General features: G+C 42.9%; 97 protein-coding genes and 3 pseudogenes. 79 read left to right on the forward strand and 21 right to left on the reverse strand.

Annotated elements, in window-relative coordinates:
• From G575_RS12380 to serC, 4 genes and pseudogenes are all read right to left on the reverse strand, one after another.
• Positions 1–189: pseudogene (locus G575_RS12380) on the reverse strand (ISL3 family transposase); the annotation flags it as partial.
• 181 nt (positions 190–370) lie between these two features.
• Positions 371–1009, reverse strand: coding sequence for a phosphoserine phosphatase SerB (serB, locus tag G575_RS0105685; protein WP_027971874.1), 639 nt, complete (start codon positions 1007–1009; stop codon positions 371–373).
• The gene (locus G575_RS0105690; RefSeq protein ID WP_027971875.1) at positions 1006–2190 is read right to left on the reverse strand and encodes a 3-phosphoglycerate dehydrogenase family protein; all 1185 of its coding nucleotides are present in this window, start codon (positions 2188–2190) and stop codon (positions 1006–1008) included. The genes serB and G575_RS0105690 overlap by 4 nt, the downstream gene beginning before the upstream one ends.
• A complete protein-coding gene (gene serC, locus G575_RS0105695) occupies positions 2187–3278 on the reverse strand; it encodes a 3-phosphoserine/phosphohydroxythreonine transaminase (protein WP_027971876.1) in 1092 nt (363 codons plus the stop codon). Before serC ends, G575_RS0105690 begins: the two co-directional genes overlap by 4 nt.
• Positions 3279–3477: 199 nt before the next feature.
• Between serC and G575_RS0105700 the strand changes: the two genes are divergently transcribed.
• The 4 genes from G575_RS0105700 to G575_RS0105715 all read left to right on the forward strand — a co-directional run bounded on the left by G575_RS0105700 (position 3478) and on the right by G575_RS0105715 (position 7800).
• A complete protein-coding gene (locus tag G575_RS0105700) occupies positions 3478–4101 on the forward strand; it encodes a hypothetical protein (RefSeq protein ID WP_027971877.1) in 624 nt (207 codons plus the stop codon).
• 81 nt (positions 4102–4182) lie between these two features.
• Positions 4183–5532, forward strand: coding sequence for a glucose-6-phosphate isomerase (locus tag G575_RS0105705; protein WP_027971878.1), 1350 nt, complete (start codon positions 4183–4185; stop codon positions 5530–5532).
• 393 nt (positions 5533–5925) lie between these two features.
• Complete coding sequence (dapD, locus tag G575_RS0105710; RefSeq protein ID WP_027971879.1) at positions 5926–6624, forward strand: 2,3,4,5-tetrahydropyridine-2,6-dicarboxylate N-acetyltransferase; 699 nt, start codon at positions 5926–5928, stop codon at positions 6622–6624.
• Between the two features lie 45 nt (positions 6625–6669).
• On the forward strand, positions 6670–7800 hold the full coding sequence (locus G575_RS0105715) for an N-acetyldiaminopimelate deacetylase (RefSeq protein ID WP_027971880.1): 1131 nt from the start codon (positions 6670–6672) through the stop codon (positions 7798–7800).
• Between the two features lie 54 nt (positions 7801–7854).
• Here G575_RS0105715 and G575_RS11205 read toward each other — a convergent pair.
• Positions 7855–9212: pseudogene (locus G575_RS11205) on the reverse strand (MATE family efflux transporter).
• Positions 9213–9306: 94 nt separating this feature from the next.
• Between G575_RS11205 and G575_RS0105725 the strand changes: the two are divergent.
• Both G575_RS0105725 and G575_RS0105730 read left to right on the forward strand, forming a co-directional pair.
• Positions 9307–9840: a 5-formyltetrahydrofolate cyclo-ligase gene (locus G575_RS0105725; RefSeq protein ID WP_027971881.1), complete on the forward strand. Its 534-nt coding sequence runs from the start codon at positions 9307–9309 to the stop codon at positions 9838–9840.
• Positions 9827–10492 (forward strand): rhomboid family intramembrane serine protease, encoded by a 666-nt coding sequence (locus G575_RS0105730; protein WP_027971882.1) that lies wholly within the window; start codon positions 9827–9829, stop codon positions 10490–10492. Before G575_RS0105725 ends, G575_RS0105730 begins: the two co-directional genes overlap by 14 nt.
• 35 nt (positions 10493–10527) lie before the next feature.
• Here G575_RS0105730 and tyrS read toward each other — a convergent pair whose 3' ends face one another.
• Positions 10528–11784, reverse strand: coding sequence for a tyrosine--tRNA ligase (tyrS, locus tag G575_RS0105735; protein ID WP_027971883.1), 1257 nt, complete (start codon positions 11782–11784; stop codon positions 10528–10530).
• Between the two features lie 92 nt (positions 11785–11876).
• Here tyrS and pbp1b point away from each other — a divergent pair, with 92 nt between their 5' ends.
• From pbp1b to G575_RS0105770, 6 genes are all read left to right on the forward strand, one after another.
• The gene (pbp1b, locus tag G575_RS11210; protein WP_083958863.1) at positions 11877–14318 is read left to right on the forward strand and encodes a penicillin-binding protein PBP1B; all 2442 of its coding nucleotides are present in this window, start codon (positions 11877–11879) and stop codon (positions 14316–14318) included.
• A gap of 266 nt (positions 14319–14584) precedes the next feature.
• Positions 14585–18181, forward strand: a complete 3597-nt coding sequence (gene rpoB / locus G575_RS0105745; RefSeq protein WP_027971884.1) for a DNA-directed RNA polymerase subunit beta — start codon at positions 14585–14587, stop codon at positions 18179–18181.
• Positions 18182–18379: 198 nt separating this feature from the next.
• Positions 18380–22021 (forward strand): DNA-directed RNA polymerase subunit beta', encoded by a 3642-nt coding sequence (gene rpoC, locus G575_RS0105750; protein ID WP_027971885.1) that lies wholly within the window; start codon positions 18380–18382, stop codon positions 22019–22021.
• Between the two features lie 140 nt (positions 22022–22161).
• A complete protein-coding gene (locus G575_RS0105755; protein ID WP_027971886.1) occupies positions 22162–22527 on the forward strand; it encodes a DUF1033 family protein in 366 nt (121 codons plus the stop codon).
• Between the two features lie 742 nt (positions 22528–23269).
• Positions 23270–23725, forward strand: coding sequence for a CtsR family transcriptional regulator (locus G575_RS0105765; protein ID WP_027971887.1), 456 nt, complete (start codon positions 23270–23272; stop codon positions 23723–23725).
• A gap of 2 nt (positions 23726–23727) precedes the next feature.
• A complete protein-coding gene (locus G575_RS0105770) occupies positions 23728–26172 on the forward strand; it encodes an ATP-dependent Clp protease ATP-binding subunit (protein WP_027971888.1) in 2445 nt (814 codons plus the stop codon).
• Positions 26173–26499: 327 nt separating this feature from the next.
• On the opposite strand, the gene G575_RS0105775 is transcribed toward G575_RS0105770, so the two are convergent.
• The 8 genes from G575_RS0105775 to G575_RS0105810 all read right to left on the reverse strand — a co-directional run bounded on the left by G575_RS0105775 (position 26500) and on the right by G575_RS0105810 (position 32979).
• Positions 26500–27075, reverse strand: coding sequence for a DUF6287 domain-containing protein (locus G575_RS0105775; protein ID WP_027971889.1), 576 nt, complete (start codon positions 27073–27075; stop codon positions 26500–26502).
• Positions 27076–27212: 137 nt separating this feature from the next.
• Positions 27213–28190, reverse strand: coding sequence for a tRNA dihydrouridine synthase DusB (dusB, locus tag G575_RS0105780; RefSeq protein ID WP_027971890.1), 978 nt, complete (start codon positions 28188–28190; stop codon positions 27213–27215).
• Positions 28183–29049, reverse strand: a complete 867-nt coding sequence (hslO, locus tag G575_RS0105785) for an Hsp33 family molecular chaperone HslO (protein WP_027971891.1) — start codon at positions 29047–29049, stop codon at positions 28183–28185. Before hslO ends, dusB begins: the two co-directional genes overlap by 8 nt.
• A 369-nt stretch (positions 29050–29418) precedes the next feature.
• Positions 29419–30243, reverse strand: a complete 825-nt coding sequence (locus G575_RS0105790) for a hypothetical protein (RefSeq protein ID WP_027971892.1) — start codon at positions 30241–30243, stop codon at positions 29419–29421.
• Between the two features lie 458 nt (positions 30244–30701).
• The gene (locus G575_RS0105795) at positions 30702–31379 is read right to left on the reverse strand and encodes an ABC transporter ATP-binding protein (RefSeq protein ID WP_027971893.1); all 678 of its coding nucleotides are present in this window, start codon (positions 31377–31379) and stop codon (positions 30702–30704) included.
• Entirely contained in the window at positions 31372–32232 is an 861-nt protein-coding gene (locus G575_RS0105800; RefSeq protein ID WP_027971894.1) for a hypothetical protein, read from the reverse strand. The genes G575_RS0105795 and G575_RS0105800 overlap by 8 nt, the downstream gene beginning before the upstream one ends.
• Complete coding sequence (locus G575_RS0105805; RefSeq protein ID WP_027971895.1) at positions 32232–32627, reverse strand: hypothetical protein; 396 nt, start codon at positions 32625–32627, stop codon at positions 32232–32234. The genes G575_RS0105800 and G575_RS0105805 overlap by 1 nt, the downstream gene beginning before the upstream one ends.
• Positions 32628–32649: 22 nt before the next feature.
• On the reverse strand, positions 32650–32979 hold the full coding sequence (locus G575_RS0105810; protein ID WP_027971896.1) for a hypothetical protein: 330 nt from the start codon (positions 32977–32979) through the stop codon (positions 32650–32652).
• A gap of 364 nt (positions 32980–33343) precedes the next feature.
• Between G575_RS0105810 and G575_RS0105815 the strand changes: the two genes are divergently transcribed.
• From G575_RS0105815 to rlmB, 11 genes are all read left to right on the forward strand, one after another.
• A complete protein-coding gene (locus G575_RS0105815; protein WP_027971897.1) occupies positions 33344–34195 on the forward strand; it encodes a helix-turn-helix domain-containing protein in 852 nt (283 codons plus the stop codon).
• A 194-nt stretch (positions 34196–34389) separates the two neighbouring features.
• Positions 34390–35682 carry an adenylosuccinate synthase gene (locus G575_RS0105820; protein ID WP_027971898.1) on the forward strand — a complete coding sequence of 431 codons (1293 nt, stop codon included), beginning with the start codon at positions 34390–34392 and terminating at the stop codon, positions 35680–35682.
• A 232-nt stretch (positions 35683–35914) separates the two neighbouring features.
• Positions 35915–38173: a polyribonucleotide nucleotidyltransferase gene (gene pnp, locus G575_RS11215; protein ID WP_083958865.1), complete on the forward strand. Its 2259-nt coding sequence runs from the start codon at positions 35915–35917 to the stop codon at positions 38171–38173.
• A gap of 1 nt (position 38174) precedes the next feature.
• Entirely contained in the window at positions 38175–38921 is a 747-nt protein-coding gene (locus tag G575_RS0105830; RefSeq protein ID WP_027971899.1) for an SseB family protein, read from the forward strand.
• 15 nt (positions 38922–38936) lie between these two features.
• Positions 38937–39554, forward strand: coding sequence for a serine O-acetyltransferase (gene cysE, locus G575_RS0105835; protein WP_027971900.1), 618 nt, complete (start codon positions 38937–38939; stop codon positions 39552–39554).
• 51 nt (positions 39555–39605) lie between these two features.
• On the forward strand, positions 39606–40481 hold the full coding sequence (locus G575_RS0105840) for a GNAT family N-acetyltransferase (protein WP_027971901.1): 876 nt from the start codon (positions 39606–39608) through the stop codon (positions 40479–40481).
• Positions 40468–41238, forward strand: coding sequence for a nucleoside phosphorylase (locus tag G575_RS0105845; protein ID WP_027971902.1), 771 nt, complete (start codon positions 40468–40470; stop codon positions 41236–41238). Before G575_RS0105840 ends, G575_RS0105845 begins: the two co-directional genes overlap by 14 nt.
• 63 nt (positions 41239–41301) lie before the next feature.
• On the forward strand, positions 41302–41535 hold the full coding sequence (locus G575_RS0105850; protein WP_027971903.1) for a hypothetical protein: 234 nt from the start codon (positions 41302–41304) through the stop codon (positions 41533–41535).
• Positions 41528–42871, forward strand: coding sequence for a cysteine--tRNA ligase (gene cysS, locus G575_RS0105855; protein WP_027971904.1), 1344 nt, complete (start codon positions 41528–41530; stop codon positions 42869–42871). Before G575_RS0105850 ends, cysS begins: the two co-directional genes overlap by 8 nt.
• Positions 42864–43259, forward strand: coding sequence for a Mini-ribonuclease 3 (locus tag G575_RS0105860; protein WP_027971905.1), 396 nt, complete (start codon positions 42864–42866; stop codon positions 43257–43259). The genes cysS and G575_RS0105860 overlap by 8 nt, the downstream gene beginning before the upstream one ends.
• Before the next feature lie 4 nt (positions 43260–43263).
• A complete protein-coding gene (gene rlmB / locus G575_RS0105865) occupies positions 43264–43998 on the forward strand; it encodes a 23S rRNA (guanosine(2251)-2'-O)-methyltransferase RlmB (protein ID WP_027971906.1) in 735 nt (244 codons plus the stop codon).
• 22 nt (positions 43999–44020) lie between these two features.
• On the opposite strand, the gene def is transcribed toward rlmB, so the two are convergent.
• Positions 44021–44635 carry a peptide deformylase gene (def, locus tag G575_RS0105870; RefSeq protein WP_027971907.1) on the reverse strand — a complete coding sequence of 205 codons (615 nt, stop codon included), beginning with the start codon at positions 44633–44635 and terminating at the stop codon, positions 44021–44023.
• A gap of 379 nt (positions 44636–45014) precedes the next feature.
• Between def and rpsO the strand changes: the two genes are divergently transcribed.
• From rpsO to gltX, 4 genes are all read left to right on the forward strand, one after another.
• Complete coding sequence (gene rpsO / locus G575_RS0105875) at positions 45015–45284, forward strand: 30S ribosomal protein S15 (RefSeq protein WP_027971908.1); 270 nt, start codon at positions 45015–45017, stop codon at positions 45282–45284.
• A gap of 413 nt (positions 45285–45697) precedes the next feature.
• On the forward strand, positions 45698–46267 hold the full coding sequence (gene rpoE, locus G575_RS0105880; protein WP_027971909.1) for a DNA-directed RNA polymerase subunit delta: 570 nt from the start codon (positions 45698–45700) through the stop codon (positions 46265–46267).
• Positions 46268–46402: 135 nt separating this feature from the next.
• On the forward strand, positions 46403–46714 hold the full coding sequence (locus G575_RS0105885; protein ID WP_027971910.1) for a LiaF transmembrane domain-containing protein: 312 nt from the start codon (positions 46403–46405) through the stop codon (positions 46712–46714).
• A gap of 147 nt (positions 46715–46861) precedes the next feature.
• Positions 46862–48316, forward strand: coding sequence for a glutamate--tRNA ligase (gene gltX, locus G575_RS0105890; RefSeq protein WP_027971911.1), 1455 nt, complete (start codon positions 46862–46864; stop codon positions 48314–48316).
• Positions 48317–48376: 60 nt separating this feature from the next.
• On the opposite strand, the gene G575_RS0105895 is transcribed toward gltX, so the two are convergent.
• A complete protein-coding gene (locus G575_RS0105895) occupies positions 48377–49384 on the reverse strand; it encodes a LacI family DNA-binding transcriptional regulator (protein WP_027971912.1) in 1008 nt (335 codons plus the stop codon).
• 136 nt (positions 49385–49520) lie between these two features.
• Between G575_RS0105895 and G575_RS0105900 the strand changes: the two genes are divergently transcribed.
• The 7 genes from G575_RS0105900 (at position 49521) to G575_RS0105935 (ending at position 58049) form a co-directional block, all read left to right on the forward strand.
• Positions 49521–50693, forward strand: coding sequence for a galactokinase (locus tag G575_RS0105900; protein ID WP_027971913.1), 1173 nt, complete (start codon positions 49521–49523; stop codon positions 50691–50693).
• 3 nt (positions 50694–50696) lie between these two features.
• Positions 50697–52157 (forward strand): UDP-glucose--hexose-1-phosphate uridylyltransferase, encoded by a 1461-nt coding sequence (galT, locus tag G575_RS0105905; RefSeq protein WP_027971914.1) that lies wholly within the window; start codon positions 50697–50699, stop codon positions 52155–52157.
• Between the two features lie 101 nt (positions 52158–52258).
• Positions 52259–53257, forward strand: coding sequence for a UDP-glucose 4-epimerase GalE (galE, locus tag G575_RS0105910; RefSeq protein WP_027971915.1), 999 nt, complete (start codon positions 52259–52261; stop codon positions 53255–53257).
• 105 nt (positions 53258–53362) lie between these two features.
• Positions 53363–53665, forward strand: coding sequence for an Asp-tRNA(Asn)/Glu-tRNA(Gln) amidotransferase subunit GatC (gatC, locus tag G575_RS0105915; RefSeq protein ID WP_027971916.1), 303 nt, complete (start codon positions 53363–53365; stop codon positions 53663–53665).
• Complete coding sequence (gatA, locus tag G575_RS0105920; RefSeq protein ID WP_027971917.1) at positions 53665–55131, forward strand: Asp-tRNA(Asn)/Glu-tRNA(Gln) amidotransferase subunit GatA; 1467 nt, start codon at positions 53665–53667, stop codon at positions 55129–55131. Before gatC ends, gatA begins: the two co-directional genes overlap by 1 nt.
• Positions 55131–56570, forward strand: a complete 1440-nt coding sequence (gene gatB, locus G575_RS0105925) for an Asp-tRNA(Asn)/Glu-tRNA(Gln) amidotransferase subunit GatB (RefSeq protein WP_027971918.1) — start codon at positions 55131–55133, stop codon at positions 56568–56570. The genes gatA and gatB overlap by 1 nt, the downstream gene beginning before the upstream one ends.
• A 564-nt stretch (positions 56571–57134) precedes the next feature.
• Positions 57135–58049: a DMT family transporter gene (locus G575_RS0105935; protein WP_027971920.1), complete on the forward strand. Its 915-nt coding sequence runs from the start codon at positions 57135–57137 to the stop codon at positions 58047–58049.
• A 21-nt stretch (positions 58050–58070) separates the two neighbouring features.
• On the opposite strand, the gene G575_RS0105940 is transcribed toward G575_RS0105935, so the two are convergent.
• Positions 58071–59420 carry an aspartate kinase gene (locus G575_RS0105940; RefSeq protein WP_027971921.1) on the reverse strand — a complete coding sequence of 450 codons (1350 nt, stop codon included), beginning with the start codon at positions 59418–59420 and terminating at the stop codon, positions 58071–58073.
• Positions 59421–59618: 198 nt separating this feature from the next.
• Between G575_RS0105940 and fabM the strand changes: the two genes are divergently transcribed.
• The 26 genes from fabM (at position 59619) to G575_RS0106070 (ending at position 85749) form a co-directional block, all read left to right on the forward strand.
• A complete protein-coding gene (gene fabM / locus G575_RS0105945) occupies positions 59619–60413 on the forward strand; it encodes a trans-2-decenoyl-ACP isomerase (RefSeq protein WP_027971922.1) in 795 nt (264 codons plus the stop codon).
• 71 nt (positions 60414–60484) lie between these two features.
• A complete protein-coding gene (fabT, locus tag G575_RS0105950; protein ID WP_027971923.1) occupies positions 60485–60919 on the forward strand; it encodes a fatty acid biosynthesis transcriptional regulator FabT in 435 nt (144 codons plus the stop codon).
• A complete protein-coding gene (locus G575_RS0105955; RefSeq protein WP_027971924.1) occupies positions 60919–61881 on the forward strand; it encodes a beta-ketoacyl-ACP synthase III in 963 nt (320 codons plus the stop codon). The genes fabT and G575_RS0105955 overlap by 1 nt, the downstream gene beginning before the upstream one ends.
• 55 nt (positions 61882–61936) lie before the next feature.
• Complete coding sequence (locus tag G575_RS0105960) at positions 61937–62161, forward strand: acyl carrier protein (protein WP_027971925.1); 225 nt, start codon at positions 61937–61939, stop codon at positions 62159–62161.
• A gap of 123 nt (positions 62162–62284) precedes the next feature.
• On the forward strand, positions 62285–63253 hold the full coding sequence (fabK, locus tag G575_RS0105965; RefSeq protein ID WP_027971926.1) for an enoyl-[acyl-carrier-protein] reductase FabK: 969 nt from the start codon (positions 62285–62287) through the stop codon (positions 63251–63253).
• 3 nt (positions 63254–63256) lie between these two features.
• A complete protein-coding gene (fabD, locus tag G575_RS0105970; RefSeq protein ID WP_027971927.1) occupies positions 63257–64174 on the forward strand; it encodes an ACP S-malonyltransferase in 918 nt (305 codons plus the stop codon).
• 2 nt (positions 64175–64176) lie between these two features.
• The gene (gene fabG, locus G575_RS0105975; protein WP_027971928.1) at positions 64177–64914 is read left to right on the forward strand and encodes a 3-oxoacyl-[acyl-carrier-protein] reductase; all 738 of its coding nucleotides are present in this window, start codon (positions 64177–64179) and stop codon (positions 64912–64914) included.
• A 38-nt stretch (positions 64915–64952) separates the two neighbouring features.
• Positions 64953–66185: a beta-ketoacyl-ACP synthase II gene (gene fabF, locus G575_RS0105980; protein ID WP_027971929.1), complete on the forward strand. Its 1233-nt coding sequence runs from the start codon at positions 64953–64955 to the stop codon at positions 66183–66185.
• A 30-nt stretch (positions 66186–66215) separates the two neighbouring features.
• Positions 66216–66665 carry an acetyl-CoA carboxylase biotin carboxyl carrier protein gene (gene accB / locus G575_RS0105985; protein ID WP_425423302.1) on the forward strand — a complete coding sequence of 150 codons (450 nt, stop codon included), beginning with the start codon at positions 66216–66218 and terminating at the stop codon, positions 66663–66665.
• On the forward strand, positions 66662–67084 hold the full coding sequence (gene fabZ, locus G575_RS0105990) for a 3-hydroxyacyl-ACP dehydratase FabZ (protein ID WP_027971931.1): 423 nt from the start codon (positions 66662–66664) through the stop codon (positions 67082–67084). The genes accB and fabZ overlap by 4 nt, the downstream gene beginning before the upstream one ends.
• Before the next feature lie 109 nt (positions 67085–67193).
• Positions 67194–68564, forward strand: coding sequence for an acetyl-CoA carboxylase biotin carboxylase subunit (locus tag G575_RS0105995; protein ID WP_027971932.1), 1371 nt, complete (start codon positions 67194–67196; stop codon positions 68562–68564).
• Positions 68565–68602: 38 nt separating this feature from the next.
• On the forward strand, positions 68603–69478 hold the full coding sequence (accD, locus tag G575_RS0106000; RefSeq protein ID WP_027971933.1) for an acetyl-CoA carboxylase, carboxyltransferase subunit beta: 876 nt from the start codon (positions 68603–68605) through the stop codon (positions 69476–69478).
• Positions 69466–70236 carry an acetyl-CoA carboxylase carboxyl transferase subunit alpha gene (locus G575_RS0106005; protein ID WP_027971934.1) on the forward strand — a complete coding sequence of 257 codons (771 nt, stop codon included), beginning with the start codon at positions 69466–69468 and terminating at the stop codon, positions 70234–70236. The genes accD and G575_RS0106005 overlap by 13 nt, the downstream gene beginning before the upstream one ends.
• A gap of 125 nt (positions 70237–70361) precedes the next feature.
• Positions 70362–73451, forward strand: a complete 3090-nt coding sequence (locus tag G575_RS0106010; protein WP_027971935.1) for a pilus expression-regulating Snf2 family helicase — start codon at positions 70362–70364, stop codon at positions 73449–73451.
• Between the two features lie 339 nt (positions 73452–73790).
• Positions 73791–74396, forward strand: a complete 606-nt coding sequence (gene zapJ / locus G575_RS0106015; RefSeq protein ID WP_027971936.1) for a divisome accessory protein ZapJ — start codon at positions 73791–73793, stop codon at positions 74394–74396.
• 101 nt (positions 74397–74497) lie between these two features.
• A complete protein-coding gene (murC, locus tag G575_RS0106020) occupies positions 74498–75829 on the forward strand; it encodes a UDP-N-acetylmuramate--L-alanine ligase (protein WP_027971937.1) in 1332 nt (443 codons plus the stop codon).
• 37 nt (positions 75830–75866) lie between these two features.
• On the forward strand, positions 75867–76361 hold the full coding sequence (locus tag G575_RS0106025) for a GNAT family N-acetyltransferase (protein WP_027971938.1): 495 nt from the start codon (positions 75867–75869) through the stop codon (positions 76359–76361).
• A gap of 597 nt (positions 76362–76958) precedes the next feature.
• A complete protein-coding gene (gene mltG / locus G575_RS0106030) occupies positions 76959–78482 on the forward strand; it encodes an endolytic transglycosylase MltG (protein ID WP_425423303.1) in 1524 nt (507 codons plus the stop codon).
• 64 nt (positions 78483–78546) lie between these two features.
• Positions 78547–79029, forward strand: a complete 483-nt coding sequence (gene greA / locus G575_RS0106035; protein WP_027971940.1) for a transcription elongation factor GreA — start codon at positions 78547–78549, stop codon at positions 79027–79029.
• A 123-nt stretch (positions 79030–79152) separates the two neighbouring features.
• Positions 79153–79605 (forward strand): CopY/TcrY family copper transport repressor, encoded by a 453-nt coding sequence (locus tag G575_RS0106040; RefSeq protein WP_027971941.1) that lies wholly within the window; start codon positions 79153–79155, stop codon positions 79603–79605.
• Positions 79589–81823 (forward strand): heavy metal translocating P-type ATPase, encoded by a 2235-nt coding sequence (locus G575_RS0106045; protein WP_027971942.1) that lies wholly within the window; start codon positions 79589–79591, stop codon positions 81821–81823. The genes G575_RS0106040 and G575_RS0106045 overlap by 17 nt, the downstream gene beginning before the upstream one ends.
• Positions 81824–81833: 10 nt before the next feature.
• Complete coding sequence (locus G575_RS0106050) at positions 81834–82733, forward strand: cation diffusion facilitator family transporter (RefSeq protein WP_027971943.1); 900 nt, start codon at positions 81834–81836, stop codon at positions 82731–82733.
• A gap of 60 nt (positions 82734–82793) precedes the next feature.
• Positions 82794–83000, forward strand: coding sequence for a heavy-metal-associated domain-containing protein (locus G575_RS0106055; RefSeq protein WP_027971944.1), 207 nt, complete (start codon positions 82794–82796; stop codon positions 82998–83000).
• Positions 83001–83325: 325 nt separating this feature from the next.
• Positions 83326–83937 carry a trimeric intracellular cation channel family protein gene (locus G575_RS0106060; protein WP_027971945.1) on the forward strand — a complete coding sequence of 204 codons (612 nt, stop codon included), beginning with the start codon at positions 83326–83328 and terminating at the stop codon, positions 83935–83937.
• 71 nt (positions 83938–84008) lie between these two features.
• The gene (locus G575_RS0106065) at positions 84009–84818 is read left to right on the forward strand and encodes a Cof-type HAD-IIB family hydrolase (RefSeq protein ID WP_037622760.1); all 810 of its coding nucleotides are present in this window, start codon (positions 84009–84011) and stop codon (positions 84816–84818) included.
• An 88-nt stretch (positions 84819–84906) separates the two neighbouring features.
• Positions 84907–85749, forward strand: coding sequence for a DegV family protein (locus G575_RS0106070; protein ID WP_027971947.1), 843 nt, complete (start codon positions 84907–84909; stop codon positions 85747–85749).
• A gap of 424 nt (positions 85750–86173) precedes the next feature.
• Here G575_RS0106070 and G575_RS11220 read toward each other — a convergent pair whose 3' ends face one another.
• On the reverse strand, positions 86174–86704 hold the full coding sequence (locus G575_RS11220) for a hypothetical protein (protein ID WP_051176948.1): 531 nt from the start codon (positions 86702–86704) through the stop codon (positions 86174–86176).
• Positions 86705–87129: 425 nt separating this feature from the next.
• On the opposite strand from G575_RS11220, the gene G575_RS0106085 reads away from it, so the two are divergent.
• The 5 genes from G575_RS0106085 (at position 87130) to G575_RS0106105 (ending at position 91576) form a co-directional block, all read left to right on the forward strand.
• Positions 87130–87525 (forward strand): DUF1398 domain-containing protein, encoded by a 396-nt coding sequence (locus G575_RS0106085; RefSeq protein ID WP_027971948.1) that lies wholly within the window; start codon positions 87130–87132, stop codon positions 87523–87525.
• Between the two features lie 378 nt (positions 87526–87903).
• Positions 87904–88821 (forward strand): glycine--tRNA ligase subunit alpha, encoded by a 918-nt coding sequence (gene glyQ / locus G575_RS0106090; RefSeq protein ID WP_002939388.1) that lies wholly within the window; start codon positions 87904–87906, stop codon positions 88819–88821.
• Entirely contained in the window at positions 88821–90857 is a 2037-nt protein-coding gene (glyS, locus tag G575_RS0106095) for a glycine--tRNA ligase subunit beta (RefSeq protein WP_027971949.1), read from the forward strand. Before glyQ ends, glyS begins: the two co-directional genes overlap by 1 nt.
• Before the next feature lie 5 nt (positions 90858–90862).
• The gene (locus G575_RS0106100; protein ID WP_027971950.1) at positions 90863–91300 is read left to right on the forward strand and encodes a hypothetical protein; all 438 of its coding nucleotides are present in this window, start codon (positions 90863–90865) and stop codon (positions 91298–91300) included.
• An 18-nt stretch (positions 91301–91318) separates the two neighbouring features.
• Complete coding sequence (locus G575_RS0106105; protein ID WP_027971951.1) at positions 91319–91576, forward strand: DUF896 family protein; 258 nt, start codon at positions 91319–91321, stop codon at positions 91574–91576.
• Between the two features lie 34 nt (positions 91577–91610).
• Here G575_RS0106105 and G575_RS0106110 read toward each other — a convergent pair whose 3' ends face one another.
• Together G575_RS0106110 and G575_RS0106115 are read right to left on the reverse strand one after the other, a co-directional pair.
• A complete protein-coding gene (locus G575_RS0106110) occupies positions 91611–92879 on the reverse strand; it encodes a replication-associated recombination protein A (protein ID WP_027971952.1) in 1269 nt (422 codons plus the stop codon).
• 57 nt (positions 92880–92936) lie between these two features.
• On the reverse strand, positions 92937–93749 hold the full coding sequence (locus tag G575_RS0106115; RefSeq protein WP_027971953.1) for a Cof-type HAD-IIB family hydrolase: 813 nt from the start codon (positions 93747–93749) through the stop codon (positions 92937–92939).
• A gap of 92 nt (positions 93750–93841) precedes the next feature.
• On the opposite strand from G575_RS0106115, the gene G575_RS0106120 reads away from it, so the two are divergent.
• The 14 genes from G575_RS0106120 to G575_RS0106185 all read left to right on the forward strand — a co-directional run bounded on the left by G575_RS0106120 (position 93842) and on the right by G575_RS0106185 (position 104306).
• Positions 93842–94423: a hypothetical protein gene (locus G575_RS0106120; RefSeq protein ID WP_027971954.1), complete on the forward strand. Its 582-nt coding sequence runs from the start codon at positions 93842–93844 to the stop codon at positions 94421–94423.
• Positions 94424–94552: 129 nt separating this feature from the next.
• The gene (locus G575_RS0106125; protein ID WP_027971955.1) at positions 94553–96010 is read left to right on the forward strand and encodes an NCS2 family permease; all 1458 of its coding nucleotides are present in this window, start codon (positions 94553–94555) and stop codon (positions 96008–96010) included.
• A gap of 77 nt (positions 96011–96087) precedes the next feature.
• Positions 96088–96528, forward strand: coding sequence for a tRNA (adenosine(37)-N6)-threonylcarbamoyltransferase complex ATPase subunit type 1 TsaE (gene tsaE, locus G575_RS0106130; RefSeq protein ID WP_027971956.1), 441 nt, complete (start codon positions 96088–96090; stop codon positions 96526–96528).
• Positions 96521–97042 (forward strand): GNAT family N-acetyltransferase, encoded by a 522-nt coding sequence (locus G575_RS0106135; RefSeq protein WP_027971957.1) that lies wholly within the window; start codon positions 96521–96523, stop codon positions 97040–97042. Before tsaE ends, G575_RS0106135 begins: the two co-directional genes overlap by 8 nt.
• A gap of 10 nt (positions 97043–97052) precedes the next feature.
• Complete coding sequence (gene lytR / locus G575_RS11225; RefSeq protein WP_051176951.1) at positions 97053–98144, forward strand: glycopolymer--peptidoglycan transferase LytR; 1092 nt, start codon at positions 97053–97055, stop codon at positions 98142–98144.
• 101 nt (positions 98145–98245) lie between these two features.
• A complete protein-coding gene (locus G575_RS0106145) occupies positions 98246–98773 on the forward strand; it encodes a YqeG family HAD IIIA-type phosphatase (protein ID WP_027971958.1) in 528 nt (175 codons plus the stop codon).
• Entirely contained in the window at positions 98773–99891 is a 1119-nt protein-coding gene (gene yqeH / locus G575_RS0106150; RefSeq protein WP_027971959.1) for a ribosome biogenesis GTPase YqeH, read from the forward strand. Before G575_RS0106145 ends, yqeH begins: the two co-directional genes overlap by 1 nt.
• A 26-nt stretch (positions 99892–99917) precedes the next feature.
• The gene (gene yhbY, locus G575_RS0106155; RefSeq protein ID WP_027971960.1) at positions 99918–100238 is read left to right on the forward strand and encodes a ribosome assembly RNA-binding protein YhbY; all 321 of its coding nucleotides are present in this window, start codon (positions 99918–99920) and stop codon (positions 100236–100238) included.
• Positions 100239–100246: 8 nt separating this feature from the next.
• Positions 100247–100879, forward strand: a complete 633-nt coding sequence (locus tag G575_RS0106160) for a nicotinate-nucleotide adenylyltransferase (protein ID WP_027971961.1) — start codon at positions 100247–100249, stop codon at positions 100877–100879.
• A complete protein-coding gene (gene yqeK, locus G575_RS0106165; RefSeq protein ID WP_027971962.1) occupies positions 100876–101463 on the forward strand; it encodes a bis(5'-nucleosyl)-tetraphosphatase (symmetrical) YqeK in 588 nt (195 codons plus the stop codon). Before G575_RS0106160 ends, yqeK begins: the two co-directional genes overlap by 4 nt.
• Positions 101460–101972 (forward strand): cysteine hydrolase family protein, encoded by a 513-nt coding sequence (locus G575_RS0106170; protein WP_027971963.1) that lies wholly within the window; start codon positions 101460–101462, stop codon positions 101970–101972. Before yqeK ends, G575_RS0106170 begins: the two co-directional genes overlap by 4 nt.
• A complete protein-coding gene (gene rsfS, locus G575_RS0106175; RefSeq protein ID WP_027971964.1) occupies positions 101973–102320 on the forward strand; it encodes a ribosome silencing factor in 348 nt (115 codons plus the stop codon).
• An 85-nt stretch (positions 102321–102405) separates the two neighbouring features.
• The gene (locus G575_RS0106180; protein WP_027971965.1) at positions 102406–103143 is read left to right on the forward strand and encodes a class I SAM-dependent DNA methyltransferase; all 738 of its coding nucleotides are present in this window, start codon (positions 102406–102408) and stop codon (positions 103141–103143) included.
• Positions 103144–103208: 65 nt separating this feature from the next.
• Entirely contained in the window at positions 103209–104306 is a 1098-nt protein-coding gene (locus G575_RS0106185) for a nucleotidyltransferase (protein WP_027971966.1), read from the forward strand.
• Between the two features lie 156 nt (positions 104307–104462).
• On the opposite strand, the pseudogene G575_RS11930 reads toward G575_RS0106185, so the two are convergent.
• Positions 104463–104621 (reverse strand): annotated as a pseudogene (locus tag G575_RS11930) (IS30 family transposase); the annotation flags it as partial.
• Between the last annotated feature and the right edge of the window lie 49 nt (positions 104622–104670).

Genomic DNA, 104670 nt, shown 5'->3' on the forward strand with positions numbered 1-104670 from the left:
GAGTGGGATAGTTGAAGCTTTCTGAAAATCGTATTTCATCATTTTTCCCTGACAATGAGGGCAGTCAGGCGCTTGATAGTCCAACTTTGCCCGTATTTCGATGTGGGTGTGAAGGTGTACAACGAGAAGGATTTTAATATTTTTGTCTTTTAATCCGATTAAATCTGTGGTATCCTTAAGAAGTTCCATATGAGTCTTTCTAATGATGGTTTGGTCGCTTTTCATTATAAGTCATATAGGACTTTTTTCATACAGTCAAAAAGCCCTATAATATCAGAAGGGGGAGTTACCCACTACAGAAATTATAGAGCCGCTTTTTTTGATTTCTCATTGTATAAGACTCAAAAAAGACCGAAAAGGTCTTTTGAAGTTAGCTGAGTTTGTCAATAATAGCCATTAAATGATAGAGATTAGGCTCAGTGATTTTGTGCATAATTTCTGGGTGGCTTGCTTTAGCGCAGAAAGCAACACCAATCCCTGCTGTTAAAATCATAGGAATATCATTTGCCCCATCTCCCATAGCGATGGTTTGATTCAACTCAAGGTTGTTCTCGCTTGCCCATTGCTTAAGACAGGCTACTTTAGTATCTTTAGTAACGATAGGACCAGAGGTGCGACCAGTTAGCTTTTGGTCCATTACTTCCATGCGGTTGGCGCAGACATAGTCAAGATTTAGTTCCTCAGCTAGTCTATCGACAATTTCATGAAATCCTCCGGATACCAAGCCGATTTTATAGCCACGCTTTTTGAGTTCAGCAACCAGTTCTTTCGCGCCTTCGGTATAGTGAATTTCCTCTCGAATATCATCCCAAATAGAAATCGGAAGACCTTCTAGCAACTTAACACGTTCTGCTAGTGCCTCTTCAAACTGCAGCTGTCCTGCCATGGCACGTGCGGTAATATCAGCGATGACTTCTTTATGACCTGCTTTTTCTCCAAGGAGGTCAATAACTTCTTCTTGGATGAGAGTAGAGTCAACATCCATGACTAAAAGTCCCTTGACGGTCATTGTTTACCTCCAATGAGTCTCACTTTGACAATATTGTCATCGGCTTCAAAAATCTCAACAAGGCTGTCTACTTTGGTCTTATCAGCTTCATCAAGATCAAGGAGCGTGTAGGCGTAGTCTCCTTTTGAACGATTGATGATATTGTCAATATTGATACCTAAGTTAGAAACTGCGGTCGAAATCTTAGCGACCATATTTGGCACGTTTTTATTGATTAAGGTAATGCGGTAAGGAGCATTTAGGCTTTGATGAACATTTGGAAAATTGACAGAGTTGGTGATCTCGCCTGTTTCCATGAAGCGGCGAATGGTTTGCCCAGCCATGATAGCGCAATTAAGTTCAGCTTCTTCAGTTGAGCCGCCGACGTGTGGGAAAACGGTGATGTTTTTCTTGTTGAGTAGCTCTTCGCTACCAAAGTCTGTAATATAGGATTTGATAACCCCAGCATCGACAGCATCAAAGAGGGCGACGTTATCGACCAATTCGGCACGCGCAAAGTTAATCAGAGTTGTCCCTTTTTTCATTTGGGCAAAGGCAGAGCTGTCAAAAAGGTGTCTGGTATCTGGGGTTAGAGGGACATGAACGGTGATGTAGTCGCAGTTAGCAAAAATCTCTTTCAAATCATTGACGCGTTTCACATGACTAGAAATGCTCCAAGCAGTTTCGATAGAAACATAAGGGTCGTAACCGAGCACTTTCATACCAAGCCTGCGAGCATCGTTAGCAATGCGAGCGCCGATAGCGCCAAGTCCAATAACTCCAAGTGTTTTTCCAGAGATTTCAGTTCCAGCAAATTGTGCTTTTCCAGCTTCAATTTGTTTAGGGACATCATCTCCTGATAAGGTGTTAGCCCATTTTGTAGCGGATAAATAGTCTCTGGCTGACAACAGAATGGCAGTGATAACTGCCTCTTTTACTGCGTTGGCATTGGCACCGGGTGTGTTGAAAACCACGATTCCTGCGGCACTTGCTTCAGGGATCGGGATATTGTTGGTTCCAGCTCCAGCACGTGCAATAGCTTTTAGGTTGTCTGGGAAATCCACACCGTGCAGATTTTGGCTTCGGATGATATAAGCATCAGGGTTATCTGATTTATCTCCGTCAATTTGGAACTTGTTTCCCAGTTCTTTTAAGCCAATTTGGTTGATATTATTGTAGGTTTTAACCGCAAATACTGTCATTTGTTCTCCTTCTCAAATGTTTCCATAAAGTCAATAAGATCAAGGACGCCTTGTCTAGGGAAGGCGTTGTAGAGGCTAGCTCGCATGCCACCGACTGAACGGTGCCCTTTGATATTTTTAAAGCCAGCAGCATCAGCTTCTTGGTTGAATTTCTTGTCTAATTCGGCAGATGGTGTGACAAAAGGGATATTAGCAACTGAGCGGTCACAAGCTTTTTTTACAGGACTACTATAAAAACCTGATTTTTCAATAAAATCATAAAGAAGACCAGCTTTTTCACGATTGATTTCTTCCATTTTTGCAACGCCACCAAGTGATTTGACATGTTCAAAAACTAGCTTTGCCATGTAAATCCCAAAGGTTGGTGGTGTGTTGTAAAGGGAATCGTTGTCGGCTTGGATACGGTAGTCTAACATTGAAGACAGAGCTGGTTCGCTATTAAGCAGATCTTCTCGAATAATGACGATTGTCACTCCTGCAGGTCCAATGTTTTTTTGAGCTCCTGCATAAATCATGCCAAAATCAGCCACGTTATAGTTAACCGCTAGGATATTAGATGACATGTCGGCGACGATTGGAACACCATTTGTATCTGGCAAGTCGTAGACGGCAGTCCCTTCAATGGTATTGTTAGTGGTGATGTGGACATAGGCTGCATTGGGATCAATGGCAGAGCTGTCAAATGAAGGGATATGGTCGAAGGTTGTCTCCTCAGAGGTTGCTAGTAGAATCGGCTCAAATGCTAAAGTTTTTGATAATTTAACAGCCTCAGTATAAGCCTTTTTACCCCAAGAGCCTGCGGCAACATAGTAGGCTTTCTTACCTAGAGCTAGGTTTAAGGGAATCATTGAAAATTGTGTTGAAGCGCCCCCTTGTAGGAAAAGCAACTTGTAGTTATCTGGGATAGCCATCAATTCACGAAGTAGGCTCTCAGCAGACTTGATAATGTCATCAAATTCTTTGGAACGGTGGGACAACTCCATAACACTCATGCCTGAGTTGGCATAGTCCAAAAACTCAGCTTGCGCTTTTTTCAAAACATCTTGTGGCAATACTGCAGGGCCTGCAGAGAAATTATAGGTTGTCATTGATTTACCTCCAAATAAAATTAGCCTATTATATCACAATATTCAGAATTTTGGCAATCAATATCTTTACAATAAGAAGGAGGGCTAATGTTCAAAATGTGTTTATTATCATAAAAATGAGTAGATTCTATCGCCAGATTGTGTCAAATAGTTTAAAATGGAAGTAACCGTTGTAAAAATACTAGAATAGGGGAACCAGATGCGTAAATTTATTCAAACCATTCTCTATGAATTATCATTTTATGTGGAAATTCTAATCTCTATCATTCTTGTCTTGGTGCTCTTAACCTTGACAGGGCGTTTATCCATTGAGTTATTTGCTGCCTTTAATACCTCAGGGACAATAGGCGATTATCTCCATAGCTTCCTCAACCAAGCCATGTCCATCGCTATTGGTGTGGAGTTGATTAAAATGCTTAGTAAGCACACATCAGGAACGATTATTGAAGTGCTTTTGTTTGCGGTAGCTAGGCAGCTAGTTATCTCTCATGGGACGGCACTTGACACTCTCTTAGGTGTTTTGTCTATCGCTGGCTTATTTGCGACTAGAAAATACCTCTTTACCAGCTTTGATGATGCTAATAGTATTATTGTTCGTGGCAGTCAAAAGGTTCGGATGGTTAATGTGCTAGCGCGCATCACTCTAAAACCTCAAGAAAAAAGTGAACTCCTACGTGATTTTATGTTAAGGCATCTCGAGGCTGAGGATAAGACGGCAGCCATCGGTGCTTCGGTTTATTTCAAAGATGTTGCTTTGCGTGTTGATAGCATGAAAGCGGGTCAGATTACACGTGTTGAAGTCATAAAATCACTGGGAAACTAAGGAATAGCGTGGTAATACCTTGAAATAATCCTCGTAAAAGAGTATGATATAGAAGTATCTAATTAGGAGGAAATGCTTTAAATGGCACATATTACATTTGATTATTCAAAAGTGTTGGAAAAATTTGCTGCTCAACACGAAATTGACTTTTTACAAGGACAGGTCACAGAAGCGGATAAACTCTTGCGTCAAGGGACAGGGCCAGGTTCTGACTTTCTTGGTTGGCTAGACCTGCCAGAAAATTATGATAAGGAAGAATTTGCTCGTATTCAAGCAGCAGCTAAGAAAATCCAATCTGATTCTGAAGTTCTAGTGGTTATTGGTATCGGGGGATCTTATCTAGGTGCGCGTGCAGCTATTGACTTTTTGAGCCATAACTTTGTCAACCTGTTATCGGCAGAAGATCGTAAAGCCCCACAAATCCTTTATGCAGGAAATTCTATTTCATCAAGTTACCTCGCTGATTTGGTAGATTATGTGGCAGATAAAGAGTTTTCAGTCAACGTTATTTCAAAATCAGGAACAACAACTGAACCTGCTATTGCTTTCCGTGTTTTCAAAGAACTTTTAGTTAAAAAATACGGTCAGGAAGAAGCAAATAAGCGTATCTATGCGACAACTGATAAGGCACGCGGTGCCGTCAAGGTAGAAGCGGATGCTAATGGTTGGGAAACATTCGTGGTACCAGATGATGTTGGTGGCCGTTTCTCTGTGCTTACAGCTGTGGGACTCTTGCCTATTGCAGCATCAGGTGCGGACATCACTGCGCTTATGGAAGGGGCAGCGGCAGCCCGTAAAGCTTACTCATCAGACAAACTCTCTGAAAATGAAGCTTATCAATATGCAGCGGTTCGTAACGTTCTTTACCGTAAAGGCTACTCAACTGAAATTTTAGTTAATTATGAGCCATCGCTTCAGTATTTCTCAGAGTGGTGGAAACAATTAGCAGGAGAATCAGAAGGAAAAGACCAAAAAGGAATCTACCCTTCATCAGCTAATTTCTCAGCTGATTTGCACTCTCTCGGTCAATATATCCAAGAAGGGGCTCGTATCCTTTTTGAGACAGCTATCCGTGTAGATAAACCACGTAAAAACGTGATTATCCCAGAATTGGCAGAAGATCTGGATGGTCTTGGCTATCTTCAAGGTAAAGATGTTGACTTTGTCAATAAAAAAGCTACTGATGGCGTTCTTTTGGCCCATACAGATGGTAATGTGCCAAACATGTTCATCACCCTTCCAGCGCAAGATGAGTTTACACTTGGTTACATCATCTATTTCTTTGAAATTGCCATCGCTCTTTCAGGTTACTTGAATGGTGTCAATCCATTTGACCAACCAGGGGTTGAAGCTTATAAGAAAAACATGTTTGCCCTTCTCGGGAAACCAGGCTTTGAAGCCCTAAGTGCAGAATTGAACGCACGTTTATAACACCTAAGCTCCGAAAGGAGCTTTTTTTGATGAGAAATGTTTGAGAAGACCTTGACACTATAGGGGGAATACAAATTTTATTTTCTGGCTAAAAAACTGAAAAAGCTCTACTAGTTTAAGATATGGTTACTGATTTTGCGAGCACGATCCGATACTTTTGGGCCTGCTAAAAGTGACAGAGGCACTGAACGATATGCCCTCAGAATTTGAAACCTTAGGTTCAAAAATGAAGTATGGCATTCCTAAGAAAATCGTTACCGTTCTATCGTTTAAGAAAAGTAATAAAAGGATTTTTTTTTCAGTCTGAAAGAACGATTCTTTTTACGCTAAAGTAGAAAATTTTCTGAAAATTTGCTATAATGGTAAAAATACTTTTAATAGATTGGAAATACTATGACTGCACAAAAAATGACTGCCCAAGAAATCATTGCCTTTATTGGTAATGCTGTGAAGAAGACAACTGTTAAAGTGACTTTTGAAGGTGAATTGGCTGGGCCTGTTCCTGCTGAAGTGATAAAGCTTGGCAATGTCCTCTTCGGTGACTGGAAGGATGTCGAGCCACTTTTGGCAAACTTGACTGAAAATGTAGACTACGTGGTTGAGCAAGATGGTCGCAACTCAGCTGTGCCATTGCTTGACAAGCGGAATATCAATGCCCGTATCGAGCCAGGTGCCATTATCCGTGATCAAGTGACCATTGGCGATAATGCTGTTATCATGATGGGAGCGGTCATCAACATTGGTGCGGAAATCGGTCCAGGTACCATGATTGACATGGGGGCTATCCTCGGTGGTCGTGCGACCGTAGGTAAAAATAGCCACATCGGTGCAGGTGCAGTCCTTGCGGGTGTCATCGAGCCAGCGTCTGCCGAGCCAGTTCGTGTTGGTGACAATGTCTTGGTCGGTGCTAATGCTGTTGTCATCGAAGGTGTGCAAATCGGAAGTGGCTCTGTAGTTGCAGCGGGTGCTATTGTGACTCAAGATGTCCCTGAAAATGTGGTTGTTGCAGGTGTACCAGCCCGTATCATCAAGGAAATCGACGAAAAGACCCAACAAAAAACGGCGCTTGAAGACGCGCTTCGTAATCTGTAAGTTTAGAAGCCTGAGTTGTCTCGGGCTTTTCTTGGAGGATATAAGATGACATTAGATTTGATTAAGGTGCGTCGGGATCTGCACCAAATCCCTGAAATTGGCCTTGAAGAGTTTAGGACACAAGCCTATCTTTTGGAGCGCATCGAAGAGATTGCATCGGAGAAGCCCTTTATCGAGAAGCGTACTTGGAAGACGGGTATTTTGGTATTTCTTAAGGGGTCTGCACCGACTAAGACTATTGGCTGGCGAACGGATATTGATGGGCTTCCTATTACCGAAGAGACAGGTCTTGCCTTTGCCAGTCAGCACGAGGGTCGTATGCATGCTTGTGGACATGATGTTCACATGACCATTGCCTTAGGACTCTTGGAAAAAATGGCTGCGCAACAACCTAAGGAAAACCTGCTCTTTCTTTTCCAGCCTGCTGAAGAAAATCTAGGCGGTGCCAAACTCATGTACGAGGATGATGCGTTTAAGGAGTGGTTGCCTGATGAATTTTACGGCCTTCATGTTCGGCCAGATTTTAAGGTGGGAGATATTGCCACAAACCGTTCTACCCTGTTTGCAGGGACTTGTGAGGTTTATGTGACCTTTAAAGGTAAAGGAGGCCATGCGGCTTTCCCTCACCTGTCAAATGATGCTTTGGTCGCAGCGGCGTATTTTATCACTCAAGTTCAGACCGTTGTCAGTCGCAATGTGGATCCTATTGAAGGGGGAGTTGTGACCTTCGGAGCTCTCCATGCTGGTGTTACCAGCAACATCATCTCAGAAACAGCTAGTCTGAGAGGAACTATCCGGGCTCTGACGCAAGACATGAGCCTTTTGATGCAGGACCGCGTCAAGACCATTGCTCAAGGCATTGCGGCAAGTTTCAATATGGAAGTAGAGATTGAATTACGTCAAGGTGCTTGGTTGCCAGTGGAAAATCAGCCAGAACTTGCAGATGACTTGATGACTTTCTTTAGCAATAGCAAAGCTGTCAATCTCATTGATTGTCCGCCAGCTATGACGGGAGAAGATTTCGGTTACCTGCTACAAAAAGTCCCTGGTGTGATGTTCTGGCTTGGTATTGACACACCTTATCCTCTTCACCACGCCAAGATGAGCCCTAAAGAAGATGCTATTCCATTTGCCGTCGAAGAAATTTCAGCATTTTTGGCCTATAAGGCAGGTTAAACACAAAAGCCAGATATCCTCTGGCTTTTGTGTTATCTAAGGAGTGACAAGGGGTTAGTTTGAGAGTGGTTTTGATGGCAGGTTTTGTTCTTGTCTCAATCTCTTAATGAAAATTAAGGTGCTTGGAATTAAGATGACGACACTACCAATCCAAGCAGCAGGACTAGCGCTGGCAACTCCGTAAAATCCAAAATAAACCAGTCCGATAATAGCCACACCAGCTCGCATGATTAACTCCATAATACCTGCTAATGTAGGGACAAATCCTTTCCCTAAGCCTTGAATAAAGCTACGCAGGACAAAGAGAATCGCCAAAATCCAGTAACAGGCACCATTGATAATGTAATAAATCAAGGCGAGGTCGAAGACTTCTTGGCTGCCGTTTGATAAGAAAAGGCTTGAGAAGAAGCTATTGAAGTTGATGAGCAGTATTGCAAAAACAACAGACCAGATAATATTGACGAGAAGGCTTTGCTTCAAGCCTTTGATGATGCGTTCGTATTTCTTGGCACCGTAGTTTTGTGCGGTGAAAGTAGAAACAGCTAATCCCAGGTTAATCATAGGGAGCATGGCTAACTGATCGGTTTTGCTGGCAATAGCCTGTGCAGCGATAGCGTTTGTTCCTAATTTGTTAAGGACCACTTGTAAGGTCACTGCTCCGATAGCGATGATACTAGACTGGAATGCCATTGGGAATCCTAGTTGCGCGTGTTTTTTGAGATTGACTCGGTCGAGTTTCCAATCGTCGGCTTGTAGATGTAGCTGAGGGACTGCTTTTTTGATGTAGCGCCAAAGGTATAAAACAGAAAAAGCTTGAGCGATAATGGTCGCAAGACCTGCACCAAAAACCCCCATATTGAAATTGAGAATAAAAGAGAAATCAAGAATGACATTGATGATACAAGCGATGACAAGAGCTATAAGGGGTGTCTTGGCATTGCCTAAACTTCTGATGATGCTAGAGAGGTAGTTAAAGAGGATTGTAAAAGTCATTCCTCCAAAAATTGCAGTCAAAAACTGACGCGAGTGTTCAATGAGATTAGCTGGTGTTTGCATAAGCGTCAATAAAGGATGCAAAAACAGCAGAGAAATGACGCTTAATATAAGACTTGTCACCAAGGCATAAAAAAGACCGTGAGCAAAACTTTTTTTGATGCCTATATGATCTTTAGCTCCGAATTTTTGAGCGGTAACGATGGCCAAACCACCTGTTAATCCTTGGGCAAAACCGACAATCAGAAAAGTGATACTCCCAGTAGCCCCAACGCTAGCAAAGGCATCTTTTCCCAAAGTATGTCCTACAATCATGCTATCAGCGAAATTGTAGGCTAACTGAAAAAACTACCAATGAGTAAAGGAATGGTAAAACGAAGAATGACGGATAAGGGGTTACCTTTTGTTAAATCTTGCATGGATAAGTCTCCTTTGGAGAATATTGTACGTTTACTTGGCTGTAAAAGCAAGGAAAATCATGAAAAAATCACTAAAACATGGTATGATGTCCCCATGACAAAAAAAGAAATCAGAAACCAAGTCTTAAAAGATTTGAAAGCGATGGACCAGACACATAAAGCCTGTTATGACCGTGACTTAGCGGGACAGTTTTGGGCTTTAGAAGCCTATCAAAAAGCAAAGGTTATTGCGCTGTATTTGGCGTTTAGTCATGAATTTAACACACAGTTACTAATAGATCAGGCCTTATCTGATGGCAAAAAAATTCTTGTGCCAAAAACCTATTCTAATGGTCGCATGATTTTTGTGGCCTATGATAAAGAACGGCTCTATAAAACGTCTTTTGGTTTATGGGAACCGCTTAGTCATACGGAGGTAATGAAGTCAAGGATTGATCTCATCCTTGTGCCAGGCCTCGCTTTTAATACTTCCGGTTATCGTATCGGTTATGGTGGTGGGTATTATGACCGCTATCTTGAAGATTATCAGGGAGAAACGATTAGTCTGGCTTATCCTTTTCAAGCCTTAGATTTTCAACCTGATGGTTTTGATGTACCTGTAAAAGAGGTGATGTATGCAACAATTTAGATATTTTTTAAAACAAAGTCCAGTAACAGCCCTTTTATTTTTGGCGACCCTTCTCTATTTTTTGCTGATGCAAGTGCTTTTTTGGGGTCAGTCTACGTCAGCTTATGCCGTCTATGCGTCTGGTGGCCTTTATGGTGCCTACTTAAAGGGGCTATCTCCTCAATACTGGCGTCTCTTTTCTCCTATTTTTGTACACATTGGATGGCGGCATGTGATCATGAATCTCATCTCTCTTTATTTTGTGGGGGCAATAGCTGAGCGTTTGTGGGGGTCTTTTCGCTTTCTTATCTTATACCTCTTATCAGGAGTGATGGGAAATGTCTTTGTGGCTTTCTTTACTCCAGAAGTCATCTCAGCAGGTGCGTCAACTTCTCTCTTTGGCTTGTTTTCTGGCATTGCCCTTGTGGGTTATTTCGGGAAAAGTTATCAGTTGAAGGTAATGGGGCGAAATTTTCAAACCTTACTTGTCCTTAATTTGATCTCTAGTGTGCTAATGCCTGGCATCAGTCTAGCCGGCCATCTAGGCGGTGCCGTAGGAGGTTTCTTGTCAGCTGTTTTCTTACCGACACGATTTGACAAAAATATGTTTAAAAACGTTTATCGTATTGCAGCTCTAATCCTGTACCTCTTGTTAGTCATCCTCTTGTTATGATAAAAATAACCTCCGCTTATACGGAGGTTATTTGACTAATAAGTCAAAACAGAATATTTCTTCTTACCACGACGGATAACGGTCAACTCGCCATCAATCTTATCGCTGTCAGAAAGGGTATAGTCCAAGTCTTGCACACGCTCACCGTTGACGTAGATAGCACCATTTGCCACATCTTCACGAGCTTGGCGTTTTGAAGGGCTAATCCCTGAGGTAACCAAGAGTTCCACGATGTTAAGGTTGTCTTCAGCCTGTACAGCGTAGTTTGGAACGTTGCTGAGGCCCTGCTTGAGCTCTTTTGCGGATAGGTTTTTGATGTTGCCAGCGAACAATTGCTCAGTGATGTTAAGGGCCTGATTATAGGCTTCTTCACCGTGGACCAGTGTCACGACTTCTTTAGCCAAAATCTTCTGAGCCAGACGTTCATGACGAGCAGCGTCAAATTTTTCTTCAATCTCAGCAATCTCATCGAGTGACAAGAAAGTAAAGATTTTCAAGAAACGAACGGCATCGTCGTCCATGACATTGAGCCAGAATTGGTACATTTCATAGGGAGAAGTCTTGTCGGCATCCAGCCAAACAGCGTTGCCCTCTGACTTACCAAACTTCTTACCTGTTGAGTCGGTGATGAGGGGAACAGTCATCACGTGACCAGACTTGTCAGCCTTGCGGCGAAGCAATTCAGTACCTGCTGTCATGTTGCCCCACTGGTCAGAGCCACCGATTTGCAGGGTGACATTGTGCTTGTCATTGAGTTCGTAGAAGTCATAGCCTTGCATGATTTGGTAGGCGAACTCGGTGTAGGAAATCCCTGTCTCAATCCGCTTTTTCACAGAGTCCTTGCTCATCATGTAGTTGACCGTGTAGTATTTGCCGACATCACGGAGGAAGTCGATAAAGCTAATGTCTGAGAACCAGTCGTAGTTGTTGACCATTTCGGCCTTGTTGTCACCATTTTCAAAATTCAAGAAGCGAGAGAGTTGGCCTTGGATTTTTGTCACCCAACCGTCCACGGTGTCTTTGGTCTGCAAGCTCCGCTCCGCATCCTTGAAGGAAGGGTCGCCAATCAGACCAGTCGCACCGCCAACGAGAGCGTAAGGTTTGTGCCCTGCTAATTGCAAGTGACGGCAGACGAGGATTGGTACCAAATGCCCCAAATGCAGGCTGTCGGCAGTTGGGTCGTAGCCAGAATAATAGGATACTTGCCCTTCTGTTAATGCTTTGACTAGGGCTTCTTCATCAGTCGTTTGAAAGACCAAGCCACGAGCTTTGAGTTCTTCGAAAATATTCATGAGCGTTCTCCTTTGATAAAATTAATACAAGATATTATATCAGAAAATGGTGTTGCTATGCAAGTCTATGGAAATTTTGCTATAATACTAGCATGGAAAAATGGAAAAAACAAGAAGCTGGTAAGAAGCGACAATTATTTAGAAAACGTCAAGACATTACTCCAAAAGAAGCCTATACTTGGAAAGATTATGGAGCCGTTTTTTTGCGGACCATTAAGCTTGTAACGAACTTTGCCTACATCCTAATCTTACTTTTTGGTCTATTAGGAGCTGGTATTGGAATGGGCTACCTTGTCAGTCAAATCGACTCTGTCACAGTTCCTCCAAAGGAAGAATTGATTGCTCAGGTTAGTCAGCTGAGTAAGGTATCTCAAATAACTTATTCAGATGGTCAAGTGATCTCTAAAATCGATTCTGATTTATTGAGGACACCTGTGGAGAGCTCTGCGATTTCTCAAAATGTCAAGGATGCCATTATTGCCACAGAAGATGAAAATTTCATGTCTCACAACGGGGTCGTTCCAAAGGCTATTTTCCGTGCGACCTTGGGATCGGTTCTTGGCATAGGAGAGTCTAGTGGTGGTTCCACTTTGACCCAACAGCTCATTAAGCAGCAAATTTTAGGAGATGCTCCGACTTTTAAACGTAAGGCGACAGAGATCGTCTATGCTTTAGAGCTTGAGAGGAACCTAGATAAAGATGCTATCTTGACAAACTACCTCAATGTCTCGCCTTTTGGGCGTAATAATACGGGGCAAAATATCGCTGGTATCGAAGAGGCCGCCCAGGGTATTTTTGGGGTATCGGCTAGAGATTTAACCATTCCTCAAGCAGCTTTTTTAGCTGGTCTGCCTCAAAGTCCAATTGTCTATTCCCCTTATACATCGACAGGGGCATTTAAGTCTGAGGAAAATATGGCCTGGGGACTCAATCGGGCTCAAGCAGTTTTATATAATATGTACCGTGCGGGCATTTTAAGCAAGGCGGATTACGATAGTTATGCTGCTTATGATTTGAAACAAGACTTTAAACAACCCGAAGCAAGGACAGTTTCAAATCATGACTATCTCTACTATTCTGTCTTGTCAGAAGCACAAGATCGCATGTACGATTACATTATCCAACGGGATGGCGTATCGGCCCAGGATTTAAAAAATGATGCGACAAAAGAAGCCTATCGGGCTAAAGCAGTAGAAGAGCTTGCTCAAGGCGGCTATACGGTAACGAGTACGATTCATCCAACTGTTCATCAAGCCATGCAAGATACGGTCACGAATTACGGCAGGTTACTTGATGACGGTACTGGGCAAGTAGAAGTCGGAAATGTCCTTATGGATAATAAAACGGGTGCGATTCTTGGTTTTATTGGTGGCCGTAACTATGCTACTAACCAGAATAACCACGCCTTTTCTTCTAAACGCTCGACAGGTTCAAGTATCAAACCGATTTTGCCTTATGCCATTGCTATCGACCAAGGTCTTATGGGCAGTGCCAGTGTCCTTTCGAACTACCCAACAACCTTCTCAAACGGGTCACCAATCTACCACGATGGTGATTTGGGAACAACAATGATTAGCCTTGAAGAGTCCCTCAATGTTTCTTGGAATATTCCGGCCTTTTGGACCTATAAGCTCCTCCGAGATAAAGGTGTTGATGTCCAGTCTTATATGGAAAAAATGGGCTATGATATTCCAGAGTATGGTATTGAAAGTCTATCCCTAGGAGGTGGTGTGGAGGTATCTGTTCTCCAGCAGACCAATGCCTACCAGACCATTGCAAATGGAGGTCAATACCAAGAGAGCTATATCGTTGAATCCATTACGGATAGTCAAGGGAAAGTTATCTATCAACATGAACAAAAACCGGTAAAAGTCTTTTCACCAGCGACAGCTAGCATCATGGCTATGATGTTACGTGGACCAGTTCGCTCTGGGATTACGACTAGTTTTATCAGTCAGTTAGGTGGTATAAACGCCAGTCTTGTTAATGCTGACTGGATTGGTAAAACGGGGACTAGTAATGATTTCAGAGATTCGTGGTTAATGGTGGCAACGCCAAGGGTGACCCTAGGCACATGGGCAGGGCATGATGATAACCGTTCTCTGGCTAGGTTGACAGGGTACAACAATGTGGCGAGATTTGTGGCTACCTTAACAAGTACCATCCATCAAGCAGACCCGTCTCTTTTTGGAAGTGGAGAGCGTTTTGCTCTTGATTCAAGTGTCATTGCTTCTAACGTGTTGAAATCGACAGGACTTCCACCAGGTAGTGTCGAGGTCAATGGTAAGACGGTTTCTGTTTCGGGTGAAACAACGACGAGTTATTGGGCGAAAAATGGAGCGCCACGCATGAACTATTATTTTGCTATCGGTGGTACTCAAAGTGATTACGTCAAAGCTTGGAGCGCCTTGAGTGGTAATAGTGATAAAGAACAGGATGAGGAGACAGACGAGGAAGACACATCGACCACTGAATCCGAAGCTGAAGATGGAGCTCAAACCACATCTGATGCCAAAACCGAGAAAACAGAATAAGGCAAAAAGTCTTGCTTTTAGCTTGAAAATATGCTAAAATAATATGAATTATTTGTCGTCTGTTTTCTTGAAATATTGTCCAAGAAGACTTACAGCAGTTAAATCCAACTTTTATAGTCAGATTTAGCTGCTCTTTTTGTGTCTATTTTTAGATCAGTTTACAGTTTGTAACAAAAACTTAAACCTTCTAAAAATTCTCAGAATGGACAGAGTTTTTGCTGACTTGGAAACAAGTCTCGTATCGAAAAAAAGAGGAGAATCATATCTTGGCAGGACATGACGTTCAGTACGGGAAACATCGCACCCGTCGTAGTTTTTCAAGAATCAAGGAAGTTCTTGATTTACCAAATTTGATTGAAATTCAAACCGACTCATTCAAAGAGTTTCTTGACAATAGCTTGCGCGAAGTCTTTGAAGATGTGCTTCCAGTATCTAACTTTACAGATACTATGGAGCTTGAGTTTGTCGGCTATGAATTAAAAGAGCCTAAGTACACGCTTGAAGAAGCGCGTGCTCACGATGCCCACTACTCAGTGCCACTTTTTGTAACCTTCCGTTTGGTTAACAAAGAGACTGGTGAGATTAAAACCCAAGAAGTCTTCTTTGGAGACCTTCCGTATATGACTGAAATGGGGACTTTCATCATCAACGGTGCAGAGCGTATCATCGTATCTCAGTTGGTACGCTCACCAGGTGTTTACTTTAATGACAAAGTGGATAAAAATGGTAAGGTAGGCTACGGTTCAACGGTTATTCCAAACCGTGGAGCTTGGTTGGAGCTTGAGACGGATTCCAAAGACCTAGCTTATACCCGTATCGACCGTACCCGTAAGATTCCGTTTACGACCTTGGTTCGTGCGCTTGGTTTCTCAGGAGATGATGAAATCCTTGATATCTTTGGTGATGGCGAATTGGTTCGTAATACCATTGAAAAAGATATTCATAAAAACCCAGCAGACTCACGCACAGACGAAGCCCTTAAAGAAATCTATGAGCGTCTTCGTCCAGGTGAGCCAAAAACAGCTGACAGCTCACGTAGCCTTTTGACAGCACGTTTCTTTGATCCAAAACGCTATGACTTGGCGGCGGTTGGTCGTTACAAGATTAATAAAAAGTTGAGTGTTAAAACACGCCTTCTTAATCAGACTATCGCTGAAAATCTAGTTGATACAGAAACCGGTGAAATTTTGGTCGAAGCAGGAACTGTGATGACACGCGATGTGATTGATAGTATCTCTGAACAGCTCGATAATGGTCTGAACAGCTTTGTTTACACGCCAAATGATTATGCGGTCGTGACTGAACCTGTTATCCTACAAAAATTCAAGATTGTTGCACCGACTGACCCAGACCGTACGGTGACTATTGTCGGAAATGCCAATCCTGGCGATAAGGTGCGCGCTCTGACAACTGCTGACATCTTAGCTGAAATGTCTTACTTCCTCAACCTAGCCGAAGGACTTGGAAAAGTTGACGACATTGACCACCTTGGAAACCGTCGTATTCGTGCAGTTGGTGAGCTTCTTGCAAACCAATTCCGTATCGGTCTTGCGCGTATGGAACGTAATGTTCGCGAGCGTATGTCAGTTCAAGACAATGAAGTGCTTACACCACAGCAAATCATCAATATCCGTCCTGTAACGGCTGCAATCAAAGAATTCTTTGGCTCTTCTCAGTTGTCACAGTTCATGGACCAACACAATCCGCTTTCTGAGTTGTCTCACAAGCGCCGTTTGTCAGCCTTAGGACCTGGTGGTTTGACCCGTGACCGTGCGGGTTATGAAGTTCGAGACGTTCACTACACTCATTATGGTCGTATGTGTCCGATTGAAACACCTGAGGGACCAAATATCGGTTTGATTAATAATTTGTCAAGCTACGGACACCTGAATAAGTACGGCTTTATTCAAACACCGTACCGCAAGGTTGATCGTACGACTGGCGTTGTCACAAACGAGATTGTTTGGTTGACTGCCGATGAAGAAGATGAGTTTACTGTTGCGCAAGCCAATTCTAAACTCAATGAAGATGGGACTTTTGCGGAAGAAATTGTCATGGGACGTCATCAAGGTAATAACCAAGAGTTCCCAGCAAGCATCGTTGACTATGTGGATGTATCTCCAAAACAGGTAGTCGCCGTTGCGACAGCATGTATTCCTTTCTTGGAAAACGATGACTCTAACCGTGCCCTCATGGGAGCTAACATGCAACGTCAGGCGGTGCCACTGATTGATCCGAAAGCACCTTACGTTGGTACAGGTATGGAGTATCAAGCTGCCCACGATTCAGGCGCTGCTGTCATTGCACAATATGACGGTAAGGTTGTTTACGCTGATGCGGACAAAGTCGAAGTGCGTCGTGAGGATGGTTCTCTTGATGTTTACACCATTCAAAAATTCCGTCGTTCAAACTCTGGTACAGCTTACAATCAACGTACCCTTGTTAAAGTGGGAGACATCGTTGAAAAAGGTGACTTTATCGCAGACGGACCGTCTATGGAAAAAGGGGAAATGGCTCTTGGTCAAAACCCAATCGTTGCCTACATGACTTGGGAAGGTTACAACTTTGAAGACGCGGTTATCATGTCTGAGCGTCTTGTCAAAGAGGATGTTTACACCTCTGTTCACTTGGAAGAATACGAATCAGAAACCCGCGACACCAAGTTAGGTCCTGAAGAAATCACACGCGAAATTCCAAACGTGGGTGAAGAAGCTCTTAAAGACCTCGATGAGATGGGGATTATCCGTATCGGTGCTGAGGTTAAAGAAGGCGATATCTTGGTAGGTAAAGTTACACCAAAAGGTGAGAAAGATCTTTCTGCCGAAGAGCGTCTCTTGCATGCCATCTTTGGTGACAAATCGCGTGAAGTTCGCGACACTTCTCTTCGTGTGCCACACGGTGGTGACGGGGTTGTCAGCGATGTCAAAATCTTTACGCGTGCAAACGGAGACGAATTGCCTTCAGGAGTTAACATCTTGGTGCGTGTCTTCATCGCGCAAAAACGTAAGATTAAAGTCGGAGATAAGATGGCCGGACGCCACGGAAATAAAGGTGTCGTGTCACGTATCGTACCTGTTGAGGATATGCCATATCTTCCAGACGGAACACCAGTTGATATCATGTTGAACCCACTTGGGGTACCATCACGTATGAACATCGGTCAGGTTATGGAGCTTCACTTGGGTATGGCTGCTCGTAACTTGGGCATTCATATTGCCACACCAGTCTTTGACGGGGCAACTTCTGAAGATCTCTGGTCAACGGTTGAAGAAGCTGGAATGGACTCTGACGCCAAGACAGTGCTTTATGATGGCCGTACAGGTGAACCGTTTGATAATCGTGTGTCAGTTGGTGTCATGTACATGATCAAACTTCACCACATGGTTGATGATAAACTTCACGCGCGTTCAGTTGGACCATACTCACTTGTTACCCAGCAGCCACTCGGAGGTAAAGCTCAGTTTGGTGGTCAGCGTTTTGGTGAGATGGAGGTTTGGGCCCTTGAAGCTTACGGTGCATCAAATGTTCTTCAAGAAATCTTGACCTACAAGTCAGATGATGTCAATGGCCGTTTGAAAGCATACGAAGCGATTACAAAAGGCAAACCTATTCCAAAACCAGGTGTTCCAGAATCCTTCCGCGTTCTTGTCAAAGAATTGCAATCACTTGGTCTTGATATGCGTGTCCTTGACGATGATAATAATGAAGTTGAACTTCGCGATCTTGATGAAGGTGAAGACGATGATATCATGCACGTTGATGACCTTGAGAAGCTTCGTCAAAAACAAGCCGAAGAGGAAGCTCGTCTAGCAGCTGAGATTGCTGCAGAAAACGGACAAGCACCTGTAGATGATGAGGCTTAATAAGCTCGTTTGGCTAAAGGCATTATCTGTTTTGAGAAGCGGATACTGTTGACGAGTGATAGGCTCTGATATCAAAAAACAATTGTAATCTAGAGGGGAAGCTGACCGAGAGCTGTCTTGGTCAGTCCTTATCACCTCTACTGTATGAATTTGAATGTCGCTCTGCTATGTTCAAAAGAAAAAAGAAAGGTAATACAAGTGGTTGACGTAAATCGTTTTAAATCTATGCAAATCACATTAGCCTCACCAAGTAAGGTTCGTTCATGGTCTTACGGTGAAGTTAAAAAACCTGAAACCATCAACTACCGTACGTTAAAACCAGAACGTGAAGGGCTTTTTGACGAGGTCATTTTTGGTCCTACAAAAGACTGGGAATGTGCTTGTGGAAAATACAAACGTATCCGTTATAAAGGGATTGTTTGTGACCGCTGTGGTGTTGAAGTAACTCGTGCCAAAGTTCGCCGTGAGCGTATGGGGCATATCGAGCTAAAAGCTCCAATTTCTCATATTTGGTACTTTAAAGGGATTCCATCTCGTATGGGTCTCACTCTTGACATGAGCCCTCGTGCTCTTGAAGAAGTCATCTACTTTGCAGCTTATGTGGTGATTGACCCAATGGATACGCCTCTTGAGCCCAAGTCTCTTTTGACGGAACGTGAATATCGCGAAAAACTCCAAGAGTACGGCTATGGTTCCTTCGTCGCTAAGATGGGAGCAGAGGCTATTCAGGACCTTCTTAAGCGTGTTGACTTACCAAAAGAAATTGCAGAGCTAAAAGAAGAGCTCCGCACAGCAACAGGGCAAAAGCGCGTGAAGGCTGTTCGTCGTTTGGATGTTCTCGATGCCTTTCATAAATCTGGTAACAAGCCTGAATGGATGATTCTTAATATCTTGCCAGTCTTGCCACCAGATCTTCGTCCGATGGTTCAGTTGGACGGTGGTCGTTTTGCGGCCTCAGATCTCAACGATCTTTACCGTCGTGTTATCAACCGTAACAACCGTTTGGCGCGCCTTTTGGAACTCAATGCTCCAGGCATTATCGTGCAAAACGAGAAGCGTATGCTTCAAGAAGCAGTGGACGCTTTGATTGACAACGGTCGCCGTGGTCGTCCAATCACAGGACCAGGTAGCCGTCCGCTCAAATCCCTCAGCCATATGCTCAAAGGTAAGCAAGGGCGTTTCCGTCAAAACTTGCTTGGTAAGCGTGTTGACTTCTCGGGTCGTTCGGTTATCGCCGTTGGTCCGACTCTTAAAATGTACCAATGTGGTGTGCCACGTGAAATGGCAATTGAGCTCTTCAAACCATTTGTCATGCGCGAAATTGTTGCCCGTGAAATGGCAGGTAACGTCAAAGCAGCGAAACGTATGGTAGAGCGTGGAGATGAGCGTATCTGGGATATCTTGGAAGAAGTGATTAAAGAACACCCAGTGCTTCTCAACCGCGCACCGACCCTTCACCGTTTGGGGATTCAGGCTTTTGAACCCGTTCTTATCGATGGTCGTGCGCTTCGCCTTCACCCACTTGTCTGTGAGGCTTACAATGCCGACTTTGATGGGGACCAAATGGCTATCCACGTACCGCTTTCAGAAGAAGCACAGGCAGAAGCTCGCTTGCTCATGCTTGCGGCAGAGCACATCCTTAACCCTAAAGATGGAAAACCTGTCGTTACGCCATCTCAGGATATGGTTTTGGGGAACTACTACTTAACCATGGAAGACGCTGGTCGTGAAGGTGAAGGCATGGTCTTCAAAGATCGTGACGAAGCCGTTATGGCCTATCGCAATGGCTATGTGCACCTGCATTCACGTGTCGGTATTGCTGTCGACAGCATGCCGAACAAGCCATGGAAGTCAAGCCAACTTCATAAAATCATGGTGACAACTGTTGGTAAAATCCTCTTTAACGATGTGATTCCAGCAGAAATCCCATATTTACAGGAGCCAAATAATGCTAACTTGACAGACGGTACTCCGGATAAATATTTCCTAGAGCCAGGTCAGGATATCAAGGAAGCTATTGCTGCTCTTGAGCTTAATGGTCCATTCAAGAAGAAAAATCTTGGAAACATCATTGCAGAAACCTTCAAACGCCTACGCACAACAGAAACGTCAGCCTTCCTTGACCGTTTGAAAGACCTTGGTTACTACCATTCAACTCTTGCTGGTTTGACCGTAGGTATTGCAGATATCCCTGTCATTGACAACAAAGCAGAGATTATCGAGGCGGCTCACGAAAGGGTTGAACAAATCAATAAAGCCTTCCGTCGTGCTCTCATGACAGATGACGACCGCTATGTTGCTGTGACAACAACTTGGCGCGAAGCCAAAGAAGCTCTTGAGAAACGTTTGATTGAAACACAAGATCCGAAGAACCCTATCGTTATGATGATGGACTCTGGAGCCCGTGGTAACATCTCAAACTTCTCGCAACTTGCCGGTATGCGTGGTTTGATGGCTGCGCCTAACGGACGCATCATGGAACTTCCGATCCTATCAAACTTCCGTGAAGGTCTCTCTGTTTTGGAAATGTTCTTCTCAACTCACGGTGCTCGTAAAGGGATGACCGATACGGCCTTGAAGACAGCCGATTCAGGTTACTTAACACGTCGTTTGGTTGACGTTGCTCAAGACGTCATCATTCGTGAAGATGATTGTGGAACAGACCGTGGTCTTCTCATTCGTGCCATCACAGATGGTAAGGAAGTGACTGAAACCCTTGAAGAACGTCTAGTTGGTCGTTACACCAAGAAATCCGTTAAACATCCTGAAACAGGTAAAGTGATCATTGGTGCTGATAAACTCATCAGTGAAGATATGGCTGCTGAAATTGTCAAAGCTGGTATTGAAGAAGTTACTATTCGCTCCGTCTTTACATGTAACACACGTCATGGTGTCTGCCGTCACTGCTATGGTATCAACTTGGCGACTGGTGATGCTGTTGAGGTCGGTGAAGCAGTTGGTACTATTGCTGCCCAATCTATCGGTGAGCCTGGTACACAGTTGACCATGCGTACCTTCCACACAGGAGGGGTAGCCTCAAATACCGATATCACGCAAGGTCTTCCTCGTATCCAGGAGATCTTTGAAGCCCGCAATCCTAAAGGGGAAGCTGTCATCACTGAAGTGAAAGGAACAGTTATTGATATTGAGGAAGATGCCTCAACACGTACTAAGAAAGTCTACGTTCAAGGTGAGACGGGAATGGGTGAATATGTCGTGCCATTTACCTCACGCATGAAAGTCGAAGTTGGAGATGAAGTGGCTCGCGGTGAAGCTCTTACCGAAGGATCTATTCAGCCTAAGCGTCTTCTTGAAGTGCGTGATACCTTGTCAGTAGAGACTTACTTGCTTGCTGAGGTGCAAAAAGTTTACCGTAGCCAAGGGGTAGAAATCGGAGACAAGCACGTTGAAGTAATGGTGCGTCAAATGCTTCGCAAGGTACGTGTCATGGATCCAGGAGATACAGATCTCCTTCCAGGAACACTTATGGATATTGCAGACTTCACAGATGCCAACAAAGACATTGTCATTTCTGGTGGTGTTCCTGCGACGTCTCGTCCAGTTCTTATGGGAATTACCAAAGCATCTCTTGAGACCAATTCCTTCTTGTCAGCTGCTTCCTTCCAGGAAACAACACGTGTCCTTACAGATGCAGCAATTCGTGGTAAGAAAGATCACCTTCTCGGTCTTAAAGAGAATGTTATTATCGGTAAAATCATTCCAGCTGGTACTGGTATGGCACGTTACCGCAATCTTGAACCACAAGCCATCAACGAAGTTGAAATTATTGAAGCAGAGCCTTTGGAAATTGCTCAAGAAACGGTTACCGTTGAGGAATAACAAAAAAAGAGAGTGTTCAGCTCTCTTTTTTGTGGGTTTGGGAGAATGTTTCTATTTTGCCTGTAAACATAAAATCGTAAGCATATTTTTTCCCTTATGGCCTAAAAAGGTTTATAATAATCGAACAGTTGAGGGAAATTATGTATCAAGTTATTAAGTTATATGGGGATTTTGAACCCTGGTGGTTTTTAGATGATTGGAAAAAGGATATCATAGAAGAGTGGTCATTTTCTGATTTTGAAGGTGCTAAAGAGAAATATCTAGCACAATGGAAAAAATTAAAAGAGGGCTTTCCCTACTTTGATAGCCGAGCGAACTATTTAGCGGCGTTTTGGGATAAAAATGAGAAGCGTTGGTGCGAAGAATGTGACGAAGATTTGCAACAGTATCACTCGATATTGTTACTGAAAGATGGAGACATCTTATCAGAGTCTCATCATGATGATGTCCTAAAAATGACGAATGCTAAGGAGCGAGTGCCATCGGCATGTCGTTTGGTGATTTAATGCCTTTTAAATTCAATAAAGCCTCGAAAGCAAAAGTGCAAAGTGATAATCATTAAAAGACTTAAAATCAAGTTGAAATAACTCTGATTTTAAGTCTTTTCTGTTAAAACAATCAGTCGTAGACTTCTGGAACACCCTATGTTTAGGTGTTAATCTTTTCTCTGCCAGTAAGACGGCCTTGAAGTAATAACACCAAAAACACTGGACAGAAGTCACAAGGATATTGCCACAAATCAAATGAGTTGTCCATTAACTTGCCTTAGCGTTTCATTTCATTTTCTGCGATAGCTACTAATAACCATTGCCAGAACTAAACCAAGAATGGGATACCAAAATATGGGTTGAAAAAAGCGGGTATAATGACGAAGATGGCAATCTATTGAGCAATGATGGTCTCGTCATACATGAACCAATATGTCCAAAGAGCTAAGTATGGCATCCACAACAAACATAAAAATATTAATCGAGCGTTTTAGCGTTTTGATATCTTTGCTATAAATTAGCATGCCCTCACCCCTTTTGTGCTTCTATTATATGATTCTTTTCTTGAAATCAAGCCATTTGACAGACTATCGGCTCTTTTTCAAGGCGTTTTGATTTAGTGACTTGGTATTTCTTTCCCTCATTCCAATTGGTGACTTTCAAGTCCAATTAGGGAGGCTTTCCATTCTTGCTAAATAGTACAAAAGTCGAGCATTTTCTGATATAATAAGGTCAGTATTAGTCAAACAAGGAGGTTGTGATGGTTTTTAAAAACACGTCCGATAGCATTGAAGAGCACATTAAACAGCTCCTTGCTCAAACAGGAAAGGCAGAGATTCAACGCTCCCAGTTGGCTGAGGTATTTCGGGTTGTGCCTAGCCAGATTAATTATGTCATTAAGACTCGTTTCACAGAGAGCAGGGGTTACCTGGTAGAGAGTAAGCGTGGTGGTGGTGGTTATATTCGTATTGCCAAACTAGCTTTTTCAGATCAACATCATTTCATTGGTGAGTTGCTTAATAAATATTGTCAATCTCCTAGTGAACAAGTCTTTGCTGATTTGATGCAGTTGCTTTACAATGAAAAATTACTCACTGAGCGTGAAGGAAATTTTCTTTTAGCCGTAACGAGTGATGACGTTTTAGGAGCAGATGCAGGAACGATTCGAGCGCGTCAGCTTAGAAAAATTCTTCAAAGATTAGATAGAAAAGGGTAATTATGGTCGAATATTCAGTAAAAATGCGGGAAGTTTTCCGTCTTGGACAGGAGCAAGCTGCACGATATGACAGTTTGTATTTGGAGAGTTGGCATCTCCTATTGGCGATGGTTTCATTGCATGATTCGGTAGCAGGATTGACCTTTGCAGAATACGAGGAAAGCATTCGCGTTGAGGAGTATGAAGCGGCAGCTATTTTGGCTATTGGAAAAGCACCGCAGGATAATCTGAAACTAGGAGACACCTTGCGTCCAAATTCTAAGGCGTTGAGTGAACTCTTAGATCAAGCGCATGCTATTGCACAAACCATCCATGCTAAAGAGGTGGGAACAGAACATGTCCTCTTTGCTATGCTACTCAATCAAGACCTTTTGGCGACTCGAATTTTGGAATTGGCTGGATTTAAGGGGAAAGACGATGGCAATTCGCTACGCTTGATTGATCTTAGAAAGACCTTGGAGCGTCACGCAGGGATTAGCAAAGAAGACCTTAAGGCGATTCACGATATGAGAAAGCCTAAAAAAGCTAAAAATGGTGGTGGGTTCTCAGATATGATGAAGCCGCCGAGCACAGCGGGGGAACTTTCTGATTTCACGCGTGATTTGTCGGCAATGGCAGAGCAGGGACTTTTGGATCCAGTGGTCGGTCGTGACAAAGAAATTACTCGGATGATTCAAGTCTTGAGCCGTAAGACTAAGAACAATCCCGTCTTAGTTGGAGATGCTGGTGTCGGAAAAACAGCTCTGGCTTATGGACTGGCTCAACGTATCGCCACTGGAGAGACACCACTAGAACTACAGCATATGAGAGTACTAGAGCTTGATATGATGTCAGTAGTTGCAGGGACGCGATTCCGTGGAGATTTTGAGGAACGGATGAATCAAATCATCGAAGATATTGAGACTGACGGGAAAATCATTCTATTTATCGATGAACTGCATACCATTATGGGGACTGGCAGTGGTGTAGATGCGACGCTTGATGCAGCCAATATCTTGAAACCAGCTCTATCGCGAGGGACTCTCCATATGGTTGGGGCAACGACGCAGGCAGAGTATCAAAAGCATTTGGAAAAAGATGCTGCCCTTTCGCGTCGTTTTGCCAAGATAGTGATTGAAGAACCTACCGAAGCGGATACTGTCACTATTTTGAAAGGGTTACGTCCAAGCTATGAATCTTTTCATAAGGTTAGTATTTCAGATGATACTATTGAGACAGCAGTACGAGTAGCTCACCGCTATTTGACTAGCAAAAAGTTACCTGATTCAGCTATTGACCTTTTGGATGAAGCTAGCGCTACGGTACAGATCATGTCTAAACGTCAGACAGAGGAGATGTTGACGCCTCTTGATTTAGCGCTGATTTCAGGTGATTTTGATCAGGTGGTCAGACAGGTCAAAGCTTCAAAGGCAATCAAAGCACCTGAAGCTATTGTTGTGACAGAAGAGCATGTTCTCAATACGCTTAGTCGCTTGTCGGGCATTCCGGTTGAGAAAATGACCCAGAAAGATAGTCAGAAATACCTTAATTTGGAAAAAGAGTTACACAAGCGTGTCATTGGACAAGATGAGGCGGTTTCAGCAATTAGTCGTGCCATTCGTCGCAACCAGTCTGGTATTAGGACAGGCAAACGTCCTATCGGATCATTTATGTTTTTAGGACCAACAGGTGTTGGAAAGACAGAGCTTGCTAAGGCTTTGGCAGAGCTACTCTTTGATGATGAGTCTGCTTTGATTCGTTTTGACATGTCTGAGTACATGGAAAAATTTGCAGCCAGTCGCTTAAACGGTGCCCCTCCAGGCTATGTTGGTTATGATGAAGGTGGGGAGTTGACAGAGAAAGTTAGAAATAAGCCTTATTCTGTCCTACTTTTTGATGAGGTTGAAAAGGCTCACCCAGACATTTTTAACCTTCTTCTGCAGGTGCTTGATGACGGTGTTTTGACCGATAGTCGTGGGCGTAAGGTTGATTTTTCAAATACAATTATCATTATGACTTCAAACTTAGGAGCCACAGCACTTCGTGACGATAAGACCGTTGGATTTGGAACAAAAGCTCTTGCTCATGACTACGAGGCCATGCAAAAGCGTATCTTTGAAGAATTAAAAAAAGCTTATCGTCCAGAATTTCTCAATCGTATTGATGAAAAAGTGGTTTTCCATAGTTTATCCGAAGCCAACATGCAAGACATCGTTAAAGTGATGGTCAAGCCATTGGTAGCAAGCCTTGCTGAAAAAGGCATTAGTCTGAAATTCCAAGCATCTGCCCTGAAGCGTTTAGCTGAAATGGGCTATGATGTGGAGATGGGGGCTCGTCCTTTACGACGTCGTTTGCAAACGGAGGTTGAAGACCATTTGGCAGAGTTACTATTATCAGGCCATCTACAAGCAGGACACACCTTGAAAATTGGTGTGCAAAAAGGTAAACTAAAATTTGATATCATCTAAAAAGAACCTCGCGTTAGTGAACGCGGGGTTCAAATTGAAGAAAAAGTTCTTTTGATACTTTTCTTAAGTGGTGCGGACGGTAGCGACTTCCTCCTTAATTCCATACCTAATTTTTGAGCCTAGGACCTCAAAAATTCTTGGTGGTGGAAATACTAATAGTCTTGCCACTTTCATCAGGTCGAAAAGTATCTGATGTGGTTCGCTTTCACTCGCAAAATCGGTAACCCTATCTCAAATTAGCAGAGCTTTTCAGTTTGTTTAAACGGAAAATAAAGTTTGTCTACACTCTAAACCTCGCGTCAATGAACGCGAGGTTTTTGTCTAGCATTAATTTCTAGTGAAAGGATGGGCATCTGCATTAATATCTTGACCGATTAAGATACGATCGGCAGGAGTCACATCTCCGAAGTGTGGGTTAGGGATGCCCCCCGGGATGACCATGAAAGCAGCGCCACCAACTTCAGAGTCTGGGTTATAAATGGAAGTCACAAAGGTCTTGTCACTAAGAAATCCCTTCCCTAACTTTAATGAGCCCTCTCGTATCGAGCTGGTCACCTGTCCGTCATTGGAAATGGTGATGGTTTCTCCGAGGTCGTTAGACCAAGAGCCAGCAATGGATGAGAAGTCATTATTTGCCAGAGCTTTGATGTTGATTGTTGAGGTACTTTGGCTTGAACTTGCTTCGGTTTGTGTGACAGTAGTCGCTGTCGTTTCCTCGGTTTGAACAGAGGTTGTTTCAAGGGTAGTTGTTGCTATCTCTTTTTTCTTTGTATGAGTAGTGGTCTGGCTACTTTTGCTTGCATTGGTTGTCGTTGAGGTTGTTTCTTCCTTTTTGCTACAAGCACCTAACAAACAGAGGCTAGTTAACAGCGTCATGGCGGTAAGTTTTTGATAGTTTTTCATAGCAATCTCCTTCTTGTATTTTGACTTTTCGGCAACATTATATTACAAAAATATTTCAAAATCAATAAATTTTGTCATTTTTGTAACAAAAAACCAACTACCGATAGATAGTTGGATAGTTGGATAGTTGGATAGTTTTAGCGTAAGCTGTCAAAGTGACCCTGTACTTCAGAAAAAGTCTCAGCCTTAGCCACCGCAGAACGAACCTTGGCAGCGCCAGATGTTCCACGAAGATAGTAGGGAGCTAGTCCGCGAAATTCACGTACAGCAACTTTTTCACCTTTGAGGTTAACCAATCGGCGCAAGTGCTCTTCGGCAATGTCTAGTTTTTTGACAAATGGAAGATCAGGCAATTCTTGCCCTGTTTCAAAGAAATGGTTGATTTGGGTAAAGAGGTGTGGGTTGTTGAGTGCTGCGCGCCCAATCATGACGGCATCAACCCCCAGCTCCTCGATCATAAACTTAGCATCTTGAACGCTACGCACATCGCCATTTCCGATAAAAGGAATAGTTGTAATGGCTTTGGAAACACGGGCTAAGGTTTCATGATCACAGCTACCTGTGTACATCTGCTCGCGGGTACGTCCGTGCATGGCAAGGGCGGCTACTCCGCCAGCTTCAGCTGCTAGCGCATTTTCTACGGCAAGTGAGTTGTCTGCCCAGCCAGTTCTCATTTTGACGGTTAGAGGAATATCAAGGACAGAGGTTACTTCTTTAACGATATGGTAAATTTTATCTGGATCTTTCAACCACTTAGCGCCAGCTTCATTTTTAACAACCTTATTGACAGGGCACCCCATGTTAATGTCTACGATGTCAGCTTTGGTATTGTTTTGGATGAAATCTGCTGCGCGTTTCAATCCTTCAGCATCGCCTCCAAAGAGTTGAATAGACATAGGGTGTTCATTGTCATCGATATGGAGCATGTGAAGGGTCTTTTCATTGTTGTAGAGGAGCCCTTTTTCAGAAATCATCTCCATGACGACTAGTCCGGCTCCAAATTCTTTGGCGATGGTGCGAAAGGCGGAGTTAGTGACACCGGCCATAGGAGCTAAGACGGTACGGTGTGGAATTTCAACCTTCCCAATCATGAAAGAGGAATTGAGTTTAGTCATTGATGAGCTCCTCCAATTCTTCTTGGGTAAAGGTATAAGTTGTTTCGCAAAATTGGCAAGTAATCTCAGCACCATGATCTTCTTGTGCCATGGCTTTTAACTCTGTACTTCCGAGAGTTATCAAAGCGGCTTCGAAGCGCTCACGAGAGCAATCACAGGCGAAGCTAATGGCTTCCTCAGAGAGACGTTTGAAATCATCGTCTCCGTAAATGGCATTTAGTAAAGCATCGATGTGATTCTCTGATTTAAGGAGAGTAGAGATGGCAGGCATTTCTTGAATGCGTTTTTCGTAGCGTGCGATCTCCTCTTCGCTAGCGCCAGGTAACACTTGTAGCATAAAGCCACCGGCTACTGTGACAAGGTCATTTTCATCCAAGAGAACATTGAGACCAACCGCAGAAGGGGTTTGCTCAGATTCGGTCAGGTAGTAAGCAAAGTCTTCACCAATTTCCCCAGAAATTAGTGGTGTAGTTGAAGTATATGGGTTTCCAGTGCCGTAGTCTGTGATGACCACGAAGTGACCATTCCCCATAAATGGACCGACAAGGACTTCACCAGTAGCTGTTTTTTTGACATCAACATCTTTGTTTTGGATATAACCTTTGACATGACCGTTTGTATCAGCCACGGAGATGACATGCCCGAAAGAGCTGTCTCCAATCACCTTAACGGTTACCTTAGTGTCACCTTTTTGGTTGGCTGCTAGCATCAAGTTAGCGATGAGGGTGCGTCCCAAAGCGACAGTTGAACTCGCTAGGGTTTGGTGATGTTTTTGGGCTGTTCTTACCGTTTCAGTGGCATCAAGCACATAGGCACGGAAGGCGCCTGATTCTGCAATAGTTTTAATAATCTTATCCATAAAGAATATTATAGCATATCTCATCAGAAAATCAGGCGAGTATGCCCCTGGTTTTGAAGAATTGGGGGACCATTCGTGGTAGTGTTATCTTTTGCCATGGTTTTAGGTAAATTAGGGACACACTTTGATTTCCAATCCGCTTAGATGTGCTATTTGGAACGAAAGCAATGTTTGATTGATGTCAGCTAAGCGATTAGGGCATCTAGATCCTTTGTAGAATGAAAAATGCCTGGAAGAAGTCCGTCTTAGGCATTTGGTTATTCAGATAAATGTGATACGATTGGTGTCAGCTGCCCCGTGGTTATCTTGATTATCATGCTTTCGCTTTTTACCATAAATCTGAGGACGTCTCGGATTTATAATGGCTGTTTATTCGCTAGCAATAAGACCGTGAGCGTTGGCTAAACCAAACTCTGTCAAATCGTAGTTGGCCACTTTTTCTCCTGTAGCATTAACTTCGATAAGGTGTTTAGCAAATAAGAAATAGTATCGCTCATTGAGCATGGTAAAAGCAGACGAGAAGGTTTCTTCAGTTGCGATTTCTGAGAAAGGGACCGTATGCTCCATCTCGCTATCTAGATTGTAGATGGTCCAATGTATAGCAGGAAGTGCATTCTGTTCGTGGGAGATTAATAAATTATTGTGAACAGGATCGTGGTAAATGGCTAAAGGATAGCTTGTCGATAATTGGATGTATTCCTTCTGACGTGTGGCTAAATCGTAAACTAGAATAGTATTCCCGCCGATGAAGCCATCTGCATTTTTCCCTGCAATGGTGCCTGACAGATAGAGTTTCTTTTCAACAGCTGTCGCGTAGTAGTAGTCGCCATCTGTCGTAGAAGTGTAGGTGTCATTGCCCTCGGCAGAAACAAAGTCTTCTGTTAAGATTGTTTTGTCAATTTTTGCCACATATGATTTAAATTGATCGTCAGGTTTTGTTTTGGCAAAATAGAGGCCATCAGTTGCTGACACAAATCCCTCCGACCAATAGCTCAAATGTTGGGCTCGTTCTAAGGTTTCTACTTTTTGTAATGTTCCATCTTGTTGATTAAAGGTATGGATTGTATTGGTGTCAAAGATTGCTAACTGATAGGGTTTACTTGCTGTCTGTGCTGTTTTTTGATTTCCCTGACAACCAAAGAGTAGTAGGGAAAAACAGATAGCTAAAAAAGATTTTAGATACAATTTAGCCATAGATATTTCCTTTATTTATTTCTAAAAATCAGGGTGGTTTCACCAGAATCCATCAGTTCAAATGGATGAATCGGTGTTCCCCAAGCCCATGTTCCGATATCGACATCGGTTACATCTTTATAAGCAGCTCAGACGAGATGGGAGCAGTAGAAAGCGTCGCGACGACCGATATTCCAAAAATTATTATTGTAAGGCTTACCGATTTGTTTGGCAGCCCATTCGGCGCTTTCATATTACCAAGGGAACCATTCCCACCGATCGAAAGCGACTTCAGATATTGAGAAAAGAAGGAGTGTTAATTTTAAGAAAGTATTTTTCATCGCGTAGCCACCTTTCATCGTTTATGCTATAATTTCATCACAAAATGTAAAACGCTTACAGAAAAGTAAACTTTAGTTATGAAAGAAAGTATTTGCATGAGATGGGACTATGGAAAAGTCTATCAAAAAAATCGCCAGTCAAAAGGGCTCAGCCAGCAGATTTTGGCGGATCAACTTGTGATTTTCCAATAAATAAATGGTATCGGCATAGGCCTTTGTCCTGTTATCATGTGTAGCGATGATAATCACCTTACCCTTAGCTTTTTGCTCTTGCAAAATGGCCATTACCTGTTGAACATTATCCTCATCAAGGTTAGCTGTGGGTTCGTCAGCGAGAATTATCTGAGGATCTAAGACTAGACTTCTTATGATAGCTGCACGCTGCTTTTGACCTCCAGAAATCTGCTTAACTTTTTTATCCATGACTTCCTCAAGTTGAAAAAACCTCACTAGGTGGCTGATGCGATTGGCAATGTCCTCTTTGGGAATGTCTTTTTGATAGAGGCTTGGTAGCCAGAGATTTTCCTTAACCGTTCCATCTTCTATCAGGGCAAAGTCCTGTAAAATATACCCAATATGTCTGCTACGAAAGGCACTCATTTTCAAATCAGACTTTTGATTGAGTTCAAGGTCACCAAAGAAATAACGACCTTCATCAAAGGGTTTCAAGCCAGAAATGATGTCCAATAGCGTCGTTTTTCCAATGCCAGATTTTCCCATAATCAAGGTTATCTGACCTGGTCTTGCTTGAAAATCTGCATGATGTAAAAGGAGCTTGTCCTTGAACTGTTTAGTAATATGCTGTAATTTAAGCATAAAGAACCCCTTTCAGACGGTAGTTGATTTGCCAACTAAAGAGTAGCACTAAAAGAGCATTTGGAAGGAGGGAAATGATGATGTCTGCTGCAATCAGTTGAACACGCATCAGAACAACAAAGCAAGCAAATCCCCCTAAAGCTAGAAGTATAGGAAGCAAAAGAGACAGTAGAAAAGCTCTCCTGATGTGTAGACTTGGCATACCAATCACACGCAAGGACCTGATATCATCCTTGCAAATGCGCATCGCTGCTGATAAAATCATCAGAATCAGGAAAAAACTAAAGACCAAAGCAAAGCCGGCCACCACTGCTGCAAAAAGGAGATTACTTTGAAAATAAGCAACTTCTTCCTGATAAATGTCTTTGAGAGAACGGAGTTCGAGAAGGTAGCCCATATTTAACGCCAGCTCTTCGAAGTTCTTTGCTTGAGAAGGGCTAATTCCCACAATGAGTAAGCCATTTAAAAAACTCGGATTAAAGTCTTCTATCAAGTTTGTCTTTAAATCCTCTAATGTGACTTCGTGTAATTCGTCCTGAAGAAGTCCTTCTACCATATAATCATTTTGTGTTGTGCGATTTTGGTAGACCACTATCGGATCATGCTCTAAAAAGTTTTCTGTAATGACCGTCACTAAATCTTCGATAGCCTCCCCTCTTTTTAAATCAACTGGAGAATGTAGTTCATAGTAATCTTTTTTTGTGTATATCTCTAACTGCTGGAGATAAGGAAGCGCACGGATGTATCTGCTAGACTCATTCCAAAATACAATGTTCATCAAAAGCGTAATAAGCGCCAGTAAGGCAAACAGATACCACCGCCTTTTCAGCAACGTCTTTACAATCATCTTCATCACAAAAGTCTCCTTAATAGTAAAAACAGTGTTAAACCATCCATTACGATTCCAAGACAAAAACAGGTATATAGCAGTAACAGCATTCCTAAGGATAGTGCATTGAAAATCCCCAGATGAGCTAAACCGATTGTTACCACAATAAGAGCAACACCGTCTAAGGCGATGTTTTCCAGTATGATGAGCCATTTGCTTTTTCCCAGAATATAATGCACACGCAAATCTTTGGCATAAGAAAACCATAAAATCCCGACAAGGATTTCATAAAAAACTTTAAAGGCAAGAAATAAGAGAAAAGGAAAAGGAGAAGATAAAAAAAGGTAGGTTATGACCACATTTCCCCCTAAAGCCAGGCAAAAAGAGGACATCAGACCTTTGTACCATCCTCTAAACATGATCATCACCTACCTATCTCATTTAAAAGCTATAGTGAAACTCTGTTTTTGGAGCCCATGGATTCATGCTATCCCAAACAGCATAGGTTTGATAGTCACTTTTCACCATCTTGTCAGGACTAGCAAAAGCTGTTGCGCCACCTAAATTGCGCCCCGATCGGCGATAATGAAAGTGAGATTTTCCTCTTCCTAAGACAGCATAAGCTTCACCGACATATCTCACTTGCCAATGTTCGTTATTTTTCACCCAATTTGGCCCATTACTATAGGTTGCTGCAAAAACAAGAACCGTCAATGTTAAACTAGCTAAAAGAGTCACTACTATCACTGAAGATTTTAAGAACCTTTTCATTTTAATTATACCTCTTTTTGAAGCATATATAAATCACATATTATATAATGTCCTTACCGATATGACGTCACAAGGGATATCAATCAGCGTTCAACAGTTATCTTGGTTTTTTTGATAGAAAACCTCAAGAACTAAAATCATAACAATACTCTCAATACATCGGACTCACCTGACTTTCATATTACCAAGGGAACCACTCCCACCAATCGGAAGCGACTTCAGATATTGAGAAAAGAAGGAGTGTTAATTTTAAGAAGGTATTTTTCATCGCGTAGCCACCTTTCATCGTTTATGATATAATTTTATCACGGAATGTAGAGCGCTTACAAAAATGTAAACTTTAGTTACGAAAGAAGGTGTTTGCATGAGATGGGATTTTGGGAAAGTTTATCAAAAAATTCGCCAGTCAAAAGGGCTCAGTCAGCAAGAAGTATGCGGTGAGTTTTTATCACGCGTAGCCTTGTCGAAAATTGAGAACTGTAAGGCTATTCCGAATTTTGAGCATATGCTTTTTTTGCTTGATCAAGTGGATATGACAGTAGATGAATTTCAGTATATTTGTAACTTTTATCAGCCTAGTGAGCGTCAAAAGATTATTAGTAGCGTTAGGAATATATTAAGTTCATCGGATTTTGTGGCTTTGGAAGACTTGCTGGAGAGCTGTGAAGCGTATTTACAGACGCACTCAGATGTTCCGATTGAAAATATTAAAAATACGGTAGCTATTTTTCTATGGGTTAGAAAGCATGGGATTCAACAAAATAATCCAGATTATCAAGAATTGGTGCATCGCATATGGGATTCCTTGAAAAAAAGAGATGTTTGGTATGTCAGTGATTTAAGGCTGTTTAACGCTATTTTGCATTACTTCTCAGTCGAACAACTTAAGGAACTGTCACCTTATATTTTCCAAACCCTATCACGTTACAAAGGCTATCGCAATATCCAAAACGATCAACGTGTTTTGTTAACGAACCTATCGACGCTGTACTTGAAAAATGGGTGTTATGATGATTGTGAAGAAGTGACGGAACAATTGCTCGAGCTATGTCAGGACATCAAGCGTTATGATGGTTTAGCTTTGGCACAGATTCGCTTAGGCATTTGTCGTAAAGAGCAAGGTTTGATTGCTAAAGGGTGTCAGCTCCTAGAAGTGTGTGAGGAGTCACGGTTGCTTGCCTTGGCAAATCAGGAGATTGTAGAGCATTTGCAATAAATGTTCGTCTTTTAAGTGTTATTTGCCTCGCCGGTCTAAAAAAATCGGTTTTTTCTGAAATAATAGATGTTTTTTGAAATATTGTTCCCTTTTTGCTATAATGAACTGTAAGGTAAACTTGCAGGTGAAATTCCTGCCATAAGTTCTATCAGAAAAGGAGAGGGGAGCGCTTAAGGCTTTCCCAAAAGAGATATATGACATCAGTTGTTGTTGTGGGTACCCAGTGGGGGGACGAAGGTAAGGGGAAAATCACGGATTTCCTATCAGCAGATGCAGAAGTTATTGCGCGTTATCAAGGTGGTGACAATGCAGGGCACACGATTGTGATTGATGGGAAGAAGTTCAAATTACATTTGATTCCATCAGGGATTTTCTTCAAAGAGAAAATTTCGGTGATTGGAAATGGTGTGGTGGTCAATCCCAAATCATTGGTCAAAGAGTTGGCCTATCTACATGAGGAAGGTGTCACAACAGACAATCTCCGTATCTCAGACCGTGCGCATGTCATCTTGCCTTATCACATCAAACTTGATCAGCTCCAAGAGGATGCAAAAGGTGACAATAAAATCGGAACCACTATTAAGGGAATCGGCCCAGCTTATATGGATAAAGCGGCGCGTGTCGGTATTCGGATCGCTGATCTTTTGGACAAGGACATCTTTGCAGAGCGTCTTAAGACAAACTTGGCTGAAAAAAATCGTCTCTTTGAAAAAATGTATGACAGCACAGCCATTGATTTTGATGACATCTTTGAAGAATACTATGAATACGGTCAGCAAATCAAGCAATATGTAACAGATACTTCTGTTATCTTAAATGATGCCCTTGATAATGGCAAACGTGTCCTTTTTGAAGGAGCGCAAGGTGTCATGCTTGATATTGACCAAGGGACTTACCCATTTGTAACCTCGTCAAACCCAGTTGCTGGAGGCGTGACCATTGGTTCTGGTGTTGGCCCTTCAAAAATCAATAAGGTTGTCGGTGTGTGTAAAGCTTACACTAGCCGTGTTGGCGATGGTCCATTTCCGACAGAGCTCTTTGATGAGATTGGTGAGCGCATTCGTGAAATCGGGCACGAATACGGCACGACAACTGGTCGCCCACGTCGCGTTGGGTGGTTTGACTCTGTTGTCATGCGCCACAGCCGCCGTGTGTCTGGTATCACCAATCTTTCGCTGAACTCTATCGATGTTCTTTCAGGTCTTGATACGGTTAAAATCTGTGTGGCTTACGACCTTGATGGTCAACGTATCGACCATTACCCAGCAAGCCTTGAGCAACTCAAGCGCTGCAAGCCTATCTATGAAGAATTACCAGGTTGGCAGGAAGACATCACAGGTGTTCGTAGCCTTGATGAATTGCCAGAAAACGCCCGTAACTATGTTCGTCGTATTGGAGAATTAGTTGGGGTGCGTATCTCGACCTTCTCTGTCGGACCAGGTCGTGAGCAAACTAACATTTTGGAAAGTGTCTGGGCTAATATCTAGGCCTTTCCAGAGCATCGAGTCTAAGAGCTTTTAGAAGTCTTCTCAGTCACAAGAGACTTGTTTTTGAGAAAGTTTAAAGAAAAGTAGCGCCAAAAGATGATTTGGCGCTTTTTTGTGTTAAATTTATGGTAAAATATAGAAGATACGTGCTTGATACAAAGGTGAGCTGAAAAGGTATTTCAGTTGACCTTTGTAGGCAAGACGTACCAAATTCTTTTAAGGAGTATTGCTCATGGCAAAACAAACATTTACCACCACCTTCGCAGGCCGTCCTCTAGTCGTTGAGGTTGGCCAAGTCGCAAAACAAGCAAACGGCGCGACTATCGTGCGCTACGGAGAGTCGACAGTGTTGACGGCAGCTGTCATGTCTAAAAAAATGGCTACAGGGGATTTCTTCCCGCTTCAGGTCAATTATGAAGAAAAAATGTACGCAGCAGGGAAATTCCCTGGTGGTTGGATGAAACGTGAAGGTCGTCCATCAACGGATGCTACCTTGACAGCGCGTCTCATTGACCGTCCGATTCGTCCAATGTTTGCAGAAGGCTTCCGCAATGAAGTCCAAGTCATCAATACCGTTTTGTCTTACGATGAAAATGCTAGCGCTCCTATGGCAGCTATGTTTGGTAGTTCACTGGCTTTATCGATTTCTGATATTCCATTTAATGGACCAATTGCTGGGGTGCAAGTTGGTTATATTGATGGTGAATTTATCATCAACCCAGACAAGGCACAGGCAGAAGCTTCGCTATTAGAATTAACTGTAGCAGGAACCAAAGAAGCTATCAACATGGTAGAGTCTGGCGCAAAAGAATTGTCTGAAGACATCATGTTAGAAGCTCTGCTCATTGGTCACAGAGCTATCCAAGAATTGATTGCTTTCCAAGAAGAGATTGTGGCTGCTATCGGTAAAGAAAAGGCCGAAGTCGAGCTATTACAAGTCAACGCAGAACTCCAAGCTGAAATTGTAGCTAAATACAATGCTGATTTGCAACAAGCTGTTCAAGTCGAGGAGAAAAAAGCACGTGAAGCAGCTACAGAAGCTGTCAAAGAGCGTGTCGTAGCTGAGTACGAAGAGCGCTATGCGGATGATGACAATCTCTCAACCATCATGCGCGATGTGGCAGAAATCCTTGAGCAAATGGAACATGCCGAAGTACGCCGCTTGATCACTGAGGATAAAATTCGTCCTGATGGTCGTCGTGTCGATGAAATCCGTCCGCTTGATGCAGAGATTGACTTTTTGCCAAAAGTACATGGTTCAGGTCTTTTCACACGTGGGCAAACCCAGGCGCTTTCTGTCTTGACACTTGCTCCGATGGGAGAAACGCAAATCATCGATGGTCTTGATGATGAGTATAAAAAACGTTTCCTACACCACTATAATTTCCCACAGTATTCAGTCGGTGAAACAGGGCGTTACGGTGCGGCTGGTCGTCGTGAAATCGGTCACGGTGCTCTAGGAGAGCGTGCGCTTGAGCAGGTCTTGCCAAGCCTAGAAGAGTTTCCTTATGCCATTCGTTTGGTAGCTGAAGTGCTTGAGTCAAACGGTTCGTCTTCCCAAGCCTCAATCTGCGCAGGGACACTGGCTCTTATGGCAGGTGGTGTGCCAATCAAGGCACCTGTTGCGGGTATTGCTATGGGATTGATTTCAGATGGTACTAATTACACGGTCTTGACTGATATTCAAGGTCTTGAAGATCACTTTGGAGACATGGACTTCAAGGTTGCTGGTACCCGTGAGGGAATCACAGCCCTGCAGATGGATATTAAGATTGAAGGGATTACACCGCAAATCTTGGAAGAAGCCTTGGCTCAGGCTAAGAAAGCGCGTTTTGAGATTTTGGATGTCATCGAAGCGACTATTGCAGAACCTCGTGCAGAGCTTGCCCCAACAGCTCCTAAGATTGATACGATTACTATCGATGTTGACAAGATTAAAGTGGTTATCGGTAAAGGTGGAGAAACCATTGACAAGATTATCGCAGAAACTGGTGTTAAAATCGATATCGATGAAGATGGCCTAGTGTCCATCTTCTCATCAGACCAAGCAGCAATCAACCGTGCTAAAGAAATCATTGCAGGACTTGTCCGTGAAGCTAAGGTCGACGAAGTGTATGAAGCTAAAGTGGTTCGCCTTGAAAAATTCGGTGCCTTTGTCAACCTCTTTGACAAGACAGATGCCCTTGTTCACGTCTCTGAAATGGCTTGGACCCGTGTCAATAAACCAGAAGATTTGGTTGAAATTGGAGACACTGTAACCGTGAAGGTCATCAAAATTGATGACAAAGGGCGTGTTGATGCGTCTATGAAAGCTCTTCTTCCAAAACCAGAAGGCTATGTCGAACCAGAAAAGCGTGAGCGTTCAGACCGTCCACGCCGAGATCATCATGGCAAGTCTGACCGCAAGGGACAAAAAGACCATCATGGATCTGGTTTAGGAGGGCATTTCCGTGAGCCAAAACCACGACCAACAGAAGACAAGGTGGACTAAGATGACGGGGTTAGAACAACTAGATAAAGACTTGCGTGCCTTCTTGGAAAATCCAAATGATTTTCTCGCCATTATGAGTTTTGTAACACGATTACATGGTCAACCAGTTTTGGCTAGTAGTCAGCCTTACGCGCTAGACATTGACGGGCAAAAAGTAACCCCTGTCTTTACAGATGTGGAGGATTTGGAAGCATTCAAGTCCCAACAAGCTAGTGCCCGTCAGCAGGAGTGGATTGAAAGAAGGACTCTAGAAGTTCTAGAAGAGGTTATCGTTAAACAACTATCAGGTTTGGTTTTTAACCTCAAGTCCAGTGGTGATACTGGAAATAGAACCATCTTCAAATCGAGTGAGTTGATTGCTTTTACCAACCACTATACCACTATGCTGAATCAGGTGATGGGGACTAAGAATATTGAAGCGGATCTTATGGATAAGGTTTACTTAGTTCCGACATTTGTGCATCCAAATGAAGACGGAAGTAGTGATAGACTCTTTCCGACCATGTCGACGGCTGAAGGTGAGAGTTATCTACCTGTCTTTTCTAATGTGCAGAGCTTTGCAAAATGGTATCAAAAAGAAGCCTTTGGGGGTGCTTTTCAAAAAGCCAATGGTGTCGTCATTGCTTGGACTTTACAGGACATTAAACAGCCTGAATCAGGAGAGAATGATCTTTCTGAGACACTAGGTGTCGTTATTGATGCCTTTGACCAGAAACATCTTCGAATTTTTTGGAAAGATATACAATAAAGGAGAGCTTGCAGCGTGGGGTGGTGGAAAAAATCAATTAATATCATTAAAGAGTTGGACCCTGCGGCACGTTCGACAGCTGAAGTGCTCTTGACCTATCCTGGGCTAAAAGCACTAGCTGCGCATAGACTTTCTCATTGGCTCTGGCGGCACAATCTCAGACTTTTAGCACGGATGCACAGCCAATTCTGGCGTTTTTGGACTAATATCGAAATTCATCCAGGAGCAGAGATAGCGGCTGGAGTCTTTATCGACCACGGCGCAGGGTTAGTCATCGGAGAGACAGCGGTCATCGAGGAGGGGGTCATGCTTTATCATGGGGTGACTCTGGGAGGTACAGGTAAGGATTGTGGCAAACGCCATCCGACAGTAAGGCGAGGTGCCTTAGTATCAGCCCACGCACAGGTTATCGGACCTGTGGAAATCGGTGAAAATGCCAAGGTCGGTGCAGCGGCTGTTGTCCTTGCAGATGTCCCAGCAAATGTGACAGTTGTCGGAATGCCTGCTAAAATCGTTCGTGTCCATGGCAAAAAAGATGATAAGGTTATCCATGATTTGGAAGACCATCGTGAACATTACCTGACCAAGATGGAAGACTTAAAAGAAGCCAGCCACCGGTCATCTCATTTGTAAAAAAAACCACACAAGGCTTGCCTTGTGTGGGTTAGTCATAGAAAGAGAAAGATGATAACAGCAACTAATACCCTGAACGCCCAGCAGTTAGCTGCGGTAAAAGACTTGATAAAAACCGTGCAAACCCATGACGGAACCTATCGGACACCTTACTTGTCAAACATGCTCAACTTTGACCCTGAAATGCCAGCTTTTTTCTTGGCTTATCAAGGCGAACAGTTGGTGGGACTCTTGACCGTATACGCTGATGATGAAGATGTGGAGCTTGCAATCCTTGTGCATCCAGACCACCGCAGACAGGGGCTAGCACGAAAGTTATATGCCTGCTACCAGGCAGAGACGGCTAACTATCCTATTGCTAGTGAGACCTTTCAGACTGAGCGAGTCTTTCTGGTTAAGCACCCAGACCTTGCGACAGCATGGAGCTTGGTGGAGAATACTGACACTGAGACATGGATGGGACGTGAGCGAGAGCCTTATCAGTTCTCACAACAGGCTGAACTCACAGTAAGTTTGGCACAAGCTCACCATGCAGACGACATTGCACGCTTCCAGGCACAGGTCTTTGATAGCGATTACCAGGTGGCGCTTCGTTACGCCCGTGAGGCCATTGCGGATACAGATAGTTTGCTTTATCTTTTGGAAAATAGCGGAGCAGTTATCGGGTCTTGTACAGTAGATATCTCGACCGATGTTAACTACCTGTACGGTTTAGCTATTGCACCCGACCATCAACAAAAAGGTTACGGCACTTACCTGGTCAAGTCTGTCGTCAACGACCTTATCAGGAAAAACGACAAACCTTTTCAAATCGCCGTCGAAGATGACAACCATGTCGCTAAGCGGCTGTACGAAAATATCGGTTTTACCAAACAGACCCAAGTGGTCTATCTAGACTCAAAAGGAGGACCACATGCTACTAGATGAATTTGACCCCGCGCGTGCGGTGATCAATCCAGAAGATATTTTTGCAGTCAAAGGGGAAATGGAGGCAGAAGAGGTCTGTGATACCATAATCATGCCCTTTTCTGGGAGCCTTTTTGAGCTGATTCAAGCAAAAGAAAGCGTGCGCTATGGTGGCTATAAGTCCAATATCAATGGCAAGCAACCTTGGTACATTTATGAAAAAGGAGACCAAAAGGTTGCGGTCATGAAAGCCCTGCTTGGGGCTCCTGCTCTGGTAGGGACTTTAGAAGAACTAAAGGTGGCTGGTTTTAAACACTTTATCATTTTTGGTACCTGTGGCGTCTTAGATGGCAGTCTTGAGAGCAATAAACTCATTGTCCCGACGACCAGCCTGCGTGATGAAGGTGTGTCTTATCATTATGCGCCAGCTTCTGATGAGATTGGTTACTCAGTGACACACATGGCGCACTTTACAGGCATCTTGGACAAGCACAGCATTCCTTATGTGTCCTGTAAGGCTTGGACGACAGATGCCTTTTACCGCGAAACACCAGATAAAGTAGCGCGTCGTAAGGCGGCAGGCGCTCAGGTAGTAGATATGGAATGGTCTGCGGTTGCTGCTTGGGCGCAATTCCGCCAAGCTGATGTCTACCATTTCTTCTACACATCGGATTTTGTCGACCATGAAGGGGAATGGGATGCTAGAGAAGGGCACGACGAAACGGACCTTCTCCACTTTTTTGATATCACACTCAAGATAGCAGGAGAATTATCCTAAAGTGAGAGTCTCGGTCTGAGGCTCTTTTTGTGGTATAATGGAAGATAAGAAAGTGAGGCTATTATGAAAAAACTATATAATCGCTTGCAACTATTAAAACTTATCTCGACCTACTGTTTGGGAGTAGTCGGCATTAGTTTAGTAGTGGCTTTTATCCAACAAAAATGGGGGATTGTGATAGCGGCTGCGATTATGGTGATGGCGATGTCTTATGTGAACGCGATGCTTGAGCAATCCATGAAAGAGTTAAAAGATAGTCAATCACTAGAAACAAGGAAAGAGAACGACAATGATTAAGATTTATAACACCCTCACACGTGATTTGGAAGTTTTTATACCTCTTACTGAAAATACCGTCAAGATGTATGTCTGCGGTCCAACGGTTTACAACTATATCCATATCGGAAATGCTCGGAGTGTGGTGGCTTTTGATACCATCCGTCGCTATTTTGAATACCGTGGCTTTGATGTGACCTACATCTCAAACTTTACAGATGTGGATGACAAGATTATCAAGGCTGCGAGTGTTGCAGGCATGACAACCAAGGAACTGTCTGATAAGTTTATCGCTGCCTTCAAAGAAGATGTGGAAAAACTGGGTGTCAAACCCGCCACCAAAAATCCTCGTGTCATCGACTACATGGATGAAATCATTGATTTTGTGCAGGTCTTGATTGACAAGGGTTACGCCTATGAAGCGGCTGGTGATGTTTATTTTCGTGTGGAAAAGGCTGAAAACTATGCCCGATTGGCCAACAAAACCCTATCTGACTTAGAGGCGGGGGCTTCTGGTCGGGTTGAGGGAGAAGGTCAACTCAAGGAACATCCTTTTGATTTTGCCCTTTGGAAATCTACTAAACAGGGTGAAGTATCTTGGGAAAGCCCTTGGGGGCTTGGCCGCCCAGGCTGGCATATCGAATGCTCGGTCATGGCGACAGAGATTTTGGGAGATACCATTGACATTCACGGTGGGGGGGCGGACTTGGAATTCCCCCACCATACCAATGAAATCGCCCAGTCCGAGTGCAAGACAGGTCAGACTTTTGCGAATTATTGGATGCACAATGCCATGCTCAATATCAACGATGAGAAGATGTCCAAGTCCTTGGGCAATTTCCTGACAGCACATGACATGTTGGAACAAATTGACGGGCAAATCTTGCGATTCTTCCTAGCCACCCAGCACTACCGCCGTCCACTCAACTACACTGAGAAGGCTATTTCAGATGCGGAAATCAATCTCAAATACCTGAAAAATACCTACACCCAGCCTTTGTCGGCTGTGTCAGACGATGCAGGTTTGGCCAAACACTTGGCAGCCTTTGAAGCAGCCATGGATGATGATTTCAATGCGGCAAATGGGATTACGGCTATCTTTGACTTTGCCAAGTGGATCAACTCAGGCAACTATGATGAAACTGTCAAAGAAGCGTTTGGGAAAATGCTGGAAGTGTTCGGTATTGTCTTTGAAGAGGAAGTCTTGGACAGCGAGATTGAGGCCTTGATAGCAGAACGCCAAACAGCTCGTGCCAATCGGGATTTTGCGACGGCTGACCGTATTCGTGATGAATTGGCAGCTCAGGGCATCAAGCTCTTGGATACCAAGGATGGTGTGAGGTGGACACGTGACTAAGGCAGTAGATGTCAATCTCATCAACGGCATTGCCCTGGCTTTTGAAGGGGATGCGGTGTATTCTTTGTACATTCGTCATCACTTGATTTTCCAAGGGCAGACCAGACCCAATCAGTTGCACCGCCTAGCTACTCGCTACGTGTCGGCTAAGGCACAAGCTGCCCTAATCACAAAAATGCTAGAAGCACAGCTTTTAACCGAAAAAGAAGAAGACATCTATCGCAGAGGGCGTAACGCCAATAGCAATACCAAGGCGAAGAACACTGATATCATCACCTACAAGATGTCCACAGGCTTTGAAGCGGTTATGGGCTACCTGCACATGACAGGACAAATTGAACGCTTGGAGGAGCTGATTGCTTGGTGCATCAAGGAAGTGGAGAAGTAAGGCAATGAAGGAACAACAAAATGACATCGTTTACGGCGTACATGCTGTGGCGGAAAGTTTACAAGCCAACACTGGTAATAAACTTTATATCCAGGACGATTTACGCGGGAAAAATGTCGATAAAATCAAAGATTTAGCAGCAGAGAAAAAAGTGTCCATTTCATGGACGCCAAAAAAGACACTCAATGAGATGACACAAGGTGCCGTCCATCAAGGCTTTGTTTTGCGTGTGTCGGAGTTTGCCTATGCGGAGTTATCAGATATTCTGGAAAAGGCAGAGCAGGAAGACAATCCACTTATTCTCATCCTAGATGGTCTGACAGACCCTCATAACTTTGGCTCTATTTTGCGAACCGCTGATGCCACTCAGGTAGCAGGGATTATCATTCCAAAACACCGTGCGGTTGGGGTGACGCCCGTTGTGGCCAAGACCTCTACGGGTGCGGTGGAGCATGTGCCAATTGCGCGTGTGACGAACCTTAGTCAGACCCTTGATAAGCTCAAGGAAGCTGGTTACTGGATTTTTGGGACAGATATGAACGGAACCCCAAGCCACAAGTGGAATACCAAAGGGAAACTTGCTCTAATCATCGGTAATGAAGGGAAAGGCATTTCTGCTAATATCAAAAAGCAGGTGGACGAGATGATAACCATTCCCATGAAAGGGCATGTGCAAAGTCTGAACGCCAGCGTAGCTGCGGCTGTACTCATGTATGAGGTTTTCAGAAATAAATGTTAAAAGCTGAGGCACGCCTCAGCTTTTAGTCTAAAATAATGACACCTTCTTCAACTTTGAAGGGTTCAGCAATATTGATGCGATCGTAAAACATGACACCATTGAGGTGGTCAATTTCGTGCTGGACAACAATAGCGTTATACCCTTTAAATTTCACTTTTTGCGTTTGTCCGTCTTTATCGATATATTCAACCGTAATCCGTGCATGGCGAGGCACATAGCCTTCGATGAGGCGATCAACGGACAGACAGCCTTCGCCATCTGCGAGTGCCGCTTGTTGTACGGAATGAGCGACGATTTTTGGGTTGTACATAATCGCTTGGAGGCTGTAGGCTTCCTTAGGAGGATTGCCTTCACTATCCTCAGGATTTGGTACCAGACAAGCAATGATGCGTTTTGAGACGTCTAGCTGTGGTGCAGCAAGACCAACACCGCCACGCAAGCCCATTTTTTCAGCAACAACTGGATCTTGAGAGTTCTTTAAAAATTGCATCATTTTTTCACCCAAGATGATGTCATCGTCCGTTAATGGCAGAGCGACTTCGGTAGCTTTTTCACGGAGAGTCGGGTGACCCTCACGAATAATATCCTCCATGTTAATTAAATGCGCAGCTTTAATCAATCTTTCTTGTGCAGTCATATCAATCTCCCTTACCTACAATGATGAGTCTAGTTTACCATAAAATAATCCGCTAGCAAAGGCAGAAGCAGAAGTTAGACGGATATAAAAGAGTGATTTTGTTGGCTTAAAGCATCTTGAAGGGAGATAAATGGCTAAAGGTGAGTCCTCTTTGCTAGGAGCTTCAATTGCTGATTGCTGATGGGGCGATTACGGTCACCGTGCAACACTTTTTGAGACATTGTAACGCAACATGTTTGAGCAATTGAAAAGATAAAATTAGTTGACTCGGGTTGGCTATTTTGCTAAAATGGAAAGGTCTTAAAGACAAATAACTCTTTCTTGGTCGTAGGAACGCCAACCTGCTACTCGGATGGAGCCAAATAAAAGGAGAATTATCATGGCAATCTCAAAAGAGAAAAAAAATGAAATCATTGCACAATATGCACGTCACGAAGGTGACACAGGTTCTGTAGAGGTTCAAGTTGCTGTCCTTACTTGGGAAATCAACCACCTTAACGACCACATCAAACAACACAAAAAAGACCACGCAACTTACCGTGGTTTGATGAAAAAAATCGGTCACCGTCGTAACCTTTTGGCATACCTTCGTCGTACAGACGTTAACCGTTACCGCGATTTGATTGCGTCACTTGGTCTTCGTCGTTAAGATTAAGAAAATAAAAGCCTTAAAAATCCGTATGAGATAGACCTCTAACAAGATGTCTTCTCTCTGGGGATTAGGTTTTATTTAGCATCCTGGTGATCAGGATGCTTTTCTTTTTTTGGAATTTTAGGACAAGCGTTTTTGTTGTTTACTTGTGGACTTGTACTCACAAGGTCCCTATGCTGTGAGTCGGCTTTTACTTTTGGTTTTTGCAAAAAAATGCCATAAAATGGTCTGGGTATTGCTGTTGACTTCTAGGTGTCGACTCTTTTGACCGTAAAATGATGTCAAGGTATCATGAGGTTAACGGTTTCGTCACATTTTCCCATAAAAAACTTTTGACGAATAGGCTTTTTTAGCGTAAAATAGTAAGGAATATAAAAGGGGCTACGATGCCCTTGAGAAGGAGAGCAGCTTTGGAACTAGAAGTATTTGCTGGACAAGAAAAAAGCGAATTGTCAATGATTGAAGTGGCGCGTGCGATTCTGGAGACACGAGGCCGTGGCGATGAGATGTATTTTAGCGACTTGGTCAATGAGATTCAAACTTATTTAGAAAAATCTGATGCGGCTATCCGTGAAGCGCTACCGTTTTTCTACTCGGACTTGAATACCGACGGTAGTTTTATCCCGCTTGGTGATAACAAATGGGGCTTGCGTTCTTGGTATGCGATTGATGAAATTGATGAAGAAATCATTAGTCTTGAAGAAGACGATGAAGATGCACCAAAACGTAAGAAAAAACGTGTCAATGCCTTTATGGACGACGATGAGGCGATTGATTACTCTGATGATGATCCAGAAGATGAGGAGTACGACTCTTCACGCGATGGGTTGGAATATGATGATGACAATCCAGATGATGAAAAATCAGAAGTGGATTCTTATGACTCAGAGTTAAATGAAATTATACCAGATGAAGATTTGGATGAAGAGGTCGAACTCAACGAAGAAGATGATGACTTCTCAGATGACGATGATGTCTAATTAGAAGCTCCTTAGTGAGCTTTTTTATTTTTCCTAACCACTTAGTCTGCCTAAGTAACCAGATAGTCAAATAGCCCTGACATCCTAGAAAAAATGTGTTATCTTAGATAAAAATAACCAATAAGGGAGATAGAAATGAAACGATTGATTTTAGGACTTTTGATGTTACTGGTTGCTGGTGTATTGTTATTTCAGGAGCATTTAGGTGGGCATAGGCTTGATTTACCACTGTGGGTATTAATTTGTAGCCTCATCTTTGTTACTGGATTTTTTGCTAATGCAATGAAGAGAGATTGGGTAGGAGCTTTTGGGAGCTTGGCTATTTTAGCTATTATTTTGAATGCTTACTATGACTGGTTGGCTATTGGGACTGGAAGCCTGGTTATGGCTTTAATTTTAGCTGTTTTAGGATTTCAATTGCTCTTTAAAATAGAAGGGAGAAAGTAAGGCAAGACTGTTTTTTATGAGCGAGAATTAAGTTGGCTTTATTTTTTCAGATTTAGTGCTATAATAGTAATGTTTGACTAACTATTAAGAGGAAAGGAACTAAAATTGATAGAATTAGCTCATTTCTATCAACTTGGTATCTGAATTATGACCAAACCAATTCGTGTGCGTTACGCACCAAGTCCAACGGGACTCTTGCATATCGGAAATGCTCGTACAGCATTGTTTAACTATCTTTTTGCTCGCCATCACGGCGGTGATTTTATCATTCGTATCGAAGATACGGACCGCAAACGCCATGTGGAAGACGGTGAGCGTTCTCAGCTGGAAAACCTGCGTTGGTTGGGCATTGACTGGGATGAGAGTCCAGAAACCCACGACCAATACCGCCAGTCTGAGCGTTTGGATATTTACCAGAAGTATGTGGATGAGCTCTTGGCAGAAGGCAAGGCCTACAAGTCTTACGTGACAGAAGAAGAGTTGGCGGCGGAGCGTGAGCGTCAGGAAGCTGCGGGTGAAACACCTCGCTATATCAATGAATACCTAGGTATGTCTGAAGATGAAAAAACTGCCTATATCGCAGAGCGTGAGGCGGCTGGCATTGTCCCAACTGTCCGCTTGGCTGTTAATGAAGCTGGTATCTACAAGTGGAATGACATGGTTAAGGGCGAGATTGAGTTTGAAGGTGGCAACATCGGTGGCGACTGGGTTATCCAAAAACGTGATGGCTATCCAACCTACAACTTTGCCGTGGTTATTGATGATCATTTGATGGAGATTTCGCACGTTATCCGTGGGGATGACCACATTGCCAATACCCCCAAGCAGCTCATGGTCTATGAAGCACTAGGCTGGGAAGCTCCAGAATTTGCCCACATGACCTTGATTATCAACTCTGCTACGGGTAAAAAATTGTCCAAACGTGACACCAATACTCTTGCTTTTATCGAAGATTACCGCAAAAAAGGCTACCTGCCAGAAGCTGTTTTCAACTTTATCACGCTTTTGGGCTGGACTCCTGGTGGTGAGGAAGAAATCTTCTCCAAAGATGAGATTATCCAACTCTTTGATGAAAAACGCCTCAGCAAGTCACCAGCTTCCTTCGATCCGAAAAAGTTGGCTTGGATGGGCAATGAGTACATCAAAAAAGCTGATTTGGAGACCGTTTTTAACCTTGCCAAACCATTCTTGGAAGAGGCTGGTCGCTTGACAGATAAGGCAGAGAAATTGGTGGAACTTTACAAGCCACAGATGTCATCAGCAGACGAAATTGTTGGTTTGACAGACCTTTTCTTCTCTGACTTCCCAGAATTGACAGACGAGGAAAAAGAAGTCATGGCGGGAGAGACTGTTCCGACTGTCCTCAATGCTCTCAAGGAAAAATTGGAAGCTATGACGGACGAAGATTTCCAACCAGATAACATCTTCCCGCAAATCAAGGCTGTTCAAAAAGAAACAGGCATCAAGGGCAAAAACCTCTTCATGCCAATCCGTATCGCCGTTTCAGGCGAAATGCACGGACCAGAGTTGCCAAACACTATTTACCTGCTCGGCCGTGAAAAATCAATCCAGCATATCGATAATATGTTGAAGAGTTTGTAAGGACAATAATCCCCGCTGTCGCATGACGGCGGGGATGTTTTTTGGCTCTTAGAGAAGGTTTTAGAATGATTTACTACTATTGCGTAGGGTCAAGAGGGTGGCAACGGTTTGCATGGTAGGAATATCTGGTGCTTCTCCGATAAGTTGTCTATGAAGGCTATCCATGGCAAGTATTCCCATTTCCTCAGTAAAGACTGTCACACAGCTAAGCGCTGGAAAGACCTGCTTAGCTACCGCAGTGTCGTTAAAAGAAATGATGCTCACCTGATCAGGGACCTTGATATTGGCCTCGTGGAGGGCACGGAGTGCTCCGATTGCTAGGGCGTCACTAGCGATAAAGAATGCCTGAGGCAAATCGTCACCTAGCTCAGTTATGGCTCTATTCATCAACTGATAGCCGCTTTCTGATGAAAATCTTCCGATAAAAACATAATCAGAACGATACAGTTTTCGCTGGCTTAGGAAATTTTTAAAGGTATTGAATCGGGGGTCTATGATAGGAAACTGGTCGTCGCTAGTTGCTTCTTCTCCTGTCAAAATACCAATCTTAGTTTGTCCTTGGCTGATAAAATGATTGAGCACGTTGGTAACGGAGTTTGTGAAATCTGTTGTGATGCAGCTATGGCCTTGATTTAAGGTGTCGCTGTCGACAAATATAAGCTGTTCACATAGCCTCTCTAAGGTTTGGATTTGAGTTTGGCTGTATTTGCCAATGGCGACAATCCCATGACATCCAGCTGCTTGTTCAAGCGGAGTGTCGTTGAAGAGGCGGATGATATCATAGTTAAGTTCCATGGCTCGACGTTCAACCCCGATGCGGATAGCATAGTAATAGAGGTCGTTAATCTCTTCGGATTCGGTATACCATTGGATAATGGCAATTTTTTTACTTTCGGTAGCAGTTGCCAGATTTTTCTGATGACGTGTATAGCCTAAGTCTTCGGCGGCTTGAAAGATTTTTTGACGGGTCGCATCGCTGACAGACATAGATTTGTCATTGTTTAAGACGCGAGAAACCGTCGCTAAAGAGACATTGACCCGTGCTGCGATGTCTTTGATGGTAGCCATAGTTTTCTCCTTTGTAGTGTAATGTTATTATAACGGAAAAAGGAAATAAAATAAAGTAAAAATTTTACTAATATAAATTGACTTTTTTACTTATATTAACTATAATATAAGCGAGAAATTATTAAGGAGAAACCTTATGAATACAGAACAATTAACACAGGCATTTGAAGGCGTTTTTGGTGTGGCACCAGATGCGACTTTCTTTTCACCAGGGCGTATCAACCTGATTGGAGAACACACAGACTATAATGGTGGTCACGTCTTTCCAGCAGCTATCACACTGGGAACTTACGGGGCGGCACGCAAGCGTGATGACAGAAGGCTCCGCTTTTTCTCTGGAAATTTTGAACATCTAGGGATCCTAGAAGTGAGCTTAGATGAGCTGGTCTTTAAAAAAGAAGACAACTGGACCAATTACCCTAAAGGGGTGATTAAGTTTTTGAAAGAAGCAGGGCACAGTATCGAGGCAGGGCTAGATGTTTATGTGTATGGCAATATACCGAATGGCTCAGGTCTGTCTTCGTCAGCTTCCTTGGAGCTATTAATTGGTGTTATCTGTGAGGAACTGTTTGACCTCAAGCTCGAACGTCTTGATCTGGTTAAGATTGGGAAACAAACCGAGAATCACTTTATCGGGGTTAATTCGGGCATCATGGACCAGTTTGCCATCGGTATGGGAGCTGACAAGCAAGCCATCTATCTGGATACCAATACCTTGGAATATGATTTGGTACCACTTGACCTAGGTGATTATGTCGTGGTGATTATGAACACCAATAAACGCCGTGAGCTAGCAGATTCTAAGTATAACGAACGTCGCGCGGAGTGTGAAAAGGCGGTTGAGGAGCTGAATCATCTTTTAGACATTGACCATCTAGGTGTTTTGGATGAAGCTTTGTTTGATCAGTATGCTTATTTGATTCAGGATGGAGACCGTATTAAGCGGGCTCGCCACGCTGTTTCTGAAAATCAACGTACTTTGAAGGCTAAGGCAGCTTTGATAGCAGGAGATTTAGAGCAGTTTGGACGTTTAATCAATGCGTCTCATGTGTCTTTGGAACATGATTACCAAGTAACAGGTATTGAGCTAGATACACTGGTTCATACTGCTTGGGATCAACCTGGTGTGCTGGGGGCTCGTATGACGGGAGCAGGTTTTGGTGGCTGTGCTATTGCCATTGTCCATAAAGACGAGGTCGAGGCCTTCACAGCAACTGTTGGCAAAACCTATGAAGAAAAAATTGGCTATGCACCAGCATTTTATCTAGCAGAAGTAGCAGGTGGAAGCCGCGTATTATCTAGAAGGTAGGCTATGACATTATTGGAAAACTTTGTCGCAGGCATTATTGCCAATAGCGACTATACGGATATGGATACTTATTACCTGACCAATCGTCTATTGGCATTGGTGGGTGAGGAAAATATAGAACAAGACAGTTCTGAGACAGATTTGATTAAGCTCAAAGATCAGCTGGTAGAGCTTGCAGTGGTCAACGGCCGTTGTGGTGTTCTTGAGGAGGAAAAAAACTGTCTGGGTGCAGAGCTCATGAATTTTATAACGCCGATTCCAAGTCTGCTTAATCAGAGATTCTGGAAGACCTATGAGGAGAGCCCAGAGCAGGCTGTGGCAGATTTTTACGCCCTTAGCCAGCGAAATGATTACATAAAAGTAGAGGCGATTGCTAAAAACATTGCCTTTTCAACCCCTTCTCCATATGGGGACATGCAGATTACCATCAATTTGTCCAAACCAGAAAAAGATCCAAAGGCTATTGCAGCAGCCAAGTTGGCACCTAGCTCTGACTATCCTAAATGCCAACTCTGTATGGAAAATGAGGGCTATCAAGGCCGCATCAATCATCCAGACCGTGCCAATCACAGGATTATCCGTATGGCTTTAGGACAAGAAGAGTGGGGCTTTCAGTACTCGCCTTATGCTTATTTTAACGAACACTGCATTTACCTCAATACCCAGCATCTCCCTATGGTCATTAGTCGCGACAGCTTTAGTCAGTTGCTAGACATTGTGGCTCTTTTCCCGGGTTATTTTGCGGGTTCAAATGCCGATTTGCCAATCGTTGGTGGCTCCATTTTGACCCATAATCACTATCAAGGTGGGCGACACACTTTTCCTATGGAAATAGCAGAGCTAAAAGAGCGCTTTACCTTTGAAGGCTTTGAGGATGTGGAAGCTGGTATTGTCAATTGGCCGATGTCAGTTATTCGTTTGACCGCTTCTAGTAAGGACAGACTTGTTGAATTGGCCGATAAAATCCGTTTGGCTTGGAGAGATTATTCGGATGCGTCAGCTGATATTCTAGCTTATACAAACGACACACCGCATCATACAGTGACCCCTATCGCTCGTAAAAAAGCAGGACTCTTTCAGATAGATTTGGTTCTGCGAGATAATCATACCTCAGAAGAGCATCCAGACGGCGTTTACCATCCCCACAAAGATGTGCAACACATAAAAAAAGAAAATATTGGCTTAATAGAAGTGATGGGATTGGCGATTTTGCCGCCACGCCTGAAAGCAGAACTGCAAGAGGTTGAAAAATATCTTTTAGGCGAGTATAATGAAATAGCTGATTATCACAAGCAGTGGGCAGATAATATTAAGGCGTCGAATCCGTCCTTAACGGCAGACAATGTGACTAGACTGGTCCAAAATGCTGTAGGTCAGACCTTTGTCCGAGTTCTTGAAGATGCAGGCGTCTACAAAAACACAGCCGATTTTATGCGCTTTGTTAAAACTGTAGGTATTTTATAATAGTGACTAGAGAAAGGAAGCGGTTGTCTCCTGTGAAAGTGGGAGAGAAAGATTGCTAGCGCCATGCAAAATGGCAATCTGACAACCTAGGTATCATAAAGATGGCAGTAGTAGTGCTTGGAGGGGCTGGTTACATCGGCTCTCATATGGTTGATCGCCTCATTTCAGAAGGTAAAGAAGAGGTTATTGTCGTTGATAATTTAGTAACAGGGCACCGTGCAGCGGTGCATCCTGAGGCTAAATTTTATGAGGGTGATCTAGCCGATAAGGCTTTTATGCGAAAGGTTTTCAAGGAAAATCCCGAGGTCGATGCCGTGATTCATTTTGCAGCATATTCCTTAGTTGCTGAATCCATGGCAGAACCCCTTAAATATTTTGATAACAATACTGCTGGTATGGTTAATTTACTAGAGGTTATGAGAGAATGTGGTGTTAAGCATATTGTCTTTTCATCAACAGCTGCTACCTACGGCATTCCAGAGCAAATTCCAATTTTGGAGACAACACCGCAGCGTCCGATAAATCCTTACGGAGAAAGTAAGCTCATGATGGAGACTATCATGAAATGGTCTGATCAAGCTTATGGGATTACATTTGTAGCGCTACGCTACTTCAACGTGGCTGGTGCTAAGCCGGATGGTTCTATCGGCGAGGATCATGGACCAGAGACACACTTGCTTCCAATCATTTTGCAAGTCGCTCAAGGAGAACGTGAGAAAATCATGATTTTCGGTGATGACTATGACACGCCAGACGGGACAAATGTTCGTGATTATGTTCATCCATTTGACTTAGCAGATGCCCACACCTTGGCTGTGGCATATCTTCGCAATGGCGGAGCATCAACGGCATTCAACCTAGGCTCATCAACCGGGTTTTCAAATCTCGAAATCCTAGAAGCGGCACGAAAAGTAACTGGTAAGGAGATTCCAGCAGAGTTAGCTGACCGTCGTCCAGGGGACCCAGATACTTTGATTGCCAGTTCAGAAAAAGCTCGTGCAGTTTTAGGCTGGAAGCCACAATTTGACAATATCGAAAAAATCATCGAAACAGCTTGGGCATGGCATTCAAACCACCCAAATGGCTATAACGATAGATAAGTTGAGCCTCGAAAGAGGCTTTTTGATTTCTTTCTTGAAAATAGCAGAGCAGAGACCTTTGTGATATAATAAAAAAGACTATCTAAATTAAATGGAGAAAATGGGATGAAAATTACCGAAGCAGAAGTTCGTCACGTGGCGAATTTGTCTAAGTTATCTTTTTCAGATGCAGAGACCGCTGAATTTGCGACGACCCTATCAAAAATTGTTGATATGGTTGAGCTTTTAAACGAAGTAGATACAGAAGGAGTTGCTATCACAACGACCATGGCGGACCGAAAGACTGTCATGCGAGCAGATGTGGCAGAAGCAGGTACGGAGCGCGAGCTATTGTTTAAAAATGTGCCGGAAAAAGAAAATAACTACATCAGAGTTCCAGCAATCCTAGATGACGGAGGTGACGCTTAATGTCTTTCAACCATAAATCAATCGAAGAATTACACCATCTTCTGGTCAACAAGGAGATTTCTGCAACGGAATTAACCAAGGCAACCTTAGAAGACATCAAGGCGCGTGAAGGTGCCATGAATGCTTTTGTGACCATCGCTGAAGAAGCGGCTTTGGCGCAAGCGCAAGCTATTGATGAAAAAGGCATTGATGCCGATAACCTCATGGCTGGTATTCCACTTGCTGTTAAGGATAATATCTCTACCAAAGGGATTTTGACAACGGCAGCCTCAAAGATGCTATACAATTATGAGCCAATCTTTGATGCGACAGCGGTGGCTCAAGCCTATGCTAAGGATATGATTGTCATCGGAAAAACCAATATGGACGAGTTTGCTATGGGTGGTTCTGGTGAGACGTCATACTTTGGAGCGACTAAGAATGCTTGGGATCAGACTAAAGTTCCTGGTGGGTCATCGAGTGGTTCGGCATCAGCTGTTGCTTCGGGACAAGTTCGTCTGTCGCTAGGTTCAGATACGGGTGGATCTATTCGTCAGCCGGCTGCTTTTAGCGGTATTGTGGGGATGAAGCCGACTTATGGTACCGTTTCGCGTTTTGGTTTAATTGCTTTTGGATCATCCTTTGACCAAATCGGTCCTTTCTCTCAGACGGTTAAGGAAAATGCACAGCTGCTAAATGTTATTTCTGGAAGTGATGTGAAGGACTCTACTTCTGCCCCGATTCAGATTGCAGACTTTGCTAGCAAAATTGGTCAAGAGATTAAAGGGCTTAAAATCGCCCTTCCAAAAGAATACCTTGGTGAGGGTATTGATCCAAAAATCAAGGAAAATATCTTGTCTGCGGCTAAGCATTTTGAAAAATTAGGAGCTGTTGTCGAAGAGGTGAGCCTACCACATTCTAAATATGGTGTGGCGGTTTACTACATTATTGCTTCGTCTGAGGCTTCTTCAAACCTGCAACGTTTTGATGGCATCCGCTACGGTTTTCGTGCTGAAGATGCCAAAAATCTGGAAGAAATCTACGTTAAGACGCGTAGCCAAGGGTTCGGTGATGAGGTTAAACGTCGCATTATGTTAGGAACCTTTAGCTTGTCTTCTGGTTACTACGATGCTTACTTTAAGAAAGCTGGTCAGGTTCGTACCTTGATTATTGAGGATTTCAATAAGGTCTTTGCAGACTATGATTTGATTTTAGGGCCAACGGCGCCGACAGTTGCCTTTGATTTGGATTCGCTTAGTCATGATCCTGTGGCGATGTATTTGGCAGATCTTTTGACGATTCCAGTCAACTTAGCTGGTCTTCCTGGGATTTCTATCCCGTCAGGATTTGTAGATGGGTTGCCGGTCGGACTTCAACTTATCGGACCAAAATACAGTGAAGAGACCATTTACCAAGCTGCGGCTGCTTTTGAAGCGACGACAGATTATCACAAACAGCAACCAAGTATTTTTGGAGGAGGTAACTAATGAACTTTGAAACCATTATCGGACTTGAAGTCCACGTAGAGCTCAACACAAACTCCAAGATTTTTTCGCCTTCATCAGCTCATTTTGGTCAAGAGCAAAATGCCAATACCAATGTGATTGACTGGTCTTTCCCTGGTGTTCTTCCGGTTATGAATAAGGGCGTTATTGATGCTGGTATTAAAGCGGCTTTGGCGCTTAATATGGACATTCATCAACACATGCACTTTGACCGAAAAAATTACTTCTATCCAGATAATCCAAAAGCTTATCAGATTTCACAATTTGATGAACCTATCGGTTATAATGGTTGGATTGATATTCAACTAGAAGATGGGACGACTAAGAAAATTGGTATTGAACGCGCTCATTTGGAAGAAGATGCCGGGAAAAATACTCACGGAACAGATGGCTATTCTTACGTGGACCTCAATCGCCAAGGGGTTCCATTGATTGAGATTGTCTCTCATGCGGATATGCGCTCGCCAGAGGAGGCCTATGCCTACTTGACAGCTCTTAAAGAGATTATCCAATACACAGGCATTTCAGATGTTAAGATGGAAGAAGGTTCTATGCGTGTGGATGCCAATATTTCCCTTCGCCCTTACGGCCAGGAAAAATTTGGAACTAAGACTGAGCTGAAAAACCTGAACTCTTTCTCGAATGTCCGCAAAGGTCTTGAGTATGAGGTTGAGCGTCAAGCGAAAATTCTTCGTAGTGGAGGGGTTATCCGTCAAGAAACACGCCGTTACGATGAGGCCAACAAAGCGACAATCCTCATGCGTGTCAAGGAAGGGGCGGCAGATTACCGCTATTTCCCTGAGCCAGATCTTCCTCTCTATGAGATTTCGGATGAATGGATTGAAGAGATGCGTGCTCAGTTGCCTAAATTTCCAGCCCAACGTCGCGCCAGCTATGTTACTGAACTTGGATTGTCCGACTATGATGCTGGTCAGTTGACAGCTACCAAGGCTCTTTCTGATTTCTTTGAAAAAGCAGTCGCTGTTGGTGGCGATGCCAAGCAGGTATCAAACTGGCTACAGGGTGAAGTGGCTCAGTTCTTAAACGCAGAGCAGAAAACTATCGAAGACATCAAACTAACCCCAGAAAATCTAGTTGAAATGATTGCCTTAATCGCTGATGGCACCATCTCATCTAAGATTGCCAAAAAAGTCTTTGTACACTTGGCTAAAGAAGGCGGTTCAGCAAAAGCTTATGTTGAAAAAGCAGGTTTGGTGCAGGTATCAGATCCAGCTGTCTTGATTCCAATTATCCATCAAGTCTTTGCTGATAACGAAGCTGCGGTCGCTGACTTCAAATCAGGAAAACGCAATGCCGACAAAGCCTTTACAGGTTTCCTTATGAAGGCTACCAAAGGTCAAGCCAACCCACAAGTTGCACAGCAATTGCTAGCACAAGAGCTCCAAAAATTGTTAGATTAAGTCAAAAAGCCCCACTTCATCATCAACATGAATTGGGGTTTTATTATCAGCTAAAGCAGGAATTTTATTGAAAAATGAGGTGGTGTACGGCATAATGCAGCTAGAAAATGTTGTGGAGAATTCACCTGGAAAAGAGAAATCCTTGCCGCTCTTGCCTCTGATGATTTTGTAGAGCCTGTGGTGCAAAAACCAAAGCCATCTTCCTTTCTCGCTTACAAGAGCGTCATCAACCGGCCCTCAAGAACTCACCTTGCCAATTGAACAGTTGGATTTTGGTCCTATAGGGCCAATTTGAATTTTTAGAACACTAGTAAATGACGTGCGAAGTGCACAAGATGTCGTTATCGATTTTGCGAGCGAAAGTGAACATCATCAGATACTTTTCGCTACTAGGAATCTTTGCGACTTTAGACTCAACAATGAGTTATGACATTAAGGAGGCGGTCACTACCATCCCTACCACGCAAGAAAAGTGTCTAAAAGAATTTTTCATAAGGTTGGGTTCAGAAAAAACAGTGAAAATATGCTACAATAAAAGGAATTGAAGAAATGTGAGGAAAAAATGTGTCTACGATGTTGAAGGGATCTTTGATGGTTATCATTGCAGGGATTGCCTGGGGGCTTTCAGGCGTTTCAGGGCAATATTTAATGAGTCATGGCCTTCATGTTAACCTCTTGACTAGTCTGCGTCTACTGGTTTCAGGGGTTATTTTGCTGACGATGGTTTATGTCACAACTCCCCAAAAATTACAAGAGGCTTTAAGGCAAAAGTCTGTTTGGCTAGGAACAGCTTTGTTTAGTTTCTTTGGACTATTGTTAAATCAGTACGCCTACCTGAGTGCCATTCATTATACCAATGCTGGAACAGCCACTGTACTTCAATATCTGACTCCGGTTTTATTGATGGTTTATGTGTGTTTAAAAAATCGAAACCTGCCAACAAAAAGTGAGATACTAGCAATTATTTTGGCAATTCTAGGGACTTATATCATTGCCACTCATGGCGATTTAACTAAACTAGCTGTTACTCCTAAAGGACTTTTCTGGGGACTTTTGTCTGCCGTTACCTACGCTCTTTATATTCTTTTACCAGCAAAATTGATTAGAGAATGGGGAAGTTTGATTGTCATTGGCTTAGGAATGATGATGAGTGGGCTTGTCTTTCCAGTCGTCATTCAGGCTTGGCGTTATGATTTTTCCTGGACTATGGGAAATGGGCTTGCTTTGGTTGGCATTATCGGAATTGGTACTATTTTTGCTTATACGGTTTTCCTAAAGGGAACTAGCATTGTTGGCGCGGTGAAGGGAAGTCTGCTGGCAGCCGTTGAACCAGTAGCTTCTGTATTTTTTGGCATTCTTTTGTTGCAGGAACATTTCTACACGATTGATTTGGTAGGCATGTTGCTTATCCTGATAGCTGTTTTCCTCATTTCGTACAGAGATTTATTAGCTGAAAAAAGAAAACATCAAAAAATCTAGGCAGGCCTAGATTTTTTTGTATTAGCTGAAAAATGCTTGGTAGAGCGCTCGGATAGCTTTTTTCTCGTCCTCTGTTTTGATAACAAACATAACAGACACTTCGCTTGAACCTTGAGAAATCATGACAAGGTTGATGCCCTCTTCTGATAAGGCTGTGGTTGCTGTGGCTGTTACCCCGATATGGTTTTTCATGTTTTCCCCAACAATCATGATAATGGAAAGATCGCGTTCAATAGCCACTTCATCAACTTCTAGTTTTCTCGTCAGTTGTGAGATGATTTCTTGTTCCTTGATAGGTGTCAATTCTCTACCACGGACAATGATGGACATGTCATCGATACCGGTTGGCATATGTTCAAAACGAATGTTCAAATCTTCTAAAATTTGAAGCACTTTGCGACCGAAACCGACCTCTCGGTTCATGAGGTATTTGGACATGTTGATGCTGACAAAGTTATCATCGCCAGAAATACCAACAACAGGCAGGCTTTGTCCAGAGTGTTTGAGGACAATTTGAGTTCCTGGATGAGTAGGGTTGTTGGTGTTTTTAATCACGAGAGGAATTTTGCCACGGTAAGCCGGAATCAAGGCTTCGTCATGAAGAACAGAGAAACCAGCGTAGGCTAGCTCGCGCATCTCTTTGTAGGTCAGCTCTTTGATTGAATGAGGTTGGTGGACAACACCAGGGTGTGCAGCAAAGATACCATCGACGTCGGTAAAGTTTTCATATAGATCAGCTTTAACCCCCGCAGCGATAATTGACCCTGTAATATCAGAGCCTCCACGAGAAAAGGTACAGATTTGTCCGTCTGTTGTAACACCGAAGAATCCTGGAATCACCAAGATATCATCACTTTCAGCTAACTCTTCGATTTTATCGTAACTAGATGGTAAAATTCGGGCGTTACCTGGCTCGCTGGTTACGATAAGGCCTGCTTTTTTAGGATGAATATAGCGAGCGCTCAAACCTTCTTTGCGGAAGTACTCAGCGATTAATTTGGCATTATTATCTTCGCCGGCAGCCAAGAAGGTATCATATAAAAAGTCGTTACCCTCAATAGGGAGAGTTGCTAGCTGTTTGATAGCGTCAGCAATTTTCTCTAAAATACGATGAGAAAGGCCTAACTCATCAATAATGGCTTGATAACGGTCAATGATCCATTCTTGATCTTTGGTGACATCACGTTCAGCGATGTAATGCTTATAGTATTTGATCAGCGCATCGGTCACTTTTGTATCATCACTGTTTCGTTTACCTGGCGCAGATACTACGACAAAACGACGGTCACTATCGCTCTTTACAATATCTAGCACTTTTTTGAGTTGCTGAGCAGAGGCCAAAGAACTTCCGCCAAATTTAATCACTTTCATATCAGATCCTCTAATCTTAAAAAATTGATACAATTATAGCAAAATTCAGACTTTTTGTCAGCCACTTTGATGATTTTCTTGTGTGGGGATGAAGGAGTAGTCGAAAAGGCATTTTTTTCTTGCAAAATAGTTTTCTTTTGATATAATTTGAAATGTAAATTATTTGTAAATCAAATGATTTATTGAAAAGGAGGTTTTATGACTTTTCAAAGCATTATTTATCAAGTCACAGATGATTTAGCCACTCTAACCTTTAATCGGCCAGAGGTTTCAAATGGTTTCAATATTCCAATGTGCCAAGAGATTTTAGAAGCCTTGAGTCAAGCAGATAACGATGATACGGTTCGGTTGATCCGGATTGAAGCGACTGGTAAGGTCTTTTCAGTTGGTGGCGATTTAGCAGAAATGGAGCGGGCAGTAGCGGCAGATGATATTCAGTCTCTGGTAGACATTGCAAAGCTAGTGCAGGATATTGCCTTGAGAATGAAGCGAATCCCTAAGCCTATTGTGGTCTGTGTGGACGGACCTGTTGCTGGAGCAGCTTTTAACTTGGCATTGGCAGCTGATTTTTGTATAGCAAGTGACAAGGCCAAGTTTATCCAAGCATTTGTCAATGTTGGTTTGGCTCCAGATGCAGGTGGCTTATACCTATTGATGCGGGCAGTTGGGATGAATCGTGCCACCCATTTGGTGATGACAGGAGAAGCCGTCTCAGCTGAAAAAGCTCTAGAATATGGATTTGTCTATAAAACCTGTCAATCAGAAAAACTAGAGCAGACCAGCCAGCAACTGTTTAAGCGTTTAAGAAGAGGCTCCTTTAACTCTTATAGAGCCATGAAAGAGATGGTATGGGGTAGCTTTTTCTCAGGTTGGGATGATTATGCTAAATTAGAATTAAACCTTCAGGAAACACTTGCTTTTAAGGATGATTTCAAAGAAGGAGTCAGGGCTTTTGCGGAACGCCGCCGTCCAAACTTTTCTGGAAAATGGTAGCGACAATCTTTTGATTGTCAAATGCTTTCAACTGTGATATGATTTGATTATCGAATTAAAAAGGGGATTGTATGGATTTTCATCAAATCAATGATTATCTAGTTGATATCTTCAATCGTATTCTGGTCATTGAAGAAAATACCTTGCGTAGCAGTCAATTTAGTGACTGTAGTATCAAAGAGGTTCACACGATTGATATCATCGGCAAAGGTAAAAATGTAACGCCAAGCGATATTGCTAAGGAATTGATGGTGACTTTAGGCACAGTGACCACAGCACTCAATAAGCTTGAAAAAAAAGGCTATATCACACGGACCCGTTCTTTAGAGGATAGACGAGTGGTTTACCTAGGTTTGACCAAAAAAGGTCGTGTGATCTATCATTTGCATAAAAAATTCCATCGCACGATGATTGAACGTATCTTAAAGACCATGTCTGAAGAAGAACTTGGTGGGCTAGAGCGAGGCTTAGTTAACCTCCATACTTTCTTGGAGGAGATTCGCTGATGGCTTTTGCAAAGATTAGTCAGGTAGCTCATTATGTACCGGAGCAAGTGGTTACAAATGCCGATCTTTCAGAAATTATGGACACCTCAGATGAGTGGATCGTGACTCGGACAGGGATTCGAGAGCGTCGTATTTCGCGTGGTGAGAACACTAGCGATTTGGCATGCCAAGTTGCTCGACAACTGCTTGAAAAATCACATCTGACGCCTGAAAGTTTGGATTTTATCATCCTAGCAACCATGTCGCCAGATTCGATGATGCCATCAACTGCAGCGCGTGTTCAAGGACGTATTGGTGCGGTTAATGCTTTTGCCTTTGACGTGACGGCAGCTTGCTCAGGTTTTGTGTTTGCTTTAGCTACGGCAGAAAAATTGATCGCATCCGGTGCCTACCAAAAAGGAATTGTCATCGGAGCTGAAGTGACTTCTAAGTTATTAGATTGGTCGGATCGGTCGACAGCCGTACTCTTTGGAGACGGTGCTGGTGGGGTGCTTTTAGAAAAGGCAGAGGAACAGCATTTTTTAGCTGAAAGTCTTCACACAGATGGGGCTAAAGGAGGCTTATCGGCAGGAGAATCTTGCCTTGCTTCGCCTTTTTCAGAACATACGGAACCCGTTAGCGCCTACCTAAAAATGGATGGACGAGCTATCTTTGACTTCACCATTCGCACGGTTTCAAAGAGTATCAAAAGGATTATTGAGAGGGCTGGGGAGCCAGATTATCTCTTGCTTCATCAAGCGAATGAACGTATTTTGGATAAGATGGCGACAAAAATTGGTCTTGATCGTGATAAGTTTTTGGCCAATATGCAACGCTATGGCAATACCAGTGCGGCCTCAATTCCGATTTTGCTTTCTGAAAGTGTTTCGGAAGGGTTTATTAAATTAGATGGCTCACAAAAAATTCTCTTATCAGGTTTTGGTGGGGGTTTGACTTGGGGCAATTTAATTGTTAAAATCTAGTTAACTTGCGTAAAAAACGCAATTAAAAAATTATATTTTTATAGGAGAAAATCTCATGGCAGTATTTGAAAAAGTACAAGAAATTATCGTTGAAGAACTTGGTAAAGAGGCAGAAGAAGTAACGCTCACAACAACTTTTGATGAGCTTGATGCAGACTCTCTTGATGTTTTCCAAGTGATCTCAGAAATCGAAGATGCCTTCGATATCCAAATTGAAACTGAAGAAGGTTTGAACACTGTAGGTGACCTTGTTGCTTACGTTGAAGAAAAAACAAAATAGTTTCTCACAGAAAAAGAATAAGAAAAAGGTTGAGAGTTCCTCCAACCTTTCTTCTTAAAGTTATACTTTGATTATCAAAGAATAATTTTAAAAAGAAATTTAGTTGAAAGAAAGTAGCTGAACATGAAATCAAAAATTACGGAATTGCTAAATATTAAGTATCCTATTTTCCAAGGAGGTATGGCTTGGATCGCTGACGGAGATTTGGCTGGTGCGGTATCAAATGCAGGTGGTCTTGGGATTATTGGCGGCGGTAACGCGCCAAAAGAAGTGGTCAAGGCAAATATCGATAAGGTCAAAGCCATCACAGATAAGCCTTTTGGTGTCAATATCATGCTTCTTTCTCCTTTTGTAGATGATATTGTTGACTTGGTCATTGAAGAAGGGGTTAAGGTTGTTACAACTGGCGCTGGCAATCCAGGGAAATACATGGAACGTCTCCATGCGGCAGGCATTACAGTCATCCCCGTTGTCCCATCAGTTGCTCTTGCAAAGCGTATGGAAAAACTGGGTGTGGATGCCGTCATTGCAGAAGGTATGGAAGCAGGTGGCCATATCGGCAAGTTGACGACCATGACTTTGGTCCGTCAAGTCGTTGATGCCATTGATTTACCGGTTATTGCGGCAGGTGGTATTGCTGATGGAAATGGAGCTGCTGCAGCCTTTATGCTAGGGGCCGATGCTATTCAGGTGGGAACACGTTTTGTGGTTGCTAAAGAATCTAACGCCCATCAGAACTTTAAGGACAAGGTTTTGAGCGCCAAAGATATTGATACGGTGGTTTCAGCTTCTGTGGTTGGACACTCTGTTCGCTCTCTTAAAAATAAATTGACAACGGCTTATGCCAATGCAGAAAAAGAATTTTTAGCTGGGAAAAAATCAGCTGAAGACATTGAAGAGATGGGAGCTGGCGCTCTTCGTAATGCGGTTGTCGATGGTGATGTGGTTAATGGCTCTGTAATGGCAGGTCAGATTGCAGGCTTGGTTCGTAAGGAAGAAACGTGTGAGGAAATCTTGAAAGATCTTTACTATGGAGCGGCGAAGGTTATTCAGAAGGAAGCACAGCGCTGGGCAGAGGTAGTTGAGGATTAAGGCATGAAAAGAGCATTTTTATTTGCCGGTCAAGGTGCACAAAAGCTCGCGATGGCGAGTGACTTGTATCGGACTTATGATATTGTCAAAGAAACGTTTGCTACAGCTAGTCAGGTTTTGGGCTATGACTTGCGTGATTTGATTGATCAGGACGAAGAGAAGCTCAATCAGACGCGTTATACCCAACCGGCTATTTTGACAACGTCGGTAGCCATCTATCGCTTGTTGGCAGAAAATGGTATCACACCTGATATTGTGGCAGGTCTGTCTTTGGGGGAGTATTCTGCTCTTGTTGCTAGCGGTGCATTATCCTTTGAAGATGCGGTAGATTTGGTAGCAAAACGTGGCCAATTTATGGAAACTGCAGCACCAGCTGGCATTGGAAAAATGGTAGCGGTAATGAATACAGATGCCGACGTGATTGAGACCATTTGTCAGAAAGCTTCCCAAAAAGGTCTTGTGGCACCTGCTAACTATAACACACCAGCTCAGATTGTCATTGGTGGTGAGGTGGCTGGAGTTGACTACGCTCTTGAATTATTGCAAGAAGCGGGTTGCAAACGCCTGATCCCACTCAATGTTTCAGGTCCCTTCCACACAGCACTGCTCAAACCAGCATCTGAAAAATTAGCTAAAGAGCTTGAGAAGATCACTTTTTCAGATTTTGCTCTGCCTTTGGTTGGTAATACCGAGGCTAAGATTATGGAGCATGGGCGTATCAAGGAATTATTGGCCCGTCAGGTAATGGAACCTGTTCGTTTTTATGACGCAATTGCTAGCATTCAGGCATTTGGGGTTGATCAGATTGTTGAAGTGGGTCCAGGTAAGGTATTGTCTGGCTTTATTAAGAAAATTGATAAGCATTTATCTGTTGTAAATGTAGAGGATTTAGCTTCTTTTGAAGCACTTTTGGAGAATTAGGTATGGAGATTCGAAATAAAAATGTCTTTGTGACAGGATCGACCAGAGGAATTGGTCTAGCTATTGCTCATAAGTTTGCTAGTCTTGGAGCCAATGTGGTGTTAAATGGGCGTTCTGAAATGTCTCAAGAATTGTTGGCACAGTTTGCTCATTACGATGTCAAAGTGATTGGTATCTCAGGGGATATTTCTCAGTCAGCAGATGCAGATCGCATGGTGGCAGAAGCCAGTGAAGCACTTGGTAGCATCGACGTCTTAGTTAATAATGCAGGGATTACCAATGATAAGCTGATGCTCAAGATGACCGAGGAAGATTTTGAATCAGTTCTTAAGGTCAATTTGACAGGGGCTTTTAACATGACAAAATCAGTCTTAAAGCCGATGACCAAAGCGCGCCAAGGTGCTATCATCAATCTGTCGTCCGTTGTTGGTTTGGTTGGTAATATTGGTCAAGCAAATTATGCAGCATCTAAGGCAGGATTGATTGGTTTTACGAAGTCTGTGGCACGTGAAGTGGCTGGTCGAGGTATTCGTGTAAATGCTATTGCACCAGGTTTTATTGAGTCTGACATGACGGATAAAATTCCCGACAAGATGAAAGAAGCTATGTTGGCTCAGATTCCTATGAAGGCATTTGGCCAGTCAGAACAAGTTGCTGAAGTAGCTGCTTTTCTAGCTGTTCAAGACTATTTAACAGGACAAGTTATTGCCATTGATGGTGGCATGACAATGAATGGCTAGAGAGATGGCCTTTGACTGATAAGACCAAGGAGATAAAAATGACGACAAATCGTGTTGTAATTACAGGTTATGGTGTAACATCACCAATTGGAAATACACCAGAAACATTTTGGAATAGCTTGCGTACAGGTAAAATTGGGATTGGACCCATCACAAAATTTGATACGTCAGAGCTACCTGTGCATAATGCAGGTGAGATCAAAGATTTCCCTTTTGATAAATACTTTGTCAAGAAAGACACTAACCGTATGGATGAGTATTCACTCTATGCCATTTATGCTGCTCTTGAGGCGGTAGAAAATGCAGGACTTGATATGGAGCAAGTAGACTCTAATCGTGTCGGGGTTATCGTGTCCTCAGGTATCGGTGGTTTACAGGAAATGCAGGAGCAGATCATCCGTATGCATGAAAAGGGAATCAAGCGCATTCAACCTATGTTTATTCCGAAAGCCTTGTCCAATATGGGAGCTGGCAATATCGCTCTTCGTATTGGTGCACAAGGGGTTTGTAAGTCGGTGACAACTGCCTGTGCTTCAGCTAATGATGCTATAGGGGAGGCTTTCCGCGAAATTAAGTTTGGTTATCATGATGTGATTTTAGCAGGCGGAGCAGAAGCGACCATCAATGAGATTGGTATCGGTGGTTTCAATGCTTTGACGGCCTTATCAACGACAGAAGACCCAAGTCGCTCTGCCATTCCGTTTGATAAAGATCGCAATGGTTTTGTTATGGGAGAAGGAGCTGGTGTTCTTGTTATCGAAAGCCTAGAACATGCTCAGAAGCGTGGTGCGACAATCTTGGCTGAAATTGTTGGCTATGGGTCAAACTGTGATGCTTACCATCAAACGACGCCGACTCCAGATGGTTCTGGTGCTGCAAAAGCTATCCGCCTTGCTTTAAATGAAGCAGGTATTGCGCCAGAAGATGTTGCTTATGTCAACGCTCATGGGACGTCAACGCAAGCAAATGAAAAAGGTGAAAGCCAGGCGATTGTTGCTGTTCTTGGAAAAAATGTTCCAGTTTCATCAACCAAGTCATTTACAGGGCACTTGCTCGGCGCTGCAGGAGCAGTAGAAGCTATTGCTACTATAGAAGCCATGCGTCATAGTTTCATTCCTAAGACGGCCGGCACTCAGGAAGTATCAGATTATATTGAAGCAAACGTTGTGATCGGAGATGGTCAAGAAGCAGAGGTGAGGTATGCCATTTCAAATACTTTTGGTTTCGGTGGGCATAATGCTGTGCTTGCCTTCAAACGTTGGGAGGATTAATCCGTGAATATTAGTGATATCAAAGACTTGATGACGCAATTTGATCAGTCTAGTCTTCGTGAATTTTCATATAAAAATGGAGAAGCTGAGCTCGTTTTCTCCAAAAATAAACAGAGTCTTTCAGGGGCTTCTTTGCCGACACATTCGGTTCCTGCTTCTGGCTCAGCAGTTCAAACGATTACAGAAGACGTAGCGACAGCTGTTGCTCCTAAGGCTCAGTCAAGTGATGTAGCAACGGTTGCTGAAGGAGATCTTGTAGAAAGTCCGTTGGTCGGAGTCGCTTACTTGTCTCCTGCCCCAGACAAACCAGCCTTTGTCTCTGTGGGGGATGCTGTTAAAAAAGGGCAAACGCTCCTCATTGTTGAAGCCATGAAGGTGATGAATGAAGTTCCTGCTCCAAAAGATGGTGTGGTTACTGAGATTTTAGTGACTAATGAGGAAGTGGTTGATTTTGGAAAAGGACTGGTACGCATCAAATGATTGATATTAACCATATTAAGGATGCGCTTCCGCATCGCTATCCTTTTCTCTTAGTGGATCGGGTTTTGGAAACGTCTGAGGATGAAATTGTAGCGCTTAAAAATGTGACCATCAATGAGCCTTTTTTTCAAGGTCATTTCCCTGGCTATCCAGTCATGCCAGGCGTGTTAATCATGGAGGCCTTAGCTCAAACCGCAGGAGTTTTGGAGTTGTCTAAACCTGAAAATCAAGGGAAATTGGTTTTTTACGCAGGGATGGACAAGGTTAAGTTCAAAAAACAAGTGGTCCCAGGGGATCAATTGGTCATGACCGCTAAATTTATCAAACGCCGAGGCACCATTGCTGTTGTTGAGGCTAAAGCAGAAGTGGATGGGAAACTGGCGGCGTCAGGGATATTGACTTTTGCTATTGGAAACTAAGTTAAAGGATTAGGGCGCAAGCAAAAACGTAGAAAGCCAGGCCTCTAGTGTAGAGCACAAGGATTTTATGGTTTTGGTGCCTTGCTCAGCGCCCTGTATATCATCAATTATGTTTAAAAAAATTCTTATTGCCAATCGTGGCGAAATCGCAGTACGCATTATTCGTGCGGCGCGTGAACTGGGGATTGCGACCGTTGCTATTTACTCGGAAGCTGATAGAGAGGCTTTGCATGTGGCCTTAGCTGATGAAGCGGTGTGCGTAGGGCCTGCTAAATCCATCGATTCCTATCTCAATATGAATGCGGTATTATCAGCAGCTATTGTTACCAAAGCGGAAGCCATTCACCCAGGTTTTGGTTTCTTGAGTGAGAACTCAAAATTTGCAACCATGTGCGAAGAGATGAACATTAAATTTATCGGACCATCGGGCTCTGTCATGGATAGAATGGGGGATAAGATTAACGCCCGTGCAGAAATGATTAAAGCTAAGGTGCCAGTGATTCCGGGTTCAGATGGAGAAGTCTTTACGACGGAAGAAGCACTTGCAATAGCTGATAAGCTTGGCTATCCGGTGATGCTTAAAGCTTCTGCTGGTGGTGGCGGAAAAGGGATTCGTAAAGTTGAGAGTCGTCATGATTTAGCACCCGCTTTTGAATCGGCTTCTCAGGAAGCGAAAGCTGCCTTTGGTAATGGTGCGATGTATATTGAAAAGGTTATCTATCCAGCACGTCATATTGAAGTTCAGATTTTAGGAGATTCATTTGGACAGATTGTTCACCTAGGTGAACGGGATTGTTCTTTGCAACGAAACAATCAAAAAGTTCTTGAAGAAGCTCCGTCTGTTGCTATTGGAAAAACCCTTCGCAGTCAGATCGGTCAGGCAGCGGTACGCGCTGCACAGGCTGTCAACTATGAAAATGCAGGTACTATTGAGTTTCTTTTGGATGAGACCCTTGGTGAGTTTTACTTCATGGAAATGAATACGCGTGTCCAAGTGGAGCACCCGGTTACCGAGTTTGTCACGGGTGTTGATATCGTAAAAGAACAGATTCGTATTGCAGCAGGTCAAGCCTTGTCAGTGACGCAAGAAGATATTTGTATCACTGGTCATGCGATTGAATGTCGAATCAACGCTGAAAATCCCAAGTTTAATTTTGCCCCAAGTCCAGGGAAAATCACGGATTTATATCTACCAGCTGGAGGCGTGGGCTTACGAGTGGATTCGGCAGTGTATAACGGTTATACCATCCCGCCTTACTATGATTCCATGATTGCCAAAATTATTGTCCATGGGGAGAATCGATTTGATGCGCTGATGAAGATGCAGCGTGCGCTATACGAACTTGACATCGAAGGAGTGATAACCAATGCTGAGTTTCAGTTGGACTTGATTTCAGATAAGCGGGTAGTTGCTGGGGATTACGATACTAGTTTTCTCATGGAGACGTTTTTACCAGCTTACAATGCAACGGATGACTAGTCATTGGTAAGCCTTTAGAAAATAGTTGAGGAGAACAGATGGGGTTATTTGATAGAAAAGAAAAATACATCCGAATCAATCCAAACCGTTCAGTTGTTGGTCAATCGGCTCGTGAATTGCCAGAAGTTCCAGACGAGTTGTTTGCGAAATGTCCTAGCTGTAAGCATATGATTTATCAAAAGGATCTTGGAATGGCAAAAATCTGCCCTACTTGTTCCTATAATTTTAGGATTTCAGCACAGGAGCGTCTGTTGCTGACGGTTGATGAAGGTAGTTTTGAAGAGCTCTTTTCAGGCATCGAAACCAAAAATCCACTTAATTTCCCTAACTATCAGGAGAAATTAGCCGCTGCTAGAGAAAAAACAGGACTTGATGAAGCTGTTTTGACAGGACTTGCTGATATTAAAGGGCAAAAAGTAGCTTTGGCAATCATGGATTCTAATTTTATTATGGGATCTATGGGGACGGTTGTAGGTGAAAAGTTGACACGTCTTTTTGAATTGGCGACAAAAGAACAGTTATCTGTATTGGTTTTTACAGCTTCTGGAGGAGCTCGTATGCAGGAAGGGATCATGTCTCTCATGCAAATGGCGAAAATATCAGCAGCTGTTAAACGCCATTCAGAAGCCGGTCTCTTTTACTTGACGGTACTCACAGATCCGACAACTGGTGGAGTAACTGCGAGTTTTGCCATGGAAGGGGATATCATTTTGGCGGAACCTCAGACCTTGATTGGTTTTGCAGGGCGTCGTGTGATTGAAACTACTGTACGCGAGAATTTGCCAGAAGGTTTTCAAAAAGCAGAATTTTTGAGGGATCATGGTTTTGTAGATGCTATTGTTAATCGTTTGGAATTGCGAGACACGATTGCACAGCTTTTGCTTTTTCACGGAGGTAAGTCATGGCAACAGTAGGACGCATTTTAAAGGAAGCAAGAAGCCAAACTCGCCTGACGGCGCTGGATTACGCCAATCTTATGCTTGATGATGTGATTGAATTGCATGGAGATCGCCAATTTTCAGATGACGGTGCAGTTGTCGGGGGGATTGGGCGTTTGGGTGACCAGGCCATAACCTTTGTAGGGATTCAAAAGGGCGGCAATTTGCAAGAAAATCTCAAACGTAACTTTGGTCAACCTCATCCAGAAGGTTACCGAAAGGCTCTGCGTCTCATGAAACAAGCAGAGAAGTTTGGTCGTCCGGTTCTTGCATTAATCAACACTCCAGGTGCTTACCCAGGTGTAGGAGCTGAAGAGCGCGGTCAAGGTGAAGCTATTGCTCGTAATTTGATGGAAATGAGCGATCTGAAGGTTCCGATTATTGCAGTCATTATCGGTGAAGGAGGTTCCGGAGGAGCTCTAGCTCTTGCCGTCGCTGATCAAGTTTGGATGCTAGAAAATACGATTTATTCCATTTTGAGTCCAGAAGGCTTTGCCTCTATTCTCTGGAAAGACGGTAGTCGTGCCTCAGAAGCTGCAGAGTTGATGAAAATTACAGCAGGTGAGCTACTTAATATGAATGTTATTGATAAGGTGATTCCAGAACGTGGCTTTTTCTCTGGAGAAATTGTGGATGATTTGAAGCAAAATCTTATAAGAACTTTTGAAGACTTATTGCAATTAGATAAGGAAACGCTGATAGAAAATCGTTACCAACGCTTCCGAAAATTTTAAGATTGGATTTTCCAATCTTTTTATATTACCATTTTTAGCTGATAGAAGCTTTGAAATTTGCTATAATGATGAGATAAGCAAAATGAAATCTAAAAAGATCAGCAGAGAGTGTGAAGGGGTATTGTATGGCAAAAATGATGCCTGGACGGGTGAGGAATTTAGGGATTTCTCTCTATGAAGAAGGGGAAGTCAAAGCGATTGATCAGACAGGTCAACATGCGCTGTTTGAAGTGGCAGGCTTCTCGGTGACTTATGCAGAAGATGACGCTTTAATTGCTTGTGATTGTGACGATTTTTCTCAGAAAGGTTATTGTCAACATTTGGCGGCTGTAGAAGCTTTTTTGAAGTCAGATACAGAGGGACGAGATTTGGCAACGCAATTGTTTACCCAAGAAAAAGAAGAGCAAGAAAAAGCCTCAGCCAGATCTTTTGGTTCTATCTTTTTAGACAGCTTGGTCATGAATGAGGATGATACGGTTACTTATCGCTTGTCAGTAGAGGGAAGTGAAGTCTTTTACTCTAAGGAGATCCATTGGACCTTGCGTCTTAACCGTTTGCCGGACCAATCAGCCTATGTGGTTCGCGATATCGTGGGCTTACTACAGTCGGTTAAGAGGGAAACACCTTATCAGATTGGCAAAGGTTATTTTGAGCCACTATCTTTCTTACAGTTTGACAAGGCCAGCCAAGCTTTACTCCTTTTCTTGTGGCAAATGTTTCCTGAAGGAGACAAAGTTGGAATAGAACGCCTATTTCCAAGTCAAGGGCGTTATTTGAATATATCGGCTCCTTTTTTTGAAGAAGGCCTGCACCTCTTACAGGGGCTTTATGATTTCAAATTAGAGATGGACGGCTACCAATTTGGGAACCTGTCCTTTACGGATTTGACAGCCGATTGCGAACTCTATCAGTTTGAGGTCAAGGTCCACCGAAAATACTTGGAGTTAGCAATCTCAGAAAAACAGGCGCGTGTTTTCTTTGCTTTTCGCTATCTTTATTATGGGGGTGTTTTTTATCGTCTCAACCAGAGCCAACAAAGATTAGCGCAAGCCATTTCTGGCCTTCCTATCGGTTCGGATTTGAAAAAACATTTGCAGTTTGATTTGGAGGATCAGGCAAAATTAGCAGCCAGTCTCTTAGATTTCAAATCTCTAGGGACAGTTAAAGCTCCTAAGTCCTTTGCTATTCGTGATTTCGAAGTTGCTTTTTTCTTGGATATGGTAGAGCAGGACAGGGTTTCTCTTCAAATGATTTTTGATTATGGTCAGATTAAAGTGTCTAGCAGAGAGGAATTAAACCAGCTTCCATTTACCAGCCATTTTAAAAAAGAAGCACAAATTATCCGTGTTTTGAAGGCGGAAGGGTTTCCGCCACACTTTTCAAGTGAAAAGAAGATGCAAAGCCCTCAAGAAATTTATCATTTTTTCAGTCAAACGATAACTAAACTTGAAACCTTGGGGAAGGTTTCCTTATCAGACAATCTTCTTGAGTATCGCCGTTTTCAACCACCAAAACTTGAAGTCAATCGACAAGGAGGTTTGTTGGATATTTCCTTTGACTTTTCAGGAATTGATGGGGCGGATGTAGATGCAGCTTTAGCCGCTTTGATGGCTCAGGAACCTTATTTTGTGGCTAAAACTGGAAAAATGGTTATCTTTGATGATGATAGCCTCAAAATTAGTCAGGTCTTGAAAACGTTAAGGTACCAGTCTATTCAAAATGGGCGCTTGAGCCTCGAGCAGACCTCTGTCTTTCAATTGGCAGAGTTGTTTAAGGACAATCACTACGTCTCTTTTACAGAATCCTTTCAAGCTATGGCTGATGATCTTAGGCATCCAGAAAGGTTTGATTTGCCTCAACTCAAGGTTAAAGCTCAGTTGAGGGAGTATCAAGTGACAGGGGTAAAGTGGCTCTCCATGCTTGCTCATTATGGTTTTGCGGGTATTTTAGCAGATGATATGGGACTTGGAAAGACGCTTCAGACCATTGCCTTTTTGTCAGGTCGATTGAAAAAAGGAGATAGGGTTTTGATTTTAGCGCCATCAAGTCTCATCTATAATTGGAAAGATGAGTTTTCCAAATTTGCCCCTGATTTAGATGTGGCAGTAGCGTACGGTCCTAAGGGACAACGTGATAGTATGATTAATCAAGGGAACCAGATTTTGGTCACCAGTTATGCGTCTTTCCGTCAGGATTTTGAGGAATATGGCAAAGCGTCTTTTGAGTATTTGATTTTAGATGAAGCTCAAGTCATGAAAAATAGCCAGACCAAAATCGCTCATTTCCTGAGAGAATTTGATGTGACTTATCGTCTGGCTCTGTCTGGTACGCCAATTGAAAACCATCTTTTGGAAATTTGGTCTATTTTTCAGATTATTTTGCCGGGACTTTTGCCGAATAAAAAAGCCTTTTTAAAACTCTCAGCACAAGAAGTTGCACGCTACATCAAGCCTTTTGTGCTGAGACGACGTAAAGAAGATGTCTTACCAGAGTTACCTGATACGATTGAAATGACGTATTCCAATGAGCTCACTGAGGAACAGAAAACAGTCTATCTGGCACAACTTCGGCAGATGCAAGCATCAATTCGTGGTGCTAGTGACCAAGAATTTAACCGGCGCAAGATGGAAATTCTATCTGGTATTACCCGCCTGCGCCAAATCTGTGATACACCAAAACTATTTATGGATTATGAGGCTGATAGTGGGAAGTTAGAAAGTTTGCGCCAGCTATTGTCTCAAGTCAAGGAAAATGGACGTAGAGCCCTAGTGTTTTCCCAATTTAGAGGCATGTTAGACTTGGTTGAGAAGGAGTTAGACCTTCTTGATATGACGGCTTACAAATTATCCGGGTCAACGCCATCAAATGAACGGCAAGAAATGACACAAGCCTTCAACAAGGGGGCAAAAGATGCCTTTTTGATTTCCCTAAAAGCAGGAGGTGTCGGCCTCAATCTGACCGGGGCAGATACGGTTATTTTGATAGATCTTTGGTGGAATCCTGCCGTGGAAATGCAGGCCATTAGCCGAGCACATCGTTTAGGACAAAAGGAAAATGTCGAGGTTTATCGACTGATTACCAAAGGGACGATTGAAGAGAAAATTTTAGACCTGCAAGAACATAAGAAAAATTTGGTGTCTACAGTCCTTGATGGTCAAGATAGCCGTAGTAGCCTGACTCTCGAAGACATTAAAGAAATTCTAGGAGTTGAATAGGATGGCTAGCTTATGTCTATGATTTTAGGCGCCAACCCGTTACTATGGCTGTAAAAGGTCAAAAAAAGCCTTTTTGCTAGGATAAAAAAGCCTGAAATTAAATTGTTTCAGGCTTTTGAGATGCTTAGCATACTAGGGGTTAAACCGCGATAGGGTGCTCTATGAATTGCTGAAAACTTTCAGAAGTGATTTCAAATGGATTAGGGTTGTCTAAAAAATCTGATCTCACCCATAAATGGCAAAGCTGTCTTTTCCTTTTGATAAAAAATGAGATTTAGTTTATAATAAGTCTGATACTGTGAATGAGTGCTAAATGTAGGATGCATGGAAAGGAATATTGTGGATAAGATGATGAGACGATTTCCTCTGGTTTTAGATGATGAGCCGGTGATTAGCCCTTTGAGGGTCATGCACTTGTATGACAATGAGGATTTAATACCTAATATTCGTGGTTCCTACCATGATAGGGACTACCAAGATGTCACTCAAAATTTTCATTTTGTAACCGATGAGCAACAGGCTAAGTTAAGAGAACCAGAGCGCGTTGAAACGATTGAAGCTGGAAAATCCTATGCTGCTTTAGCGCGCGAAAAGGCAAAGCGTGATGTTAAAGAGAAACGTCAAGCCTTTTTATCTAAAGAGGTCTCAAAGCCTATTAAGTCCAGTTTCCACAAGGATTCAAAAACAAGTTCGTTGTCAACTAAAAATCACACAAAAGACGAGGTGACGGATTTAGTGCGAGCTGCAAGCAAGCTTCATCAAGATTCCTACATCTTAGCAGAGTTGCCACGAGTCTATGAGCAACCTCAAAACCAAAGTGTCTCTAAGACTAGAAAAAATTCGTATGATTTTCTAAAGAAAAGTCAGATTTATAATTATGAGGATAACCAAAATCGCAAGGAGCGTCAGATTGCAAGAGAATTGAATTTGACGCGATTTGATTGAGATCGTAGGACTCATAAGCCAGTTACTAGAAAGGATGGTTCGGTCGATAGCGTCCGAACCTAGGGCTTTTTTATCAAAAACAGCCTTGGAAAGTTAAATATATGACAAAAACCTATCATTTTATCGGTATTAAAGGATCGGGAATGAGCGCGCTTGCTCTAATGCTCCACCAAATGGGACATCGTGTTCAAGGTTCAGATGTTGATAAGTATTATTTTACCCAACGCGAGCTTGAATTAGCAGGTATTCCGATTCTTCCCTTTTCGGCAGATAATATCACAGATACTGTTGAGTTGATTGCTGGTAATGCGTTCAAAGAAGGGCGAAATATCGAAATTGATACAGCTGTGGCTAAGGGATTGACCTATCAACGTTATCATGACTTTTTGGGGCAATTTATGCGCCAATTTACGAGCTTTGGTGTGGCTGGGGCTCATGGGAAAACATCGACGACAGGTCTCTTATCTCATGTATTGAAAAACATCACAGATACCTCTTACCTTATTGGAGATGGTACAGGTCGTGGCTCAAAGAATGCTCAGTATTTTGTCTTTGAATCAGATGAATATGAGCGTCATTTTATGCCCTACCATCCAGAGTATTCTATTATTACCAATATTGATTTTGACCATCCTGACTATTTCACAAGCATTGACGATGTGTTTAATGCCTTTGATGACTATGCCAAACAGGTGACCAAGGGTCTGTTCATTTATGGTGAAGATGATTACTTACGCAAGGTGACTTCAAATGCTCCAATTTATTACTATGGTTTTACGGAGAAGAGTGATTTTGTAGCTTACGATCTGGTTCGGACAACGAATGGCTCTAGCTTTAAGGTCCGTTATCAGGGGCAAAACTTAGGCTCGTTCCATGTTCCAGCTTTTGGGAAACATAATATTCTCAATGCAACAGCAGTTATCGCTAACCTTTATGTTGCTGGTTTTGATATGCATTTGGTAGCAGAGCATTTGAAAACTTTTTCTGGGGTGAAACGTCGCTTTACAGAAAAAATTGTCAATGGCCAAGTGATTATAGATGACTTTGCTCATCATCCGACAGAAATCATTGCAACGTTAGATGCTGCCCGTCAAAAATACCCTGCCAAGGAAATTGTCGCTATTTTTCAACCGCATACTTTCACTCGAACCATTGCTCTTTTGGATGAATTTGCCGGAGCCTTAAATGAAGCAGATGCTGTTTATTTGGCGCAGATTTACGGTTCCGCTCGTGAAGTGGATAATGGCGAGGTCAGCGTAGAGGATTTAGCGGCTAAAATTGAAAAGCCAGCTCAGGTGGTTAGTGTCGAGAATGTATCACCGCTTTTAAATCATAAAAATGCAGTTTATGTATTTATGGGAGCGGGTGATATTCAGCTCTATGAGCGTTCTTTTGAAGAACTTTTGTCAAATTTAAGTAAAAATAATCAGTAATGACCTGCCTATGCAGGTTTTACTTTTAGGAGAAATTATGATTATCAGACACGTTCAAGAGAGTGACTTAGCAGAAGTTTGTGCCATCGAATCCAGTAATTTTCCTGAAGGAGTTGCGACAACGGAAGCGGCTTTTCGCCAGCGCATCGCTAACATTTTTGATAGCTTTTTAGTAGCGGAAATAAAGGGTCAGGTGGCAGGTTACATAGAAGGTCCCGTCGTTAGCCATCGATATCTGACGGATGACCTCTTTCATCAGGTGGAGCCAAATCCTGAAAATGGCGGTTTTATGACAGTAACCAGTCTATCTATTTCAAAAAACTTTCAAGGTCAGGGGATTGGGACGGCCTTAATTGCAGCGATGAAAGATCTGGCTGTGGCTCAAAATCGTCAAGGGATCAGTCTGACGTGTAAAGAGCAGTTGATTGGGTATTACGAAAGCAATGGCTTTACTGATGAGGGGGAAGCAGCTTCTAAACATGGCGGTCTGCTCTGGTATAATCTGGTCTGGGAAAATCCTTATTATAAGTAGGAGTGCCCATTTCTTGACCTTTAAAAGTCAGGAAACTTTTATTATCGAAGGATTATTACGATAGTGTGACAAAGAAGCTGTAAAGGTTGATTTCATGCTATTTTTAAGATATAATGGCGTTTGATAATATGAGGAGGACTAAACTTGACCGAACACGATAAGGACAAGAATGTTCAAGAAAATTTTGGAGAGATGAGCTTCAAGGAGAAGATTTTAGCAGATCTTGCTAGCGCTACTGAGAAACGTCATCGCCAACGTGAAGAATTATTACAAAAAGCACAAGAAGCGTCAGCTTTGGAGAGAGAGGAGCAGGGTACCCCTGAGATGACCCTCCAGCCGGATCCTATTCAGGAAGAACCACTTCAGGAAGTGACGACAGTACCTGAGGTTGAGAGAGTAGTTGGCGATTTAGACTTGTCGGAGTTTGAGGCGCTATCAGAGGTAAAAGCCATTTTTGATGCCGCGCCAGGAGAGAAAAAGGTTTCAGAAGTGGCTGGTGAGGTACTTGCTAAACCAAGCATTGTAGACTCAAATAACTTTGATATGCCCTTAGACCTTCAAGAAGATAAGGCAGACTTTTCTTCTGAATTCGCGCCTTTGGAAGATGAGCACTTAGTTATTGCCCCAGACCTCGTCTCTTTTGAAAAGGCAGAAGAAGTGCTTGAGTCTTCACCTGATGAATTGTCTCAAGAAGAAGTCGAGAACCTTCCGCGCAAACGCTTAGAAAACCCGATTGATTTGCCTTTTCCAGCTCGAGAAGAGGAAACAAGACCCTTGGAAGACTTGAAAGAGCCTTCTTTGCCAGACTTATCGCAAATAAAAGCCATCTTTGATGGAGCGCCAAAGTCCAAAGAGGCTACTCTAGATCGCTTTGAAAGGGCAGAGGAATCAGAAGCTGTTATGCCAGAGTCTCTCCCTAGTGAGCCGGAAGAGTCAAATATCTCTGAAGATAGTATCTCAACAGTAGAGGAGGATATCATGAGCCGAGAGAGTCGGAAGAAAACCAATCGTCTAGCGACTAAGGTTTCAACGATTATTGTCAGTTTGCTAGTCGCTCTCCTTTTAGCGGGTGCCTTTTTCACTTACACTTATGTCAAAAGTGCTATTGAGCCGGTAGATAAAAATTCGACGGAATTTGTTCAGGTTGAGATTCCTTCTGGGTCAGGCAATAAGCTGATTGGTCAAATTTTGGAGGAAAATGGCATTATCAAAAATGCCACGGTTTTCAACCTTTATACCAAATTTAAAAACTATAGTGGTTTTCAGAGCGGTTACTACAATTTCCAAAAAAGCATGTCTTTAGATGATATTGCTAAATACCTCCAAGAAGGAGGGACATCAGAGCCGACAACTCCTGCTCTAGGTAAAATTGTCATTCCAGAAGGCTATACCCTCAAGCAGATTTCAGAAGCCGTCACTGTTAATACCAAGGATAGCTCCAATGCGACACCTTTTACGGCAGAGGATTTCATGGCAACCGTACAAGATGAAACTTTCATTGCGGAATTACAAACAAAATACCCTAACCTTTTAGAGAGTTTGCCAGAAGCTACGGATGTCAAATACCAATTAGAGGGCTATCTTTTTCCGGCCACCTATGAGTACTATCAAGAGACAAGTCTGAAAGACCTTATTGAGCAAATGGTAGCAGCGATGGATGCGAATCTCAGTCCTTACTATGCTCAAATCAAAAATGGTAGTATGACTGTTAATCAAGTGTTGACGATGGCCTCGCTTGTGGAAAAAGAGGGAGCAACAGATGACGACCGCGAGATGATAGCGAGTGTTTTCTATAACCGTTGGAATATCGATATGCCTCTCCAAAGTAATATTGCGATTTTATATGCAATGGATAAACTTGGTCAGGAGACTACTTTGGCTGAGGATGCAGCGATTGACACAAGTATCGATTCGCCTTATAATATTTATTCCAATACTGGCCTTATGCCAGGTCCAGTAGATAGCCCAGGAATGTCTGCGATATTAGCGACAATCAATCCGGCTAAGACAGACTACTACTATTTTGTCGCAGATGTTAAGACAGGTGCCGTTTACTTCGCGAAAACCTATGAAGAACATTCTGCGAATGTTGAAAAATATATCAATAGTCAATTACAGTAATAGCTAACATGGTGTGGTCACACATCATGTTTGGTTTTCATTATCATAAGAAAAGAGAAATATCATGGCAGAAAAAACATACCCTATGACCCTTGCTGAAAAAGAGCAACTGGAAAAAGAATTAGAAGAATTGAAATTGGTTCGTCGCCCAGAGGTGGTTGAACGTATTAAAATTGCGCGTTCTTATGGAGATCTTTCAGAGAACTCTGAATATGATGCTGCTAAAGATGAACAGGCTTTTGTTGAAGGGCAGATTCAAATTCTTGAGACTAAAATTCGTTATGCAGAAATCGTGGACAGTTCGACAATTGCTAAAGATGAAGTAGCTATTGGTAAAACTGTTGTGGTTCAAGAAGTTGGAACAACTGATAAGGATACCTATCATATCGTTGGTTCTGCTGGTGCAGACATCTTCTCAGGTAAGATTTCAAATGAAAGCCCAATTGCTCAAGCCCTCATTGGTAAGAAAAAGGGGGATACAGCAACAATCGAATCTCCAGCAGGTAGCTATGAGGTTAAAATTGTAAAGGTTGAGAAAACCGCTTAATGACGAAGCTCTCTTGGAGCTTCTTTTTTACTTGCTTTGTTTACAAATGTAGATTTATTGGTTGACAAAACATGGTTTAAGAGTTATAATCAGTTTACAAATGTAGACAAACGGAGGGATGAGATGTATCGTATTTCGGATAGTGAATGGGAAGTCATGCGAGTTATATGGACCAAGGGTCAGGTAACTAGCTCGGATATTATCACTGTTCTAGAGAAAAAACAAGCATGGTCGGCCTCTACAATTAAGACATTATTGGGGCGCTTAGTGGATAAGGGTGCTGTGTCCACTCAAAGGCAGGGGCGATCATTTCTTTATCAAGCTGAAATTAGTGAAGAGCGGGCTCATCTTGATGAATTAGAAGGTCTTTTAGACCGTATTTGTGTGACAGAACATCACAGCTTATTGTCTCATATCATCGAGCGGACGCCTATGACAGTAGATGATGTTGAAGAATTGCAAGCTCTACTCTTATCTAAGCAAAATCAGGTGGTAGACAAGGTCTTATGTGATTGTGTTCCAGGGCAGTGCCCTTGCGCTCATCGTAAGGAGGAGAATGATGACCAAACAAAATGAAACTTTTCTCGTTGATGGTATGACATGTGCTTCCTGTGTGCTCAATGTAGAAAATGCGGTAAGAGCATTAGACGGGATTGAGTCGGCTATTGTCAATCTGACTACAGAGAAATTGACGGTGGTCTTTGATCGTCAGCTAGTATCTTTAGAAGCGATTCAAAAAGCTGTAGCAGATGCAGGCTACGAAACGCAGCTTTTCATAGAAGGGCAGGGAGATACTCAGAAGGAACGTGAAGAAAAACGTCTTTCTGACATGAAATCAAAAGTAGTGTGGTCGGCACTATTTACCCTTCCCTTGCTTTATATCTCTATGGGATCTATGATAGGACTGCCCGTGCCTGATTTTCTTAACCATGGAACAGCACCTCAAGTTTTTGCGCTGAGTCAACTTATCTTGACGGTACCTGTCATAATAATCGGATGGCGCTTTTACAGCCACGGCTATCGGCGTCTTTTTAAAGGGCGTCCTAACATGGATAGTCTGGTAGCGGTAGCCACCAGTGCAGCTTTTCTGTATAGTCTTTACGGTAGTTATGATGTGTTAAGAGGGAATCATCAGTTTGTCCACGCCCTTTACTTTGAATCGGTTGCTGTTATTTTAACCTTAATTACTTTGGGAAAATACTTTGAAACCTTATCAAAGGGGCGTACGTCTGAGGCTATCAAAAAGCTCATGCATTTGTCTGTTAAGGAGGCACGTGTTTTACGTCAAGGACAGGAAGTGATGGTGGCGATTGATGATTTGGTCTTGGGAGATCACATTCTTGTCCGACCGGGAGAGAAAATTGCCGTTGACGGCAAGGTTATCTCAGGTATTTCGTCTATTGATGAATCAATGTTGACCGGTGAATCTATTCCTGTTGAAAAGTCGGCAGGTAGTCAAGTGTATGGCGGTTCAATCAATCTTCAAGGGGCTCTCGTTTTTGAAGCGGAGAAACTTGGTAAAGATACACTCTTGGCGCAGATTATTCAGCTTGTCGAAAATGCTCAACAGACAAAGGCTCCTATCGCCAAAATTGCCGATCAGGTGTCTGGTATTTTTGTACCGATTGTTATGGCTATTGCTGCCATTTCCGGATTAGCCTGGTATTTTGTTGGAGGAGAATCGTTTGCTTTTGCTATGACAGTGGCAGTGGCCGTTTTGGTCATTGCCTGCCCTTGTGCTCTTGGTTTGGCTACGCCAACAGCTATTATGGTAGGAACTGGTCTGGGTGCAGAGAGGGGGATTTTGTTTAAGACGGGGGAAAGTCTGGAGTCCTTGTACCAGGTAGATACGGTCGTTTTTGATAAGACAGGTACGGTCACTCAAGGGAAACCGGAGTTGGTTTCTTCGTATTATTATGGTAATCGCGAATCTATCCTACAGTTAGTCGCTTCTTTGGAGGCATTATCAAATCATCCTATCAGCTCTGCTATTGTTCAAGAGGCAAAGAAAGAGGCTATAGATTTGCTAGAAGTTGATGCTTTTGAATCATTGACAGGTTTTGGATTGAAAGGAACAGTGTCTGGACAGGAAGTGCTAGTAGGAAATCGTCTTCTTATGGAGCAGTCAGGTGTGGCTATTGAAGAAGTGATAGCCGATTTTGATAGGTTAACACGTGATGGTCAGACACCAATTTTTGCGGCGGTAAACGGAGGGTTAGTGGCTCTCATGGGAGTAGCTGATCAGTTAAAAACGGATGCTATAGCGGCTATCGAAGTGCTTAAAAAGCGTGGTTTGGATGTGATGATGTTGACAGGCGATAATGACGCAACCGCCCAGTCAATTGCTAAAAAGGCTGGTATCAATCGGGTGATTAGTCAGGTCTTGCCTCATCATAAGGCGCAAGTGATTGCAGCATTAAAGGAAGACGGTAAGAAAGTGGCGATGGTTGGGGATGGTATCAACGATGCACCAGCTCTTGCCACAGCAAATGTGGGTGTCGCGATGGGATCTGGGACGGATATTGCGATTGAATCGGCTCAAGTGATTCTTATGAGATATGACCTTATGGATGTGGCGCGGGCTCTTCGAATTAGTCAAGAAACGATTAGAGCAATCAAATCCAATCTCTTTTGGGCTTTTATCTATAATGTGTTGGCCATTCCGGTAGCTATGGGTCTTCTCTATATTTTTGGTGGGCCTCTGCTAAATCCCATGTTGGCTGGTTTGGCGATGAGTTTTAGCTCGGTATCAGTCGTGGTAAACAGCCTATATCTCAAGAAAAAGAAAATCTAAGGAGAATCAGTTGGCACATCATCATTCTCATACCGTAAAAGCAAGTTGGTCGACTTTTATTGTTTTTATGCTAAACCTAGCTTTCTCGATGATAGAATTCATTTTTGGTTTGGTTTTTAATTCGAGTGCTATTTTGGCAAATAGCATTCATGATTTCGGAGATGCCTTAGCTGTCGGAGTGTCCGTCTATTTCGAAAAGTTATCACAAAAAGAAAAGGACAGACAGTATACGCTTGGCTATCTACGGTTTAGCTTGTTGGGGGCAATGTTAACCTCTACAATCTTAATTTTTGGTTCTGCTGTTGTCGTGGTTGAAAATGTTCCTAAAGTTTTTTATCCTCAACCGGTCAATAGTCAAGGGATGCTGCTCTTAGGTATGGTGGCTCTTGTAGTCAATCTGTGTGCAGGTTATTTTTTAGATGAGGGACGTTCTGAGCAGGAATCGATTTTGAGCTTACATTTATTAGAGGACCTTTTGGGATGGGTAGGGGTCATCATCATTTCGATAATCTTGTCTTTTACGGATTGGTATTTTCTGGATCCGCTTCTTTCTCTTGGGATTGCCATTTATATTTTATTCCAAGCGCTTCCAAAATTCGTTAAAAACCTGACCGTATTTTTGGAAAAGAAACCTGCAAGTCTGAACTTGGATGCGTTAGAAGTTGAAATACTTGCTATTGAAGGATTAGAAGGAATCAATCAGTTTAACGTCTGGTCGATTGATGGTCGCCACCATATTGCGATGATTCATGTCCAAGTTGCGAAAGAAGCCTCGAAACTGTTGATTCGTGATCAAGTACATCATCTTTTTCGTCAGAAAGGGATTATCGAGTCAGCGATTGAGTGTGAGTCATCATTTTTAGAACATCACCGCCACTACGTGTCAAAAAATATAGAAAGGACTATTTGATTGACGGAGTCAATTGAATAAAGGAAACAAGCACTGCTTGTGACCTATAGGTAGCAATAGATGAAAATTTATGAAGTATCAGGAATGAAATGTGAGGGTTGTGTGAAGACAGTCACAGAGAAACTCTCTAAGGTGCCTGGAGTCAAGGCTGTTACTGTTGATTTGGAGAAGAAACGAGTCAGTGTTGAAGGAAGAGTGCTTAAATTTCTCTTGAAGAGTGCTCTTAAAGATAGTAAATTTGCGCTAGGAAAAGAAGTGAAGGGCTAGTATAGAGTTGTCAAGAAGGAGTTGAGTCTATGGGGCAGTGATGTTAGCGCCTAGGCAGTTTTAATAGCTGACATCGTTATTGAAAAGCGTGACACCTGAAACGATAGAGGTTCAGGTGTTTTTTACTAGAGTTGGAAGGTCGGTATCAATGTGATTGGCTCGCTAGAAACCGCGTTTTTGACTTGTCTATAGGGTTTCTCATAGGGGATTATTTTGGTTCACCTGTTTTGAAAATTATGAAAGACACTTTCAAGGCATTCTTCTCTTTTATTTCATTCCTAATCATGGTAAACTATGAGAGCAAAAAGAAAGAGAGAAGTTAGGTATGGATGGAACCGTTTGGAGCATTTTGAGCTTGATTGGGACAATCGCTTTTGCCCTTTCAGGAGCTATTGTGGCTATGGAAGAGGATTTTGATATTCTGGGTCTTCTTGTTTTGGGATTTATGACAGCTTTTGGTGGAGGGACGATTAGAAACCTTCTTATTGGTCTGCCGATGAGCGCTCTTTGGAGCCAGGGGGTCGGGTTTAATGCAGCTTTGCTAGCGATGTTGGTTCTTATTTTGATGCCAGGTCTTGTTGCTCGACACTGGAAAAAGGCAGGGCTATTGACTGATGCGATTGGCTTAGCAGCATTTTCGGTACAAGGTGCTATTTATGCTCAAAATATGGGGCAGCCTTTGAGTGCGGTCATCGTAGCAGCCGTCCTTACGGGAACAGGAGGAGGTGTTGTGCGAGACCTACTTGCTGGCCGTAAGCCAGGGATTTTGCGTAGCGAGATTTATGCAGGATGGTCTATTTTAGCTGCTGTCTTGATTCATTATCGTATTTTTAGTACAGAAGCAGGCTACTATGTCCTTCTTGTTTTGTTGATTAGCCTTCGGCTTATCGGGGTTAAGTACAACTGGCATCTCCCAAAGGCTAAATGGCAGAATTAGAAAATACCATAGAAAAGCCCTTCTCTTGCTTTGATGTGGTATAATGAAAATAAAAAAACAAGGACATCAAAATGATCAAACTAATTGCCATAGACATGGATGGAACTTTGCTCAATCATCAAAAAGAAATTCCAGAGGAAAACATCAGAGCTATTCGTAAAGCAGCAGAAGCAGGTGTTAAAATTGTCATTTGTACAGGTCGCATGTTGACAGGAGTATTGCCTTATTTTGAGCAACTTGATTTTGCAGGACAAGACGAGTATGCTATTTTGAACAATGGTTGCTCAACCTATAAGACTTCTGACTGGGCGTTAGTGACCTATGCCGATTTATCAAGCGAAGATGTGGCATTTTTGGCAGAAGTTAGTTCGCAATATCCAGATATTTTTCTAACCTTGACAGATAATTCTGGCTTTACGGTGTTGGAAGAAGAGGTGCCTGAGCTTGTTGCCTACGACGCGAGCTTGGTCTTTACAGAAGCAAAACCAGTGACTTTAGAGAATGCAATGGATTCAGCCCCAGTCTTTCAAGCGATGTATCTAGGTGAAAGTGCTGCCTTGACGATTTTTCAGGAAGAAAAAGCGGAACAACTTAGTCAGCGTTTCAGCACTGTTCGCAGTCAGTCTTATATCTTTGAGGCCATGCCAAAAGGAGTGACCAAGGCTAGCGCGCTAGCTGAGTTAGCAAAAATGTTAGGTATTTTACCTGAAGAGGTTATGGCAATCGGCGATGGCAATAATGATTTAGAGATGATTGCTTTTGCTGGGTACGGTGTAGCCATGGGAAATGCAACAAATGCTGTTAAGGCGATAGCTAAGTATCAGACCTCTAGCTGTGACGAGGCAGGTGTCGCTCAAGCTATTGAGAGATACGTCTTGTAGCTAAGTTATTTCTGGTAATAGTGTATTATCTATGGTATAATAAGACTAATCTAATTTGATAATCAAAGTAAAAATCAGGAGATTTCATATGATGTGGAAAATTGTGGCCGATTCCGGTTGTGATTATAAGGAATTACAAAATTTAGCGCCAAAGACAGCATTTGAGAGTGTGCCACTAACGATTCAAGTTGGGACATCTGTTTATGTCGATGATAGTGGTTTGGATATCGATGATATGATGTCTAATATGTATGCGTCATCTGCAGCAGCCAGTTCGGCTTGTCCAAGTCCTGATGCTTACACTAGAGCGTTTGAGGGTGCTGGAAATGTCATCGTCTTTACGATTACAGGTGGCTTATCAGGCAGTTACAACAGTGCGCGTGTAGCTAAAGAAATGTTCTTGGAAGAGCATCCGAATGTCAATATTCACATCGTAGACAGTTTGTCAGCAGGAGGCGAGATTGATTTACTGGTCAATCATGCCAATGATCTCATTGCGGCAGGTTTGGATTTTGATCAAGTTGTAAAAGGTATAACAGATTATCAAGCAAAAACCAAGCTTATTTTTATCCTGGCAAAGGTTGATAACCTTGTCAAAAATGGTCGTTTGAGTAAATTGCTTGGTAAAGTTGTTGGGCTTCTCAATATTCGAATGGTCGGTGAGGCAAGTAGCGAAGGGAAGCTAGAGCTGCTTCAAAAGCCTAGGGGGCAGAAGAAAGCTGTTGTTGCAACGGTTGAAGAGATGCTAAAAGCGGGTTACCAAGGTGGTAAGGCTATTATTGCTCATCGTAATAATGACAAAATTTGTCAACAAATTAGAGAAGCTTTACAAGAGAAGTTTCCCAGCGCAGAGGTAGTTGCGATTCCAACATCAGGTTTATGCTCTTTTTATGCAGAAGAAGGGGGCGTATTGATGGGGTACGAAATCTAATCAAGCAAAAGCCCGTTGGGGCTTTTTGTTTGAAGAAAAATGCCATTTAGATACTTTTCTTAAGTGGTACGGGCGGTATAGACGCTCTCCAGAATACCTTGTCTTGTTTGAGAGTTTAGAGTCTAAAAATTCCGATTAGACTAACAAGCAGTTTAGGTGTTACTTCTATGGCAGGGAAAAGTATCTGCCGGCTCGGTAAACCGGAAACCAACTGTCAAGCTAACAGGGGGGTCCAACTTGTTTAAGGAGAAAAATCCCGCTAGGCTTTTGTTAATGAAAAGAGATAGGGCAAAAAACTAAAAATTACTTGCACCGATTTACATGGGAGTAATTAAAAATAGCTTAGAACCAACGTTTCTGATGACGTTATTCTAAGCTGTTTTCTATTTTTTAGACTTTGTGTCCAGCCTTGTGCAAGAAAGCATTATTGTTGACTGGCAGTTGTTGCTCCGTAGTAGTAGACTTGGATGGCTTCGTTGACCACGTCTAGGCGAGCTTGAAGTTCTGCTTTCTTGGTTTGATTGCTAACAAGATCAATGGCAGCTTGTGCAACTTCTGCGTTGTAAGGGACTTGATACCCTTCGGCATTAGCAACGGCAGTTTCTGCAGCAGCTTGGTTTTCTAATTCTACAGCTACAGCATCAAGTCGTGTTTGAAATTCTGTTTTTTTCGTTTCATCGGTTAAAGCATTAACTTGTTCCTGGATTGTCGCTAAGTCTTCGGCTGCTGGAGTTTTCTCTAATTCTGCGATTGCAGCCTCTAAATCAATGATTTGCTGTTCTTCTTCAGAGATAGTTTTTTCTGTCGTGCTACTGCTAGATACCGTGGTTTTTTGGCTAGTGGTTGATGTCTGTGCCCCAAAGTTACGTCCAAAGGTAAGGTATAGACCGCTAATTAACGCTAGGGTAACGAGGCTTAGAAATAGATAAGTGTATTCGTTTTTAGGTGTTTTCATAATGTATCCTTATAAAAAAATATTCCCTTTCTATTATATATTAAAATTAAAAAAGTTCAAGGATTTTCAAGGTATCGTAACGGTACAAAGAGCAGACTAGCTTCTGCTATATCCTTCTAGACAAATGCTGATTTTTCTGCTAAAATACTAAGCATGAAAGAAGGTTGTTTCAAATGCCTGTCTAGCGAGTTTGGGAGAGTGAAAGCCAAGCCAGTCTTGAAATAATTGGCACTTTCCTAGTCGTGACCATGTCCGACTGCTTATCAATCATACAAATGAAGTCATAAATTAGGGTGGAACCGCGTTCTCAACGCCCCTATGTCTGCGGACAGGGGAGGAGAATGTGGTTCTTTTTGCCTGCCGACCGAGTATTTCTTGCTTTGCATCAAAGGATGTGAGGCAATTACTACAAAGAAAGGAGGCAAATGTTTACTTTAGAAAACATTAATCACGGGCATGAACAGTTTACAGGGCCTGATTTTCCCAAGCTGATTGCCTATTTTAAGGGCTTGGGAATGGTGGAAAATACGGTGGATATCCAGTCTGGCCAGGTTGTATATCGTTCGAAGGCAGGTCAAACTCTGGAAAAGCAGGGCTATCAAGCGATGGTGCCTGTTTCGGACCGAGTTAATCTGGACAAGTTTGTGACTATCTTACGCAATCACCAGGCTGGTCAAACAGATTTTCTAACCTTCAGTCAAGAAACAGCAGAAGCAGGCATTTACAAGTGGGTCATCGACCTCGAAGCCCTGACCTGTTCCTATCTGGACAAGGCAGAGCAAGCTGTTTTTGTGGAAACCATACCGAGTGTGGAAAATTAGAAATTTAGCAATGTAAGTAGAAAGAGGATGTTATGTCAAAGAAACTTACATTTCACAGCGTCAGTGGCATAGTCTCCTTTCAGTCGAATTGCCACACGCTCATTGCTAGGGCGACTGAGCTAGACGCTGTACTAGTTCGCCTTTCCTAGCGGTATCGGCTAGGAAGGCTCATGTCGCAAGAACATTTAAAATAGAAAGAGGATATTATGTCAAAAAAGTTGACTTTTCACTTGGTCAAGGTTTCTAAAATCTGACGCTTTAAGAAACCAACGGCAATCGCTATAGCGACTTGCCTAGACCAAGTACTAGTTTCACTCCTTAAAAAATATCGTTTTAAGGAGTGAAACGTCGCACAGCTATTCATAGAAAGAGGATGTTATGTCAAAGAAACTTACATTTCAAGAGATTATCTTAACCTTACAACAATTTTGGAATGAGCAGGGGTGCTTGCTCATGCAGGCTTACGATACGGAAAAGGGTGCGGGGACAATGAGCCCCTACACTTTCTTGCGTGCGATCGGTCCTGAGCCTTGGAATGCGGCATATGTTGAGCCAAGTCGTCGTCCTGCGGATGGTCGTTACGGGGAAAATCCAAACCGTCTCTATCAGCACCACCAATTCCAAGTGGTGATGAAGCCGTCGCCTTCTAATATCCAAGAACTCTACTTGGAGTCTTTGGAGCGTTTGGGCATCAATCCTTTGGAACATGATATCCGTTTCGTTGAGGATAACTGGGAAAACCCGTCAACAGGCTCAGCTGGTCTGGGCTGGGAAGTCTGGTTGGACGGTATGGAAATCACGCAGTTTACCTACTTCCAACAAGTCGGTGGCTTGGCAACAGGTCCTGTCACAGCCGAAGTAACTTATGGTTTGGAACGTTTGGCTTCTTACATCCAAGAAGTTGACTCCGTTTACGATATTGAGTGGGCAGACGGCGTTAAATATGGCGAAATTTTTATCCAGCCAGAGTATGAGCATTCAAAATACTCCTTTGAAGTATCAGACCAGGATATGCTTCTCGAAAACTTCACCAAGTTTGAAAAAGAAGCAGAGCGGGCTTTGGAAGAGGGCTTGGTTCACCCAGCCTTTGACTATGTGCTCAAATGTTCTCATACCTTCAACCTGTTGGATGCCCGTGGAGCTGTGTCTGTAACTGAGCGTGCAGGCTACATTGCCCGTATCCGTAACCTTGCCCGTGTCGTTGCCAAAACCTTTGTGGCAGAGCGTAAGAAACTCGGCTTCCCACTCTTAGATGAAGCAACGCGAGCAGAATTGTTGAAGGAGGATGCAGAATAATGACAAAGAATTTACTTGTTGAACTTGGCTTGGAAGAAATTCCTGCCTACATCGTAACCCCAGCTATGCACCAGTTGCGTGACCGCATGGCAACTTTTTTGACAGACAACCGTTTGGCCTTTGACAGTATGGATGTCTTTTCAACGCCACGCCGTTTGGCTGTTCGTGTGCGTGGTTTGGCAGACCAGCAGACAAACCTGACCGAAGATTTCAAGGGTCCTGCTAAGAAGATTGCCTTGGACGCAGACGGGAACTTCACCAAGGCGGCAGAAGGCTTTGTCCGTGGCAAAGGCTTGACGACAGCCGACATCGAATTCCGCGAGATCAAGGGTGAAGAGTATGTCTACGTGACCAAACACGAAGCTGGTCAGCCAGCTAAGGCAGTCTTGGCGGGCATTCCAGAGGTCTTGAAGGCTATGACCTTCCCAGTCAGCATGAACTGGGCCTCCAACAAATTTGCCTACATTCGCCCTGTCCACACCTTGACCGTTCTCTTGGACGATGAGGCATTGGATATGGATTTCTTGGACATTTCGTCAGCTCGCGTCAGCCGTGGTCATCGTTTCCTTGGAAATGAAACCGAGATTGCAAGTGCAGATTCTTACGAGGCAGACTTGCGTGCACAGTTTGTCATTACAGACCCCGCAGAGCGTCAACATATGATCGTTGAGCAAATCAAGTCTATCGAGGACAAACACAATGTGACCGTTGAGATTGACCAAGACCTGCTCAATGAAGTTCTTAACTTGGTCGAGTACCCAACTGCCTTCATGGGCTCCTTTGACACCAAGTACCTGGAAGTACCGGAAGAAGTCTTAGTCACTTCTATGAAAAATCACCAACGTTACTTCGTGGTGCGTGATAAATCTGGCAAACTCTTGCCAAACTTCATCTCCGTCCGCAACGGTAACGACCAGCACATTGACAATGTCATCAAGGGAAATGAAAAAGTCTTAGTGGCCCGTTTGGAAGACGGTGAGTTCTTCTGGCGTGAGGACCAAAAACTCAAGATTGCTGACTTGGTAGAACGCCTCAAAGTCGTGACCTTCCATGAGAAAATCGGCTCACTGTACGAGCACATGGAACGTACCAAGGTTATCGCAGAAAAACTGGCTGACTTGGCTGGCTTGTCTGCGGACGAAAAAGCAGATGTGGCACGTGCGGCGGACATTTACAAGTTTGACCTCTTGACAGGCATGGTCGGCGAGTTTGACGAATTGCAAGGGATTATGGGTGAGAAGTATGCCCTTCTTGCAGGGGAAAAACCTGCGGTGGCAGCAGCAATCCGTGAGCATTACCTGCCAAACTCAGCAGAAGGCGAATTGCCTGAAAGCAAGGTCGGTGCGGTCTTGGCACTGGCTGACAAATTCGACACCCTTCTATCTTTCTTCTCAGTTGGCTTGATTCCTTCTGGCTCAAACGACCCTTACGCTCTACGTCGTGCGACACAGGGTATCGTGCGGATCTTGGAAGCCTTTGGTTGGGAAATTCCATTGGATCAGTTGATTGCGGAACTCTACAGCTTGAACTTTGCTAGCTTGACTTATGACAACCAGCCAGCTGTGATGGACTTTATCCGTGCCCGTGTAGAGAAGATGATGGACAAGGCCGTTCCGAAAGACATCCGTGAGGCTGTGCTGGCTAGCTCAACCTTTGTGGTCAGACTGCAACTGGCAGCCAGCTCTGCTATTTTCCAAAAATCAAAAGAGTCTGACTACAAGGAAGCCGTGGAAAACTTGTCGCGGGTCTTCAACTTGGCTGAAAAGGCGGAGGCGACTGCGATTGACGAGGCCCTCTTCGAAAACGACCAGGAGAAAGCACTTGCTGCAGCAGTATCTAGCTTGGAGTTGACAGAAGACATGGCGGGCAACTTGGACAAGCTCTTTGCTCTCAGTCCAGTCATCGCAGCCTTCTTCGACAATACCATGGTCATGGCAGATGGCTTAGCTATCCGCAACAACCGCTTGGCACTTTTGAAAGCTTTGGCAGACAAGGCAGCTGTAGTAGCTGTTTTCAATCTCTTGAATAGTAAGTAGGTAGTATGTCTCTTTTCAGAATTATAGAGTTGTATGTTATCATTCCTTTGCAAGCTTTGGTGATGATTGCTTTTATAGTATTCCTTTTTCGTTGGATGTGGCGAACATCTAAGATAGAAAAGGGTAATGCTAAACCTGCTATTCGCAAAAAGTGCAAACAGAAACTTTGTACTGCTGAAACGCAAGGGCATTTTATGAGGCAACTACGTTTTAAGAAGAATTATGTCTATGTTTATGCTTATGATGTGGATGGAAAAACCTATGAAATTTATGATGTTATAATTTATAGGATAGGTGAAGTTATTAAGTTAGGTCCAATTCCGGTTAGTTATACAGGCAAAAGACAATTAGAGAATGTTGATGTGGTGAGAATTGCCTATAATCCTCTGATGCCCCAGGAAGCGTATTTACCGGACAATCAAGGGAAGTGGACCGTGTTTTAAGAGATAAAAGGAGTTATTATGGAACAAGCAAAAATTGATCGTATCAATGAACTGGCCCGCAAGAAAAAAGCAGAAGGCTTGACAGAAGAGGAGTTGCAGGAGCAGGCGGCTCTTCGTGAGGAATACATCGAGGGCTACCGCCGTAGTGTGCGTGCCCATGTCGAAGGCATCAAGATTGTCGATGAGGACGGCAACGATGTGACCCCAGAGAAACTCCGTCAAGTCCAACGTGAGAAAGGCTTGCACGGGCGTAGTCTGGATGATCCAGAGTCTTAAATTAATGAAAAAATCCCCATCTGGGGATTTTTTGCTATGTTGATAACTTGTCGATGTTAGCCTTGTTGGCTGCTAGAGCCCGTTCGTATTTACCAGTATCATTTGCTTGGAAGTAGTTGGCGTGAATTAGTTTGTCAGGTAGGTACTGTTGTTTGACCCATTTTTGGGGATAGGCATGGGGGTAGAGGTAGTCAACAGCGTTGCCAAGTTCTTTACTGCCACTATAATGCCCGTCGCGTAAATGTTTTGGAATTGGAAGAGTGCCTGATGTGCGCAAATCTTCAAGAGCTGCGTTCATTGCTAAATAAGCAGAATTGGATTTTGGGGATAGGGCTAAGTCGATGACAACATTAGCGATGAGGATACGAGCCTCGGGGAATCCAATTTTTTGTGCGGCCTCCATTGCGGTGACGGTATGGATTTGAGCTTCTGGATTGGCAAGTCCAATATCTTCATAGGCAATAATCATCAAACGACGAGCGAGGCTGGCTAAATCCCCTGCTTCCACTAAGCGTGCGGCATAGTGAAGAGAAGCATTAACATCTGACCCCCTAATGGATTTTTGCAGAGCAGAAAGGACGTCGTAATGACCGTCTCCATCCTTATCCATGGTAATATAACTACGCTGTAGACTATTTTCTAGAATATCAAGGGTGATGTGTTTGCTACCATCTTCTTGGTGTGGTGTTGACATGATCGCTAGGTCTAATGAATGGTAAGCAGAACGTAAATCACCATTGGTGGCGGTAGCGATAAAATCTAAGGCATCAGCATCCAACTGGATATCAAAAGGAAATCCACGATCTTTGTCAGAGATGGCGCGTAAGACAGCTTCCTTAATATCGTCATTAGAGAGAGGGAATAACTCAAAAATTTGAACACGGCTACGAATGGCTGGTGTGACGGAAAAAAATGGATTCTCTGTCGTGGCGCCAATCATGATAATTTTACCGTTTTCTAAGAGAGGTAGGAGAAAATCCTGTTTAGGTTTATCCAGACGGTGAATCTCATCTAGGAGCAAGACCAGCCCACCAGAAAATTTGGCCTCTTCGGCAATCTCTTGCAGGCGCTTCTTGCTATCGACGGTAGCATTGAAAGTGCGAAAGGCCCACTGTGTTGTTCCTGCGATAGCGCTAGCGATTGAGGTTTTTCCGATTCCTGGAGGGCCGTAGAGAATCATAGACGACAATCTATTGGCTTCGACCATACGGCGGATGATTTTTCCTTGGCCGATGAGATGTTTTTGACCGATGACGTCATGGATGGTTTTTGGGCGCATGCGAAGTGCTAAATGATCAAGCATAAGAAACCTCTTTTCATAGTGAGTTTTATTATCCAAAAAAACACGGTTCTCCGTGTTTTACAAGAAAAGCTCTTCTAGTTTTCGTGCCACGCCATCATCGTCGTTGGTGTAAGCTAATTGTTCGTCTGCGAAGCGAAGAAGCATCGGATTGGCGTTTTTCATAGCATATCCTTTGCTGGCATAAGCTAACATTTCCGTATCGTTGTGCTCATCGCCAAAGGCAATTAACTGATTCTTGTCGCGATTCAGGCTAGTTAATAAATAATCAAGAGCATAGGCTTTGTTAACGCCTTTGGGAGAACATTCTAGGATGTTCATAGGTCCGCCCCAAGAATCAACTTCCATTTCTTCTGAAAAATGTTGGCGTAGATTATCTGCTAAAGCATACTTATCTTTGATACGGGTCTGCAGGAGAATGGCATTGGGATTAGAAGCGACTTTGTCAGCAACTAGGCGCATACTGTCAGTGATCTGCTGAACACCAAACAGCTCAGGTTGGATGGTTTCTGGAAAATCAGTTGTCACAAAGAATTTTTTGCGGTATTCGCTGGCGATGAAATCAGCCTCTATCTGCTCTGCCATGTCCAAAAGCTCCAATAGATATCGCCTGTCAATAGTCACATCGTGTTCAAAATCCCATTTGGTATTAGGGATATGCGTCAACGAACCATTGAAATTGATCATAGGAGTTTCTAGTTTTAATTGTCGGTAATAAGGCAAAGCTGTGCGATAAGGACGGCCTGTCGCGATGATAACCTGATGGCCTTTCTCTTGCACTTTAGTAATGGTTTCCACAGAATAATCAGAGATGGTTTGGTCACTGCGAAGGAGCGTACCGTCCAAATCAATAGCAATAATTTTATTAGTCATAGGCCCATTATATCAAAAAAACGGTTATTATAGTGATACAAACATTGAAAATATGATATAATAGTTAGGAATTTTTGAGAGTGAGACGATAAATGCACCGAGTGATTTTTGGCTATCTAGTAGCTGTTTTTCTAGTAATTAGTATTTTGATTTATCAACCAAGTGTTGAAGGGTTGTTGCCAAATGTGATTATCTCCCTAACGACCTTGCAGTTAGCTCTTATGGCACTGCAAACTAAAAATGGGTTACTTAAGTTAATATCTGTAGTTGGCTGGTTTTTTCTATACCCAATAACCTTCTATCAACTTTTTAGTGTAGCATCTGTTTCTTGGAGTGGTGGATCGATTTGGACGGCAGGTGATTTGCCAAGTTTTTTAACTTACCTAGGGTGCTTGCTTTTTGCTCTGGTAGCAGCAACGACTAGCATGCAATCTTTCATGAGGGTGCTCAAGTTAAAGTCACACACACAGTTGGCCGTTATGCCTATTGCGGCTATCTATGCTAGTTTGACGGTTCATGTGATGCGAACAGCAAATTTAGGTTGGATGGATTTCATCGTCAGTCCCTTGATTTTCTTTCAAAAAGTCTTTGCTAATATGGCAACGATTGACCTTACCTTCTTACTCGGGTTTGCGGCTATTCAAATGATTTTACCTTTGATTTTAAGTGATTGAGATAAAAAGACTCCTTTAGGGAGTTTTTTTCTTTATAAAATTCTTGATATCAGAACTATTTTTTGATATTATATAAACATCGTTCGTAAAATACGATATAAAAATGAAATTTAGGAGAAATTTTGAAAAATGGATAAGTTTTTCAAGTTATCAGAGCATGGGACAAGTTTCCGTAAAGAGGTTACTGCGGGGGTGACAACCTTCTTTGCCATGAGCTATATTCTTTTTGTTAATCCCTCGATCCTTGGTGCGGCAGGGATGCCAACCAAAGCTGTTTTTTTGGCAACCATTATTGCTACGGTAATTTCAACCCTTGTGATGGGCTTATTTGCCAATGTTCCCTATGCCTTGGCGCCTGGGATGGGGCTAAATGCATTCTTTACTTATACAGTGGTTTTAGGGCTTGACTTTTCTTGGCAAGAAGCACTTGCTATGGTATTTATTTGTGGTCTTTTCAATATTTTGATTACAGTAACCAAAGTTCGTAAAAGTATTATCAAGGCCATTCCAGTTAGTCTTCAGCATGCTATTGGTGGGGGGATTGGAGTTTTTGTTGCCTATCTAGGGTTTAAAAATGCCAATCTCATCACTTTCTCAACATCAGGCTCCAATATTGTTGCAGTTAATGGTGTAGCGCCAGCTGACGCGACGGCAGAAACTTTCTCAAATGGTGTCTTTTCGGTCTTTGCTAACGGGGATGTCGTGCCAGCTATTAGCACCTTTACAGAGCCGTCTGTTATTTTAGCTGTGATTGGTCTCTTATTGACCGCAGGACTGGTCATCAAAAATGTTCGTGGAGCGATTCTTATTGGTATCGTAGCGACAACTCTGCTTGGTATTCCGATGGGGGTTGTAGATCTTTCGACGGTTACTTTTTCTAGTAGTCTTGGATCTGATTTTGCTGAGCTAGGAACGACTTTCTTAGCTGCTTTTGATGGCATGAACTCTCTTTTTAGCGATAGTTCTCGTTTGCCACTTGTCCTAATGACGATTTTTGCCTTCTCTCTTTCAGATACCTTTGATACGTTGGGAACGTTTATCGGAACAGGCCGTAAAACAGGTATTTTCTCAGCAGAAGATGAGGCAGCTCTAGAGTCATCGTCAGGTTTCTCTTCTAAAATGGATCGCGCCCTATTTGCGGATGCTATCGGGACCTCAATTGGATCTCTTTTTGGGACATCAAATACGACAACCTATGTCGAGTCAGCTGCGGGTATTGCTGCAGGTGGACGTACGGGTCTTACCGCTGTGTCGACAGCTGTCTTTTTCTTGGCGTCAACCCTCCTGATGCCTATCATTGGTATTGTGCCAGCGGCAGCAACAGCGCCAGCCCTTATTATTGTGGGTGTGATGATGGTATCATCGTTTCTTGATGTTGATTGGCAAAACTTTGAGGAAGCTTTGCCAGCCTTCTTTGCAGCTTTCTTTATGGCTTTGTGTTACTCCATTTCATATGGTATTGCCGCAGCGTTTATTTTCTACTGCTTGGTGAAAGTATCTACTGGTAAGGTTAGAGAGATTCATCCGATTCTTTGGTGTTCAACAATACTGTTTATTCTTAACTTTGTTATTTTAGCGATTATCTAAGACAAAGCCCTTTTGAGGGCTTTTTGAGTGATTGAAAAACCTTGGACGGTTGGGTGATATTCTGTTATAATGAGCATATGTTTCACACAAAAAATGAAAATGAGCTTATTGCGATTGGTCAAAAGTTAGGCAGTCTGCTGGATAAGGGCCATGTTCTTATCTTGACAGGTGACCTAGGTGCAGGGAAAACAACGTTGACTAAGGGTATTGCCAAAGGTTTAGGGATTACACAAATGATCAAAAGCCCGACTTATACCATTGTCAGAGAGTATGAAGGGAGAGTGCCTCTCTATCATTTAGATGTTTATCGTATAGGGGATGATCCTAGTTCGATTGATTTAGATGAATTTTTATACGGCGATGGGGTTGTTGTTATTGAGTGGGGAGAGTTGTTGACTGGCTTGCCGGCCGATTATCTGTCTGTGCGTTTGTCGCACGAGGAGGAAGGGCGTAGCATTGCATTTACAGCTACCGGTCAACAGAGTCGAGCGCTTTTGGAGGATTTTGAGAATGATTGAACAAGAGGTTGTTATCGAGGAAGCGCAGGCGCTTGATGCACAAGGTTTGGCAGAGATTATGAGTTTGGTTCAAGAAGAGTCTGACTTCTTGACGCGTGACAGTGATAGCCCAGATATGACGGTAGAAGAAGCTGGTCTTTTTATTGACAAACAAGCCTCCGCGACAAATGCGATTTGTCTGCTTGCTAAGATTGGGACGACCGTTATTGGTGTTTTGAATGTCTCTGCGGGTAATTTTACACGGATAGACCATATTGGGGAAATTTTTCTAGCTGTTAGAAAAGACTATCAAGGCTATGGTGTGGGGAAGTTTCTCATGGAGGCCTTGATTGACTGGGCCGAAAACACTCCTCACATTCGTAGATTGGAGTTGACCGTACAGGCTAGAAATAGCAAGGCTGTCCACCTTTACAAAAAATACGGATTTGATATTGAAGCCACCAAAAAACGCGGCGCAAAAACAAAAGAAGGAGAATTTCTTGATGTTTATGCGATGGCTAGATTGATAGATTAGGATAATGGCAATGAAAATTTGGAAAAAAATTGCGTTGATGATGGTTGCTATTGTTGTTACGACGATGGCTGCAGCAGGGATTTACGCGAGCACAGCTTTTAAGTTTTCGACTGCGGAATTTGAGAAAACGTTCCAGGAGGTGGAAACGGGCTCTCAGGCCACTTCGGCGGTTGAACATACAGAGCCTTTCTCCATACTTTTGATGGGGGTTGACACAGGTTCGGGTAGTCGTACCGAAACATGGGTGGGAAATAGTGATTCGATGATTTTGGTCACTGTTAATCCTAAGACAAAACGGACTACTCTGACCAGTCTAGAACGCGATATCTTAATGACCCTTGTGGGGCCAGAAACCAACGAGTTGAACGGCGCCCAAGCTAAGTTGAATGCTGCATACGCCGCAGGTCAGGCTCAGATGGCGATCATGACTATTGAACAACTGCTAGATATCAAAATTGATAAGTATATGCAAATCAATATGCAAGGGCTTGTTGAGCTTGTTGATGCTGTAGGAGGGATTACAGTAACAAATCCTTTTGATTTTGATATTTCTATTGAAGAGCAGGAGCCGGAATACACCGCTACAGTGGCTCCAGGGACTCACAAAATTAACGGAGATCAGGCTTTGGTATATGCTCGTATGCGCTACCAGGATCCTGAAGGAGACTATGGTCGACAACGCCGTCAGCGTGAAGTGATTAGTAAAGTTGTCCAAAAACTACTGACGACAGATAGTATCAGTTCTTATAAGAAAGTCATGAAGGCGGTCAGCAACAATATGCAGACCAATATTGCTATCACGGACAAGACAATTCCTAGTTTGCTTGGTTATCGCTCTGCTCTTGGTAAGATTGAAAATTACCAGCTTAGAGGAGAAGATGCTACCTTAGACGACGGGGGCTCTTATCAAATCGTGACAAGAGATCATTTACTAGAAATTCAAAATCAGATTAAGTCAGAACTTGGTTTGCCGACTTTAGAGACTTTGGCTTCGACAAATGCGGTTCTCTTTGAGGATTTATATGGCTATAGTCCAGAGACCTATTACCCTGACGAAAACGCTTCTGAAACGACCACGGAATCAGAAACCGTACAAGAATAATCAGACAAAGGAGCCTAGTGCTCTTTTTTCTAACCTTATTCCCCCAAAAATAAGGCAAATATGCTATAATGAAAAATGATATTATAAAATTTGGAGAAAATATGAGTTTAGACGACTATTTGCCCACCTACGTGGTAGAGGCTGTTTATGATGTGAAACCTGAAATGTTTCGTGAGCAAGGTATTCGAGCGGTTTTAGTGGATTTAGACAACACCTTAATTGCTTGGAATAATCCTGATGGTACGCCGGAATTACGTGAATGGCTTGACGACATGACCAGGGCAGATATTCCAGTTGTTGTTGTCTCAAATAATAAATATAGTCGTGTAGAACGAGCTGTCGAACCTTTTGGTGTCGACTTTATCAGTCGAGCTATGAAACCATTTACGCGTGGTATTGATCAGGCGATTGCGCGCTATGGTTTTAATCGCGAAGAGGTTGTCATGGTTGGCGACCAATTGATGACAGATATTCGAGCAGCGCACCGAGCGGGCATCAAATCAATTTTAGTCAAACCCCTAGTCACGTCAGATGCTTGGAATACTAAGTTCAATCGCTGGCGCGAGCGTCGTGTCATGGCTAAACTCCAAGAAAAACATGGAAAAATAACCTATCAAAAAGGAATTTAATGGAAGAATTATTTTGCATTGGCTGTGGAGCCAAAATTCAAACTACAGATAAAGAAAAAGTGGGCTACACCCCAAAATCTAGTGTTGACAAAGCTGAGGAGACAGGGGAGCTTTATTGCCAACGTTGTTTTCGCTTGCGCCACTACAATGAAATCGTTGATGTGCATATCACGGATGATGACTTTTTAAAACTGCTCCATGAGGTTGGAGACAGTAATGCTTTAGTTGTTAATGTTGTGGATATTTTTGATTTTAATGGGTCAGTTATTCCTGGATTATCGCGCTTTGTTTCTGGCAATGACGTGCTCTTGGTGGGCAATAAAAAAGACGTGTTGCCTAAGTCTGTCAAGGATGGTAAGGTCACTCAATGGTTGACTGAAAGGGCTCATGAAGAGGGGTTGCGGCCTCTTCATGTGATGCTAACTTCTGCTCAAAATCATCATGCTATCAAAGAATTGATAGAGGGGATTAATCGCTATCGTCAAGGGCGTGATGTCTATGTTGTTGGAGTGACAAATGTTGGGAAATCGACTTTAATTAATGCCATTATCAAAGAAATTACGGGAGATAAGAATGTCATTACCACATCACGCTTCCCGGGAACAACACTTGATAAGATTGAAATTCCGCTTGATGATGGCAGCTATATTTTTGATACACCGGGCATCATCCATCGCCACCAAATGGCGCATTACTTGACAGCTAAAAACCTGAAATATGTCAGTCCCAAAAAGGAAATCAAACCTAAAACCTATCAATTGAACCCTGAACAAACCCTTTTCTTAGGTGGTTTAGGGCGATTTGATTTTATTTCTGGAGACAAACAGGGCTTTACTGCCTATTTTGACAATAATTTGCAACTCCATCGTACTAAATTAGCAGGAGCGGACATCTTTTACGATAAGCATGTAGGCAGTCTTCTGACTCCTCCAATAGGTGAGGAAACCGAAACCTTCCCGAGATTGGTTCGTCATGAATTTACAATTAAAGAAAAAACAGACGTGGTCTTTTCGGGGCTTGGTTGGGTTCGTATCAACGGTAAAAGTGAGCAGCCTACGGTTGTTGCTGCATGGGCACCAGAGGGTGTCGGAGTTGTTGTTCGAAAAGCGTTAATTTAACATAGAATACAGAGAAGGAATAGAATATGTCGCTAACATCAAAACAACGTGCTTTCTTAAAATCAGAGGCGCATTTGCTAAAGCCGATTATCCAAATAGGTAAAAATGGGCTTAACGATCAAATCAAAACAAGTGTTCGTAACGCACTTGATGCGCGTGAACTGATTAAAGTTACCCTTCTTCAAAATACGGAAGAAAATATTCATGATGTGGCGGAAACTTTGGAAGAGGAAATTGGTTGCGATACTGTTTTGAAAATAGGCCGCATTCTTATTCTCTATAAAGAATCAGCTAAAAAAGAAAATCGAAAACTTTCGTTGAAAGTGAAAGCAATCAAACAAAACTAGGAGAAGTTATGGCTCTTGACTTAGTAACCCCTTTTACCAAAGTTGAATTAGAAGAAGAGGTTAGAGACAGCAGTCGTCGCCAAGTGGGGATTTTAGGGGGGAATTTCAACCCTGTTCATAATGCCCATTTATTAGTGGCAGACCAGGTACGTCAGCAATTAGGTCTCGATGAAGTGCTTCTTATGCCGGAATATCAGCCACCACATGTTGACAAAAAAGAAACGATCGATGAAAAACATCGGCTGAACATGCTTTTGCTTGCTATTAACGGCTTGGAAGGTCTTGATATCGAGACAATCGAAATTGATCGTAAAGGCATCAGCTATTCTTACGATACGATGAAACTTTTGATTGAAGCCAACCCTGATACCGATTATTATTTTATCATCGGAGCGGATATGGTGGAGTATTTGCCCAAATGGCATCGTATTGAGGAATTGGTTGATATGGTGCAGTTTGTTGGCGTTCAACGTCCTAAATACAAAGTTGGCACCAGCTATCCTGTTATCTGGGTGGATGTTCCACTTATGGATATCAGCTCAACACTTGTTCGAGAAAGCATCAAAAAGGGCCATAGTCCTAACTTTATGTTGCCTGCTCCTGTTCTTGACTATATTAAGAAAGCAGGGCTCTACCGATGAGTTACTCTGATTATATTGGAATTTCTCGAAATCAACTTTTAGAAAAAATGGCAGAGCTGATGACACCAAAACGGTTGAGACATGTTTTAGGTGTTGAGAAGGCAGCGATTGTTCTGGCAGAGCGCTATGGTTATGATACAGATAAGGCAGGGTTAGCAGGGGTACTCCATGACTATGCCAAGGAATTGCCAGACTCAGAGTTTCTAGACTTGATAGACAAGTATCAGTTGGATTCTGACCTAAAAAACTGGAATAACAATATCTGGCATGGCATGGTAGGTATTTACAAAATCCAAGAGGAACTAGGCTTACGTGATCAGGAAATCTTGCGTGCCATTGAAATCCATACGGTTGGGAGCGCTCAGATGGGCTTGCTTGATAAAATCCTCTACGTAGCAGACTATATCGAGCATAATCGTGACTTTCTTGGTGTGGATAAGGCGAGAGAGCTTGCCGAACAGTCGCTGGATAAGGCTGTCGCTTACGAAACGGCTCATACTGTGACCTATCTTGCTGGTAAAGCGCAGCCTATTTACCCTCAGACGCTAGAAACCTATAATGCATTTGTGAGGTATTTGCCATGACAACAGCTTTATTAGTTATTGATGTGCAAAAAAGTATCGTTGACAGTAAGCCCTATGCCATAACAGAGCGGTTGGAACTCTGGCAAAGAGCGGTTGCTACCTGTAGGCAAAAGGGGATTGAGGTCATCTATGTTCGTCATAATGACGACGAGTTGGTTACTGGTACGACTGGTTGGGAAATTGCCGATGAAATTACACCATTAGCTGGTGAAATGGTCATTGATAAGCGCTACAATTCAGCTTTCAAGGAGACTGGTTTGCAGGCTTATCTTGAGCAGCAAGGGATTGACCAACTTTTTGTGATGGGAATGCTGACGAATTACTGCGTTGATACGACAGTCAAGGTGGCATTTGAGCTGGGGTACAAGATTGCTGTGCTTGAAAATGGCACAACAACTTTTGACGATGACCCTGTCCCTGCTGCGTGGTTGATTGAACATTATGAAAATATCTGGGCAGATCGTTTTGCTGTGGTAGATTTTTTCGACGAACTTATTAAAGAGGATTAGATGAAAAAAGAAGACTTACTAGAACTAGTTGTCCGTGCGGCGGACGAAAAACGGGCAGAAGACATCATTGCTCTTGACTTGGCTGATCTGACCAGCTTGACGGACTACTTTGTCATCTTATCGGCGACTAACAGCCGTCAGCTAGAAGCGATTGCGGATAATATCCGAGAGAAGGTCAAAGCAGCTGGTGGAGACGCTAGTCATGTTGAAGGAAAGGATGGCTGGGTCTTGCTTGATCTCAACGATGTCATTGTGCATATCTTTTCAGAGGATGAGCGTCTACATTACAACTTGGAAAAACTCTGGCACGAAGCCCCTTTGGTGGACGTGTCAGGCTATTTAGCATAACAGATAAACCTTGCTATTTAGCAAGGTTTTTAATAGAGGAAGAAAGGGAAGCGGCAGAGTTTGTGACTAGGTCGCATTTGATATTATGACTAAAAACTACCAAAAGTTTGCTTCGGTCTACGATGCCATCATGGATGACAGCTTATATGATCAGTGGACGGATTTTTCGCTCCGCCATTTCCCTAAAGATAAGAAAACTTTGCTAGAGTTGGCTTGTGGCACGGGGATTCAATCGATTCGGTTTGCCCAAGCGGGCTTTAAAGTGACTGGTCTTGATTTGAGCGCTGACATGTTAACGATTGCTAAAAAGCGTGCAGTATCAGCTAATCAGAAGATTGATTTTGTAGAAGGTAATATGTTGGACTTGTCTCATGTTGGCAAGTTTGATTTAGTGACCTGCTATTCAGACTCGATTTGCTATATGCAAGACGAGGCAGAGGTAGGAGATGTGTTTCGTGAAGTCTTCAATGTTTTAGAAGATGGTGGTGTTTTCATATTTGATGTGCACTCTACTTATCAAACAGACCAGATTTTTCCAGGCTACTCTTATCATGAGAATGCAGATGATTTCGCCATGGTTTGGGATACTTATGCAGATGAAGCTCCGCATTCTGTTGTTCATGAATTAACGTTCTTTATCAAAGATGAGGACGGTCGTTTCACGCGTTTTGATGAGATTCATGAAGAACGTACTTATGAGATTTTGACCTATGATATCCTCTTGGAACAGGCAGGTTTCAAATCTTTTAAGGTTTATGCTGATTTTGAAGATAAGGAGCCTGGAGGAACATCAGCGCGTTTGTTTTTTGTTGTACAGAAATAATTCAGAGAATGGATGAGATTTTGGACTATTAGTAACATAGCAATTTTATAAGTGAAGGAGCTTATATGACCGTTACAGGTATTATTGCCGAATTCAATCCTTTTCATAATGGGCATAAGTATCTATTGTCGCAAGCTGAAGGTTTGAAAGTTGTTGCGATGTCTGGAAACTTCGTCCAAAGAGGGGAGCCGGCGCTAATTGATAAATGGACTAGGGCTGAAATGGCTCTTAAACAAGGGGCGGATATAGTTGTTGAATTGCCTTATCTTGTTGCTGTTCAGTCTGCTGACTATTTTGCTTCTGGTGCGGTTGATATTTTGCATCGGGTGGGTGTTGATACACTGATGTTTGGAACAGAAAAAGATATGGACTATAACCATCTTTCTCGGATTTACAAGGACATGGCGGAACAGATGGACGATTACTTGGACAATCTACCGAAATCGATGACTTATCCGCAAAAAACGCAAAAGATGTGGCAGAAGTTTGCAGGTGTCGAAGTTACAGATGAAACCCCTAATCACAATCTAGGTTTAGCCTATGCGAAAGCGTGCTCTCGCAAAGAGATAGTTCTTCGAGCGATAAAGAGGATTGGTGCAGGTTTTCATTCCGAGGAAAAAGAAGAGATTGCCTCTGCGACAGCAATAAGAAAACATCTAGCCGATGCTGAGTTTGTTGTAGGTGTTACCCCAGAGCCTAATTTAATCTTACGCTCCCCTCGGGTTTCGTGGCAAGATTTTTTCCCTTTGCTGCGTTACCAAATCATGACCAACAAGGATCTAACTCAAATCTTCCAAGTCAACGAAGAAATTGCCAATCGTCTTCGCCAATCTATTGATAAAGCTAGAAATATAGAAGAATTGGTTGGTATAGTTGCGACAAAAAGATATACAAAGGCAAGAATTCGTCGGCTTCTTTGTCATATACTTGTCCAAGCGGCAGAGCGAGAAATGCCGCTAGGAATCCATGTATTAGGTTTTTCTCAAATAGGTCAAGAACACCTAGGTAAGGTAAAAAAACAAGTGCCACTAGTAACGCGCATAGGACGAGAATCGTGGGACATAACAACAGAGAAGGCAGATCGCATTTATTGTCTCGGAAATCCTGATATGCCAGAGCAAACTATTGGTCGTAAACCTATTGTTCTTGCTGACAAAAACTGAAGGTTACAGAAAATAAACCAACCTTCTTCAAAACTTTTTCGCACGTTGTCAAGTCAAGTGCAACAAGTTCATTGATAACTAGAGTTCCATAGGTTAAGCTGTTTGGGCTAGCCCAAGCAGAAATTTCGAGGATTGGTATTGAAGAAGTCGTTTGGGGCGCTCATTGATACACTCTGGACGTTCTTCGATAGACTTACCTAAAGTCTTCCGATTCGTCTTCGTGACTTTCTTAGAACGTTTTCTGATACTAACCATCTGAGGCAGATCGATTGGTTTAATAGCTAACAGCCCTTCTTTGATATAACGATAAATCGTTACGGATTTTAGCTTTCAAGGCATCTCCTAATTGTTTAATGAACCTAGC

Source organism: Streptococcus plurextorum DSM 22810 (assembly GCF_000423745.1).
GTDB classification, from domain to species: Bacteria; Bacillota; Bacilli; order Lactobacillales; family Streptococcaceae; genus Streptococcus; species Streptococcus plurextorum.

Excerpts from the sequence above, each read along its gene's own strand:
- serB (WP_027971874.1), bottom strand. The coding sequence starts at position 1,009 with ATGACCGTCAAGGGACTTTTAGTCATGGATGTTGACTCTACTCTCATC.
- G575_RS0105690 (WP_027971875.1), bottom strand. The coding sequence starts at position 2,190 with ATGACAGTATTTGCGGTTAAAACCTACAATAATATCAACCAAATTGGC.
- serC (WP_027971876.1), bottom strand. The coding sequence starts at position 3,278 with ATGACAACCTATAATTTCTCTGCAGGCCCTGCAGTATTGCCACAAGAT.
- G575_RS0105700 (WP_027971877.1), top strand. The coding sequence starts at position 3,478 with ATGCGTAAATTTATTCAAACCATTCTCTATGAATTATCATTTTATGTG.
- G575_RS0105705 (WP_027971878.1), top strand. The coding sequence starts at position 4,183 with ATGGCACATATTACATTTGATTATTCAAAAGTGTTGGAAAAATTTGCT.
- dapD (WP_027971879.1), top strand. The coding sequence starts at position 5,926 with ATGACTGCACAAAAAATGACTGCCCAAGAAATCATTGCCTTTATTGGT.
- G575_RS0105715 (WP_027971880.1), top strand. The coding sequence starts at position 6,670 with ATGACATTAGATTTGATTAAGGTGCGTCGGGATCTGCACCAAATCCCT.
- G575_RS0105725 (WP_027971881.1), top strand. The coding sequence starts at position 9,307 with ATGACAAAAAAAGAAATCAGAAACCAAGTCTTAAAAGATTTGAAAGCG.
- G575_RS0105730 (WP_027971882.1), top strand. The coding sequence starts at position 9,827 with ATGCAACAATTTAGATATTTTTTAAAACAAAGTCCAGTAACAGCCCTT.
- tyrS (WP_027971883.1), bottom strand. The coding sequence starts at position 11,784 with ATGAATATTTTCGAAGAACTCAAAGCTCGTGGCTTGGTCTTTCAAACG.
- pbp1b (WP_083958863.1), top strand. The coding sequence starts at position 11,877 with ATGGAAAAATGGAAAAAACAAGAAGCTGGTAAGAAGCGACAATTATTT.
- G575_RS0105755 (WP_027971886.1), top strand. The coding sequence starts at position 22,162 with ATGTATCAAGTTATTAAGTTATATGGGGATTTTGAACCCTGGTGGTTT.
- G575_RS0105765 (WP_027971887.1), top strand. The coding sequence starts at position 23,270 with ATGGTTTTTAAAAACACGTCCGATAGCATTGAAGAGCACATTAAACAG.
- G575_RS0105770 (WP_027971888.1), top strand. The coding sequence starts at position 23,728 with ATGGTCGAATATTCAGTAAAAATGCGGGAAGTTTTCCGTCTTGGACAG.
- G575_RS0105775 (WP_027971889.1), bottom strand. The coding sequence starts at position 27,075 with ATGAAAAACTATCAAAAACTTACCGCCATGACGCTGTTAACTAGCCTC.
- dusB (WP_027971890.1), bottom strand. The coding sequence starts at position 28,190 with ATGACTAAACTCAATTCCTCTTTCATGATTGGGAAGGTTGAAATTCCA.
- hslO (WP_027971891.1), bottom strand. The coding sequence starts at position 29,049 with ATGGATAAGATTATTAAAACTATTGCAGAATCAGGCGCCTTCCGTGCC.
- G575_RS0105790 (WP_027971892.1), bottom strand. The coding sequence starts at position 30,243 with ATGGCTAAATTGTATCTAAAATCTTTTTTAGCTATCTGTTTTTCCCTA.
- G575_RS0105795 (WP_027971893.1), bottom strand. The coding sequence starts at position 31,379 with ATGCTTAAATTACAGCATATTACTAAACAGTTCAAGGACAAGCTCCTT.
- G575_RS0105800 (WP_027971894.1), bottom strand. The coding sequence starts at position 32,232 with ATGAAGATGATTGTAAAGACGTTGCTGAAAAGGCGGTGGTATCTGTTT.
- G575_RS0105805 (WP_027971895.1), bottom strand. The coding sequence starts at position 32,627 with ATGTTTAGAGGATGGTACAAAGGTCTGATGTCCTCTTTTTGCCTGGCT.
- G575_RS0105810 (WP_027971896.1), bottom strand. The coding sequence starts at position 32,979 with ATGAAAAGGTTCTTAAAATCTTCAGTGATAGTAGTGACTCTTTTAGCT.
- G575_RS0105815 (WP_027971897.1), top strand. The coding sequence starts at position 33,344 with ATGAGATGGGATTTTGGGAAAGTTTATCAAAAAATTCGCCAGTCAAAA.
- G575_RS0105820 (WP_027971898.1), top strand. The coding sequence starts at position 34,390 with ATGACATCAGTTGTTGTTGTGGGTACCCAGTGGGGGGACGAAGGTAAG.
- pnp (WP_083958865.1), top strand. The coding sequence starts at position 35,915 with ATGGCAAAACAAACATTTACCACCACCTTCGCAGGCCGTCCTCTAGTC.
- G575_RS0105830 (WP_027971899.1), top strand. The coding sequence starts at position 38,175 with ATGACGGGGTTAGAACAACTAGATAAAGACTTGCGTGCCTTCTTGGAA.
- G575_RS0105840 (WP_027971901.1), top strand. The coding sequence starts at position 39,606 with ATGATAACAGCAACTAATACCCTGAACGCCCAGCAGTTAGCTGCGGTA.
- G575_RS0105845 (WP_027971902.1), top strand. The coding sequence starts at position 40,468 with ATGCTACTAGATGAATTTGACCCCGCGCGTGCGGTGATCAATCCAGAA.
- G575_RS0105850 (WP_027971903.1), top strand. The coding sequence starts at position 41,302 with ATGAAAAAACTATATAATCGCTTGCAACTATTAAAACTTATCTCGACC.
- cysS (WP_027971904.1), top strand. The coding sequence starts at position 41,528 with ATGATTAAGATTTATAACACCCTCACACGTGATTTGGAAGTTTTTATA.
- rlmB (WP_027971906.1), top strand. The coding sequence starts at position 43,264 with ATGAAGGAACAACAAAATGACATCGTTTACGGCGTACATGCTGTGGCG.
- def (WP_027971907.1), bottom strand. The coding sequence starts at position 44,635 with ATGACTGCACAAGAAAGATTGATTAAAGCTGCGCATTTAATTAACATG.
- rpsO (WP_027971908.1), top strand. The coding sequence starts at position 45,015 with ATGGCAATCTCAAAAGAGAAAAAAAATGAAATCATTGCACAATATGCA.
- G575_RS0105885 (WP_027971910.1), top strand. The coding sequence starts at position 46,403 with ATGAAACGATTGATTTTAGGACTTTTGATGTTACTGGTTGCTGGTGTA.
- gltX (WP_027971911.1), top strand. The coding sequence starts at position 46,862 with ATGACCAAACCAATTCGTGTGCGTTACGCACCAAGTCCAACGGGACTC.
- G575_RS0105895 (WP_027971912.1), bottom strand. The coding sequence starts at position 49,384 with ATGGCTACCATCAAAGACATCGCAGCACGGGTCAATGTCTCTTTAGCG.
- G575_RS0105900 (WP_027971913.1), top strand. The coding sequence starts at position 49,521 with ATGAATACAGAACAATTAACACAGGCATTTGAAGGCGTTTTTGGTGTG.
- galT (WP_027971914.1), top strand. The coding sequence starts at position 50,697 with ATGACATTATTGGAAAACTTTGTCGCAGGCATTATTGCCAATAGCGAC.
- galE (WP_027971915.1), top strand. The coding sequence starts at position 52,259 with ATGGCAGTAGTAGTGCTTGGAGGGGCTGGTTACATCGGCTCTCATATG.
- gatC (WP_027971916.1), top strand. The coding sequence starts at position 53,363 with ATGAAAATTACCGAAGCAGAAGTTCGTCACGTGGCGAATTTGTCTAAG.
- gatA (WP_027971917.1), top strand. The coding sequence starts at position 53,665 with ATGTCTTTCAACCATAAATCAATCGAAGAATTACACCATCTTCTGGTC.
- gatB (WP_027971918.1), top strand. The coding sequence starts at position 55,131 with ATGAACTTTGAAACCATTATCGGACTTGAAGTCCACGTAGAGCTCAAC.
- G575_RS0105940 (WP_027971921.1), bottom strand. The coding sequence starts at position 59,420 with ATGAAAGTGATTAAATTTGGCGGAAGTTCTTTGGCCTCTGCTCAGCAA.
- fabM (WP_027971922.1), top strand. The coding sequence starts at position 59,619 with ATGACTTTTCAAAGCATTATTTATCAAGTCACAGATGATTTAGCCACT.
- fabT (WP_027971923.1), top strand. The coding sequence starts at position 60,485 with ATGGATTTTCATCAAATCAATGATTATCTAGTTGATATCTTCAATCGT.
- G575_RS0105955 (WP_027971924.1), top strand. The coding sequence starts at position 60,919 with ATGGCTTTTGCAAAGATTAGTCAGGTAGCTCATTATGTACCGGAGCAA.
- G575_RS0105960 (WP_027971925.1), top strand. The coding sequence starts at position 61,937 with ATGGCAGTATTTGAAAAAGTACAAGAAATTATCGTTGAAGAACTTGGT.
- fabK (WP_027971926.1), top strand. The coding sequence starts at position 62,285 with ATGAAATCAAAAATTACGGAATTGCTAAATATTAAGTATCCTATTTTC.
- fabD (WP_027971927.1), top strand. The coding sequence starts at position 63,257 with ATGAAAAGAGCATTTTTATTTGCCGGTCAAGGTGCACAAAAGCTCGCG.
- fabG (WP_027971928.1), top strand. The coding sequence starts at position 64,177 with ATGGAGATTCGAAATAAAAATGTCTTTGTGACAGGATCGACCAGAGGA.
- fabF (WP_027971929.1), top strand. The coding sequence starts at position 64,953 with ATGACGACAAATCGTGTTGTAATTACAGGTTATGGTGTAACATCACCA.
- accB (WP_425423302.1), top strand. The coding sequence starts at position 66,216 with ATGACGCAATTTGATCAGTCTAGTCTTCGTGAATTTTCATATAAAAAT.
- fabZ (WP_027971931.1), top strand. The coding sequence starts at position 66,662 with ATGATTGATATTAACCATATTAAGGATGCGCTTCCGCATCGCTATCCT.
- G575_RS0105995 (WP_027971932.1), top strand. The coding sequence starts at position 67,194 with ATGTTTAAAAAAATTCTTATTGCCAATCGTGGCGAAATCGCAGTACGC.
- accD (WP_027971933.1), top strand. The coding sequence starts at position 68,603 with ATGGGGTTATTTGATAGAAAAGAAAAATACATCCGAATCAATCCAAAC.
- G575_RS0106005 (WP_027971934.1), top strand. The coding sequence starts at position 69,466 with ATGGCAACAGTAGGACGCATTTTAAAGGAAGCAAGAAGCCAAACTCGC.
- G575_RS0106010 (WP_027971935.1), top strand. The coding sequence starts at position 70,362 with ATGGCAAAAATGATGCCTGGACGGGTGAGGAATTTAGGGATTTCTCTC.
- murC (WP_027971937.1), top strand. The coding sequence starts at position 74,498 with ATGACAAAAACCTATCATTTTATCGGTATTAAAGGATCGGGAATGAGC.
- G575_RS0106025 (WP_027971938.1), top strand. The coding sequence starts at position 75,867 with ATGATTATCAGACACGTTCAAGAGAGTGACTTAGCAGAAGTTTGTGCC.
- greA (WP_027971940.1), top strand. The coding sequence starts at position 78,547 with ATGGCAGAAAAAACATACCCTATGACCCTTGCTGAAAAAGAGCAACTG.
- G575_RS0106040 (WP_027971941.1), top strand. The coding sequence starts at position 79,153 with ATGTATCGTATTTCGGATAGTGAATGGGAAGTCATGCGAGTTATATGG.
- G575_RS0106045 (WP_027971942.1), top strand. The coding sequence starts at position 79,589 with ATGACCAAACAAAATGAAACTTTTCTCGTTGATGGTATGACATGTGCT.
- G575_RS0106055 (WP_027971944.1), top strand. The coding sequence starts at position 82,794 with ATGAAAATTTATGAAGTATCAGGAATGAAATGTGAGGGTTGTGTGAAG.
- G575_RS0106060 (WP_027971945.1), top strand. The coding sequence starts at position 83,326 with ATGGATGGAACCGTTTGGAGCATTTTGAGCTTGATTGGGACAATCGCT.
- G575_RS0106065 (WP_037622760.1), top strand. The coding sequence starts at position 84,009 with ATGATCAAACTAATTGCCATAGACATGGATGGAACTTTGCTCAATCAT.
- G575_RS0106070 (WP_027971947.1), top strand. The coding sequence starts at position 84,907 with ATGATGTGGAAAATTGTGGCCGATTCCGGTTGTGATTATAAGGAATTA.
- G575_RS11220 (WP_051176948.1), bottom strand. The coding sequence starts at position 86,704 with ATGAAAACACCTAAAAACGAATACACTTATCTATTTCTAAGCCTCGTT.
- G575_RS0106085 (WP_027971948.1), top strand. The coding sequence starts at position 87,130 with ATGTTTACTTTAGAAAACATTAATCACGGGCATGAACAGTTTACAGGG.
- glyQ (WP_002939388.1), top strand. The coding sequence starts at position 87,904 with ATGTCAAAGAAACTTACATTTCAAGAGATTATCTTAACCTTACAACAA.
- glyS (WP_027971949.1), top strand. The coding sequence starts at position 88,821 with ATGACAAAGAATTTACTTGTTGAACTTGGCTTGGAAGAAATTCCTGCC.
- G575_RS0106100 (WP_027971950.1), top strand. The coding sequence starts at position 90,863 with ATGTCTCTTTTCAGAATTATAGAGTTGTATGTTATCATTCCTTTGCAA.
- G575_RS0106105 (WP_027971951.1), top strand. The coding sequence starts at position 91,319 with ATGGAACAAGCAAAAATTGATCGTATCAATGAACTGGCCCGCAAGAAA.
- G575_RS0106110 (WP_027971952.1), bottom strand. The coding sequence starts at position 92,879 with ATGCTTGATCATTTAGCACTTCGCATGCGCCCAAAAACCATCCATGAC.
- G575_RS0106115 (WP_027971953.1), bottom strand. The coding sequence starts at position 93,749 with ATGACTAATAAAATTATTGCTATTGATTTGGACGGTACGCTCCTTCGC.
- G575_RS0106120 (WP_027971954.1), top strand. The coding sequence starts at position 93,842 with ATGCACCGAGTGATTTTTGGCTATCTAGTAGCTGTTTTTCTAGTAATT.
- G575_RS0106125 (WP_027971955.1), top strand. The coding sequence starts at position 94,553 with ATGGATAAGTTTTTCAAGTTATCAGAGCATGGGACAAGTTTCCGTAAA.
- tsaE (WP_027971956.1), top strand. The coding sequence starts at position 96,088 with ATGTTTCACACAAAAAATGAAAATGAGCTTATTGCGATTGGTCAAAAG.
- G575_RS0106135 (WP_027971957.1), top strand. The coding sequence starts at position 96,521 with ATGATTGAACAAGAGGTTGTTATCGAGGAAGCGCAGGCGCTTGATGCA.
- lytR (WP_051176951.1), top strand. The coding sequence starts at position 97,053 with ATGAAAATTTGGAAAAAAATTGCGTTGATGATGGTTGCTATTGTTGTT.
- G575_RS0106145 (WP_027971958.1), top strand. The coding sequence starts at position 98,246 with ATGAGTTTAGACGACTATTTGCCCACCTACGTGGTAGAGGCTGTTTAT.
- yqeH (WP_027971959.1), top strand. The coding sequence starts at position 98,773 with ATGGAAGAATTATTTTGCATTGGCTGTGGAGCCAAAATTCAAACTACA.
- yhbY (WP_027971960.1), top strand. The coding sequence starts at position 99,918 with ATGTCGCTAACATCAAAACAACGTGCTTTCTTAAAATCAGAGGCGCAT.
- G575_RS0106160 (WP_027971961.1), top strand. The coding sequence starts at position 100,247 with ATGGCTCTTGACTTAGTAACCCCTTTTACCAAAGTTGAATTAGAAGAA.
- yqeK (WP_027971962.1), top strand. The coding sequence starts at position 100,876 with ATGAGTTACTCTGATTATATTGGAATTTCTCGAAATCAACTTTTAGAA.
- G575_RS0106170 (WP_027971963.1), top strand. The coding sequence starts at position 101,460 with ATGACAACAGCTTTATTAGTTATTGATGTGCAAAAAAGTATCGTTGAC.
- rsfS (WP_027971964.1), top strand. The coding sequence starts at position 101,973 with ATGAAAAAAGAAGACTTACTAGAACTAGTTGTCCGTGCGGCGGACGAA.
- G575_RS0106180 (WP_027971965.1), top strand. The coding sequence starts at position 102,406 with ATGACTAAAAACTACCAAAAGTTTGCTTCGGTCTACGATGCCATCATG.
- G575_RS0106185 (WP_027971966.1), top strand. The coding sequence starts at position 103,209 with ATGACCGTTACAGGTATTATTGCCGAATTCAATCCTTTTCATAATGGG.